Source organism: Mesorhizobium dulcispinae, from assembly GCF_033977345.1.
Taxonomy (GTDB): Bacteria; Pseudomonadota; Alphaproteobacteria; order Rhizobiales; family Rhizobiaceae; genus Mesorhizobium; species Mesorhizobium dulcispinae.
The window spans coordinates 1-81,477 of record NZ_JAVIIY010000019.1 but is presented as its reverse complement, the minus strand read 5'-3'; the positions used below and the strand labels follow the sequence as shown (position 1 = coordinate 81,477).

Sequence of the window (81,477 nt, the reverse complement as noted above, 5' to 3'; positions counted from 1 at the left end):
CATGCCCCAGTTTCCTCTCCTGCGGGGAAACTGTCCGCGATTTTCCTTGTCTCAGTCTGGGGGTGCACTCCAAGGCTGTCCGGGAATTACCTGTATGGGGCTATGATTTGTCAAGCTTGATCCTGGTTCGTTTTCCTCATCTCCTTCTCGGCCCGATTGGCGACCATCTCCTCGTCCCGGGCCTTTGGGCTTTCTGACTGACCGCCGCGCGCAGTGACGGTCAAGGATGGCTGCAGGCCATCGCGAAGCGACTTGTCTTTGACGGTCACGAGCACGGCGGCAGGCTGCCTAGCCACGGGGTGGGGCCTTCCTGCGGGACCCATTGATGGATTCCGAGGCGAGCTCGCCATGAGCAGGCGCGGAGGTCGCGCGGCAGACTTGTATGCGGTGGATCCCGATGATCCGACCATGATGCAGCATGCGCATCGGTGGCGAAGCTCCGGGCGGCGGGCCCATTCTGAAACGCGGCTCAAAGACCATGTAATTCCTCGGGTTGCCGCCACCTCGGATCGTCATCAGCAGACCTGCTAAAGGCCCGCCAATTGGGGTATGCGTTGTTCTCCTTTTTCCACGTGCCCTCATGATGCCAAACGCAAGACGACGCCGTTCGGCACCTCGCCGGTGGTGACGAGACGCCACAGGGCGATCAAAAGCTTGCGGGCGAGTGCCACGATCATCGTCTTACGTGTGGTTTTGCGGCCGTCGCTCGTGCGCGCCTGGAACCATTGGGCGAGGTTGCTGTCCTTCTGGAAGCTCAGAAACCGCCACGCCAGTTGGATCATGCCGCGCCGCACGCGGGCGTTGCCGGCACGTGCCAGCCCCCTCTCACGGCGGCGCTGGCCGCTCTCGTCCGGCGACCCGGTGAGCCCGGCATAGCGCGCTACGGCGCGGCGGTCGCGCAAGCCGCGTGACAGGATCTCGTGGACCAACATGTCCGCCGTCTCGACGCCGATGCCGATGATGCGTGCGATAAGGCGAACCATCGCGTGCGGGTCGTTTTCCGCCGCCGGGCCGGTGGCGAGCTTGCGCTCCCGTTCCTGTTCGATGGCGCGGATCTGCTGGCGCACCAGGCTGAGCCGCTCGAGGAAACGGTGGAGCTCGGCGCGGGTGTTATGCGGCAGCGCCGTCCCCTCAGCTGTACGGATGGCCTCGAGCCTGTCCGCAGCCTGGCGCAGGCTCAACCGCAAGTGGCGGATGCCGAAGCGGGCGAGGATCGCCTTGATGCGGTTGACGAGCCGCGTCTGCTCGCCGACCAGGCGCTCGCGCTCGCGGCTCGGTCGCCGCGAGTCCTCCTCTTCCATGGTCGGGATCGCCGCCATGGTGCAATGGCGCTTTTCGCCGCGCAGCCAGCCAAGAAAGGCACGCATCAATAGCTCAGTGTCGAGGCGATCGGTCTTGGCGCGGCGGTGCTCGCGCGACACTGCAACGCTGGCGGGGTGGATGGTGTAGGCCTCGATGGCTTGTCCCCGCAGCCAGCGCGCCAACCAGAAGCCGTCGCCAGCCGCCTCATAGGCGACGGCGATGCGCTTGATCGGGTGCCCGGCCTGGCCGGCTTCGTCGCGCCAGCGCTGCAGCAGTTTCAACAGAGCTGGCGCATCGGCATCGAGCTTCTTGAGCGGCTGGCGCTTGAAGCCCGGAACCAGCGCGGCGACCAGCCACTTCGCCTTGCTCATTTCGATGACGGCGACGATCGTGTTATCTTGTTCAAGAGCGGTAAGGGACCGGCTCGCGTCAAAAGATTGCGACATGGGGACGCTCCTTCTGCTGGATGATCTTGGAGCGCCGAAGGATGCCACACCCTCGCCGCTCGCCCCATATCATCTGAAGCACGCATTTCAAGAGGGTGGCACGAATTTTTTAGCACTCGATACGGAGAGTGCTACCGATATGAATTCTTAGAGCTAATTGCGCGCAGTAAGAACCAGACAAAAAGGACTGGTCCAGTTTTCTGAAGGACCGTAGGCGTTCGTCAGTTCTTGGACAGTTAACCAGAGTAGCGTCTGGGGCCCATGCATACGTGATGCATGCATCCTTAGGAGACTATGATGGACCCGAGCAACTTCAATCTATTTGGATTCGATCCGAATGCGTACTTCGCCTTGGCGGCGCAGCAGCAGGCGGGACAGGCGGAAGAACCTGAGGGGGCTGCGCAAGGCCACTTTGAGCAGCACCTCGAAGGGGCGGCCCAGCCGAACGTTCCGGATCATGGGAGGAGGTATAGGGCCGCCCCTGGAGACGAGGACCTCATCCAGAGCGCGGGCAATATGGAGTTGCAGAGATCTGGGCGTGCGGCCGTAGATCAGTTCCGTTCAGGCCTTCGGAAACTATCTGAAAGGCTTCACGACGTTTATGGATTGTCTCTCTCTGGCCTCAGCTGCGAGTCGCTAAAGAGCTATGCTCGCACACTGTGCGCGGGTGAAAGCCAAGTCGTGAAGGGGCTGAACATGCTTAAGCGGTACCGTGGGACTTCCGGGGAGGGTTCGTCTCAGGCGGGCACTGGGAGGCGGTATCAGTTCGCTCCTGGAGACGATGACCTCATCCAGAGGGCGGGTGATTTCGCTCGGGCTGGTAACACTATAGCGGGTCATACCGTGGTCGAATATGGTTCCGGGCTCCGGAAGCTATCTGACAGGCTTCACAGCGTTTACGGCTTGTCTCTCTGTGGAGTCAGCGGCGAGGCGCTCAAGAATTATGCCCAGGAACTTTGTGGGGGTGATAAGCGGGTCGCGGCAGGGCTGCGCATGATTGAGAACTACCGTCAGACTCTTGGGGAGGGTACGTCGGGGGCTGCGGAGGGTAGCGCTAGACAGCCAGAGCACGAGTCGTCCCCGCCGCGGGTGTCGAGTTACAATCAAGACCAGCTTTGGGACTCGTATGATGCGGCGGAGGGAGGGTGGCGCGGCGCCTCTCCACCGCCCAGTCACAATTCGGCGGAGGTTTGGGCGGGCGTCGATCAATGGAACCAGGCGCCGCCCCAAAATTGGGGGGCCAACTCGTCGAGTTTTTGGCAGGGTGCGCCTTCGCCGGCGCCCAGCGTCAATCAGCCAGAGCACGAGTCGTCCCCGTCGCGGGTGTCGAGTTACAATCAAGACCACCTTTGGGACTCGTATGATGCGACGGAGGCAGGGTGGCGCGGCGCCTCTCCACCGCCCAGTCACAATTCGGCGGAGGTTTGGGCGGGCGTCGATCAATGGAACCAGGCGCCGCCCCAGAATTGGGGGGCCAACTCGTCGAGTTTTTGGCAGGGTGCGCCTTCACCGGCGCCCAGCGTCAATCAGCCAGGCCCATCGTGGGAGCAAGGCGCCGCAGCGTCGATCTTTGGGGCACCATACATGCCTTACGCGCCGCCTCCAGTGCCAGAGCTAAACATCTACGTCTCGGGCTGGCAACACGGCAATCAACGGGCGTCAATGGACCTGATGCGCGGAATGCACTACAAGGAAGTGTTGCCCAGCTCGTCTCGGCCGCAGACGAATTTCACCATTGACGGCGTGCCCTATACGGCGACATTGGGGCCGTCAGGTAGGCAAAACGACATTCGGGTCTCCCGAAACTGAACGAGTGATTGTCTACATTTTTGTCAAAGCTATTTAAAGTGAGACAAAGTAGCCAACTTATAAATGCGATTATTACTTCGTTCGCAAGTTACAATATTTGCAAAGTACGAAGACGCAAGCCGCCGACCGGGTGGAGATGGTCAGGGTTGCCTAGCCCGGTCGGCGGCGGACGGCTCCAGCTGCAAGATAAACTAGCTTGGACATCCCGATCACTCCGCCGCTTCAGGTCGACGGCGCCGAGATAGTGATCGGCGCGAGTATCGGCGCTGCGCTGGTCCCGGACGGCGCCGCCGACATCGACAGCCTACTGAAATGCGCCGATCTCGCCCTCTATCGAGCGAAGCAATCGGACAAGGGTACCTTCCGCTGGTTCGAAGCCGGGATGGACATGCGCCAGCGCGAGCGGCGTGCGCTGGAGATAGAGCTGCGCGGCGCCGAGATCGACCGCGAGTTCGAGTTGCATTGCCAGCCAATCATCCGGACGCAAACCGGAAAGCTCCGCGGGTTCGAGGCCCTGCTGCGCTGGCAAAATCCGCGCCGCGGCATGGTGTCGCCCGCGGATTTCATCCCGATCGCAGAGGAAACCGGCATACTCGACGAACTCGGCCGCTGGGTACTTGCGATGGCATGCCGAGAGGCGGCAACCTGGCCGCGCGATCTGGTGCTGTCCGTCAACGTATCGCCGGTGCAGTTCCGCAAAGGGAATCTCGTCGGAGCAGTAGGACTGGCCCTGGCCGGCAGCGGGCTGGAGGCGCACCAGTTGGAGATTGAGATCACTGAGTCGGTGCTGCTGGCCGAGAGCAGCACCAATCTCGCCATTCTCAAGCAACTTCGATCGCTCGGCGTGCGCATTGCGCTCGACGATTTTGGCACTGGCTACTCCAGCCTGAGCTACCTCAGGCAGTTTCCATTCAACCGCCTCAAGATCGACCGGTCGTTTGTCCGCGAGATCGTCCAGTGTCCAGAGTCGCTCGCGATCGTCCGTGCCGTCATCGGCCTCGGCACCAGCCTCGGCATCGATACCACGGCCGAGGGGGTGGAGACGGTCGCGCAGTTGGAGGCATTGCGCGCCGAAAAATGCGGCGAGTTGCAGGGGTTCCTGTTCAGCCCGCCGGTTGCCCGCAAGAGTGTCGCCTCCATCATCGGTGCGTATTTCGAAGAGACATCGCGTCTCGCGTAACGGGATCGCCGACCTGTGCTGTCGACGGCCTGCGTCCAGAGCAAGTGGCGATTGGATCGAACCATTCTGCGCGAATTGATTTGGGTCAGGTCGGGATTCGGCTAAGGTCCTACCCCGTCTGGCCGTCCCTGCCGTCGAAAGGTCACGAAGGACGCCATTCAGCAAGCTCCCGGAGCAGCGGATATTAAGATCGCCTGACCTGCCTCGCCAGTCGCATCCGCTCTGCTTCAAGGCGATGAACTCGGCCACCGGCAAGGCGAGTGGGGCGCCGGCTGCGCCACAAGGGAACTGGCGAATTTGGGTTGCGCCGGCTTCCAAGGCTCGGCGCTGCCTTCTTTCGACCAATCTCACCCAAGCGCCAGTCTACACCTGCACCTTCCCGCTTCCCGATTTGCAGGCAACGACCCATTGCATCGCGGAGTTTGGGTCTTCCAAAATCCCGGCCCGTTTCGCAAAGCCGAGAAAGGCATTGTGGGCCGCGCCTATAGGCTTGTGCCCGTCGTGGGCGTCAAAGCACGCCCGAAGGGCGGTTTGATGGATCAAGTCTCTGCGATCTTCCGGCCATTCATCGAGAAAATCGATTGCGTCCGCAAGGCCGGCAATCTCTTGCACGATAACCGTGGCACGCCTCACGAAGATGGGGCTGCTGAAAACTTCGGCGTTCATTTCATTTCCTCCGACCTGGTGAACGGCTTGTCTGTGTAAGAGGCCACCGATCGAGGTCGGTTGCGACTATCGCAGAATATGTTGTCACGGCGATGACGGCTTGATAGGGAAGAAGCCGCATCGCGCCCGAGGGAAATCATGGATTTTGCAGAGTGCCGCCTTTGCTGGGGGACAGCGGCGGATCATCGCAACCGACAACCGCCTTCGCGTTGAGGCAGCCTAGTGCAAATCGAAGACTATAGCTTCCGATTGGCACGGCATCAGAAATTTGATGCGCTCCGATTAACGCAATTTGTTGCGGCGTGTGGCACTCGTTTGAACTCACGATGGTTGATTTTACTGAGTAGCGCCGCACCCGAAGGAATCCGCCCCAAGCGGGGTCGGCTATGGAGTCGTGACTCGCAATCTGGTTGCTTCGTAGTCGAACGAAACGCGGTTCCGGCCACGCTGTTTCGCTTCAAAAATGCATCGTTCTGCTGTGCGAAGGATATCCTGACTATCTGCATTGGGAGGGATTTCCGCACCCCCGATGCTGACAGTCACCTTTAGATCGTCCTGTTGTCCTTTGATCCAGGGCATCCCTTCGATAAGACGGCGGATGTTCTCCGCAATGGTCATTGCCTGCTCTTTGCGGACCCCTCGCAGCAGGACCCCGAACTCTTCGCCACCAAGGCGTCCAATTGAATCGCCAGGGCGCGTTAGATAGACAAGCGCTTTTGCGATTCGAACCAAGGCCTCGTCACCTTTGGAATGTCCGTGCTTGTCATTGAACGAGGCGAAGTGATCCGGGTCGATAACGAGAAGCGTGTCGTATTCACCCTCATCGCGCTTCCTGTCCATCCTTGCCATGAATCCGCCGCGGCTAAGAAGCCCCGTCATCGGGTCGTGGCTGGTCACGAACGCCAGCCTGTCGTGGGTCTCTCTCAGGGCCGCATACGACTTCTCCAACTTGTCACAGGTGTCTTGGATGGTTTCCGACTGGGCGAAGATGTAGGCACCGACGGGCATTCCAATCAGGATGGGAATGAGGGTGCATTCCACCCAGCTCAGCCAATCGATCGGCATGTGCAAGGCGAGTCTTGCCGTGAACGACAGAGCAAAGGTCGCGACGATTGCAATTATCGTCACGACTATTGATTTGCCTAGAATACGCTTGGCGCGAGGCGTCATGTTGTTTCTTTGGAGATTGGCACTGTTTCTTTAGATAGAGGCTCTGAAAGAGCCGTTACCAAGTCAATTAAGATTATTCTGAAACTACAAGGGCGAGAAAAGAGGTGCCGTCATCTGCGGTCGGGAACGCGCGCAAACGTAGGACAGCGCGGCGAATTTTAGCAACGCTTAAAATGCGAGTTTTTCGAATCTGCTGGCGTTAGTTTTCGGATGCTAATCCACGCTGCATGGATGGTGATCGTTGAATATGCGCGGCCTAGGTTGGATTAGAGAAATACGATTGACGGAGGCTCAGCAGATGCGCGATCGGATAGCTTTGCTCGAATCCGAATTGATCAATGCGGCTGGTTCCAAAGGCAAATCCAATCTGCTTAACGTAGGTCACCAGCTTCGTTCGCAAAAGGCTCGGTTGGAACGCCTGGAACAATGCATAGCCTGGATGCCGAAGCGACTCTGACACCGCGCAACCCCGATCCAAGGAAGTCGTCCGCGGATTTTGGCGATGCCGGCAGGTTCGACGCGATCTGAGACCGTGAAGAGGGTGGCGGTTTTCTGGAAATTTCTGCAAATTCCAGACTGCCCTTTATGCGACTTTCGAAGCACAAAAGGCGAACGGTGAGGGGCATCGTGTGTTTTCGACGTCAATAGGCCTGCCATTCCGCAGCTTAGGTGATCATTAGCAATGGCTGGAACGGGCGCGAGCCGGGGACGCCCAGCCCAAGGCCCTGGGATTGCGAACATCTCTGGTCGCAGTTCGGCGGTGCACTGCTCCAACCATAACGGAATGGGCTCACAGATCTCCCTGTATGGGACCTGAGCCATAAGTCGGCCTCAGGATCGCTTCGTAGATGCTCCCAACTTCCCCTTCGCTTTCGTGCTCCGAGATGGTTCCCCGCGGTATGATTGATATCGTCGCGCTCCTGCCGTCCGGTCTAAAACGGACCGAAAAGGTGAGGCGATAGAGGTGCGGCCGCCGCGCGGTTCGGTTGGCTCACACGCATCTCGCTCAAGCGACCGAAGGGGAATTTGCAGCGTCAGCTTTACTCAGATTCTCGCCGCTTCTCGAACCGATTTCCCTCTGCAATCATCCAATCCATGAATGCTTGGCCTTCCTTAATTTCCACATCTACCGCCTTGGCGTATTCATAAGCGTAGGTGTTCCGCGCATCTTCAATAGGGCAGCGATGCCGCTTCATGAATGACCTGATCCTCGCCATCTGGAAGCGCACTTCTTGTTCATGGGCGTGGTAGGCCTCAACGGCTGCAACAATGTCATGGTTCTCATGAGCGCGCTGTATCGCGAACCGGTAGTCGATATCGTGTAGCTGATGCGGTGCAATCGCGGAAATCGACTCGGCGATGTCATCGATCGTCAGCGCATTCTGATCGACACTGTCATCCATTCTCTGGATTTCCGACGATACGTGGCGGCAGTCCTGACAAACCAGCGACGGGATGTGATCCACAATGATGAGATTGGTGTTCTCCTGCGAAGCCCTCCAGTATCGAGCATTCGGCTCCGTCTCATCGAAAATCCAATTGCGGAGAACGTGTATCTGAGCGTGCCATACCCTCTTGTTCGATAGTCGGCATAACTCGCGCTTCGTGCGACGGCAGCAGGTGCAACGCCAGTCTTCGTTGATGTTGAGCCAGTGCTTCTGGTCGGCATTCGCGGCGTCAAGTCGCGCGTAATCGGCATCTGTGATCGGGCGCGTTGCCGCCTTTGCCTTCGGCCTGAAGGAACGCCGCACGGCGTCTCTGGCAACTGATCGGATAAGCACCCGCGTTGCAATGCTTTCGCCTCTCGAGAAATCCGGCAGCGCATTCCTGACCTGTTCCATGACGATGAGGTTGTCGTCCATCTCAATGCGCTCACGCGTGCCCACTGCTACCTCGCGGCGATTCTTTCCGTTGACGAAACGGCGGGCAATTCGTTCACAGAAATCCATTCGATCGATGATGTCCGGCCTTACCCTGTTCCAGCTTGAGCGGACGAAATCGGCGTTCAGCTCGTGCACTTTGTTCGCGACCGGTTTGATGAAGCTGGCGATTTCCAACGGAGAGAAACTGAACTCCCGCTTTCGCAGAGCAAAGATGTCGTCCGTGACATTGCCCAAAAGGTCCTTGGCCGCGGTCTCTGCCACATTGCAGTCAATACATATCATCGTCCTTTGGAACCGCTCCACGAACTGAAGCATCCCGTTTTTGGCGTGTTCGCGCTGAATGATGAATTCCCGGTCATCGCTGGAGCCGACGATCGCTTTGAACCGGTCGCCGGCTGTGTCGCCGAGATGATCGTGATGCGACTCGATTGCACATAGCAGGACCCCGGAAGACGTGAGCCGAGCGATCTCAGGTTTCGTCCTTTTGCAGCACGGGCAACTCCAGTGCTGTGTCGCCCCTGCCCAGGCTCGATTGAGATTGAGTTTGTCAGTTTTGAAGCGCCGCATCATAGCCTTGGTCTGCTCGCTCCAGCGGCCATCGTGCATCCGGGCAAAGTAGGCGAAGTCTTCGTCGGACATGTTCTCTATGTCCGGGACAGTGATGGTTACGGTGTTGCCGACCAAAGAAAACTCCCCGGTGTAAATTCGGCTAACGCGCCATGCGCCTGTCCCAGTGTCAGGCGCATAACTATGGCCTCTTTTGAGACGCCTGGGGCAGGTTCGCAGCCATTGGCGAGGGCCTGGATTTGTCTTCAACAACCATAGACCGAGACACTCCTTACCTTGTCACAGAAGCGATCGACGAGGCCTTGGTCGCTCACGCGCTCAACTCGCAGCGGCCGGACCAGACTGGCAACGTTGGTGTTGGAAAAAGCCCACTCGAGTTTTGGATTGCGGCGCAGATTCTTCACGGCGACCAGAACCCCGAACGGCCCATGGATGCCGGAGTCGTCCATGATGAGCTGTATGTCCCGTAAATGTCGGGCAAATTCGTCGGTAAACTCGCTAATCGTCAGCCGTCCTTCGCCGTCACGGACGACGAACGGATGCGAGACATAGGAGTGGACGAGCCAATCGTCGCCGATGAAAAAGCGGGAGATCGCGCGCCCTTCCTGAAATGTCGAGTCCCGCGCCTCGACGCCATTGTCGCAACCTTTGAACACACCGCGGCTTTCGCCGTGATAGTGACGCATCACCTTCAGAACGTCCCTTCCAGGGTCGAATGGTGCCCGGTCGCGTTCATAGTGCTCTTGAGGCACGATCGCGATATGCAAGGTGGCGTCGTTGGATTGCATGATGTCACGGCTCTCGACGGCCGCATTCTCGCGCTCCATCAGTTGGATCGTGTCGGCTTCCAGCTTCTCGATTGACGTAAACAAGGCATGCAGTTGCTGAGGGGGTATTGGCGTGTTCTGCGCCCCGGTGCGCATGTAGAACCCGCCGGTTGTCTTGTTCTGGCAAGGCCGCAGCCCATGGTAAGGCAGGCTAGAGAATGAACGTGTCAGGACCCAGATCCAGAAATTCCACACGAACGCTCAACGGCTTCGGATCGATGGTGTCCTGAATGATCGAGGTTATCTGGCGTCGAATGGCATCGCGATCGCCACCCATCGGCTCAAAGTTCGCGAAAACTCCCTTCTTTTCATGTACGCCAACAATCAGGTAACCGGGTGCCGCGTTCAAAAATGCCACGACATCATCGATGAAGTTTGATTTTCCGCGTTGCTCCTCGAGATTCAGCCGTGCCTTGAACTCGTAATGCTGTCCTTCGACGATAAGGCCAGATCGGATGCCCTCAATGGTCGGCATTGCCGGTTGTTTGTTCATCGTTCAATCCCCGAACCGTTGCCGATCAAAATCTGTTGGTAACATTTCAGCAGCACCTGTCCAGATCAACATATGCTTGAGATATTTGACTCTGGTCAGCAATATTTATCGGTCATTGCACAGACGGAAACGGCACTTGAATATCGCCGACATCGATCTCGACATATTTCTGGACGGCGTCAGTGCGTTCGGTCAGGGGCGGAGAGCGCCGTCAACGACGCGCCCCTGGGATGAGGAACGACTTCGAAGGTTTCTCGAGGATCAGTGCCTGCTTGAACGAGACCCACCTCGACGGCCGAGGGGTCGGTTCGTCGTCCGTCATGACGAAGCATTTCCTATCCTGGAGGCTCTCTCTCAAAACGGCGCCCGCCCGCTTGATCTGGTCCACATCGACGCCCACTCAGATCTGGGAACGGGATTTGGAGATCTGTCGTGGATTGATATTGGAGGGCGGCTTCTCGGCTTGCCGCCGGAAGAACGGAGTTCGGCAGTGCCGCGGGACGGCCCCGAGCGCATTTCGCCCGCAAACTATCTTTCGTTCGCTTTGGCGTGCCGGTGGCTCCGATCGCTGACCTATGTGCATCATGCACACGCTGGTATGGACGTGATGCCATTCTTCTTCCGTGACTTCGATCCGGGATGCGGCGTCATGGAGTTGCGGTACGTCCCGCATTTTTGCGGCGACGGCTCAAGAGATGAACTGAGGGCTCTGCCGCATAAGCTCGAGCCGCCCGTGCCATTTGAGAGAGTCCAGGTTGATGATTATGCCGCCGCCAAGCGGTTCGACTTTGTAATCCTCTGCCAATCTCCAGGCTACACCCCGATCGAGGCGGATGACTTGATCCCGATCTTTGACGACTACGTTGATTTCACCACGGACGATTCCAAAGGATATTCGGATTTGGCGGTGCAACCCTGTGACACGAGGAAAGTCCGGTGACACTGGACGGATTCCTCGGTTTTCTCGCACTCTTTATTGCATTTTACGCAATCGTTTCGCCAGTAACGCGGCTCCGCGCGCAGTTGCATCTTGCGGTGCAAATTCCGCTAGCGATTCTCGCGGCGTCGCTCGTTTTCTACTTCGAGTTCTTTCCTTTGTTGGGCCGGCCGTGCCGATTGCCAACTGCTAAAGCCTGCTCCTGGCTGGCTTTTCCCGCAGACGGCAGCTTCACGCCACTCCAGGCGGCCTTCCTGGTCGTATTCGTCTGGATGATCCTTGCCTGGAGCCTGAATGCGATGCTGAGGCCAGGGCCACGCTCCTTGGCTGCGGTCGCTAAGATCGCGCAGACCCTGCTCTATGAACGCCGGTTCGCGGAATTGCTGGATTTCATCAGGCCGCAGCTTGGGCTGGTACGCGCCGCTGCCGAGCGGCGGCTACGCATGCAGAAGGTGCGCGACTGGCTGGCAGATGCAAACTGGTTGCGGCGTCAGCAGTTCAAGATTCTCAAGCCGGCCGCGTCCGAAGAGGACGAGCCAAAGCAGTCGACAGCCGGCTATGACAAACGGATTCGCGAGGTTTTCCGGCGCCACATTCGTTGGATGAGGCACCTTGTGCCGGCGGGCCGCAAGGCGCAGGCGAATGCCGAGAACATCGCGCGCATGCTGCTGCGCTCGGACGAGTTCAGAAAGTTCCTCGTCACGATGCGGCCGGACGCCTTGCCGGATCTCATGGCCGTCAAGCTGCATCTTCGTTTCGACTTCTCGGACAAGGTTCTGCAGGACCTGATCTCGGACAAGGGCAGCGGACTCTATCAGGAGATCGAGAACAACCAGAATCTCGCGGATAAGGGCGGCTATTGGATCGCGCGCGAAAATGTCCTCTTGCGGTTTCTCTTCGGCGATGTCGCAGTGACCAACGAGCTGGCGGCCTGGAAGCCTGTCGGCGACGCTGTCATCCGTACGATCCACGAAGGCAAGAACACCGGCTACGCCGCCTTTCTCAACGGCCGTCCCGATAATTTCGAGGCCGAGCAATGGCGAGATATCACCTTCGTCGGCACACGGTTCTTCGACATCATGGTCAACGAGGCCATGCGTCAGGGGATCAGCTATCATATGTGGCTTTTCTACGTGGAGCACTTCGTCTCGGAGCTGGAAGCCAGCTACGACGCGTCCGGACCGGACATCAATGTGCTGGCCGAATTTCCAACCCGCAGCGCCCGACTGTTGTATGAGGCGTTCGACGTCATGGGCAACTGGGTGCGCAATATCCGGTATCTCGATAGCACATCGCCGCATGCCGCTGTTCCGTCGACAAATCAGTTCTCGACCGGTGCTATCCCGGCCGACGCGGCCACCGCGCTGGCCAATTCAATGGTGAGGGTCGCGCTTTCAACCCGGGTTGGCGACAACCTCGCGTGCTATCTGCACGACTGCATCCTCGACGACATTGCGTCTCTCTCGCCGGAAGGCGTTCAGGGACGCATGCGAGCCCATTTGATCCGAGTGGTCGTGGCCGGCGGCAATTGTCATCCCGAGGCTAGATACGGACAGCGCCTCAGGACCTTCCTGGCGATGGCCGACCATGTCTTGCGCGCGAAGGTCAGGGACTATGTTGCGGCAGCTGAGGCCGCATTTCCGGAACCAGGCCGGATCGGCTGAGTGACTTCCCGGCTTCCAAACTTGGGCGGCGATAGCCTCGACCGAGCCTGCGAGGACGAGGGTATCGCCAACAAGCGCCCCAGGCGGCCGAACCAGACGGCCATGCCTCGGAACCAAGTTCGCTCCTATTTTGCGCTCTTGCGAATCATGCGCGTAGCTGTTGCTGCTTTCCTGCCAGCGCTCGCCGATCCGGCCATGCCGCTGTGCAGTCATCTTGCAGTCGATCCGCCGCGTGTCGGCGCCAAATGAGGTTTGCGTGGGAGCTTTTAGCGAAAACGATGTCCATGAATATCTGCATCGGGCCGGGCTTGAGGCGGTCATGGACGATGCCGAGCCACGACTTGAAGCGGCCCTCCCCAAGTTCTCGGACGAGCTCACCGAATACGACATACCGGGGTTCGAACTCTGGAAGCTGCTCAAGGAGAAAACCGTCCAGAGGCTGCGATATCTCCATCGTCTCGCGCTAAATGGCGAATTCATCGGCAGCGGGATCAATCTACCGGTCGACAAGACACGGCATATGTTTCTCGACCTTCTCGGCACGCACGAAGACGGCCTTTTCGTGCTCGAACTTAAGATTGAAAAGGCGGCCGAGCGAAATGCATTCACGGAGCTTTTTGCCTACAGCAACTATATCGCTGGTCTCTTTCCGGGTTCGGGCAGCAAGGATATCCTGAACATCCTCGTGGCACCGATCGCCGCGAAAATCACAAAGCAGGCGTACCTCTACGACCTCCTGATCACGGGCCGGAACATCGTCCTGTATCAGCCGCAATTTCCGGACGATACAGCCGAAAGCTTGCGCCTGTCATTGTGCATTCCGGACGATGAAGAGTTCCAGCATTTTGCCAACCGGCTGCTGTCGCACAATGCTATGTCGTGCGTGGTCGCTTCCTTTCCCGACATTCCCAAATGGATCGACTACGACAAGGATGACCCGGCCAGCTTGCCATCGCACACGCGGGATGCTCTGGAGGATCTCACATCCTATGCCGCTCAGCTGATGGAACACGAGGGTTTGCATGGCTTTTGCTACGTCCGCAAACGCTGGCACGAAGTCCAAATGGCTGTTGTCGGGGAGGAACGGTCTGATCTTATCATTTGCGCCCTGAACCCGTTTCGGCTGGCTGATGCTGAACGGGTAACTAACATCACCAACCAGTTGGCCGATGAGGACCGCGCCAGATTCTCGGAGGCGCCCGAACTGGGGTTTCATGGACGCCTTTCGCGCACCGCAAGGCAATCAATCGAAGATTGCATTGAACCCGACTATTCACACGAGCTTGAGTTTCCCCATTGGGGCTCGATGGTCACGGCAATGGTTGAAACGGTCTTTGCGGACCACATTGGCTTTCGGCCGACTGGCTTGTTCCGCGATGCCTATGTCGAGCACCTGGCGGCGATCCGTCGTTACAATGCCAGCAATCCGGATGTCGCCATCGACGTCGAGCGCCTGCAGATGAACGATATCTTCAACTGGCTTAAGGCATGGATTTTCATGGAGGCCTGCGGCTTTGTGGCAGGCGAAAGTGAATAGCGCGCATCTGCTCTAAAGCTCAATCCAGCGTCTCTTGCAAAAGTCATAGAGTTGCCTGTAGCGCCAGCTGTCATAGCCGGTCACATGCGAACGGCCGACCTGGGGAACTGCCGTTGCTAACGGTTTCTGTCGGCGTGAGCCGCCGCGTTTTCCCGATCCCTGAGCAGTCGCGTGCGCAGCTGGCGAGCCTCGGCGACGAACTCATACGGCAGCAGCTCAAGCAAATCCTTGAGACTTGCGGGATCGTTGCGCGCCCAAAGATAATAGGGATCTACCATTTCCATGATGCGCATCATCCGTGCCCATTGAAGTGGCTTGTCTGATTCCAGCATCAGATCACGGTGCGAAAGTGCAGCCGCTTCGAGGCGCCGCTGGCGGAGCGCGGCGCGGGCCGCGTCGCAGACGGCAGGAGAGTCGCTGCCGGCCAGCGTCTCAAGCCAGGGCACCACGACGGTCGACGGGATCACAGCGGCGATCTGCGCTGCGAGAATCCGTTCCCTCGCGCGTTGCGAACGCGACAACGGATCGAGCAGCGTGGCCAATTGGTTGCCGCCCAGGCGGACGCGCAGCCGCCGCTCGAGTCCGAGCCGAAGGGACGGCCTTGCCTCGCTGTAGCGGTCGACCAAGTCCGGACCGGCACGAGCTGGATCGATTTCGAGCATGAGATCGGCTGCGGTAGCGACGTTATGGCGCCTCAGCAGACGCTGTGCCGCGAAATAGGCCTCTTGCGGTTCTGTCCTGCGCAAATGGTCGATAGCCGCGATCGCGTTTTCGCGATCAAAGCCGGAATGGCGATAGCAGGCTCGCAGCAGCTCTTGCTGAGCCTGTGACTCGCCAGCCTCCGCAAGAAGCCTCAGGAAGTTTCCCTCTATCACGAGATGACCGTTGGCGCGCGAGCGCTGGAGATAGCCTACAACCGCTGCCTCGCCTTCGGGATATTTGACCAGAGCCGCAAGATAACTCCGGCGCGACGTCGACGCGGTGCCGATGTCCTGGGTAGCGAGCCAATCGATCACGACACGTCTGGCGTCTCCATCCCCGACCTCGGCGAGATAGAATGCGACCGCCTGAGCCTCCTGATGGATATGTCCGGCAATCATCTCGCGCGCGAGCGGCAGCAATTCAGGCGTGTAGAAGCGCATTGCGTGGAAGGTGGCGAGAATCTTGAGCCGGGTGCGGCCAGGCGTTGCCGGCTCCAGGAATGTGAAAACCAGCGGACTGGCGTCGCCGGCTTTACCGACGAAGGCCGCGAGAGCCGCCGCGATATCAACAGAGACCGGATCACCCGCGGCCAGAAGATTACCCACGCGTGAACGGAGCGCCGAAGTGTCCCGAGTGCCGGAGGATCGGGTTTCGATGGCGTCCACATAGACCGGGGCCCCGGCCCGAAGCATGCTTTCCAGCTCTGCATCGCAGCGATGGACAGCGAGCGCTGCCATGCGCAGCACTTGGTCACCGGCTTGAGCATTGGCCTCGGGCGGGGTTAGCGGCAAGGACGCCGAGACCGTTGCGGCATCAGACCATCTGGCCGCGAGATAGCCATCCTGCCGACCGAAGGGATCTGGACGACCAATCTCGGCCAACACCAGTTCATCGAAACCCTCCCCGCCGATCATCGCCAGAATACGCTCGCAATAGCCGCCCGTCAGGTCGCGCGCCATCGACATTCGTCCCCTGCGGCGGACCGCGAAGCGCACCAACTCGGTCTCGAGCGCCGCACCGGCGTGGCGCCTCAGCTCACCGAATTGCCAAGGTTCGGAGAGGCGAACAAGGAACTCCAACGGATGGTACAAGCGCCCCTCTTCCCGGTAGGGATCGCCTGCACCGTTGAATGCGCGAAGATCCGAGGCAAGACCTTCGATCACCTCGCGCAAGGTGTCGGAATCCATCGCCTCGGGCCTGTCGTGATAGTAGAAGACGAGCTCGGTGAGGGGGTGTTCGCTCCTGTTCGCTCGCGTGCGGATCGCGTCCGCGAGCCCCCGCGGGTCGGCCGCGGCCAACTCGTCGAACCACCAGTTCGAACCCCGCCACCCGTAAAGGTCGCTGCCCTGCGCCAGCTGGCGGATTGCGCCTTGCGGGTCGACCCGGGCCCGGCTTCGCAAGATGCGAGGCGGCATCCACTCTCCAGGCACAGAAGCAGCCTCATCCAATAGTGTCCCAAGGGATGCCTCGCGGAAATGGCCGATCGCCTCGATCAGAGCGATGCTGGAAGACGGCATGATGCCTATCAGCCGTTCGCGATGGCTGGCCCAAATGGCTACCGCCGTCTCTGCGTCCACCGTCCGTTCGTCCTTTAGCTTCCACAAGAGCGCGTCGAGCGCAATCGCGTCCGTTTCGACGGCAAGACGCCTGGCTAGCCACTGCGGGTCGGCTGCAATGCATTTGGTCAGTGCGTCAGAGCTCAGTTCCAGGTGAAATGACGCCTCCGCCCGGAGTTCGGCATCCGACCGCGCAGCAGCCTGAGCATGTGCGGATATGCGCCCCAGATGCACGCTCCAGATCGCATCAAGCGCCGCCGGCGCCGGCACCAACCGGGCCGCGCGCAAACCGATCTCGACCTGGGCCTCAACGCCTGACGCGACTTGACGAGCGATGAGGTCCCCGACAGGCTTCGGATCGTCCGCTGCAATGGCGCTCAGCGCGAAGGGCAAATTCCTGGAGATTTCGACGTTGTGCTCGTCAGTTCCCGGCTGCGCGGCGAGGAGTTCAAGGGCCGGCAGGATTTGCGGGCCGAGGCTCCCGAAGCCATTCGTCCATTGTTCCTCGCCTCGCTCGTCAGGGGGCGATCGCGCCATATGCTCGCGAATGAGTTGAGCGACAAATGCAGGTTCGTGCTCCCTGGCAAGCAGCCACAGCGCATCGAAATAGACGTAGCCGAGACGGTACCCCACTGTTTCGCCATCTCTGCTCTGCAATGTGTCAAGCGTGGCAAAAAGCTCCTCAGCCTCGGCGGCAGACAATTCTGTCGACAAAATAGTGTCAACCAGAGACTCCGCGACAGCCCAGTTGAGCATCCGGTCAGCGGCAAAAGCGACGCGATCGGGCGCCATGCGTCGCAAAAGCCCGACCTGCTCGAGGCGAAGCAGTGCCGGATCGTCCAATCCGGCGGCCCGAAGCTCCGCACTGCGCCAGGGATAAAAGGTTTGCCCTGTCGCCAATTGACCGGCGAGCGCCTTCAGGCAATGTCCATCGCCGGGATGATCAGGCTGCTCACGGACGATCAGGCTCGCCTGTTGCCAATAAGCGCTGAAAAGCAGGTATTCCGAGACACCAGCCCACGAATCGCGCTTGGGCAATTGGACAAAGACGCCGGCGTGAATGGGCTTCAGAAGCAGCTCGAACACGTCGTCGGGCATGGTCTCCAGAATAGTCGAACGCTGATGAGACGTCAGGAAGCGAAGCAGGTCCGCGCTGCGGAAATTGCCTATCTCGATGACCTGTATATCCTGCCGGACAGACTCGATCGCCCTTGCTATGCGAGGTTGGGCGGACATTACAATCCGCACGCCGTGCTCATGCCACCTCAAGCGCGCCAGCCGTAGCGCAAATGAGCGATCCTGTACGTCGTCGATATAGACCGTAAGCCACGTTCCATCGGTGCCTGCGAAAGCGTCACGCAGGCTTTTCGCCATCACCGTGACGGGCGCGGGTTCATGGTGGGCAGGCTGCCAGATCCGCTCGTTGATGAAAGCGACAATTTCGTCGATTCCTGTGGGCGCGCTCATCACAAGCGCTAGCTCGCCTCGATCGATTTGTTCGTGAGCCAGTTGCGCAAGCGTCCATGTCTTTCCCTGTCCAGACTCGCCGGAAAGTATGGCGAGATCCGCCGTCACCTCCGGAACGGATCGGCGCGCCTGACGCTCAGGCACGTAACCGATCAAACGAGCGTCCTCTGCGAGATGATGGGCCGCCAGGGTCGGCAACGACTGAATGTGGGCGAGCAGCCGATGCGCTCGCGGGCTGATGAGGGCGAGAAGATCTGCCGGCGACACCTTTGCACCATCGGTCGCCCGCACCATCAGTTGACCAAGCAGTTGGAGACGCTTGTCGCTTGCATGATCGCCTGGCTCCAGAAGGGGCGTAAGCGCCTTGTCGATCTCGTCCTGGACCAGGTCCCGATCGAGAATGGTGATTTCGAACCGGTCCAGCAGATGACGCAGTTCGGCGGTGACATGACCGAGACCAGCCGACCTCGCCAGAAGATGTTCATACTCGTCGGTCGTATAGCGCCCGGAACCCCAGCGATGTGGCTTGCCGGTCGCTCGGCCGCGCAGCGCTATATATGTCTGGAGCGGAGCAAGCCCGTCGGCATTGTTGGTGACGAAGCGGAATGCCTGGTCAGCTTTTAGATGTACGGCCCGAAGCAGGTCAGGAAACACTGTGGCGGCTACCTCGCCGCTGGACCATTTGCGCCGGACCGTGCGCATCTTCACCTGCTCAACGATGTCGCGCGGTCCGCCCAGAACCTTATGGTCGCCACCGTCGGAGGGCTCCAGATGCAGGATCATCTGGACATGCTGGTCGCCTGGCGAGAGCGAAACATTCATCTCCAGGCCGAGTTGGATGCTTCGCAGGATCTGGAGCAGGAAGCCGGCAATCGCTCGCCGGCCCGGCGCTTGCGCGTCGAGATTTATGACAAGCGGTTCCGCTATCGTCGGCGCCACGTCATGCATCTGCTGGCTTCCCTGGGCACCTGCTGGAGAACTGAGGCTTCGCTCGCGATGAGGAGCCTTCGCGCTGATTTGGTTGGGCCTCGCCGGGTGGCGGGGGCCCATCGTCCTGGACCTCCGCCAACGCCGATTTGCGGTCTAAGCAGCCATGGCCTCAGCCATTGCGTTGACCACCGATGAAAACGCCGCCGGCCTTTCGACCGCCGACTTGAGAGAATCCTGCCAACCTGGATTTGAATTCGCCCACGTCAACATCCTCGAGGCGCTGATGCCTCGGTGGCGCGCAAGGTAGCGCGAGGAAATCTTGGCCGGAATCGCGGCCTTCAAGAAGTCGGCGTTCTTCGGCTCGACTGTTACAAAGAGCGTGACCAGCTTGGCGAAAACCTCGACCTCGCCTTCGTCCGCGAGTTGGGACATCAGGTCCAGGACCGGGCCAGACGCGGTGGTATAGGCATCCGACCCCAGTTGGCAGATCGCGTCGGCAATGCGCAGTGCATTCCGTACGCCGATGCCGGCAAGTGCGTCGCGCAACAGGTTGACCGTTTCCAGATCAATTCCTCCGGACCACATCCTTATCTTGCCAGCCCGGCTGTCGGAGACCCGTCGCGTGACAGCAATGGGATCGGGAGAGTTCACCCTGACAACGCCCCGCCCGATCTCGACGATTCCTGCCGCGATAAGCCCCTCGAGTTCGACCGGATATCTCGGATGGGCGAGTTCGGCTCGAAACAAGGTTTCCGGGGCGCCCTCAATGACGAAGGCAAGGGTGTCAGGCTCCAGCAGTGGAACCGGTCGATCCTCTCCGTGCGTGTTGAGAAGCAGCCCCAGGACCATGCTCTCGCGCAATTGCTGACCCGCGCCCGAACCTTTGCGCAAGAGATACGTGCGAGCGCGGTGGATGGTGGCCGTGGCAAGCAGGTACGGGAAGGTGTCGCGATACCAGCGCGGTGGCGTTTGGCGATCGAGAGCCGGCTCGTCCGGTTCACCGTCAAGCCATGCGCTGACGGGGCTAGCGCACGGTTCGGGCAACGCCGCCATGAGACGCTTGCGAAACAGCAACGGACCCACTGGCGTGGGGCTGCTCTCGAGTTGCCCTTCGAGATGGTTCCAGTCGCGAAATCCGCCGGCAATGGCGATCACGGACTGGCATTTGTTCAACGGGAAAACAAAGCCGCTCTCATCTAAACGCCGCTTGATTTCCTTGGCGCATTTCTTGGCGCCCTTGACTGTGGAAAACATGGACTCGTCCTTCATCTCGGCCTGGTCGAGACGCGCTGCTCGTCTCTGCGGCCGGAATGAGGATGCGGTCGCTAGAGGTTTAAACTCGTTGGACGACGGTCCTTCGCCAAGGCAGCGGCCACGCCGACGATGACGGCGTTGGCGCAAGAATGACCCCGGCCGGGAATAATTGCAAGTGCGATCCTTTGGGAGTCGGCTTCCGCCGCGCCGGATGAGAGTGAGCGCTACAAATCGCGAGGCCCCGGCTATTCCGTTGGATGCGGAACGTCGAGACAGCCCAGGCCACGCTTCGTTCTGCAAGTCCCGTCGGATTTCTGAGCTGGCGCTTCAGCTTTCTTGGCTTCGGCGTTTTTCGGCGTGACCGATTTGTCCTCTTTTCCCTTCGGCAGCGCTGGCAAGACGGCGCTGGCACTGGCGGGCTTGGGTTTAGAGCGCTTCACTTTTGGAGATCCACCTGGTGGGCCGTAGGTGACGCCGTCCACTTCAACGGTCGGATACTTTACTTTGTCGCTTGGCGGTTGAAGCGTAATCTGGATTGTCTGCACATCGTTTCGCGACTGCATGGCCGAGACGTCGCCACCAAGGAACACGAAGTCGAAGGTGGCGCCGGCATTGCCGGATTTGACCACCCCGAAATTGGCCTTCAACTGCAGGGACTCGACGACGCCATAGGGGCTGTATCGCGCTTGGACATTGAGCTGCTCGATGCTGCGCGACAACCATTTTTCGAAGCCGAGTCCAGCGCGGACGCGCGCCGGGACAGCGTCGCAGACCGCCGTGTCCTTGTAATGCAACCCTAGTGTTCCGTCGATGGTCGTGGTGATCGTGTTGGTCCTGGCAAGGGACGCGCCGACCTTTGGAAGGATACTGCCGGCACCGCCTGAAAACGCGAACACGAAAGGCCCAGCCTTCTCGGCACTCAAGTTTCCACCAATCGAGGACGTATCGACAACTTGAAAAATGTACTCAATCGCAGCGACATTGCCCTCAAGACGAGGATAGCCGCTGGCCTTTTCATGTTGCAACGATAGCGCCAACGCACATTTTACAGCGCCGGTGATATCGGAAATCGCCACGAGCTGCTTGTCAACTTGATAGGTTGTTGTCTGTGCTCCAGATACGCAGCCACCCAAAAGCACTGCGCATGATGCCAGCGCAATCCCCTTCTTCACCATCACGATGTCCCCCAGCAGGCCAGCTTAAGACTGCGAGCCTATTATTGTTCCCTATAGTAACAACCGAAATATTAGCTGCTACTACATCTTATCAACTTGCGACCGCGCCTGCAACGGCCAACCGCCGACCCTATTCACACCGCGAACAAAAATTCGCTGGATCAGTCATTAGGCCAGTTGTGCCAACAACCGATCACTTATAACGATCCAATTACGCGAAACCGTGGGCCGGACAGGACCAATGCCCTTGCTGGCTACGGTTGAACCTGTCCTTAGTCATCGAAAACGGAAGCGCCAGCGCGCAGATCGGAAGCAAACATGTCTGAGTCTGAGATTTCAGCGAAGCACGAGAGCGCTGACTTGCTGGCTTTGACGGCCGATATCGTTGCAGCCTATGTGCAGAACAATCCGACACCTGCTGCAAGCCTGCCTGATTTGATCGCCAGCGTGAACCTGGCTTTGAAGGGGATCGAGCAGCCGGTGGTGCCGCCCGAACCCGAATTGGTGCCAGCGGTCAATCCGAAGCGGTCCGTTTTTCCGGACTACATCGTTTGCCTCCAAGACGGCAGGAAGTTCAAATCTCTCAAGCGGCACCTGGGCGTTCACTTTGGACTTACGCCAGAGGAATATCGGGCAAGATGGAACCTTGCCAGCGACTACCCGATGGTCGCGCCCAACTATGCCGCTCAGCGATCGGCCTTGGCAAAAGCATCGGGGCTTGGTCGAAAGGCTGCCGCCGTACCCGCCAAGAAGCCGGCCGCAAGAAGAAGGTCGTAGGTCGGCAGCGTATGGGGCGCGAGCGCCTGAATCCCTCGCAATAGCGCGACGTTTGCGTTGGACGAATCCGATATCTCACCTGCCACCGGCCGCCTTGGCTTTTCCCTTGTGCGACTTGCTTTTGGCCGTGGCAGCAACCTTCGCGACGTCCGCGGATGCTGAGACCAATTCCAGTGCCGCCTCAGGTGACAGCTGAGCCATGGCCAGAGCAGTCGCGAATTTCTGAGCGATCATTTTGAACCCGGTCGGGTCCGGATGCAGCTCGTTTGCCCAATGGGCGCCATTGAGCGTGCCTTGCGTCGGTACGACGTGAAATTTGTTCGCCTGGTCGGCGGCCAGACCGTCGAGCACGGCCTTGAACTGAACCAGGGCATCATGAACGATCACCTTGCCGGGACCTGCGGGCCAATTGCAGAAATCCAGGGACGGTTTCAGCCATGGCCCGTATCCGCACGGCGCGCCAACGCCGTTGAGGGTCGGGAAATCATAGCAATGGGCATAGATCGGCACGCCCGGCGCATGCCGGTCGCGCAAGGAAAACAGAGCGAGATAGCTCGACTTTATAATAGCAAGAACGCCAGCAAATCGCTGGGCGTTCAAGCCAATGGCTGTCCCATCGTTGTAATCGAGGAAAATGCAGAAGTTGTTGCCGGCGACATCATTGCCGCCCGCCGACACAATGATGGCGTCCGGCTTGCCATTGGGCCAGTTGGACTTGTCTATCAGCAATTGCAGAATACGCTCCTGCTTCGGCAAGCTCATCTCGTCGGTCGAAGCATCGCCGCGGTGCGCGGTCGAGTAGATGATGGGAGAAGGGCTGCAGATCGCCTGCAGCTGGACCTTGACGTCAGAGGGACCCGATAACGGGTTGTTGCCTTCGATCGGGTAGTCGAACCACGAGTCGCCGATAGCCAGCAGGTGTTTCTGCTCCAGATGAAAATCGGCCTCGAGCGTCGTCGCAGCCTCCTTCGCCGCCCGATAGCGCATGGACTGTTTGCGCTGGGCATCGTTCCACGCGGCGAGTTCGCGATCGATTTGCGCCTGTAGCTGGGCATGAACGTCGGGTTCGAGCGCCATGAAATCCTCCACAGGTTGACAATCAGGATCGGCAGGCAGCCGCTATCGTGCGTCGGTGAAACGACCGGGCGACGCATCAGTTGGTGACGAGAGGGTTGCCTTGCTCGTCGAAATGACCACGAGGCCGTCCGTCTCCTCATCCGACGTCACGATCTCGTCGAGCCTCGCAGCTTGATCGGTGACGGAGGTCGTAAGAAGCGAATGGCTTGCGTAGCGGAGGAAGTAGTCGACAGGGGTCTTGCCGCCCTTGCCGGAAGCAAATCGCAAATGCGGCGCAAAACTCTCCTGGTTGTCGGCGATCCACATCTGGTCGCTGTCGACCCGCTTGACGACCAGGAATATGTGATCGGCGCCGGCCGTCTTCTTGTCATCGTCACGGCAGACCCCGACGTCGCCTGCCTGCTGATTGCCGACGCTGACTTTCGGCCAACCATTTTGCTGCAGGTATTGCGCCAATGCGCCGGCGCCAAAGATGATCTTGGCAGGACCAAATCCGGCGGATTGCAGGAAGAGGCTGAGCGTGCAGGCGCAGGCGTTGTGGCTTGTCGGCTTGCCATAGATCTGCACCATCGCCTGGCGTGCCTTGGCCCGGATCTCCTGGCATGAATCGGCGTCGGACCCGAGATCGATCAGTTTCTGGACCGTGCCACCTGCGCTCATCGCGCTCGCGACCATGTGCTGCGTTGCGGCGCCGCCGGTCTGCGTTCCAACGCGCCACCCTTCATGAACCTTGATGGCGCCTGCCAGCTCGTCGAGCTGGGCTGCGGACAAGGAGCTCACGATCGTGCTCGGCAAAACTTTGACGGCGGCGGTCACCGCAGCGATGTAGGCTTCGGTATCGTTGTTGTCGCCCGGCGGCGCGTAACGATAGAAGGCGTCGCGGATGGAAAGGTTCTTGTAAGAGCCGCCCGTGAAGAGCGCGACGATCGCCGCCGAGCCGGTTTGTTCGTCCGGGAAGATACCGAATTTGCCATCGTCGCCGATGGAGCCATGCGCCTCGGAAAACGATCCTCGGGCGATATTGCCCGGATTGTTGTTACGCCAGGACCGACTGCCATCCTTCCTTGTGACTTCCGCGCTGGACTGATCGCGGTAAGTGATTTCCTTCTTTCCCGAAACCCACGCAACTACAAACGTCATGGAACCCCCCATTTGTATGCTCAGGTTTCTTTAGACAGGCATACAATTGAAGTGGACCGCAAATGGAAGCTGGATTTCAGCCAATCAAATCTTTGTGATCTAAATTAGCCAATCAGCATTGAAGCGGCGATTTTGAGGTTGTGGCGCATGCGCGCCAATTGGTTAACGCCTTGGCGGTCGTCAGCAACTTTTCCTGGACAACAGATTGCACTGCTCTTCTGCTAAGAGCAGCTGGGAGCGTCTTTAACGAAATCTAGGCATGGGCCGGTTGATCGACGTTTCCTTCACCTCCCGACATTTGGCGGGGGGCCTCAATCTCGCTTGCAAACTGCGAATGGAGGAGCGCTTCACCATCACCGAACAGGTTGACCTCCCTCAAGGCCGTCCATTGCCCTCAATCATGCTCTAGCGGTTAAACGGAGAGGAACTGTTTGGCGCGGCCTCCGCCTGGTTTGCCTTGTAGTGATCGATCATGCAGACTCATCCGGCACCGAGGAACAGTTACTCGATTCGGATGGCCCAGATGGACACCGCGCCTGGTCGACCCAACAGCAATCTTTCCGATTTCTTTGGTCGCCATCTCTTGGCGATTTGTGTAACGTATAGACTTCGGAATTCGTCCGAAGATCAATCTCCGTTGTTTGCCGCCTATAATGGAACCCTGATCGAAATCTCGGGAGCCACATGCTTCCTGACTGCGGGCCATGTGCTGGCCGACCTCCAGGAAAAGCTTGAAGACGACAGGATCGAGATCATCGATGTCGTTCTCGCCGACACGTTCTCGCAGGACCAGGTAAGCGACAAGCCCGTTCCATTCGATGTCAGGAACGAGCGCTTCTACATCGTGGATGACAAACAACAAGGGCTCGACTTCGGAGCCATACCTTTACGCCCTTACTACACCAACCTTCTGGCACTGAACGGCACGATTGCGCTCGACGAGAAGCAATGGATTCACCAGCATGAAGTGCTGTTTGACGGCTACGCGATGCTTGGTCTGCCACAGCAACTAACCTCGCCTGCCGTTGATTCCTCCGGGACTGCATCTGTTTCCCCCTCCCTGTTTTGGGTGATGCGTCACGAAAACCCGCCTGAAGGAACGCCCCAGACAACATATCCGCGCTTCGTTGCCCAACTCGGGAATGATCTTCCGGTCACCGACATAAAAGGCATGAGCGGGGGGCCGATTTTCGGCTTTCGGATCGAGGGCGAGAATGCCGTTCGTTACTGGGTCGTCGCGTTGCAAAGCAGCTGGCTGCCGACAAGCCGGATCATCTTCGGATGCCCCCTGCCCACCATGGCCCCCCTCCTTAAAGACCTCATGACCAATGGGGAACCATCAGCAGCCGTGCGCTAGAGCGAACAAGCCGTCAATTGACGTATACCGACCTTATTGTAAGCTATTATTTTTGATATATTTTCAGTTTTTGATCATTTATTCTACGATTGACTTAATATAACCCTATTATTTATAATGAGAGATCCAGAAACATTTCCATTATGCCTCCTTTGATCAGTCGAACTTGCGGATTTGCCGATAATTTCTGGACAGTTCGCCGATTTCTTATTATGGGCAATCGGTATCGCTTCTTGGTCGGAGTTGTGCTATCGTGGCCGTTAAAGCTCGAAGGAGACTCTCATGGAAACAAAACAGATCGAAACGAAATCCGCCCCGATCGAACTCGAGGTCAACAGCGCTGCGCTGAAGCGCCTGATGGAAGAGGTAGCGGCCGACGACAAGGTTTTTTGCGCGACTCACTACAATCGCACTCATAATCGGCACAACCGGTGAACCAGCCAGCCACGACCGGCAGGCGGCTTGATACGATCCTGCTGAAAGTCGCAAGTCGTTGCAACATGGATTGCTCCTACTGCTATGTCTACCATATGGGCGACGAGGGCTGGCGCGAGCAGCCAAAGCTGATGTCGCCTGCCGTGGTCGAGAGCGTGGCAGCCTCCCTTCGGACCCAGCTCGAACGGCAAGGGGATCCCTTCAACATCGTATTGCACGGCGGCGAGCCGCTGATGCTCGGTGTAGAGCGGCTTTCGGACCTTTGCCGGACGCTCAGGAACGCCCTGTCCGCCTCGTGCGGAATTCACGTACAGACCAATGGCATCCTGCTGAGTGATCCGATCATAGACGTTCTGGTTGAATTCGGCGTCGGCGTCTCGGTCAGCATCGATGGACCTGCTGCCGTGCATGATCGCTTCCGCAAGGATCATCGGCAGCAGGCCACCCACGCTCGGGTCGTGGCCGGAATTGAAAGGCTGCAGCGCCGCGACGACGCACGGCCACTTTTCGCCGGCGTGCTCGCGGTCGTCGATCCGGCGAGCAAACCGTCCGAGGTCTACTCCTGCCTTAAAGAGACAGGAGCACCGGGCCTCGACTTCCTGGTTCGCGATGGCAACTGGGACTCGCTGCCCTTTGGAAAGGCCTCTGCCGATTCGACCGAGTATGGCGAATGGCTGTCAGGCCTGATGGCCGAGTACCTGGCTGATCCCGCGCCGCCGCGCGTGCGCATCCTCGATGACATGCTTCGCCTGCTGCTTGGCGGGAAGTCCTACAAGGAAGGCGTGGGAGAAACCGACTACGGTATTCTGGTGGTCGAACCTGACGGCCGCATATCCAAGAACGATACGCTCAAGGTCGCGCATGCGTCGGCCGACCGGTTCGAGCGGCCCTGGTCGATCCTGCGCGACGAATTGTCGGGCGTTCTGGCAAGCGCCTCGTTCGAGGACTACTGGCGCCAACAACGCCCGACCTCGAGCCTTTGCAAGATGTGCCCGGACCTGGCGATCTGCGGCGGAGGCATGGTGGCACACCGATGGAGCGCCAAACGCGGTTTCGACAATCCAACGGTGTTTTGTGCCGATCAGCGTCTTTTGATCGCCAACATGCGAAACGCTATCAGGCTCGCCGATGGTGACGCCGCATGACAAGGATCGACCCAATGCGCCAAGATGAAATGGCTGATGCGTCGCCGATCGTTACAGCCGAGTCGAAAGGCGAGGTCGGCCTGAGGGCCTTCAGCAGCGCCGCGCTGATGCGCCTCATTGAGGAGGTCCGCAACGACGAGGCGCCGCATGGCAGAGCCGCGTATGACCGGACCTATCACCGACACAATCGCTAGACATATCGCAAATGCAATCCATGCTCGACTTGATGCCGATCACGCTTCGTATTGTCGAACAGACAGACAAGCCATTTCCGTATTTCCTGGCGGAGCAGTTCGTTCCACCGCCACTTGAGAACGAACTTCTGCGCTGGCTCGAAAGCGAGGCGCCCTGGCGCCTGGTAGAGACCGACTTTTATGAGCAGTATGAGTTCAGCCTTTTCGAGGCTGACATGCCAGGGTCACTGGCGTGGCTCGTGTCACCGGAATGCCTGGCTCATTTGCGTGGGCTCGTCGAGACGACGTTGGGCTGCAGGCTGACTGACAAGACCGACCTGGTCGCTCACAAGCTGTTGGCCGGGCAGCGCATCGGCATCCACAACGACTATCTTGAAGGTCACGAGACGCATCGCCTCACGGTGCAGCTCAATCAAGGCCTTACCGATAACGATGGCGGCTTCTTCATGCTGTTCAACAGCTTTGACGCCAACGACGTCCACAAGATCCTGCGGCCGTTAAGCGGTTCAGCCGTCGGCTTTGAAATCAGCCAGGATTCTCATCACGCCGTCTCCCGGATGCATGGCGGGGAGCGATACACATTGGTCTATTCCTTTTATGCAGATCGACCGGCACACTGACGACTTTCTGACGCAGGCCCGGCGGCAAGGCGGCTCCGCCTTTTTTCCGGCGTTGGCGAGGCGTCTCGTAAGCGATTTCTGGTTGAGGGAAGGCCAGGTTCTCGACGCCTTTTCCTATGGCACGGCGCGATGGCTTACGGCCGATCCCCTTGCCGAGCGATTGGTGATACATCGGTTCGCGATTGGCGCAAGGTATGCGCACGCCGAGGCTCTGCCGGCGAACGTTCGTTCCCGGTACGAAGCCCTGGACCTCAGTTTCCGATCGGACAGTCCAACCTTTGATGAGTGCTCGCTGTTCACGGAAGCGCTGACCTGGCTCGATCGACAGCCGGGCCTTCTCGAAACAATCGCGCTCATGGTCCGTTCGGTTCATTATCTCGTCAGTCCCGGCCCAGGCTACGATATCAGCCATTCCGATCCGGACTTACCTTTTTCGATCTTCGTCTCCTTGCCGATTGCCGAAAACAACGCCGCCTTGCGCCTGGCCGAATCGATCTTGCACGAGGCAATGCATTTGCAGTTGACGCTTGTCGAGCAGGCAGTGCCGCTCATTCGCAACGCGCAGGCCACAGGTTTCTCTCCCTGGCAGCAGAAGGATCGCCCCGTCCGAGGTCTTATGCACGGCCTCTATGTCTTTCGCGCCATCGACGAATGGCTGGGCGCGGCCAGCGAAAGCGGACTCGGCTTCGACCAGCATCACTATGTTGCGAAGCGACGCGGCCAAATCGCGGAGGAGATCGCGATGGTTTCCGATCTTGGGTCGTCACCCGCTCTGACGGAACGGGGCCGTCATTTCGTCCAATGGCTGATCGACGGGCGCGGATCAGGGAACGCCAGTTCCATCGATTAAATCTGAAGCCATCGCGCTGTATCTCGCCTCCGGCAACTTGGCGCGATCCAGTTGTTCCCGGGCGCTTGTGACGAGCCTCTGTGCCTCTGCGTCTGCCGATAGCTCGAGCGTCTTGACGATGTCTTTAAGTGCAACCAGTCGCTGAACGATCCCCAGCCGCTCCTCAGACAGATCGTTGCGGTTGAGACCGACAACCCTGACGGTGGCGTCGCCGGCTTCGGTGACGCCGACTGCGACGTCTTGCCTGAATTTGATATGATCGCGCGGATTTGCAGGCCCCGAAGGATTGAGGAGAAGCGGCTCCTCGGCGGCGATGTCTTCCAGGTGATTGCGCGCCCGCGCATTCGGATTGCGAAGTGGGAAGAAATTCTTCTTGTGGCTGCGATTGCAGACCTGGCAGCAATAGAAGAGGTTGTCCCAGCTATAAGCCAACCAGTAATAACCGGGATAGACCCTGGGTCTCTTGACGGCTTGCTGGCTATATTTTTTTGGCCGATAGTGTTCGACGTCCGCCGCAGCGTGGGCCTCGAAAATTCCTTCACAAAAGCAGCATTTTTTCAGCTGGGCAGTTCTCAGAACGGCTTTGACGCTTTGGTGGCCGTAGATATTCGTCTCAATGTCGAAGCTGACCGAGCCGCTTTCATAGTCGGGCCGCCTTGCCAGGAAATCAGCGTTGTAGCCGGTTACCAGCGCAGCACCCTGCGCCAGCCTGGCGGGAGCAGCTTCAGGTTTCCTGATCAGGATCATGATGCGGTTTGCCGCGAAAGCCTGTCTGCGGCCTGTCGGATGATGTCCATCGCCTTCTGGTCGTCGCCTTCCGCAGTCGGCAGCCCGTGCGCAAACCTGTCAAGGGCGCTCAGTTCGGCTTTCTCGGTCGCGGACAAAACCTTCTTCTGAGACAGTTCCACCCTTCGGCTCATCGCGCGCTCAACGTCTGGTCCCCTTGCCGAACTCAGCCCGAAGAGTTCGCTGGTGATGATTTGGTCCAGCCTCCAAGTCTTAACCACGGCAGGATCGCTTACAATGGTCGCCTGGCCATCGATATCGCGAATAACCGCCAGGTTAGTATCCAGGGCATCCTGGGCCATCAGCGGGCTGTGCGCGGTCGCTATGAACTGCACCGCCGGGAAATGCTTGGTCAGATGTTCCCGAATGGTTCGTTGCCACTGCGGGTGAAGATGAAGGTCGATTTCGTCGACGATAACGATGGCAGGTTCGAGCAACGGGTTCGGGCTCTCGGGATAGTGGTTGAGAAGCCGCCACGCGATATCGGACGTCCAGGCCATGACAGTTTGGTAGCCGAGACTTAGATCCGCTATGGGGACCGTGCCGAACGGCGTCTTGACCCAGACGCCGCCATTGTCGTCCTTCGACCCGGGCAGGCGGGGCCCGCGAATGTCAATGTCCTCAGGACTATCGATATACGGCAGTATCTCGGCAAGCAGCGCCTTGAGGCCTTTGAGTTTGTGGCTGGCGATCTTTTTGCGCGGTCCCTTCTCTTTCAGCTGAATATAATCGAGCCGATAGAGCGTCTCTTCTGTATCGAACAGTTCGGCCGCAGCGTCGAACAGGGACGCCGTCGAGCCAGCCTCCGACAGTTTTTCGAGATTTCCAACCCCCCGATGGCGACCAGCGCCGTAAGCGAGCACCAAAGGCTCAACCCTTGTCTCGCATTCGCCACCAGCCTCGACGTCGATGATACGTCCCTTTTTCCGACGAATTGTCATGTGCGTCGAGATCAACCGACGTTTTGCCCTGGCGGTGCCGCCGAAACGCGCTCCGGTTTCAAGTTCGGCTGTCAGTGAGGCGTCGGCGTCCGTGCCCGACCGCGCCAGCGCCTTCAGCACGGCGTTGTCCTCTTCCTGGGCGAGCTCGGGCTCGATAGGCCGCGGCATCTGCTCGGACGGTTCACCGTCAAGCTCGTTATATTGAGGCCGCATTCGGGTCAGGCATTGAAGAATGGTGGTTTTGCCGACGCCGTTGTCGCCAAGGATCAAAGTCCATTGGGCGGGGCGACCTTTGGGATCACGCAGGTCCAGCCGCTGCTGGCCAGCAAACGAGCGGATGTTTTCCAACTCCAGCATCGTGAAATAGATGGTTTTGCTGGTCGATTTCATCGTGCGGCAACCTGCTGTTCCTGCCCGTGGATTTGAAGGGCGACCCGTCCCTCTATACTAGACGCAAGAACCTTCCGTCACGGGGTCATCAGTGCAATTTCGATGCCCGGGCTTCGCCGGCAACTTTCGGCACTGCTCAAGCCGTGTAGATGATACGAAGCGACCAGGGCAGTGCGTCTCGTATAGGTCCAAGCGCAAGACTTGTCATAGCAGTGCCATCGGCATTTCGGATTGCACGAGTGGCTCGGGATAGACGGGATCTTTTTGACATTCCGGCTGCTCACCTCTGCGCGCACACCAATTGCCGGTCAGTTTTGCCAAACTGAGAGGATACGAAACGCCAACCATTGTGCTCCCATGTCAATCCACTGGGATCTAGACCACAGCCTTGGCAACTGTGTACCGGTTCGTGGAATCGTGATCCGTTTCTGGAGCGTTTATCTACGCTGCGTTTGAGACAAAAACCCGAACATAGGATTGAGGTCTTGGCTGCAATGATGGCTATCAGCGGTCGTCATCCGTGCCCTTTTCCAGCAGACCGCCTCGGGTCGAGAAATTTTGAGTGAGCAGATGGAACGGAGGGGGCATGAGCCGAATCTACTCGAATGGCACCGCAAAGGATTTCGTGTTCAATCCGTTCTCGAAGCTTGTCGCGGGCTCAAGCGCGCTCCACCTGGCAGCGCCCTATTTTACCGAAGCCACGCCCATCCTGGAGGCCGCGAAGGCAGGCAAGAAGGTTCAGTTGCTTGTCGGTCTCAATCAGGCCACTAGCCCGGAAGCCTTGCAGTCGCTGTTCGGCATCCCAAGTCTGGCCATCCGCTATCTGACGCGACGATTCCACGCCAAGATCTTCGTGTTCGACAAGGCCGCACTCCTCGGCTCGTCGAACCTTACCGACGGCGGCTTGCGTGCCAACCGCGAAGGCGTCATCTGCCTGGACCGTGAGGAGGACGCGGACGCTATCGAAGAGATCCGTGCGCTTTTTGTCGAACTCTGGGAGGCCGCCCAGGTTCTGACCCAAGCCAAGCTCGTTTCCTTTGCCGCCGCCTGCCACGACCTGCGCAAGCGAACGCCGAACGACGAGCGCGAGATCGAGGACGCCGTTGGGCGGGCCGAGCCGCCCAACATCCATGTTGGCAGTCTCGGCCAGCCCAAGGAACGTGTCTTCCTCGAGACGCTTCGGCGTGAGGTTTACGAGCAATATCGTCCAGCCTTCCTTGAGGTGGCAGGCATCCTTGAGCAGAACAAGCTGCGCCGCCCCGAGCTAGCCGGGGTCGGTCTGATGAACGAGGCCAACCGATTCCTGAATTATGTCCGGCTCTCGCATGTCATCGGCGACGAGGCTTGGCAAACGGCGCCGCTTCGCAATGCCGACGACCGCAAGGCGCTGATCCTTTCACTTGCTCACGAATGGGTCCAGGCCGCGGACAGCCGGGTCCCTGAGGTCTATGAGCAGTGGCTGGAAACAGTCGGCGAAACATTTGGCACGCCCGAAGCGATCGAGGCTGCCAGCAAGGACCAGATCACCACAGGTTTGATGTCACTGCATGCCTTTGTCGAGCAGCTGCGCTTCGTCAAGGGCGGCCAGCAGAACCTGCCCGCTGCATTCTGGGCCAGAAACGGTGAGCAGCTCGATCATGTAAAGCTTTCGCTAACCTATTTTACGCACGGGCCAGGCGATTTTATCGAGCGACTCCATGACATCCTCTACCACCCTTCGCGCAGGATCGCCCTGTTTGGCTATTTTTCGGCGCTCGAGCTCTATGGCACGATCAAGCCTCAGGAATGCCCACCGATGAACGGGCGCATGGCGAAGGCGCTTCGCTTCCTCGGCTTCGACGTGAAAGGCGCCTGATCAAGGTCGTTGCGCCGGCTGTCCAACGGCTTGTCGATGACTACGGGGGACGGCTCGTCCCTTTAGCGGCCAGTTGCTTGTGACAAGGGCCATCCTGGAGCGCGCGACCGAGGCGATGACCCGGTTGCGGGCGCGCGCTGCCCGAACGATATCTTGCGCGTGCCGCAGCGCGGCAAGATCAAGGAAATGATGGACCACCCAACGCTCGACATAGGCTTGCAAGGCGACCAGATCCGTGTTGGCAATCAAGGCTAGTGTCAGGGCCCAGTCCTCGGTGCGAAACCGCAAAAGCTTCTCAAGCAGGATCCCGGTCGCGCGCATCACCTTGAGGCTGGGCGTTTGGGCGTCCTGCCAGGCCCGGTTCAAGAACAACAGCGCTACCTTGGCATGCGAGCGTATTTCAGCATTGCTTGTGCCGACATAATCGGCAAGCGCCGCGAAATCGGCGAGGTCATCGCTCTTGTCAGCCAGCCACGTCCGAAACAGCGTGTCGCCATCCAGCGACACGTGACTGTGCCTTCGCCAGGCAAGCTTGACCAAGGCCGCCGCATGGCGTTCTTCGTCAATCAGATGAGCCTGGCGCGCAAAGGTCAGCACCGATTGCAAGCAAACGCCCCTGGCGTTCGACCCCGCGGCCGCTTCCGCCATCTGACGGTAAAACATATCTTCCGAAAGAAGCACATAGCCGGTGGCGGCGAGGTCGGCGGCATCGAGCACATCCGTGCCGAAAGTATCGGTGAGCATGGCGGCCAGTTCGGAGGGCGCGTCTGGAGCCGCCGCTGGCAGGACGTCACAGGCTCTCTCGATCTTGGTCAGCTGTTCGGCAATGAACCTCTCGCGGGCCCGGACATCCTTGCGTGTCAGCATCTGCCGAACAAATTGCCCATTGTGCCAGGCAATTGTCATCGAGCGACCTTTTGCGCCGAGATCGTCGGGCGCGCGCAGGCTCTGCAGCTCGTCCATGGTCGAGCGCGGGACCGCCAGCTTGCCGCAAACCGCTCTGAGCACGTCGAGGATGTCCATAGTCGCCGCCGTCCAGGCCGTATAGGTGTCTAGGACGGCGCCGGCTGCCCGATGGTGAACAAGGACCTGCCTGGCAGTCTCCTGCTCGGGGACGTTGCCGATGCAGGTTTCGATGTCGTGACCGAGCGAGCGCACATAATCGGCAAAGCCGACGCTGTCGCGTCCAAGCCGTGCTGCCACCATCGCCATCGGCATATGCTGCAGCAGGTAGAGATCGGCGAGCTTGCGATTGCTTTCCGAGACCCGCCGCACGTCGTCCAGCGCCGGCTGAACATCATCCCCCTTCATGTGGATGGTGTAGAAGCCCTGGGCATCGGGAAACCGGGTTTGGAAGTTCGCCATCACATCATGGAGCGCATGGAGATATTTGTGCTTGATCTCCATCACCCGCCATGTGGTGTCGGGTCCGTAGGCGGCCTTGACAGTGAAGCTGTCACCCACGCGGCGACCCAGGGCTGCGGCGGCGATGGAGTGATCCACTTTGACGACCCCATCCGCTGGCCGGTCAGCGGTCTCGGTGATCAAAAATGCATAGGAGCGGCCGTGCTCGTCTTCAAGGCGAACCCACATGTCGGGACCGACGCTGCCCGGGCGCGGCGTGTGGCGGCCATCTGGGTCGAGCATCATCAAGCCAAAATAACGCAGCGCCGCCTCGGGATCGTTCATGGCAGCTTCCAGCACGTCGTAGCCGAAAGACAGCGCCTGCTTCGCCATGCCGGAGGCAAAGAGCTGTTGCGCCAGGAACATTTTTTGGCCGGGGCTGCCCTGGACGGCTGAAAGGTCGAGCTTCGCCAGTAGCGGTTTGATCTCCTCTTCCCGGTTGGCTCGGCGCAGCGTTGCAAAGAGCGCCAGATGGTTCGTCAGATCGGGGCTGACATCGATCGCGCGACGCAGGCAGCCCTCGGCCTGTTTCAGGGCGCCGCGATTGAAATGCAGCAACCCTTCCGCATGAAGGTAGAACGCGTTCTGTTTGACGGCCGCGGGAAGCCTGTCGAAAAAGCGGATGGCGCGCTGCCGGATCGGGCTGTCATTGACAAAGGCCCTGGCAAGCACCCGCAGCAGTTCGTGATCGTGATCTTCGGCCACATGGCCATCGAGCAGGTCGGCGACAATGCCCGCTTCGCCCCGATTGGAGGCGAGCCTTGCCACCATCAGCCGCGATGCGATGTGGCTGTCTTCGTCGATGCTCGACAAAGCCGCCCGGTACGCATTGTTTGCGACCTCTTCGAGTCCTTGCCTTGTCGCAAACTCCGCCACCAGCACGCTGGCGCGCGGATCGCCAGCCACCTCAAGCGCAATCGCTCCGAGCCGTTCTGGAAGGTCTGGCGGCGAGGCAAGTTTGAGCTCGGCCAGTTGCCCGGCTGTGGCGACCAGGACCTTTTCGACGGCTGGAACATGCGCGCCTCGCCAGTGCGCCACAGGCGCACGATCTCAGCCCAGTCGCTGCGCGCCACGTGATAGCGAAAATTCAGAACCGTTGCATCGGGGCCAGGTGCAAGGCGCGGGAGCGCCTGTTGGGCGAGCGCATCGTCATCGGCTTCAAGCGCCACAAAGGCGGCCCGGCTTGCAAGTGCTGCATCGTCCGGCAGAGCCGCCATGCCCTCGCGCGCGACCTTCAACGCGGCGGGCAGATCGTCAAGCGCGTGATAGGCAAGGATTAGATTGCAACACAGCGCGGCATCTTCTGGCCGCGGCGTCCCTTCCGATGCACGAACCTCGTTCCACTGCGCCTCCAACAACCCGGCCGCAGCAGTGATTTTTTCTAGCTGCGACGGCGAAAGCAGCTGGTCGCGCTGAAAAGCAGGGTCGCGCACGATTTCGTCGAGATCGGCTTCGGCGGCAAACTGGCGAACATGGCGATCGTCGGGATGAGCAAGCCTGGCTGCGCGCGCAACCTCCCACCACTGCGGCATTCGTCCGCGCTGGCGAAGCACGTCGATCCGTCCCACGGCAACGGCGACCGAGCCTTTGAGGCCCTCGGGGACAATATTGAGGGGATCCTCGATGGTCGGGTCAAAACGCGCGGCCTGGACCATGTAGCCGGCCAGGCCCTCATTCGTCGGATCGGCCGCCAGCTCTGCCCTGCCCCATTGCAAAAGTTCCGGCCCCTGGCCGCGCAACAAAAGCGACAAGGCTTTGTTCGCAATGGCCTTTGGTTCTGCCGGCGCGTGATCGAAGGCCTCCGACAGAAATCGTGCGGCGCCTTCCTCATTGCCGAGTGCCAACAGGCACGAGCCGATATTGGCCTTGATGCGAAACAGGATGCGTCCGGAGGCGGACGAGGCAACGCGCGCCAGCAATTGTTCCAGCAGGCCAGGTGCGGTGCGGGGTTTGCCGCTGTTGGCAAGGTCGCGAAAGGCATCGATATCGGCATCGAGCTGGGCTTCCAGGGCTTCGCTGCTCGCCGTTGCGTCGCCTGCACCGACATAACGTGACGTCTCGAAGCGAGCCAATTGGGTTTGGATCTGCGCCAGCCCAGTATCGAGACGGCCCTTGATATCGGACTGAACAAGCGCGATCTCCTCGACACCTTCCAACACCTTCTCGCTGAAGGCGCCATAGTCGGGATCGAATTGCTTCCTGGCCGCCGCGTCCTCGCTGATGCGTTCCTCAAGCGTGTTCCAGCCCCAGACATAGATCAGGATGGACCGGCCATTGGTCTTTTGCTCGACCGCGAGCTCCCGCGCCAGCTCCTGCAGGGTGACGTCGTCGGGAGAGGTGGTGATGATGAAGTACTCTTTGAGCGCGGGCTTGAAGGTCAGCGCCTTTTTCACCTCGTCGCGGACTTCGTCCTCGGTCAGGACCTGGCCGTCCCCTTTGAGCTTGCACTGGATTCCAACGGCGTGCGTGGGGTCGCCATTGCGAACGCCGAACAGGTCCACGCCATTTTGCCGCTGGCCACGCCGGCCGTTTCGCTGGATGTTGGGGTCGTCGAGCAGGCCGCGCCAGACCACGACGCTGGCGCGCTCGAAAGCCTGTTCGTCAGCGGGTTTCGGGATTTGGGTTGCGGCCAGAAGCGACACGTTTAGGCTCAGATCAGATCATCGTTGTCGAACAGCATTACATCTGACGCAGCCCCAATAGCGCTCGCTAGAAGTTTCTCCTTGCTGAGAAGGCCAGCATCCTCGAGCGCCTCGAAATCTGGCAGCTGCCGCAGCGTGTCGAGCCCGAACTGCGAGAGAAAAGTCTTGGTCGTCACATAGGTGTAGGGTGCGCCCGGCTGCGGGCTGCGCGGCCCCGAGGCGATGAGGTCCTGCGCGCGCAGGACGCCGATCAGGTCGCGCGACACTTCCTTGCCGAAGAAGGACGACAGCTCACCACGCGTGATCGGCTGGAAAATAGGCAATGCACATCAGCACGAGCGCCTCCGACTGCGACAGTTCTTTCGACCCGTCGGCGCCCTGCTGGCCGAAGGCGGCGTGGATGGCGTCGCCAAAGACCTTTTTGGTCCGGTGTTGCCAGCCGCCGGCGACCGACACCAGCTCATAAGGGCGGCCGGCGAGCTCGGCGCGGATGTCGTCGATGACCAGCTCGAGATTGCAGTTTTTTCCCACCACCCGCGCCAGCACCTCGCGCGGCACCGGTTCATTTGCCGCAAAGATCACCGCTTCGACCCGGCCCATCCATTCGCGCCAGCGCAGTTCCGGCGGCAGGTGCTCAAGCTCGGTGTCCAGCAGCGCCGGCTGATCGTTTGGCTTGCGGCGGACGGAGGCTTGGCTCATCGCGCTACAGCCCAAAAAGCCGGAAGCTGGTGCGGCCCGACAGCTCGCGCACGGCATCGAGGTGTTGCAGGCGTTCGAACAGCCGTCGCGCCGCAAAGCGCGACAGGTTCTTCGTCACAAGCGATCCGGCGACGGCATCTTCATTCAGGAGCAAAAAAATCACGTCGCCGGCGCCTTTGGCGCGCAGTTTTGGCGCCACCGCCAGGAGTCTTTCAGCGCGGCGCGCCAGTTCGCAGGCCAGCCGGCAGGCATCTGCTGCTGCATGAACCAGCGCAACGCAGACCGCGCGCTCAAAACCTTTTTCGTCGGGTCGGATGCGCTTGCCACCGGCCTCTGTGCGGAAGGCCGGGCCAAAAGCCTCCGCAATCAACAGCGGCAGCGGCAGGGGCCAGCGGAGGCTTTGCGCCAGCACCAGGTCGGCAAGCCACCAGGCCAAAAGCTCGGTGTCGGGCCGCATGGTGACGACGTGGGCGGCGATCGCCGCGGCGGCGAACGGCGCGGGCCGCTGGGATACCGCCAGCTTATCGATCTGCGTGCAGAGGTCGGCGAGCGCCGCGCTGTCCCAATGGAGCCCCAGCTGGTCGACGGTCTTTTCGAGCCGATCGGCGCTGACGGCGGGCGGGTGAATCGCCAGCTGCCGCCAGGCGCCAAACACGGCGCCGGCGGGACCGGGATCAGCGCCGGCGGGGCGCAGATACCAGGCGTCGCGCAAGGCGGCCGCATCCTCCACACGGCCGGCGAGCCGCATGCTGGCCGCGGCGCATTTGAGCGCCAGCCGCTGACGCCAGGCGCCGGACCAAGCAGGCTGCGCGCGGGCAAGCGTATCAAGCGAAGCCAGGGCGGCGCCGGCCTGGAAGGCGGCATCGGCGTCGCTAGACGCGATGTCGGCGGCGAGAGCCCAGCCCGGGACGGCCGGCGGCGCGGACGGATTGGCGGTCGCGGGATCGAGGCGAATCATGCTTTCGAGGGTAAAGGGGCGGTGCGCTTTGTGCTACAATTTTCGCATCAAAACGCACAGCCTGTCGGCGCAACAAAACGAATGATAATGTTGCCTCATCAGTCATTTAGCTCTGTGGCCAGACAACGTGCATCCTCCTCTCGACTGAGCAACGATTTGCGTGTCACGAAACACTCGGGCCGCTCCTTTTCAGCCCGATGGTCCAAGAAATCCCCTCTCTCCGTATGATCCCGGAAACCTCCTTTCCGACATGACGATCAAGCACGGGCCGCCACGGTACGAGGGTGAACTCGCGCGACTTTTCAATGACGGCATACTTCCCGCCGGCAAGGTCGACGGATCGACGAAGCGTGCCATCTATTCGGTCACCAGACTGAGCTTCGGCATAGGGCAGGCCAAGTTCGACTGACAGTTGGCCTGCGACGCGATTGAGCTCGCGCTGGCGCAGGATGGAAATCATGTTGGCGCGATAGACGATCCGGTCCTGCTCTTCGTGCGCGAGTCCTTGAGCAATGAGCCACTGCCGCCGTCGCGTTTGCGCCTCCCGCACCTCGCGGCCAAAGCCGGATTCGCGCAAGGCCGTCGGTTCATTCGAAACCAGTTCCCGATCGAGCCAGGTGGCGCCATCGAAGCCGACCTGCTTTTCCAGCGGCATCGGCGAGAGCGTGTCGATTACAACAGGCTCAGCCTTGGCACGCTGCCGCTCGTAGTCCGCGACGCGCTTGAGGTGATCCGGCGCGATCATCCAGGTTCCGTCCGACTGGCGCTCCGCGCCCCCAGTGGCTCGGCGTATCGCCTCCAGCCGCCGGACGTGCGTCTCGGCAAACCGTTCGCTTGCGGACGGATCATGCTTCAGATGAATATCGACGTTGTAGCGCCCGCCATTCGCCGCGGCGATGTCGGCGATCGTCCGGTCGATCTGTCTGGGCTCGGTGTTCCGAGGCGTGACGCGGACGATACAGCCGTCGGGCATCGGTTCGGTGGCCACCCCTTTGCCGATGTCGATGAAATGACTTCTGCCGTCAACACCGCCGACGATGAGGTAATGCCGGTCATTGATTTCGTCTGCCAACCCGCGCGCTATCACGCGGCCGACCACAGGCCCGGCATTTTGTCCCGCATCGTAGACAACACAATCGGCGGCACTGCGCACGAGTCCCTTGCTGGTCAGTTCGCGATGCATGGTCTTGATAATATCGCCGCGCTCGCCCAAGTGACGCAGCGTTGCTTCGAGCTCATCGTCCAGGCGCCAGCGGCCGGAGCCGATCTCCGCTGCAAGCCCCATGCGCTCGAGCTTGCGCAGCCGGCCTTGATGCAAGGTCTGGCGAAAAGCGTCGCGACCGTCCAGCGAGACAAATCCATCGCTGTCGCGCATTCGCAGCAGCTGGCGATCGATGCTGGTGAAGCGTTCTTGCTCCATCTCCTGGCGCAGGCGCTGCTCGATCTCGCGATCGGTGCGCGGGCCGAGGTCGAGGCTGACCAACTCGGCCGCCCGCTCGCGCAAACCAGAGGAGATGTAGTCGCGCGCAATGACAAGATTCTCGCCGCGGTGGTCCTTGCCGCGAAGGATGATGTGCGTATGCGGATGGCCGGTGTTGAAATGATCGACGGCGACCCAGTCGAGCTCCGTGCCGAGATCCTCTTCCATCTGGGCCATCAAGCGCCGGGTCAGCGATTTGAGATCCTCATACTCGATGCCGTCTTCGGCCGCGACGATGAACCGGAACTGATGCCGGTCGCCGTCCGCCCGATCGATGAAGTCCTTGCCATCGACCCGGTCGCTGTCAGGACCGTAGAGCTCGCTGGGCTCGCCTTGCCGGGTGACGCCGTCGCGCTGGAGATACCGCAGATGCGCACGCGCTCCGTCCGCACCCTTGCCGGCCAGCTTGACCACCCGCGCCTTGACCACAACCCGTCGCTGCCGGAAGGCGGCGTAGCGATCGCGTGACTTGAGCAGCGCGGCGGCCGCCCCTCCGCGCCCAACCCGACTTCCAATGAAATGACTGCCGCGCCGGGACTTGCCACCGGCTCGGTTGACAGCGGCCCTAAGCTGACCGGCAAACCGCTTCCCTGCCTTCGAGCTCCGCGACCCGATTTTGCCGAGCTTTGGCCTGAACTCGTCGTCTGTCATGCAAGCCTCTAAGGTAACTGCAGCAAAATCAGCGACTTGCACGCCGCAGCCTCCTGGTGCTGCTGGCTGCCTCCTGGAAAAATGATGTGCAGACAAAGACTTGACCGCCTCATGGAGGCGGTACCTTTATCTTGCCTTACCAATTAGACACCCCATCAACCTGCAATAATTCATCAATATCAATTGCTCAATTCCAACTCCATCGCAGTAAAGACGGCATGATTCATTTCAGTCGTACATAAGCCAAGCTCACGGCGGATTGTTGCCTCCGTCCATGCGCTACTTCGAGCTCGGCGCCTAACGGCGGGCAACGCGCCGCCGAGATGCGGCCGCGCGATCGGAATTCCGCGGTGGCGACATAGGACGAGAGGCGGCGGATGCCGTCTCTCGTCTCGACTTTAGTCGCGGTCCCGATCCTTAAGCTCCCGGATCACCGCCTTGACCTCATGGTCGCCGATCTTGGTGCGGCGTTGCGCGACCAGGATGCTGACGGCCGTCTCGTTCGCCTCGATCGCCCGGATCGCGTCCTCCATGTCGGCATATGGCCGCAGGTTTTCGATGGCGATGACGTCGCCGTTCTCGTCATAGCCGCCGTGGAGGTACATCGGCGCCCGATTCAGGCGCGAAAGCGCCCACTCGGCCTCATGGATGAGCAGGAAGCCCAGCTTGCGCTGCCGCCAATATTCTGCACTGCCGCCGTCGATGCTGACGATTTTGCGATGTGTCATGGAAATCTCCTTTCGTTCTCTGACGGAAGGTGCCCGCACCGGCGCATCGAGGGGTCAAGGATCGCTTTAGCGACCGCAAGGCGGCGTGCGGGGGAGCCGATTTGGTCGGCGGGCGCTTCAGCGTCCGGCGGCAAAATTGGGGGGACCGCTCGTCCTTGACGCCGCAGAGGCGGTGCCACAATGGGCAGTCAGAGAGAGATAACCCACGGCCCCGACCGGGGCCGTGTCCGTATCCGGCGACCAGCCGGTCCTGCGCCCTCCCACCAGGTCAACGGCTACGATCCCGCACTGGCGGCGCAGCGCCGCGAGACGATCGTCACGCGGATGCGCCCAAACCGTGTAGCGGCCGGTGCCCATCTGGCGCTAGTTCAAGGGAGGGCAATAGCGTGCCCCCACCGCCCCGCCCAGCACCTTGCCCTCATCTGCCGTCCGGCCGCGCTGACCCACCTGGCTGAGACCCGAGCGGCACCAGAATTCCGCCACTCGAACCGCCCGCCGAAACGCCATCCCTCAGGAAAAACAATTCGCGCCCTAAGGAGATTTTCGGCGCTTTTGGCGGTCGAGATTTGCCCTTGAACTGATCCATGTCGACCGCCGAAACACCCGCCGCCTTAAGCTGTTCGAGATACAAGACTGTCTCTCTCGGCAGCGGCTTGCCGCGTTCCAGATGCGCCTCATATCGATCCGGCCCGGCGTTGTAGGCTGCGAACAGCCCAGGAAAGCCGAAGCGATCATACATGGCGCGCAGATAGGCTGTACCGGCCAGAATATTGTCGCGCGGATCGTGCGGATCGGCTCCGAGATCATGCTCGACGTGCAGTTCCTCATAGGTGTCGGGCATCACCTGCATCAGCCCAATCGCACCGGCTCGTGAAGTGATCGGCCGACCGTTGAGCATGGTCTGCCCACGGCTTTCGGCATCCATGACGGCATAAATCCAGGACTGTGGAACACTGAAGCGCAGGCTTGCCTCGGCAACGAACTCTTGCCATCTTGCCAGCTGCGGACCTTGGGAGATGACGGCCGGCTGTGCGCCGGTCGCGGCGGAACAGGCGCATGGTGCAATCGACACCATGCCCAAAATCAGGAGGGTCACTCGGTCCATAGCGGCACGAGCCTCCCAACGATATTGGCGGCCGGCACCGGCCCGAAATACCGGCTGTCGAAGGAGCCGGGAGCCTCGCTATTGATCAGGAAAACTTCGTCGCCGGCGAGTGCCCGGCATTCGTTCCACCAAGGCAAGGTTCGGCCTTGCGTGTCGACCGGAACGCGGCGTGCCACGATCTCGCCGCCGATGATGATGGCGTCATTGAAGGCGCAGACATGCTCGTGCGGCAGTGCGGCGATACGCTTCACCAGCGGCACGTTGCGAGGCAGATAGCCGCGTTGGTCGGCGAGGTGAGCGGCCATTTTGGGCAAGCGGACAAGTACGAAATCGCCGGCGCGAGCGGCACCAAGGCCAAGGCCATAGAGCCCGATTGGCGCGCTGGCCGAGGCATTCCAGACCAGTACGGGCGTCGGCTTGACGAAAGCGGTGAAGCCGATCAGGCCAAGGCCGATGCATGCCGCGGCAAGCATCTTGCGCGCGCGAACGCGCCGCAACCGGCTGCCGATCAGATGAAGAGAAGGCCGCGCGATCATGGCTGGCCTGCGCGATTGTCATCGGCGTCAAAGCCCTTCGGCTGGCCTTTCGACCAGGCGTCGAGCTCGTCGATGTGGTAGCGGACGAAGCGGCCGTGCTTGCGAAATTGCGGGCCGCCGCCTTTGAGCCGCATCTTTTCCAAAGTCCGCTGAGAGAGCCCGACATAGAAGGCGGCTTGCGCGGTGTTGAGGAAGGGACTGCCCTTCTTGGCGCGGGCGGCGCGTTCGTTTTCGTCGTCCATGATGATCCTCGTTTCGTCGGCTGAAGACGGTGGGGAGGATCGGCAAGGAAAAGCGCTTGCGGGACGGGCGAAGAGTCAACGGCGAGTTTTCGCCGCCCCTGCGGGCTGGCTCAGTTCGGCTGAAAGAGCCCCCGCGCCGGTGGCGCGGGGGCCTGTTGCGTCAGTCGGCCGGGTTCCAGATGATGGCGAAGGTGTCGTCGTCATCCTGGCCGGCGGCGCGGCCGAGATTGGCGTAGAGTTTTCTCGGGCCGAACTCCGGTGCTGCGATCGACAGGCTCACATAGTCCTTGCCGGATGCCTCGCCGATCCTGGTCCAGCCGGCACCGACCTCCACGCCTTGCGTGAGCACCCTAAAGTCGGGATGGGTGTCGGCGCTCTTTGACTGGTTGGGCACGATGGCGATGTCGGCGCGGACGCTGAGCGTCTTGAGCTGGCCTTTGTAGCCGCCATTGTCCTGCTTGGTAACGTATCCGATCGCGGTCATTTGAAAGTCTCCTTTTGCTCTCGCCGGGGACCATTCCCCTGCGATGGCGGACCGTGATGGGCGCGTCTGGGCCGGCTGAACCCGGAGGGCCGCAGCGGCAGCGGAGGACCCGAGCGGGCAGCTTTTTTGAAGCGAAGCGGGCGCGAGGAGCCGCCGCAGGCGGCGGGGAAAAAAGCTGCTGGCCGAGGGTTTCGGGCGGGCCGGATCCGCCCATAGGTCATCAAGCCAGCGGCAGGGGAATGGTACTCGCACGAGCAAAAGGAGATGTCGCGAAGACGCGGTCGCGGTAGCCAGGCAGAACGTTGGCCGAGGACAGGTTTGCGGACGCTCCAGCGCCGTGCCAGCGCTATCGTGCCAGGCACAAAGCGCCAGATTGCCACCACCTGTCCGGGTGTTTTCGAACTGCTGTCGGCCGGTGCGCGCGGCTGAAACCGGACCGGCGCTGCGGTCTGCAGGAGACTTTGCCGAGCGATAAATGCTGCCCGGTTGGCGCACGAGCGGCGACGCCAGAAAACGTCGCCGTCCGCCATGCGAGGATCATTCCGACACGAACAGCGTCTGGACCTTCGCCCACTGATCGGCGGTGCGCAAACCGCCACGGTTCGTGTAGCTCGACACCGGGAATGCCATCCAGCGCGGCAGCCAGCCGTCGACTTTTTGCCTGCCGTTCTCGCCGCAAAGGAAGTCGCGAATGATCTTCTTTTGCGTCTTCAGCTTCTGCGAAGAATTGCCATCGGCGACGAGCCTGCCGCCGACATCGGCGAGGATTTCGGTGGCGACTTGCCGGTCGCGCAACAGCTCGAAAAAGGCATCGTCGGCCTGCCAATGGCCGCGCATGTCGAGGCCAAGATGATTGCCGAGCGCTTCGACAATCGCGCTGCCCGCGCAAAGCGTCTCGGCCATGACCAGCGCCAGGACGCGCAGGACATCGTCGTGTGGGAGTGCCAGCAGACGGGCAAAGACGCTGGCCAGCGCAAAGTCGTCGCCATTGCCACCGGTCACCGGGCCATCCTCATCGACACAACCGAGCAGGCTCAGAACCTCGCGTTGCTTCTCGGCAAACGCCGCTTCGGCCTTGCAAGCGGCGATGCTGGCGGCCACCGTTTCGTTGGCCGCGCGCTGCGGTTCGGGACGCACCGTCCACAGGCTCGAGCCGACAATCGCATGCGCCACCATCAGGCGCAGTGCTGCGCCCGGATGATCGAGCAAGGCGGTGCGCACGGCGGCGTGACGGTGCAGATCGACATAGTTCTGCATCGGCCCGCTCAACTCGGGACGCGACGGTTTGGCACGCGGTTCGGCTTGCTCACCAAACTCGCCTTCTGCGCGGACGCGGCGCGCTTCCTTGCGCGACAGGTAGCCCTCATGACATTCCACCTCGCCGCGCTGCGAGACGGTGATGATCACCTTGCCGCCCTTCTTCTTCGGCGCCTTTTCGTAGTCCCACGAATGGAAATACTGGCCGGGTTCGAGCGCGACCACGTCGATCCAACCGGCTTCCAGATAGGCCTCGCGCCTGGCGGCAATGCCCTCGTTCTGCTTTTGCCAGAACAGGTTGGCATCGGCGAAATAGCTGTCCTCGCCGAACAGGTCGGAGACGATCAGGCCGGGATAGTCCTCGATTGGAAACAGCGCCACCTTGGTCGAAATCGACTGGCCGCCGAACAGCCATTGCTTCAATTGCCAGCCGCGTGGCGCATGTTGATCAGGGTCGGCATAAAGCGCGAGCCAGTCCTTCTGCTGCGCCTTGGAAGCCATGGTGAGATGCCGCACCGTTTCGGTGTCGATCTCCTCGCGGCGATAGGCTTCGCGTATCTTCGGCAACAGGTCGCCGAGCGCCAGAATGCGCTTCACCTGAGGCTCGGTGAGGCCGAAGGTGGCGGCAATGTCGGCGATGCCCCTCCCCTCCTTGACCAGGCGCGTAAAGGTCTCCCACTGCGAGACTTCATCAGGGTCGAGGCGGGCGATGTTCTCGATGAGCGAAGCCTCCAGCGCATCGGCGTCGTCGCCTTCTTCCATGATGGCGCAGGGCAGCGGTTCGGCCTCGCCGCGCTCGTCGGCGACCGTTTTGGCTGCGAAATAACGCCGCCGCCCGGCGACGATTTCGAAGCTGTCCGGCGCGCCATTGGGCCGGATCAGAAGCGGCACGAGCACGCCGCGCGCCCTGACCGACGGCAGGATGTCGGATATGTCTGGCGCGCGCCTTGAATGACGCATGTTGATGGCGGAAACGCTCAACTGGTCGATGGAAATATGGGCAAGCTGCATGGGTCTTTCTCCTTTGTCTGGGCTTTAAAAGCCCCACCGCGAGGCCGCAGGCCGAGCGGCGGGATGTTGTGCGCCTGGCGGCGCGGTCATTCCGCCCGGTCTGGCGGAAGCTCGGGAGTGGGAATTTCCAGAGCGGCGGCGGCCTGCCGCAAAAGCCGCTCGGCCTCGGTAATGTGGCCGGCAATCCGGGCGGCTTCTCCGTAGACCGAGAGCGGAAACCGCGCACGAAAACAAAGATCGCGCTCGATGCCGAGGCCAAGCGGTCCCTTGAAGGCTTGCAGTTCGGCGAGGCTGACGCTGCCGAGTTCCGGGAAGCCGAAGCCGAGATCGCAAAGCCCGAACAGCGTGTCGCCGTCGGCGTCGAGTTCGCTCAGAAGCCAAGTCGCGGCGCCGACCGGATTGAACAGTTTGACGACCGGAACATGGTCGGTTTCGATTTCGGCGGCACCATTGGCGCAAAGGCGGGCGCGCAATTCGTCGGTGATCAGGATCATGGCAAAGCTTCCTTGTCAGAACAGCTCGAACTGGGTCAGAACAGGTCGAGCTGGTTTCGTTTGGCTTCATCGAAGAGGTCGAAATCGAGCGTCTTCCTGCGCCGCGCGCGGGCGCATCAGCGCGTCCATCAAAAGGTCAAACCGGTCGCGGGCGGTGACCCGCCTTCGCGAAGCCCGCTTCGGCGGGCGAAGGAAGGTCGGCCGGGCGGACATCGGGAACGAGCATCTGCTCGCGTTGCGGCGTCGGCTCGCTCTGCAGCGCAACGGAATCGGAAGCGCTCATGCCGCGATCCCTTCGCGCATCTTGGTTTCGGCATCCGTCTGCAAGGCCAGCAGGAAATCGGCGGCTTTCGAGGCAAGGCTGGCAGCGCGGAAAATGGCGCGGTTGTCCTCGCGCAGCACCTCGAGCCATGAGGCGATATAGTCGGCGTGACGCACGGTCGGCTCGATGCCGAGGCTCGAGCAGGTAAAGGCAGCCGTGATCTCTGCCACCAGTTCCTCGCGGGCATAAGCCTTGGTGCCGAACGAGCCGGAGAGGTCACGCGCAAGCCGCGTTGGGTGCCCGGTCCAATGGCCAAGCTCGTGGAAGCAGGTTCGGTAATAGTTGATCTGCTCGAAGAACGCCGGTTGCGGCGGCAGTTGAACAAAATCAGCAGACGGCATGTAAAAGGCGCGGTCGCCGCCGATGCGGATATCGGCACCGGTTTTGCGAACAAGCGCCTCGGCATGCGGGATGATCTGGCGTTCGGGCAGCGGCTCGGGCTGGCTGTAAAGCGCGTCGGGCAGGCCCTCGCACTGCGCGACATTGAAGACGGTGAAGCGCTTGAGAAAAGGCACCGCCTGCGGCTCGGTATCTTCCGCCTTGGCGCGTTCCTTCTCGTTTTTCGGGATGAACCGATCGGCATGCACGATGGTCGTGCCGTGCTCGCCCTTGCGGACATTGCCGCCGAGGGAAAGCGCCTGCCGGAAGGTGAGCCAGTTCTGGCCGGCATAGCCGTTTTCGATGACCGCGCCCCACAGGATCAGGATGTTGATGCCGGAATAGCCGCGCCCCGTGGCGGCATTCTTCGGCAGGCCAAGGCTGGCCTTGGCGCTGCCCCAAGGCTTCACCCAAGGCACGCAACCCCGCTCCAGATCGGCGATGATGCGGTCTGTGATCTCGGAATAAAGGCTGGCCTTAAGCGGCTCGCTCCTCTTGCCGCCAACTTCTCCGCTAGCGCTATGTTTGCAGGTCTTGCGCATAATTAAATCTCCGCTCGCCAATCTCGCCGCGCTCTTCCCCGCAAAGCGGGGTGGGCGGCGAAAACGACCGGAAAGGCCCGCCGTCAGAGGTGGCCTGCATCCGAAGGACCGGAACGCAAGTGGAGGACCCGGAGCGCGAGCGAAGGGTTGCGGGCCGCCGCGGCGGGCCTAGAAGGGAGAGCCGCCCACACCGCGCCGCCGGGAAGGCCAAATCAAAAAACAACGCCGCCCAGGGGCGGCGACCGGCACAGCCCGCAAGGGCTGCCCGCGCCAGGGGGCGAAGCCGAATGGTCGAGACCGCCTGAGCGACGCGAAGACAAGCGGGCTCGGTTCACGAGCACCCGATGCGCGCCTTCAGGCGCGCAGGTGCCCAGCAATTTGCACGCCAAGATCGACTATTTGTCGGGACGAACCAGATCCATGTGGCTGACGCCAAGCGCCAATGCCAGTTCATAGATGGTGACGATCGTCGGATTGCGGCGGCCCTTCTCCAGACCGCTGATATACTGCTGGCTGAAGCCAGAAACTTCGGCGAGCTGTTCCTGCGTCAGACCTTTCTTCAGCCTGATCCTTATCACATTCCGACCGACCAACTGACGCATGTCCATGCGTCAGAAGTCAGCGGATCAGGCTCCTTGAGTTTATCAACTATAATATGTATTCCACACCAAGCATCTCAATCCACTCGCGGACGGGTTTTGCGAGACCGCTCTTGGAGATGGAACCAGCGATGTTGCAGCCTCACTCGACCGTGCCGGTAGCGGATGAAGCGCCATGGTCGGACAGCCTCACGGCTTACGACAAGGAGCACTTCACCATCTATATGCGCATGCTGGATGCCGCCGCCGATGACGCCAGCTACGAGGAGATGGCCGATCTGATCCTCGGCATCGATCCGGAGCGCGAACCAGAACGCGCCCGCAATGCGGCCCGCAGCCATCTCGACCGGGCGAACTGGATGGTGACGACGGGCTACAGGGAGCTGTTCACCAGCTGACGCATTTATACGGCGCGAGACACGTCAGGAAAGAAAGTCGAGATAGCCGCCATTCATGAGCACGCGAGCCCGTGTCACGGCACGTCGGATGCGATCGCGCAGATGGTCGCGAGGATCCGTCCAGTCGGCCCGCACACGCGTCTGACCAATCAGCGCTTCGGCGATGTCTCGGTACGAGGCGCCCGCAACTGAGCCGTCAAGAGCCCGCAGGACAAAGCGCAGGCGACGACCGCGCGCTTCCGGCGCAAACAGTCTTTTCGGCAAGCGTCCCCCTGCAACCAGACTATTGAGGCATTTGAGCGCCCAGAGGCGTTGCCGCCACTCACCGGCCGGCCAGACCGCATCGGCGCGCAGCCGAACGGGGCCGAGGATACTCGGCCCCGAAACGGCGAGCTGAAGCTGCCGGCCGGCGCTGTGCAGCAGAAGATGCTGGGTGCCGTCAACCAGCCTGAGCACACTCGCACGGCAAGGCAGACTCGCCGGTTCGAACGCCGGCATCGCCGGCGAGGAGGACACCCGTTCGGCGACGACCGGCAAGACCTGAGGGCATCGGCGCGGACACCAGAACGTGGCTGCGTCACGGTGCATCGAGGACGCGAAACAAAAGCCCCCAGCGCGACAGGTCGGCGGAGGATAAAATGACGTCGAGCGACGGCCGCTGATCGACAGACCTGGCCCGTTCCAATGCGTGGGACAGATCATGCCGGAAGGCCGGATTGCGCCGCAGGAATTCCCAGGCCCAGCCGCGCCGCATCAGCTCAAGGGTGTAGTCATAGGACCGCTCATCGCGCCAGTCCGGCCGGTCGGCTTCAGGTTCTGGCAGGCTCATCAGGTATCTCCGCCCGAAGCACGAAGCGAAGCCAGCATGCGGCCTCGTGGATTGACCGGCGCCCACAGCACCGGACCGGCAAGACCGCCATTGCGGCGAACGGCATCGAGGCGCTCGCTTGAGACCTCGAGGTAGCCGGCCAGGGCTCGGGTGGGGCCGATCGCGCGCGGCTCGCAGAGCCGCTCGAGCGGCCAATCGGCCCGGCGCAGGATGCGCTCCATGCGCAGGTCGGTGACGGTGACGATGCGGCTCAGACCTCGCCACAGGCCGAACTCGATCATGCCTGCGAAGAGCGCGTAGGTGCCGCCAGCGATGCCGCCTGCCCCCTTGGCGGCCGACGGCGGCAGGTCGAGCGCGAAACGACTGCTTTCCCAGATTCTTGGATCCTGCGGCGCCGGCTGTCCGTCCAGTAGGGCCGGAAAGATATCGCCAAGCATGGTCGGCCCGGTCGAGGCAAGCAGGCGGACGCAGCCGTCGACGCTGCCAATTGAGCCGCGCAGCAGCAGATAGTGGGGTTTCAGCGCGTCGAAGCGATCGATCTCGTAGCCGCCGCTGGTGTCGACGTCCCAGTCCAGCCGCTCCTTGAAGACACGGTGGCGCAGACGGTGCATTTCGTGGAGCTCGTCGGCGAAGTCGCCGTACCATTCGGGAGCAATAAGCTGCAGCATGATTATCGGCCTCCTGGCAGGATTGACCCTGCCATTGGAGGCCAGGCGTGAGGCCGAAGCAGCCTGTACAGCGGTACAGGTGCCTGGTCAGCCGAGACCCGATCTGGCGGCTGAGAATTGCGCCACGGCCTGCATGCGGGTGCGCAGCCCAAGCTTCTTCCTGGCGTTCTCCAGGTGAAAGGCGGCGGTGCGGCGCCTGATGCCAACAATCGAGGCGATGTCGCGTGCGGATTTGCCCTGCGCGGCCCATTCCAGGCATTCATATTCGCGCGGCGTCAGTTGCACGCCATTGACCACCCGATCGGCCGAGAGCTTGCGGCGGACGCAGATATGAAAGCAGGTCGCCATGAAGCGAAATGCCTCTTGGTAGCGCTCGGTCACCCGCAGGAGGGCCGGATTGAGCCCGTCGGCGGCAAAGCTCATGGCGGCGACGTTGCCCCGCTTGTCTAGGATCGGGATGGTGAAACCGCAGCGGATGCCGAACGCGGCCGCTTCGTCGAAGAGCTTCTGCTCGAAATCCGACAGCCCGGTTCGGCTGTAGTGAAGCCCCCACAGAAACGGGCATTGGCCGCCCTGCGCCCGCGCGATCACCGGATCGATGGCGTGATAATGGTTGCTCAGGTAATGAGCGGTCCAGCGTGGCGGATAGTTCGAGATCAGCCTTGGCTTTCCCGGCGCCCGTGGCGGCAGGCACAGATAGGCGAATTTGACGAGATCGAATGCCGCGGCAGCACGCGCCATCGCGTCGCGGAAATCCGTCTCATCGACGCTTTCCGAAAGCTGCTCCAGGAAGGTCTCGAAGACAAATTGCATGCCTAGTCGTCCCCAGACCCTTCCGCCGCGTGGCATTCGGAGTCGCGGAAGCCGGCGGGCAGCTTGCCAAGGTGACATGGCCACGTTCGCCGGCACGGAGCGTTACGCGATGGCCAGTCCGTCACCTTCCGGCTGGCATTCCAACGATGGGAGAATGCCGATTCGAGTCTCTTCAGCATCCAATTCGAACCGACAGGCGATGACACCGGATCCGCGGCACGCGCCATTCAACGTGCAGCCGCGACAGATTTTCAGCCGTTTCGCCATCCGGCTGATAGTGCTTGCGCCACGCGACAGGCTTGCTTGGCCGGTGCTCACGCCGAGGCTTCGCCAAGCATCTTGAGCATTGCCAGCCGGACCTGGACGAGCTTGCGCACCGGCGCGTGATAATTTTGAGGAGCAGCGTCCACCACAAACACCAAGGTCATCAGATCCAGCAAGAATTGGTGGATCGCGTCGGCAGTCACGACCGACTCGAACTGACGCAGCATTGAGCGTGCCTCATTGACCGTTTCCGCGCCCGGCGCATCGATCAACGCTTCAAGCCTTTCGAAAATTTCCAATTCGGCGAAACCTCCATTACATCATTTGCCATAAGGCACCTTGCGAGGCATACCTCGCGCGAAAAGTAGCTGGCCAAGCGGCGCCTGCTCGCACGGTGGTGGCGCCGAACCATGCAGCAGCCTGAGCTCCATGGATGGAAAGACTCGGCCGCAAGCCATAGCATCGAAAAATCCGTTGCCGCGAGAGACACGCGGGGGCCTGAAGTCCAGTGCCCGCATTGCGAACTGAAAACCGAAATGAGCTCGGCACCGCGAACCCGACACCGAAGATGCAGAAGCGGACGAACTTGGCTGCATCAGGAGGTCATCCTCAGACCTATTTTCGATGGTCCGGAAAGTAGCCCTGGTGACGTCACCACAGAAACCTATCCTCGTTCGCTTTGACGGCGTCCATTTTCTGCAGTCGGAAGATTTCCTCCACGGGCACGATTTCGGGGTCGATGCGGTGAATACCGCCGTCGGCGCGGATGCGGGCAAAGACGTCCTTCATGGCGGTGACCGCTGCCCGAATGGCATGATTGCCATAGATCACCATCGCAATCTTGCCGAGCGCGCGGATGCGCGACTCGTTCATTTCCGGATAGGCCGTCGGCACGATGACTATCGGAACTTCGCCGCGCCATGCTCGTACAAAACTTTCCACCTCGTCGGGCGTCTTGCGCTTGGAGTGGATCAAGATCATGTCCGCGCCAGCTTCTTCATACGCCCTGGCCCGCTTCAGGGCCTCGGCTTCACCCAGTCCGGCGATCAGCGCTTCGGTGCGCGCAATGACGAGGAAGTCCGCGTCTGCGCGCGTGGCAACGGCCGCCCGAATCTTTCCCGCGAATTCCTCGGTCCGGATGAGTTCCTGGCGACCATCTGCCAGGAGGCTCGTCACCTTTGGAAAAGCCTTGTCTTCAATGACCACCGCGGCGGCGCCCGCACGCTCGTATTGCTCGATGGCGTAGATCACGTTGATGGCGTTGCCGAAGCCGGTGTCGATATCAGCTATGATCGGCAGCGATGATTGCTCGGCCATCGAACGGACCATGTCGAGGTGCCGCGTCATGGAGACAAGGCTTGCATCGGGCAGTCCATAAAGAGCGGAAAGTTCGAAACCGGAGGCCCAGATGCCATCGAAGCCTGCCTCCTCGGCCAGGATTGCCGACAAGGGACTGTGCGCCGCCATGACGTGGGCCAGACGGCCGGCGCAGATATGGGCTCGCAGCGATGCCCTGCTCGTCAGCGTGGAGGCTCCGCAGATGTGCTTGGGGCTTTGACCAGTTTGCAGCATCTTGCGCGCCTCTGGAATCGACGAATGATCGAATTACTGCCACCTGTATTCAGCGACGTCGTTGGCAATCAAACGGATTGATCGATTTTTGAGACCTTTCCATAGCCGAATGCGATATTAACGAGCCTCCGAAATCGCCGCCTTCTTACATAGTCGAGCCAACCACCGGCAAAAGGCGCGAGCGAGTTCGGGATTGTCAGAGCGATCGACCGCATAGGCCCGGTATTGCATACCGCTTGGCGTAAGCGATCCCGGCACCACATTCAAAGCGCCAGTGCGCACCAGGTCACTGACGATGATCTCGGGCGCTACAAGAAGGCTTTTTCCTGTCATGACGGCAGGCAGCGCAAGGTAATTGTGATCGTATCGCGCACCCGACTTGATATCCCTTGATGTCAGATTCATCCCTCTCAGCCAGGTGGGGAGTATGTCGGGACGAGATGTGACGTTGATTATCGGCATCGAGCGAACGACCGAAAGACTTTTGCCCGCTATGTGATTTGGAGAGCCCACACACACGAGCTGCTCGTTGTAGATTTCCCAATGATCGGCAGGTTCGACGACCGAAAGGTCGCGTGTAATCAAGATGTCGAAATCGTCAGTCGATGTCGGCAGCGAAAGCGAACTGATCACGTCAACCATCACGCCGCCCATTTCGGTGGAGAATGCCTGAAGATTTGGGATCAAGAATGAATAGGCAAAAGTCGAAAGTGATGTGCGCACGACAATCCGATTCGCGCTCGGCCGCGTCCGCCGCCGCATCCTTTGAGCGGTGAAGCACACTGTATCGAGCGGCTCCGAGACAGTGTTGGCGAATAATCTTCCAAACTCGGTCAGTTCGCTTCGCCTGCCCCGCCGTTCCATCAAGTCTGTCCCGAGATATCCTTCCAGAACGGCTAGGTAGCGGCTGACTGAGCTCTGCGTCGTCCCTAATGCGTTGGCTGCCCGCGTCAGGCTTCCCTCGCGCACGATCGTTACGAAAGCGCGGATTGCGTTCAAAGGCACTGCTTCGTCTTCGCTCGTCATCGGTAGCTCCGGAAAAATAGTTGGAGGGCTGATCCCTTACGGCAATTCATCTCCAAACTGGGACCATCCATCACATTATTCGATATTTGTCACCGGACTGTCGTGTCCCGGCGGTACCGCGTAGCCATCAGTTCCGGCCCCAGGATGGGTGCATGACATTTCCACTCAATAGTCTCGGCTTTCTTACTTATTGCTTTGCGCAATGTGAGCCGACAGCTCGCATTGCATATCGCCGTCAAATCTGGCGCAGGTTACCCAATCGTCTTGCGTTGGGCACGTTTGACAGCTGGTCTATCAGACCGCTGGAGCGCTGCGTCCTTTGCCATCAGCGGTGCGCGTCGACGAGGTCAGTTGGCCGTGTCGTCGCTTCCGTGAGGAATGAGGAGTCCGCGGCGTGACTGGGATTACCATAACAAATATCCGCAAGTCGTTCGGGGCCACAAGGGTGCTGCATGACGTTTCACTCTCGATTGCGGATGGCGAGTTCCTGACCCTGCTCGGCCCGTCGGGATGCGGAAAATCGACATTGTTGCGCATACTGGCCGGGCTCGAGGTCCAGGACACAGGCAGCATCGAGATTGGCGGTCGTGTGGTGGATGGAGTACGCCCGAAGCGTCGCGACGTGGCGATGGTGTTCCAATCCTATGCGCTTTACCCGCATATGAGTGTCGCCGCGAACATTGCCCTGCCGTTGCGAATGCGACGACTGAGCCGTGCGCAGCGCCTGCCGCTCATCGGCCGATGGCTACCAGGCTCCGGGCCGGTGACAAGCGGGATCGAGATGGAGGTTTCTCGCACCGCCGAAGCGCTGGGAATTGCGCATCTGCTCAATCGCAAACCGGGACAACTGTCCGGCGGACAACGTCAGCGGGTGGCGGTCGGTCGCGCCATGGTGCGCCATCCTGCCGTGTTTTTGATGGACGAGCCGCTTAGCAATCTCGACGCCAAGCTGAGGGTCCAAATGCGTGCTGAGATCAAGGACCTGCACAGGCGTCTTGGGGTGACATTTGTCTATGTGACGCACGACCAGGCGGAAGCGATGACGCTGTCCGATCGTGTCGTTGTGATGCGTGACGGCGAGATGTTGCAAGTTGCCCCGCCGCAGGAGATCTATGCCGACCCGAACGACATACGCGTGGCTGAGTTCCTCGGATCGCCAAAGATCAACATGGTGGACGCAACAATGCGCGAACCTGGCTTGGTCGATCTTGCAGGCTCCGCCCTTTCGGTTGCTTGCGAGATAGCGCCGGGGTCCAGATTCACTGTCGGCATCCGCCCAGAGGCTTTCCAGTTTGCTGAACATTCCGGCCCGGGCGTGATCAGCGGCTCGGTACGCATGGTCGAGCATATGGGCTCCGATTTGTTCGTTTATTTCGACCCGTCCGGCCTCCAGCAACCGTTGATAGCCAGGCTTTCCGCCGAGCGCGCACCGCATATTGTCGCCGGGCAGATGCTGCATGTCTCGGTCAGATCGGACCAGCTGCTGGTCTTCAATCGCGACGGTCGTCGGGTTCGTGCGCGAGACGTCTCGAGCGCCCACTCGTCCACGCCAGTCAGGGAATGGGCCTGATGAGCGCAAGCCTAAATGCTGTCAGTCGGCTTGCCCAGCCTGCGGAAGGGGTCGCGGGGAAGCTATCGTCGCGCGTCTCGCTGCCACGAAGACACTGGTTGCATGAGGCAATGTGGGGTTGGGCACTGATTGCGCCCGCTCTCATCTTTCTCGTCGTTCTGTTCTTCCTGCCGGTTATCGGCGTCTTTGTCATAGCGTTTAGCGACTGGCAGTTCGGCGCCAGCTCGCTTTCCTTCGTCGGCCTGGCAAACTTCCGCGAAGTCATCTTTGACGAGGGTTTTCGAGCGTCGCTGATCAATACTGTCGTCTACGTAGCGATGGTTGTTCCGGGAACCGTCCTTGCGGGACTTTTGATCGCGCTGCTCATAGAGAGCAGCCATTCGTGCCGCGCTCTTTATCGAGCAGTTCATTTCTTGCCCTTCATGGCCACGGCAACTGCAATGGCGATCTCGTGGGAGGCCTTGCTCCATCCCACCATCGGCCTGGTCAACCACAGCCTCGCGGCCCTTGGTTTACCTGTCGCCAACTGGCTGCGCGACGAAACGACGGCCCTGCCTGTTCTCGCCGTTATCGGCATCTGGCAGAATCTCGGTTACGCCATGGTGCTCTTCATGGCGGGGCTGAAGTCGATCCCGCTCGATTTATACGACGCCGCTGATGTTGACGGGGCCGATCAGTGGCTCGATCGCCTGCGAACCGTCACCCTTCCAATGCTTGGACCGGTGTCCATGTTCGTCGTCATCGTTGTGGCGCTTAGAGCTTTCGAAACCTTCGACACGATCCAGATCCTGACCCAAGGCGGCCCGGGCCACTCCTCGGAAATGCTGCTCTACACGATCTACCGGGAAAGTTTTGAATACTTGCGCGCGGGCTATGGCGCCGCGGTCGCCATCGTCTTTCTCGCAATCGTCGTGGCGCTGACCCTGCTCCAGGCGCGTAGCATGGACAAACGGGTACACTATCAATGAGCGCGACCCGCCTTTCTCCTGCGGCAGCCATCCTGCGCCACGGCGTGCTGGTCCTCACGTCCGCATTCATTCTCGTGCCCTTCGTTTGGATGGTCAGCCTGTCGCTCAAATCGCCTGGTGAGATCTTTCGGGCGACCTTCTCGGTCCTTCCTGCACAATTTTATGGTGTCGACAATTACGCCAAGGCGATCACTTCGGTGCCTCTGCCGCGGTACATGGGCAACGGCCTCCTTGTCTGCGCTCTGATCCTGGCAGCACAAATTCTCGTGTGCGCGCCGGCGGCTTACGCTCTGGCCAAGCTCAAGTTCTGGGGTCGCGATTTCATTTTCGCCATGGTTCTCGTCGGGCTGCTTCTGCCGCACCAGGTGCTGTCCCTTCCCTTGTTCATCCTCTGCTACAAGCTCGACATCCTGAACACGTACTTGGCCCTGGTTATTCCATACGTCGTCTCACCGTTCGGTATTTTTCTCTTCCGCCAATTCTTCAAGAAGATCCCGAACGACATTGTCCACGCGGCTCGGCTTGATGGCCTGTGCGAACTTGCCATCGTCTGGAAAATCATGGTGCCGATGGCGCTGCCTGCCGTCATCGCGTTTTCCATCTTCTCGGTTGTCGCTCACTGGAACGATCTTTTCTGGCCGCTGATTGCGGTGCGCGACGGCAACCTGATGCCTGCGCCGCTCGGGATCATGGCTTTCAAGAACGAAGAGGCCGGGAATGACTACGGCCCATTGATGGCCGCATCGACACTGGTCGTCGCCCCTTTGCTCATCGCATTCCTGGCCGCGCAGAAGTGGTTCGTGGAGGGAATGACTGGTGGGTCGGTGAAATGAACGCAGCTCACAAATACAATGAGGATCAACCAATGTTCGAAATCACGCGGCGCCATTTTCTCGCCGGTTCATCATCCATCTTCCTTACCACGGGGTCTCTCGCGCGCGCGGCGCCCCCGGATGCGCTGCGCGTAGTCGCGCTCCCCTCCATATTCGCCGACATGTATTCCGCGCTGGGAGCTGCCTATCAGGCGGGACATGATGTTGCGTTGAACATAGACACCTCGATTCGAGAGGATGAGACCGCCATCACCACCGTGCTGCGCTCGGCAATGGTTGGGGAACTGCCGGACGTCCTGTTCATCAGCCCGAACTGTCTTCGTGTATTCGCCGACAGAAAGCTTGCGCAAAGCCTGGATGATTACCAGCGCAACGAAGCCGGTTGGGGCCAAAGTTTCTCACCGGCCGTGACACGGATCGGCCGCTTTGGAGCAAGCATGCACGGCCTTGGCTTTGCGGTCTCGATGCCGGTGATCCTCTATAACCTCGACCTCTTGAAACAAATTGGCGTCAGCGAGCCGCCGGGCTCCTGGGAAGCAATCACGGCGCTGGGCCGCAAACTCGATGCCATGGGCAAAGGCCAGGTCGTGGGCGCGTTTATGGAGTACGACAACGGAGGCAACTGGACGTTCCATTGCCTCTTGAATGGGTTTGGCGGCCGCATCTTGGCCGATGACGAACGCAACGTCGGATTTGTCGGGCCCGAAGGGCTCGCCGCTCTTGGAATTTTGCGGGATTTCGGCGCATGCGGACAAGCGCGAGCGGACATGTCACGCGATCAGGCGCGACAGGCATTTTCCGCGGGTCAGATCGGCATCCTGTGCACTTCAAGCAGCAGTTACGCGGCTATCGCCAAACGCGCCGAAGGACAGTTTCAAGTTGCGATGCGGCCGTTCCCGGTTGCCAATGAAGCCGGTCACCTGCCCGCCGCCGGACCCATCAGCATCATGTTCTCCAAGGATCCGGAGCAGCGACAAAAGGCATGGGAGTTCATGAAGTTCGCTTCAGGTGTCGCGGGGCAGACAATCGTGGCGACGCGCACGGCTTATCTCCCGGCCAACGATCTCGCGCTGAGCACCGAAGCGCTCCGGGAATATTATGCATCGCGTCCCAACCTCCAGGCGCTGATCCCGGCGTTGTCGGTGATGGGACCATGGGAAGCGTTCCCGGGCGAGAACTCAGTCAAGATCACCACCGTGATAAAGAACCACTTGGCGTCGGTGGTTTTGCTGAAAGTCGCACCCGAGCAAGCACTGGAGCAGATGGGACGTGACGTCTCCGATCTGCTGCCGTTGCATTGACCGACCCTGACCCCAACCACTCCTCAATCAAAGGTGTTATCAAATGGCATCATTCCTAAAGCGTGACTTGTCAGCCTCTCGCGCGCTAAAAGAAAAACTCCGCTCCGGGGACATCGGCACCCTGGTACACTCCAGTCATCCCTCCCCCAGCCTAGTGGAAAAACTGGCTGAATGCGGGTTCGATGCCGTCCTCATCGACTGTGAGCACGGTTCGGCCGGTCCGGAACGGGTGGAAGAGATGGCGCGCGCTTCGAGTCTGTCCGGAATCGTTTCGATCCTGCGGCCGGAAGATCCCTCGCCATGGATGGTGACCAAGTATCTCGAATGCGGCGTCGATGGTCTAATGATCCCGCTGGTGTCGGACGCGAAAGTAGCGCAGAGCATCGTGGACCGGTTCAGGTTCTCCGCGCCATTCGATCACCAGGACCGGTTGCTTATCCTGATGATCGAGACCATCGAGGCAGTCAACAACTTGCCGCAAATCATGGCCGTCGAAGGCGTCGATGCCTATCTGGTTGCCCCTGGGGACCTGGCCCTCACGATCGGCGCTCAGCCCATCACCTACGAATGGCAGCAAGGCAACAAGCCGCAAGCCGTTGCCGAAGTCGTCGATCGTGCGATCAAAACGATAGTGGACGCAGGCAAGATCTGCGGCACGCTCGTCAACCATAGCGACGTGGGGTCCTTCGTCGATAAGGGCGTTCGGCTCGTTTATGATCATGCGAACCATATGTTGAGCTATGGCGCTCGTGAGTTCCATGGTCGTTTGAAGCAGTCGCCATATAAACTGGAAGCGGTTTCTGCATAATGTTGGCCGTTCAGCATGTCCCGCCAAGCCTCGGCGCGACATGCTGAACGAGGCTGAGATGATCCGCGCCCCATACGGGCGAGACACTGCTCGTTATGGCCGCGCTGCCAAGAGCAAAGAAGCGACGCCGCGCTCGATGAACGTCCCGGTGGGCGACATCGCCGAGAGTCGGGACCGCAAGCCATCCTCGAATGCCGGCCGTCGGTCGCCGAGCACCCCAGGGCAAGCCTTGGATGTGGACAAGATATAGCCGACGAGCGAATCCAGATCCCAACGATGTTCGTAAGGAAAGCTTTTGTCCTGAATGTCGCTGAAGGCGGAACGGGCAAGGATGACATCATTCGCGACCTTCAAGGCAGGTCGGATACCTTCGCTGCCCGCCGGAAAGAAACCGCCCCAGAAAGCCTCGGTATAGGCGAGTTGTTCCAACCACCAATCATCGGGTGAACAGTTCGAACGGTGCCTGGAAATGACAGCGATAGCACAGTCGTGCGCCGCCACCTTCTCAAGGTACTTCACGACCCGCTCCCGATCCATCCAATGGAACGCGCCCGCTATCGTGACCAGTGAAAACGGGCCGATGTCCAAGCCAAGCTCCTCGGATTTTCCGATCACGAAGGAGACGTTCCGAGCGCCGGACCTGGCGGCGTATTGGCGTGCCTCATCGACCATACCTTGATCGGGGTCGACGGCGATGACTTCATCGGCAAATCGAGCAAGCGGAACACTGATCTGGCCCGTTCCACAGCCAAGATCGAGCAAGACGGCCGGCTCCCGGCCAGAAAGGTAATTTTGTGCCAAGAAATCGAACATCGCGGCCGGATAGTCTGCTTGGTAGCGCGCAAAATAGTAAGCGGCTCCCGCAAACAGATCCGCAGGCGCCGTGGTCATTATTCGACGGTCTGTTGTGCTCATTTCCCGTATTCCTTGTCTTGATGGATGCACTGTTTAACGTCTTCATGGTGGGTCGTGTGAGAGATGGGCGGAAAGGATTTCCGCAACGATCGACAAACCGGCATGAAGCTGCGCGTGATCCTGGGGACCAGTAATTGCCACGCGGATCGCGTTGGGAGGTGGCTGATCGTCCACCGAGAAAACCCTGGCGGATCTAATCTGGACGCCAGCCGCCAGAGCGGCTTCGACGACTGCGTCACAGCCCGCATTTTGAGGCAGTTCTATCCACAAGTGCAAAGCCCCCGGCACGGTTTTGGCGCCGGATGGGCCAAGATGCTGCAGGGCCAATTGTTGCCTTGCCGTGACTTCGACACGCGCGGTGTCGACGATTTGCCCAGCGTTGCCCCCTTCGACCCAGTGCGCAACGAGCTCGCAGGACAAAGAGTTGGCAAACATCGACGACGACCTTAGATGCGGCCTGAATACATCTGCCGCCGCGAGGCCCTCGGGCATCGCCAGATAGGCCAATCTAAGGCCCATCGCGAAGCACTTGGAAACGCTCATAATGTACCAGGTGGTATCCGGGGCGTGGGCGTATAGTGATGGTGGTGCTTCCGGATGGAGACGGCCGAGCACATCGTCTTCTATGATCGCAACGTTGTGCGCTCGTGCCACGCGGACAATTTCGGCTCGCCGACTTGCTGACATGACTGCCGTGGTGGGATTCTGGACTGTCGGGGTGCAGTAGAGAAGTTTGGGACTGGCTCGCCGACATACAGCCTCGAGCGCGGCCGGCTCGACCCCTTCCGCGTCCATTTCGACACCGATTACGATAAGGCCGAGCGACAAGGCTATCGGACGTATCAGGAGATAAGCCAGCTTTTCGGCCACAATGACGTCACCCGGTTTGCACAAGTGCCGCAGTATGACGACGAGCGCGTTTTGGGTGCCGTTGGTCACCAGGATGCGATCCGCGGGGACGATCTCACCGACGCGCGGCTTTATCCATATGGAGCCGATCTCGCGATCCCGTTCCTCTCCACCGGGCCGATTTTTCCGGATCCGCCAGTGGAGCTGCGATTGCGAGGCCAGTTCGACGAGGGATCGAGACAAAGCCTCTCCCATAAAAGATGGGCACGGCGGCAGCGCGGTAGAAAGATCGATTGCGCTGGTTCGCGGATGGCTCATGAGGCGCTCCCTGGTTTTCGTGGGTGCCGACAAGGGGCAAGAAGCTTGAAGTCGTGGCTGTCGTCGTTTGCGAACGTAGCCGCGAGCGACCTCGGGAACGACAGAGCCATGCCTATCAATTGTTCGGCCCTACGTCGGCCTGCCGCAATGGCTGAGCACGGTCGCCCGGACACAAAGGGTACGTCGGCCTGCCGTGCTCGCGGCACTTTCCCGCCGGCCTCAAGACGCGCCCCGAAATGCGAGCGCCGCGGATGCAACGACGCAAAACGCCGTCACGACCAAATACATGAAGCCCGCGGTTTTAGGCACACGGACCGGCGAGACGTGGAGAATGGCGAGCAGGATGAGGATGAATGCGAACAGCTTCGCGAAAATACTTTCGGGGAGAGTGGGACGAAGCAAGAACACAATCGCCGTCACCGGCATGACCCAGCTGGTCGGCACTCCGACGAACCGCCCTGTCGGAGACCCGACCACGTTGAAGAAACTCAGCCGCAAGGCGCTGGCGACGACGAGAATGGCTCCGCAAACAACGCACAGTGGCGATCCGTGCCCGACGACGATCAGGGTCACGGCTGGAAAAATTCCGGCGCTGACGAGATCGGCGAGTGAGTCCAAATTCTTGCCGACCTCTCCCGTTTGCGCCGAACGGCTGCCTCGCATTCGCCGCGCGACGACGCCGTCGAAATGATCAGCCAAGAGCGCCCACAAAACGATTGCCACGCCGATCTCCGGAAACCCGGCGATCGAGAAATCGATGCCGATCGCGGAGAGTGCGAGGCCCATGGCGGTCATTGCATTTGCCGGATCGACAAGCAGGCGGATCATCGATACCTCCCTGGCTGATTATCGCAGGCGCTACGCCCGGGCGGGGTGGAGCGGCTGCGCGGCATCAGCAAAGATGCTGTGCGCGCTGTGCAGATCCTCGGCACTGTCGATCTCGCACCACTTCACGCCATCGCAACAGGCCGCGGCTAGTTGGAGCCCGCGCCTTTCCACGAGATAGGCAAGAAGTTCCTCTATGTGAGCCTGAGTAGCACCTGAGCCGATGACCTCGTCGAGCGCGGGAACGATGAGGCCTCTAAGGGTAGACGCGGCCAAACGCAGTAGATTCATCGTCTTGAAGAGCTTGGGCCCGCTTTCGGCAAGATCTGCCGCGGTCTGTTTTGTGCGGAAAGTCGAGATCAATCCGCTCGCCGAAATGACCGCCGCCGACCCTTGCATCGTAGCGTCGAACGTTACAACGGCGGCAACGTCGGTGGCATCGGCTATGTTAAGATAGTGGAGTGCATCCTCTTCAAAGAAGACGTCGCCTTCGAGAAGATAGCAATCCCCCGAAAGCAGCATATCGCGGGCTAGCCAAAGCGAATAGGCGCTGCCGGTGCGGTCGAAAACCGTTGACTCCACATACGTGATCTCGATGCCGTGGAAGCGGTTGCCGCATGCGTATTGAATAGCGTCTTTGCGGTAGCCGACGACGACTATGACCTCTTCCACGCCGATTGCTGCGAGGTTTCGCAGCGCATTGTGCAGGATCGACGTGCCGTTGACTTCGATCAGGGGCTTCGGCCGCAGATCGGTCAGCGGGCGCAGACGTGAGCCCATTCCGGCGGCGAGAATGACGGCTTTCTTGGGCGCGGCGACAGGCATGTCGATCCTCCTTTCTTCGTGGTGTCATTTCCAGCTGTTGAGGACATCAACCAGCCGGGTTAGCCCGGTTTCGAGTTGTTCGGGAGGAATTCCATAGGACAGGCGGAGACCGAGGGGATCGCCGAAGGCGGTGCCCGATACAGCTGCGACGCCGGCGTCGGCAAGGAGCGCGGTCACAACGTCATCGGCGCTCGCCTGACCATTCTTGAATGCGGGTCGCAAGTTGGAAAGATCAAGATAGAAATAAATGCCGCCCTGCGCCCGAGGCACGGGGATCCGCGTCAATGAGGAGAGGATGCCGAGACCGATCTGTCTGGAACTTGCCAGCTGCAAGCCTAGCTTGCTCTCATGGCGGCTGTCTCCCCGCTCAAGGTGCGCCAGCACCGCATGTTGGGCGATCACATTGGGATTTGAGGTGGTATGGGACTGCAAGGCCCTGACGGCATCAACAACTTCCTTTGGAGCCGCCAGATACCCGATCCGCCAGCCCGTCAGGGCCAGCGACTTGCTGAATCCGTTGACGATAATTGTTCGAGACCTGACTTCGGGCACAACCGAGACGATCGGGTGATGGGCATGATGGCCGTAGACGAAGTTGGCATAGCATTCATCGAAAATGACCCACAGGTCGCGGTTGATCGCCAGATGGGCGATCGCCGTCAACGTATCAAAATCGTAGACCGCACCCGACGGGTTGGCGGGCGTATTGACGACGATCGCACGGGTCTTTTCGGTCAAGGCCGCAGCGATGTCCTGGATCCGCGGGACGTAGGCGTTGGAACGCGTATCGACGAAAACCGGCTTGCCATCTGCAATTACGACCTGGGCCGAGAACGTCGTCCAGTAGGGACAAGGGATAATCACCTCATCACCTGGATTCAGCAGCACCATGGTTGCGTTGAAGAGCGCTTGCTTGGCGCCTGTCGTTGCCGCGATCTCGTCGGCTTTCCAGGTTTGGCCCGTATCGAAGGAGACCTTCCGCGCCAGCGCCTCGCGCAATTCCATCATGCCGAGCGTATCGGTGTAACGATTGACGCCCTTGTCGATAGCATTGATCGCGCCTTCGCGAATGGTCGGAGCGAGCTCGCTCCAGATCTCGCCAGCGGTCAGGTCGATCACCTCTTGGCGGCTGTGGGCTGCCTGTCTTGCGGCGGCCCGCGCCGCGGCGGTTCCAGATGAACCGAACGAGCTTGTGCGTCGAGCAAGCATCGGCGCCTCCTTGCCTTGATTTGGGAAGTCAGGCCCGTTTATCGGGTACTGCTCGCTATTTGCGGCAGATATTTTTGTTCGGCCGCGGAGAGCTCTTGATATTTCAGCAGATCAAAGAGGTCTTCGAGCGTCGCAACGTCGCGCTCGATCCCGGCGGTGCTCTCTTCGCGGATGATGCGGTCGCAAACCTGGCGCATGGCCGAGATCGCAGCACGCATATTATGGTTCGCCCAAATCACGGTTGAGATTTGTGCGGCTCTGTATTGCGCGACCGGCGCGCTGTAATATTTCGTCGGGACGATCACTACCGGAAGACGGTTCCTCCAGGCGCGGCTAAAGGCGAGAATTTCCGCTGCGTCTGGTTTGCGCGAATGGATCAAGATCGCGTCGGCACCGGCGTCAGCATAAGCATGTGCCCGCGTCAGCGCCTCATCCTGACCATGCCCCGCGATGAGTGCCTCGATCCGCGCGACCACAACAAATTCCGGATCCGGCACGTGGTCCCGAATAGCCTGCAGACGTCCGCAGAACTCACCGATCTCAGCGAGCGAGTGCCGGTCTGCAACAAACGAGTTCTTTTTTGGGAAGCTCTTATCCTCGACGCAGACACCGGCCGCCCCGCGTTGGTGCAGCTTGCGCGCGAACAGACGCGCGTTGTTGAAATTCCCGAATCCGCTGTCGCCGTCGACAAGAACAGGTATTTGCGTGGCCTCGACGATTCTGTGCACAGCATCGACGATCTCAGTCCACGACGCTTCGTTCGCATCGCGATAGCCCAGGCAGGACGAGATCGACAGTCCTGAGGCCCACAGACCTCGAAAGCCGGCGGCCTCCGCGACCGACGCCGACAGGGCGTCGTGGGCTTCCATAAGGAAAGCGATTTCATTCGAACATACCAGAGTCCGCAACGCCGATGCGGTGGATGCTTGGCGAGTTCCATTGTTAGAGTTCGCGGTTATGGTGACATCTCCTCTCATAGTTATGAATCCGGTTGCCGACTTGAGATCAATAACGTAGCCGACCCAATATGTCTTACAATCTTCCTCCAGGTCACCAAAGCATCACGGGAACCAAATCGAAGCATATCTATAACACTTTGCACGATATAACTAACAATAAAAGCTAGTTTTGTGAAACTTTCGTTACATCATTGTTTAACGATTACGGAACTTCGAAGCGACTATTAAACAATCGGCCACAATCATTCCTGGCTGTCGACCTCTCAATGATATTGGCTCTTTTGCTGTCGCGCCGGAAAACGGCTGGCGCGGCCATCAGGCCGATCGCATCGCCGAGCAGGTTCGATTTCCCGAGCGTCCGGTGAGCGCCGTCTGCGCGCAGCCGCCGCTCAGTTCAAGGGGTTGTCAAACGAGTCATGCCGACGGGGAATATGGATTGCTTGATCACCGGGGCGGCTTGATCAATTCGCAAGGATCAACATTAAGAGCTTTTGCGAGCCGACCCAGGACACTTACGCTCGCGGAGACGCGGCCGCGCTCGATTGAGCCCACATAACGCATGCTGAGCTGCGCGAGAGCCGCCAAGTCCTCCTGCGTCAGGTCCTGATGATGGCGCACGCGACGCATGTTGATCGCCATCACCTCTTTGAGGTCCATGGCGATATACGGACCAGAACCGGAACTATCGTTCTAGGAACGATCGTTCCTATTCGTTATAGTGAGCCGCGCAAAACACATTTGGGATCGTGGAAGACGCGCCCGGAAGCCGAACTCGCACAAAGCACTTGGACATCGAAATGCAAGACGAAGTTCCCTGGTCGGATAGCCTCACGGCCTACGACAAAGAGCATTTTACGACCTATATGCGGTTCCTGGACGCCGCCGCCGACAGTGCCAGTTACGAGGAAATGGCGCAGCTGATCCTCGGCATCGATTCCGAACGCGAACCGGAACGGGCCCGCAATGCGGCCCGCAGCCATCTCGATCGGGCGAACTGGATGGTGACGACAGGCTACAGGGAATTGTTCGCCGGCTGATTGGCGTTCCGACAAGAAAAAAGACGGCAGCCCGACACCGGGCGGCAGTGCCAGTGGCGAGATATGGACCGGGGCGCTTCGCCTCATCCTGCGGGCGGGAGCATTTGTGGCAGCATACGGCGATGCGGGCTGAGGCAAGATCCGGCGGAGGCTCCGTTTCCTCAGCCAACGCGACCCCCGGGGCCGACGAAAATGTCACCCAGGAACTCGGGGACGAAGGACCTCCAGCCGGAAGTCCCTGCCGAATTGCGCGCCAGGGACAGCAACTTGCTCAGGGGGAATTTCGCAGCGCACCTGGCAATCCATCCGCCGCAATAGCCCGAAAATCTACTGGCAGCTTTTTCATCGCCCAAGCATGTTCGCAATGCCGTGCCGGACGAACGGAAGGTATTGACCCAAGCGAAGCCCCACATGTCTTGCAAATCGGGCCACCCGGTGCTCGTTTGAGTAGATGAAGATCCGCGGCGGGTACCGCCCCGCGCCGCATATCGCGGCAAAATCCGATCTTAGCAGCGCCCTGGAAAAGCGCGTCCTCGCGACGAAGCGGGTTTACGGCGATGCGCCAGCTTATTGGCCTGCCAGACACAATGTCTGGCATGCCCGATGGCGGCCCGAGCTGATCTGAAGCGTGCGCAATCCAGACAGGTTTTGTGAACGACCCCGCTATCATCGTACGTCGGGAGCGGGTTTTAGCAAGGTTGTCGGCGCTGGCGCGACCATGGATAAATCACGGCCCGACAATCAAGAACGTAAGCGCACCGGCGCCCAGCGATCGTGAATACGTCACTCGGTGAGCGTGCCGCTTCGGCTGAGGCAATGGCTGGAAGCGATCGAGCGCCCATAGCAGTCTCGGCCTCCTTCGGCGCTTCGGCAAAGGTGCATGTCTCAGCATCCTCAAAAAGTGGCCTTGAGACCAAGGGAGACTGACATGGCTTGGAACGTCGCCGCGACACTGTCTTTCCACGGGCCCTTGAGCTGCCCTTTGTCGGTGTCTAAGCTTTCTTCGTCGCCGCGGGTGTGAAACACCCGATCGAAGGACCCCCGCAGATACAGCGAGGTGCATGGCGTTACCGCGTAACTAACCGCGATATCGGCTCCCATCGTCGGTGCTGTGTATAGGTCACTGTAAGTGCGATGCTCGCCCCAGTGGTCGTCTATGTCCTCGAAGCCGATGCTCAGGCCAGCTCGAATGCCCCCACTGACGCTAAGGTCACCGAGGACTTGTTCGCCGCTCAGGCTCACGAAGCCAACCGGAATTTTCTGCCGGTTGCTGATGACTTTACGGTTTCCCGACCAGATTTCGTGTCGGTCGCGAAAGAGCGGATCCCCGCTGGATTCGATGCCGTATCCCCCATAGGCTGTCCACTTAACATCGGTATAGCGCAAGCCCGCACCGACCGCGAGACTGCCGGTCTCATTGCTGCCGACGATCCGGTCAACCTCGATCGAACCGGCGAAATAGTGATCGAGGTCGGTATCGGGCATAACCGCGCGGCCGCTCCAGCTGTCGTGGAGCTTGCTGACCCAATCGCGATCGAGCAGGTGCCCGTCGCCGCCAATACCGACATCGAATCTGCTCTTTAGGCTCCATTCCTTATCGATGGGTGCACTGACCCCAACCGTCAGCAGAGTGACCTCTATGCTCTTCCAATCCAGCTGGCTGACCTTGTGATTGTGCCAGTCGTCGTGCTTCCAGTAGACAAATTCCTGGGCCCTGATGTCGGCAAGACCGATTTCGCCGGAAACCACGATGTTCCCATTGTCGATGTAAAATGGGCCCTTCCCCTCCGCAGCGAACGATGGCGCCGACAACAGGACACAAGAAGTGATGACGGCCTTGAAGGTGACGCGCTTTGCACGCTCACTGGCTTTTTCATTCGGCACATCAGTGTGGGGCCTTGACTTCTTCGCCGCTAAACTGCGGGCGGCTGCTGTTGGCCGATTAGGTGCGCTTCGCAGCGGCGAAAAAGACCGTGTTCCACCCTTCATGGACTTTTGAGAATGCAGCATGTCGTTGTCCTTCGTCTCAGAAGAATGGGAATTGTCAGAACGGTGCAGGAACGCGACGCGAGTATGCCTGGCTGTCGGCCGACCGATTTAGGTGACCGCTGGCGGGCGCAGGAATAGTCCCTTTTTTCGGCAAGGTGAGCGCCGATAGAGCATGCGTGGCTTAATAGGGATGTCGGAGGACCGCGGGCCTGCCTGCGGATGCGCTAGAATATTGGTCGGCCAGGATGTCGATACTGACCTGCGGCGGACGCACCACCGCTGTTTGGATTGTCTATCTGGCGAGGCTGTCATGGCTCCTGCTCGTGCGTGCTCAGAATCGCTTGTCTCTGTCCAAGCAATTGCCAGGCCAAACGGGAAACCGGCCCAAGAACCTGCTCACTCACACAGCAGCGTTGCACCCTCGTCAGAAGGCTGACAACGGGTGTGTCGGAGAGGCAACGGAGTTTGTCTGAGTTCCATGGACGGAGGCGAAAATTCAAACCTAGGTTGAAGCATCGTGTCTGACCGCTGCACGTAAGCGTGCCTGGTGAGGATCGGCGGCGGGGAGATCGGCCGCTCGAACCGGGGCACGCGAAGGTGACGTCCAGAAACCTGGTGCAGCTCGATAGAGCGGTGGTCATCGGTGCTTTTTCGAACCAGGCGAGGTATTCGGCAACCGACCTCCGCTGCCGTGCCGCTCGCGTGTCGTTGAGGGCCCGCTCGCGGGCGGCTTCGTCACCGCCGAGCGGCGGGACACGATGCAGAAGGCGTCGTGCTAGGGGTAAGCTACCCATGCCTGTGTTTCACCGCCTCAGCATGACCGAAATGCCATGGCGGACAAAGGGAAAATATTGGGCAAGGCGAAGCCCGACATGCCTTGCAAACCGTGCCGCCGCGTGCTCGCCTGAGTAGAGTCCGACAAGTAGATTCGTAGCATGATAGAGCGGTGCCGCCGACAGCCGAAGACAGCTTTCGTATCTGTGGAGCATGTCGGGATCAGCAATGTCGCGACGGTCGCCACGTGCTGTCAGGATTCTACGGGCGAGTTGCTTCTGACCGCAGAGGCCGATGTTGAAGCCATGGGCGGTCACCGGGTGCATGCCGACAGCAGCGTCGCCGATAAGTGCAGCGCCTGGAGCCCAGAAGCTGTGCGCCCAGGTCGTGACCAACGGATAGATATGGCGTTTGCTTGCAAGGGTCATTTTTCCGAGGCGCCCTCGACACCGGTTCGTCAATTCGATCAGGAACAGATCGTCGTCTAAAGCAAGAAGTCTATTGGCCTCGTTTGCGCGCAATGTGAGAAGCAATGACGACTCGCCTTCCATCAGCGGCAAGATCGCTATGGTCTGATGGTGATCGAACCATTCGATTGCGAGCTGATGGTGGGCGCGCTCGTGCCTGACCCGGCAAATCACCATCGAGCTGCCAAGCCGATTGATGTCGGCGGCGATGCCGAGCAGGTCGCGCGTGCGCGACAGACGCGAATCTGCTGCAACGAAAAGCCGAGCGGTCAACCGCCTGCCGTCGGAAAGCTTTACGATCGCCCCTTTGCGGCTGTTGGTTACACCAACGACCGAGTGGCCGCATAGCAGCTGGACACGGTGGTGCGAGCGGATGATCTTGAACAGGGCATCGCGGATCCGACAATTTGGGACCAGAAATCCGAGTGGTTCTGCAGATCCTCTTGGAGGATCGAAACACAGAGCGAAAGGGCTCGATCCGTTGAGCACGCGCGCGCCTTGCACTGGTGACTTGTGACCAGCGGGGATGGCGTCCCAGGCGCCGAGCTCGCGAAGGATGCTGATCGAGGCGAAGGTCAGCGCGATCTCGCGACCATCGAAAGGCGGCTTCGCCAGGCTTTCGAGGGCCTGCTGCTCAACCACCGCCACTTTGAGATCGCTCTCTGCAAGCGATGCGGCGAAGGAAAGTCCGACCGGCCCGGCTCCGGCGACGATGATGTCGAAACTGTCGTCGCTGCTGGCCATCAGCGCGCTGCCATCGCGTCGGCTATCTGGGTGAGGTGCTGGTTGCGTTGAGCCGCAATCCGTGGACCGGTTGCCCTGGCTGCCAGTGTGCGCCGCATTGCCTCAAGCCACTGGACACAAGAATGCGCATAAATCGGCAACGAAGGCTGCAGCCAGCAACGCAGCCGATAGGACCGCGGGCCGAGCCAGGCAGATTGCCAGCCAGCAAGAGGGATTCTCACCACGGCGGTTCGCTGAAGGTAACGACCACACTGTCCGTTAGACATGCATTCTCCCTTGAAGGATTGGTCGACGTAACCACGCCGCTCAGAAGATAACCTTGATCTGGATCAGCCAGACGCGGCAAAGCCGACAGCGGCTGGTTTTATGCTCGGACTGGTCAACGGCCCAAGAAAATGTCGGCCATGTGGTCACGTCATCCTGGAATGACGGGCGCCCCTCCGGCGTACGTTCGGCAAACTTAATCTTGGCTGATCCGTTTTTCGCGCCCGTCGCATCGGCTCGGCAGCCTTTCTAAGCAAACATCGGACGCTCCCGTCTGCCATGCGAGGTATTTTGTCACGTCAGCCGCCTGCACGGAGGAACGGGCGACAAGTCCTTCGAGCGGTAGGGCTAATTGAACGTCGCTTGGCGAGCTCGCTGTGGGAGCCTTGGTAGTCTGGCCCCGACCAAGTCGACCCGGCTGACCACCGCCATCCGTACAATCGCCGGCACAGCGATCGGGTCAGCGTTCCAGCTTGTCGTCCCAGTCGATGAGGATGCGCTCAGCGGCCCCGTTGAGATCCTCGTATTGACCACTCCTTAACGCCCATAGAAAGCCGGATAGGCCAAGCGCGCCAAGGAACAGCGCTGCTGGTAATAGGTAGACGAGCGTCGTCATGAGGGCTGCACCCATGCGCGGATGCCAGCGCGCGTTGCCGAAGGAGCCGTCGTGGTAGGTGCAAAGCCTTGCAGGCGCAGCGCGTTTCCAATGACTAGCAGCGACGAGGCGGACATGGCGATGGCGGCGATCAGCGGAGTGACGTGTCCAAGAATAGCGATCGGCACGGCAATCGCATTATAGACGATCGCGATGGCGATGTTCTGGCGGACCAATCGTCCCGCCCTCCGCGAGACGTCCAAGGCAAGGGGTACCGCCCATAGGCTCTCGCGAAGGAATACGAAATCCGCAGCGTTGCGGCTAATGTCGGCGGCGGTGGCCGGAGCGATCGAGACATGCGCCGCGCCCAGCGCCGGCGTGTCGTTCAGGCCATCGCCGACCATCAAGACCCGGTGACCATCATTGGTCAGCTGCCTGATCCGCTGGACCTTTCCCGAGGGCACGAGAGCGGGGGTAAAACGGTCGAGCTTTAGCGCGTCGGCGACTACGGCGCATGCGGCGGCCGTATCGCCGGACAACATTTCCACCGTAAGTCCGGCATGTTTCAACTGCGCAATGGCCGTGTCCGCACTCGCCCGCAAGGCGTCCTCGAATTCGAAGGATACGACGAGCCTTCCGTTTCGGGTCAGCACCGTCTCACCGGTTTTTCCTTCGGCACCGATCCGACCCTTGCTGCCGGCCCATCCCCGCCTGCCCAAGCGCCAGGTGCCGCCCGCGGCAGTCGCTTCGATGCCAAAACCCGGATGCTCTCTCACTTCATTGAACGTCGGCTGCCCGGCCGGGCTCGCGAGGCCGGCGAGCGCCTGCGAAAGCGGATGGCGGGAATGCGCGCCCATCGCGGCGGCGATGGCCAGCATGGCCGGATCGATAGACGACCTGTTGACGAGCCGGGGTTTTCCCAGCGTCAGAGTGCCCGTCTTGTCGAAGACCGCCGTGTCGATCGCCGCCAGGCGTTCCAGGGCCGACCCGTCCTTGACCATGATGCCGTTATCGAACAGTCGTCGCGCGGCGACAACCTGGACGATAGGCACGGCAAGGCCGAGTGCGCAGGGGCAGGTTATGATCAGGACGGCGATGGCGATCGTCATCGCCCTGTGCCAGTCTCCACTGGCGGCCATCCAGCCAAGAAACGTCGCGAACGCCGTCAGGTGTACCACCGGCGCATAAAGCACGGCAACGCGGTCTGCGATCCGGCGATAGTGGGCGCGGCCGCCCTCGGCGGCCTCCAGCAGACGGACCGTTTCCGCCAGGAAGGAATCCTTGGCGGCTGCGATCGCCTCGACAGTCAGCGGGCCGGTCAGGTTGAGCATGCCGGCCTGGACCAGGTCTCCCGCGTCGGCGTCTAGCGGCGTGCTCTCGCCCGAGACCAGTGAGCAATCAATGTCCGACGCGCCTTGAACGATCCTGCCGTCGACGGGTACCCGTTCGCCAGCGGCGATCAACACACGCATGCCCGGTTCGATCTCGCCGACCGGCAGATAGTCGCGTGCGCCGTTATCGCGCAAAACCATGGCACCGCGGGCAGCCAGCCGGGACAGGCCCTTGACGGCGGTTCGGGCCCGTTCGCGCAGCAGGTGGTCGAGCGTGCGGCCGATCAGCAGAAAGAACAGCAGCGATACCGACGCGTCGAAATAGGCGTGCTCGCCATGAATGACTGTCTCGTAGAGGCTCATCGCATAGCCGAGCGAAACTCCGACAGCGATCGGGACGTCCATGTTCATGCGGCCATGTCGCAGCGCATTCCAGGCCGACCGGAAGAAGATGCCGCCGCCGAATGCAAGCGCGGGAATGGCGATCAGCGCCGAGACCCAGTGGAACAGATCGCGGGTCGGCCCTTCAGCGCCCGACCAGACAGAGACCGACAGCAGCATGATATTGCCCGCAGCGAAGCCTGCCACCGCGACTGCCCGGACCAATCCCGAAAGCATCCCGTCCTTCTCGTCGCCGTCGGTTTCGAAGAGGTGCGCCGGATGACCCAGTCCTTCGAGCGTGGCCATGATCGGCGGCACCTCACCTTCGCGCCATTGCACCGACACCCGTTTCGTCGATAGGTTGACGCGCGCGCCCTCGACGCGGTCGAGTTTTGCGAGTGCTGCCTCGATCGCCTGGATGCAGGCTCCGCAGTGGACCGTCGGGACCGACAAGTCCGACTGAATGATGCCGTCGCCAAGACGGCGGCTTGCCAGCCTGATTTCCTGGTTTGAGGGCAGGTCCGGCGTCACCCTGCCTGGATCCGGAACCATCTCGGCGCCAGGTGCACAGCAACTCATTGCAACGCCCCATTGGAAACGATGACTCGGCGGACTTCCCGATAGGGCTTCGCAAGACCTGCGTCCGCGTCCACCTCAGCGATCCAGACGCCATTGCGGGGCGTATGCCGGGCCGCGTATTCCTGACCGGAGGCAAGGGCTAAAGTGATGGAGTAGTCCTCGGCTTCGTAGGCGGGATGACGAAAGAGCACCTTGACGCCATGCAATGCGACAGGCTTGCCAGCCGCATCCGCGAGGCTGTAGCGAACCTCGCCACCGACAATGGTCAACTGGCTCTTCCAGCCAAGTGCCGCTTGAGCGCGGCCTTCATCCGCGTTCTTGTTGAATTGCTGGCCCGCCACATAGGCGTTTTCGACGATGAGCCCGGTCCAGCTTGTAGTGGCAAGCGTCGCCATCAATGCATTGACGCTGACGACCACGCTGAAAAAGGCCGAGATGATGAGAAGCATGTGCCGGCCGGTGAATTCGCGAGGTTGCTCTGTTTTGGTGCTCACCTGGTCGTCTCCGGCGCGTTGAAGGTGGCGATGTATCGGTCCGATTCCAAACCGGCCTGGTCGTTTGCGACGAACGTGAAGGTCTGTGTCTGGCCCCGGAGCTGATTGGCGGGCTGGCGCACGAAGATTTTCAACGTTTTGAGGCGGTCGGGTTCGACGGGGATAGCGAAGGAACGGCCTGCGGGCAGGTCAGAGCCAACGAGGTTCATTTGCGCGCCTTCCAGTCCCTGCATCGTGACGACTATGGTTCGCGGCTCAGGGGTCATGTTTAGCAGCTTCACAGTGTAGCCGTTGCGGATGGATCCATCGGACAGCGTCACGAATTGCGGGTTGCGGTCGTGAAGCACGTTCACCTGGAGCCGGTTGCGGGTCATCAGTGAAAAAAGCAGTCCGATGCCGACCAGCGACCACAAGGCCATGTAGACAAAGGTGCGCGGACGAGAGATCTTGCGAACGTGGAAATGCGTCAGTTTGTCGGAGAAAGCGCCGCCGGCGGTCCGAACGAGAGTGGGATCGATCGGGCGGGTGCCGCCTGCCGTCGCTATGGCCATGTTGGTGTTGTAGTCGGAAAGCGTCGCGTAGGAGATCAGCCCGCGTTCGCGGCCGAGCTTATCCATGATGTTGTCGCAGGCGTCTATGCACAGCGCGCAGGTGATGCATTCGAGCTGCTGGCCGTCGCGAATGTCGACCCCCATCGGGCAGACGGCGACACAGGCCTTGCAGTCGACGCAGTCGCCGACCGCTTGGCCGGCGGCCAATGCCTTCTTGGCATGGCGTGACCGCGGCTCGCCGCGCCAGTCGTTGTAGGTCACCGTCAACGAATTTTCGTCGAGCATGGCGGCCTGGATGCGCGGCCACGGGCACATGTAGGTGCAGACCTGCTCGCGCATCAGCCCGCCGAACAGATAGGTGGTTCCGGTCAGAACGCCGATGGTGACATAAGCGACGGGCGCGGCGGTTCCGGTGGCGACTTCGCCGAGCAACCTAGGCGCGTCGGCGAAGTAAAAGATCCAGGCGCCGCCGGTGGCCACCGCAATGACCAGCCAGATCGCGTGCTTCGATGCTCGCAGGACCAGCTTGCGTGCGGTCCATGGTGCCGCGTCGAGTTTCATGCGGGCATTGCGGTCGCCTTCGACGGCGCGCTCGACGACTAGGAAAAGGTCGACCCAGACCGTCTGCGGGCAGGTATAGCCGCACCAGGCCCGCCCGATCGTCGATGTAATGAGGAACAGGCCGACGCCGGCCATGACCAGCAGGCCGGCGACGTAGTAGAATTCCTGCGGCCAGATCTCGATGAAGAAGAAGTAGAAGCGGCGGTTCGCCAGGTCGATGAGAACGGCCTGATCCGGAGCGAATGGTCCGCGATCCCAGCGCAGCCAGGGCGTGAGATAATAGATGCCGAGCGTGATCGCCATGACCAGCCATTTGAACTGGCGGAAACGGCCGGAGGCGCGCTTGGGGAAGACCTTCTTGCGCGCGGCATAGAGCGGCTGGCGTGTCGTGGCGGAGTTGACCGCTTCGGCTTCGAGCCATTTTATCTGCTTGTTATCAAGCACGAGAAGCTCCGGTGACCAGCGACGATGTTCGCGCCCGACACTCGGCCACGGGTTCTGGCCGAAGGTCGGGCGACCCTTGCCGCATGGCGGGCAGCGTCGCGTTGAGGAAGTTCAATCGCGGACTGCCGCAACGCGGTCGAGGCCCGGCTCGCGCCGGGCCTCGTCGCTTGGCGGGGGGAGGGCCGAGAATAGGCCGCCGCCTACTCTCCGCCGCCAAGCGAATGGACATAGACTGCAAGTTCCTTGACCTTGATCTCGCCGAGGCGCTCGATCCACGCTGGCATCACGCCTTGTTTCGGGGTGCGGACCTGGGCGGCTATCGCCGTCTCGCCTGGTCGATAGAGCCAGATCGCATCGGTCAGATCGGGTGCGCCGAATTCCCTGTTGCCCTTTGCGTTCTCACCATGGCAGACAGCGCAGTTTTCCGCGAAGACCTTGGCGCCGGGCTCAATCAGGCTCTTGTCCTTGATGGTCCCCGAGAGGCTGGCAACGAAAGCGCTGACCTGGGCGATCTGTTCGGGCTTGAGCACATCGACGAAGGCAGGCATCTCCGACTGGCGGGTGTCACCATCCGCGGTGAAACGAATGCCGTGCGTGATCGTTTGCTGGATCTCTCCCGTCTTGCCTCCCCACAGCCAATCGTCATCGTTAAGGTTCGGAAATCCTTTCGAACCTTGCGCGCCGGATCCGTGGCATTGCACGCAGTTGACCTTGAATGCCGCGCCGCCGGCCGAGACGGCAAACTCGCGCAGCGCGTCGTCGCCGGCGATTTCGGAGACGCTCTTGGACTGGATCGCCGCGACATATTTGGCCTTGGCGGCTTCGGCCGCAGCCATCTTGTTCTTGACGTCATTGCGGCTTGAATAGCCGAGCGCACCTTTTGTTGCAAAGGTCAGCATCGGCCAAGCCGGATAAGCGATGGTGTAGCCGATCGCCCAGGCGATGGTGACGTAGAAGGTGACCACCCACCACCGCGGAAGGGGGTTGTTGAGTTCCCTGATGCCGTCCCACTCATGACCGGTGGTTGAGATGCCCGACATATCATCGATATACTGCGTGCTCATGATCAGTCGTCTTTGAAGGGGATGTGTGCGGCTTCATGAGCCTGACTGCGACCGCCCGGTCTGAGCGCGAAGGCAACGCATCCAGCAAAGAAGAGCACCATGGCAAGCAGGCCACAGCTGTCGGCAAACTCGCGCATCAGGTTGTAGTCCATCGGTTTGTTCTCCTCAGCGGTAGCCAACGGCTTCGTCGTAGGTCTTGAAGTCGACCAGCGTACCGAGCATCTGCAGATAGGCGACCAGGGCATCCATCTCGGTCACCTGCTGCGGATTGCCGTCGAAGTCGCCGACCTTGGCTTTCGGGTAGCGGCTTTCCAGTCCGGACGTGTCGGCGTTGGGATCGGCCTGCGCCATCAGATCGGCGTTGGCTTGCGAGATCATGTCATCGGTGTAGGGGACACCGACGCGCCGGTTGGCGACGAGATGCGTGGAGAAGTCCTTCACGTCGATCGGCTTGTCCTTCAGGAAGGCGTAGCTCGGCATGATCGATTCCGGCACGACGGAACGCGGATCGGTGAGGTGCTGAACGTGCCAGCTGTTGGAGTAGCGGTCGCCGACGCGTGCTAGGTCCGGCCCGGTGCGCTTGGATCCCCACTGGAACGGATGGTCGTACATCGACTCGGCCGCCAGGCTGTAATGGCCATAGCGCTCCACCTCGTCGCGGAACGGCCTGATCATCTGGCTGTGGCAGAGATAGCATCCCTCGCGCACATAGATGTTGCGTCCGGCGAGCTCGAGCGGCGAGTAGGGGCGCATCCCCTCGACCTTCTCGATCGTGTTGTCGAGATAGAAGAGCGGCGCGATCTCGACGATGCCGCCGACGGTCACGACCAGCAAGGACCCGACGAGAAGCAGCGTGGCGTTCTTCTCGATCAGCGCGTGCTTGTCCATCAAGCCCATTTTCTGGCTCCTGATCGCGCAGGCTGGAGGGCGGCGACAGAGCCCGGCATCGGATCCTCTTCACGTTGGTAGCCACGAATGGTCATTGTGATGTTCCAAGCCATGATCAGTGCACCGGAGAGGTACATGGCGCCCCCTGCGGCGCGCATGACGTAGTAGGGATGCATGGCGGCGACCGTTTCTGCGAAGGTGTAGACGAGGAACCCCTGCTCGTCGTACTCGCGCCACATCAGGCCCTGCATGATGCCGGAAACCCACATCACGGCCGCGTAGACCACGATGCCAAGGGTCGCCAGCCAGAAGTGCCAGGTGACGAGGCGCAGCGAGTAGAGACGCTCTCGATTCCAGAGTTTCGGCACCATGTAGTAGATCGCGCCGAACGAGATCATGCCCACCCAGCCAAGCGCGCCGGAGTGCACGTGGCCGATGGTCCAGTCCGTGTAATGCGAGAGCGAGTTGACAGTCTTGATCGACATCATCGGGCCTTCAAAGGTCGACATGCCGTAGAAAGCGACGGCCGCAACCATCATGCGGATGATGGGATCGGTGCGCAGCTTGTCCCAGGCGCCGGACAGCGTCATCAGGCCGTTGATCATGCCGCCCCAGGACGGCATCCAAAGCATGATCGAGAACACCATGCCGAGGGTTTGCGCCCAGTCTGGCAGGGCGGTGTAGTGGAGGTGATGCGGCCCGGCCCAGATATAGAGGAAGATCAGCGCCCAGAAGTGGATGATGGATAGACGATATGAATAGACCGGGCGGTTCGCCTGCTTCGGCACGAAGTAATACATCATGCCGAGGAAGCCGGCCGTCAGGAAGAAGCCGACGGCATTGTGCCCGTACCACCACTGCGTCAGGGCATCCTGAACGCCCGAAAAGGCGGAGTAGCTCTTGGACCCCAGGAAAGAAACCGGCATCGACAGGTTGTTGACCACATGCAGCATCGCAATGGTGATGATGAAGGAGAGGTAGAACCAGTTGGCGACGTAGATATGCGGTTCCTTGCGCTTCAGGATGGTGCCAAGGAAAAGGACCAGATACGCGACCCAGACGATTGTCAGCCAGATGTCGACGTACCACTCAGGCTCGGCGTATTCGCGGCCTTCGGTGATGCCCAGCAGATAGCCGGTCGCGGCCATGACGATGAAGAGCTGGTAACCCCAGAAGACGAACCAGGCGAGGTTGCCGCCGAAGAGGCGCGCGCGTGAGGTGCGCTGGACCACATACAACGACGTGCAAAGCAGCGCGTTGCCGCCGAAGGCGAAGATGACGCCGGAGGTATGAAGCGGCCGCAACCGGCCGAAATTGAACCAGGGCTCGATATTGAGATGAGGGAATGCAAGCTGAAGCGCGATGACGACGCCGACCAGCATGCCGATGACACCCCAGAACACCGTGGCGATGGCCCCATAGCGGATTGGTCCATCCATGTAAGCTGCGGGGTCGATTGGAACTGCCGGCTTGAAGTCGGTGTTGCGCATCAGCATCGCATTGAAGCCAGCCACGCTGAAGAACAGAACCCACATGTGCTGGCGAAAAGGTTCATCCACCCCGAAGCCGGCAGCCACCACTGCTGCGAAAGCAAAAAGGCCTAGAAGGACCATCTCTGTGCCAAATTTCATCGCAAGTCCCGATCTGGAAATTCCGGCGGACGCCAATCCGCGTCGCATCAATTACGCAGTCGCGGCCTGTTTGCCCTGATCCATGTCAGAGCCGCACGATTTTACCTCTGGCAGCATCGAGTTCGGTGCGATGAGAAGGTGGCGATTGAAGGAGGAGCGCGGCAAGCCCGCTTACTGCAACAAGGCCCCCTCCCCGGGCCGCTGCGGCGTGGTGGCAATCGCGGGCAATCTGATGACGCGAGTGGGGCTGCGAAGTATGGCCGATGGCTTGCCGACGTCGACAGGATTGGCGAAGCGCGACCGCCCCGAAGCCGGGCCAATGGCAAAACCAAGACACGCGGCAACATTGCTGGCCAAACCAAACATTTGGCAATCTGTGCCAAGGCCTTTGTCCCCGACACTGCGAGCCGCTCGGATCGGACGGGACCGCTGGTCGCCTCTGGCCATGCCGGCGATCGGCTCGCTATCTACTTCGGTACGCTGATGTCGAGGTGGTCAGAAGGTTATTTCATGACCACGTCACGCCTTCGGCAGAACGCCGCGGACGGAAAACCTTGCTCAACTTTCTTGGAGTTGCCCCTGGCTGGTCATCCATCGCTACGCTTTTGGCCCCTCCTTCTCAATAAAGCGATCGTATTCATGATCCGACGAGGTTGCAGCCAGGCGCGGGATGAAATCGCGCCCCCATGCCGCAATCCGGGCCGTCATCTGTGGCACCGTACTGCCCCGATGGCCAAAGGGAACATTCGCCGTCCCCCGGCGACAACGTCGTCATTCGACGTGAATTCACGGATTGTGACTATGCCAGGTACGACATGTTTGCGTGGGCGATCGTCGGACGACTTGCAAGCCACGTGTAGGCCTGGGTATACGAGAGGTCTTCGCGCAACTTCAAAGGGAGATGGTCGGCTGGAAAGCGCGAACATACTGTCGTCGGCAGTTTGGATTCGAATAGAAAGCGTGGGTCAACCCCGCACAGCGGTTTTCTCACCGCGGCTCGATCCCGCTGAAACCGCGGCTGACTCCATGAGGTGTTTAAGTTGGAAAAACCGGAGAGAGAAATTTGACAACCGGTAGCAAAATCCCGGTCCGGATCGAGTTGGAGGCCGTTAGCTCACACACGGTCGAGCGCTTCGAAAATTCTCTTCGAAAGCACCCTGAAATCGAAGAATGCTATGCGGTGAGCGGCAAGACGGATTACCTTCTATACGTCTGCGTAAAAGACATCCGGGGCTACGAAGAGATTCACCGGGAAGTCCTTTCCAGGCTACCTGGGGTAAGAAAAATTAGGGCGGATATTCCTCTACGTCGTGTCGTTCCATTTTGATGGATAGCGCGGCCCGAGCGCGTCCACGAAACCTTCATTTAGGTGGAGGTAAGGCCAAGCGCGTCTAAATTGCCGAGAGGCTGGCTCACGTTGCTGGCGATTGATACGAGAAGGAAGATACGTGCTGAGAATGACGCGGGCCGAGCTTTACGATCTGGTCTGGTCGAAACCGATGACCGAAATCGCAAGGCAGTATGGCATCAGAGACCGCATGTGGCGCGGACATGCGATGCGTATGAGATCGCTCAGCCGCGTGCCGGCCATTGGCGCTCGCGGGCGCAGGCATGTGAGGCCGTGGCCAACGGCTAGTGGCGAAAAAAACCGCCGAAGTTCTCGCCAACATTTCGTCAGTGCGATCGCCTCGCTGGCCTCGGCCAGCCTCTTCGCCGTCTTCACCTACATCAAGCCGTATCGGATCGACGTTTCCGGCCTGTCGACGGCGACCGTGACCTGGGTGCAGCTCTTGTTCGGCGCCGGCATGACCATCGGCAACATCATCGGCGGCAGACTGGAAGCTGATGCCGACGTGTGATCGCCACGCTCCTCGCCATGGCCCTGCTGTTTGTCGTCTTTACCAAGCCCGGTGCGATTGCCGCGGTAGCCGTGGCCATCGTCTTCCTGTGGGGCATGCTGATCTTCATCGTCGTGCCGCCGCTGCAGATCCGAGTCGCTTCATGGACCGGAGCCGATAAGCGGCCTGAGGCGGTCCAGCAAGGCCTGGCGGTCGGCGACGAGGGTGTCG

The 81,477-nt window shown here is 60.4% G+C and carries 71 protein-coding genes and 2 pseudogenes; 21 read left to right on the top strand and 52 right to left on the bottom strand.

The window, feature by feature from the left end; genetic code table 11:
• Positions 1–578: 578 nt before the first annotated feature.
• A complete protein-coding gene (locus RFN30_RS28105) occupies positions 579–1,748 on the bottom strand; it encodes an IS110 family RNA-guided transposase (RefSeq protein WP_320251625.1) in 1,170 nt (389 codons plus the stop codon).
• Between the two features lie 2,005 nt (positions 1,749–3,753).
• Between RFN30_RS28105 and RFN30_RS28100 the strand changes: the two genes are divergently transcribed.
• Entirely contained in the window at positions 3,754–4,737 is a 984-nt protein-coding gene (locus RFN30_RS28100; protein ID WP_320265315.1) for a putative bifunctional diguanylate cyclase/phosphodiesterase, read from the top strand.
• Positions 4,738–5,100: 363 nt separating this feature from the next.
• Here RFN30_RS28100 and RFN30_RS28095 read toward each other — a convergent pair whose 3' ends face one another.
• From RFN30_RS28095 to RFN30_RS28075, 5 genes are all read right to left on the bottom strand, one after another.
• Positions 5,101–5,403: a DUF982 domain-containing protein gene (locus RFN30_RS28095; RefSeq protein ID WP_320222758.1), complete on the bottom strand. Its 303-nt coding sequence runs from the start codon at positions 5,401–5,403 to the stop codon at positions 5,101–5,103.
• Between the two features lie 384 nt (positions 5,404–5,787).
• Positions 5,788–6,573, bottom strand: a complete 786-nt coding sequence (locus tag RFN30_RS28090) for a GGDEF domain-containing protein (RefSeq protein ID WP_320222759.1) — start codon at positions 6,571–6,573, stop codon at positions 5,788–5,790.
• Positions 6,574–7,613: 1,040 nt separating this feature from the next.
• Positions 7,614–9,095 carry a hypothetical protein gene (locus RFN30_RS28085; protein ID WP_320265313.1) on the bottom strand — a complete coding sequence of 494 codons (1,482 nt, stop codon included), beginning with the start codon at positions 9,093–9,095 and terminating at the stop codon, positions 7,614–7,616.
• Positions 9,096–9,268: 173 nt separating this feature from the next.
• Positions 9,269–9,946 (bottom strand): hypothetical protein, encoded by a 678-nt coding sequence (locus RFN30_RS28080; RefSeq protein WP_320265312.1) that lies wholly within the window; start codon positions 9,944–9,946, stop codon positions 9,269–9,271.
• Positions 9,947–10,001: 55 nt separating this feature from the next.
• Positions 10,002–10,343: an AlbA family DNA-binding domain-containing protein gene (locus RFN30_RS28075; RefSeq protein WP_320265311.1), complete on the bottom strand. Its 342-nt coding sequence runs from the start codon at positions 10,341–10,343 to the stop codon at positions 10,002–10,004.
• A gap of 136 nt (positions 10,344–10,479) precedes the next feature.
• On the opposite strand from RFN30_RS28075, the gene RFN30_RS28070 reads away from it, so the two are divergent.
• The 3 genes from RFN30_RS28070 (at position 10,480) to RFN30_RS28060 (ending at position 14,481) form a co-directional block, all read left to right on the top strand.
• Positions 10,480–11,283 carry a UPF0489 family protein gene (locus RFN30_RS28070; protein WP_320265310.1) on the top strand — a complete coding sequence of 268 codons (804 nt, stop codon included), beginning with the start codon at positions 10,480–10,482 and terminating at the stop codon, positions 11,281–11,283.
• Positions 11,280–12,944, top strand: a complete 1,665-nt coding sequence (locus tag RFN30_RS28065; protein WP_320265309.1) for a hypothetical protein — start codon at positions 11,280–11,282, stop codon at positions 12,942–12,944. The genes RFN30_RS28070 and RFN30_RS28065 overlap by 4 nt, the downstream gene beginning before the upstream one ends.
• 214 nt (positions 12,945–13,158) lie before the next feature.
• Positions 13,159–14,481, top strand: coding sequence for a hypothetical protein (locus RFN30_RS28060; protein WP_320265308.1), 1,323 nt, complete (start codon positions 13,159–13,161; stop codon positions 14,479–14,481).
• A gap of 116 nt (positions 14,482–14,597) precedes the next feature.
• On the opposite strand, the gene RFN30_RS28055 is transcribed toward RFN30_RS28060, so the two are convergent.
• The 3 genes from RFN30_RS28055 to RFN30_RS28045 all read right to left on the bottom strand — a co-directional run bounded on the left by RFN30_RS28055 (position 14,598) and on the right by RFN30_RS28045 (position 21,565).
• Complete coding sequence (locus RFN30_RS28055) at positions 14,598–19,154, bottom strand: hypothetical protein (protein WP_320265307.1); 4,557 nt, start codon at positions 19,152–19,154, stop codon at positions 14,598–14,600.
• Between the two features lie 135 nt (positions 19,155–19,289).
• A complete protein-coding gene (locus RFN30_RS28050) occupies positions 19,290–20,390 on the bottom strand; it encodes a hypothetical protein (RefSeq protein WP_320265306.1) in 1,101 nt (366 codons plus the stop codon).
• A gap of 245 nt (positions 20,391–20,635) precedes the next feature.
• Entirely contained in the window at positions 20,636–21,565 is a 930-nt protein-coding gene (locus tag RFN30_RS28045; RefSeq protein ID WP_320265318.1) for a trypco2 family protein, read from the bottom strand.
• Positions 21,566–21,883: 318 nt separating this feature from the next.
• On the opposite strand from RFN30_RS28045, the gene RFN30_RS28040 reads away from it, so the two are divergent.
• Complete coding sequence (locus RFN30_RS28040) at positions 21,884–22,342, top strand: Ros/MucR family transcriptional regulator (protein ID WP_320265305.1); 459 nt, start codon at positions 21,884–21,886, stop codon at positions 22,340–22,342.
• A 75-nt stretch (positions 22,343–22,417) separates the two neighbouring features.
• On the opposite strand, the gene RFN30_RS28035 is transcribed toward RFN30_RS28040, so the two are convergent.
• Positions 22,418–23,419 (bottom strand): SGNH/GDSL hydrolase family protein, encoded by a 1,002-nt coding sequence (locus RFN30_RS28035; protein WP_320265304.1) that lies wholly within the window; start codon positions 23,417–23,419, stop codon positions 22,418–22,420.
• A gap of 42 nt (positions 23,420–23,461) precedes the next feature.
• Positions 23,462–24,559: a hypothetical protein gene (locus RFN30_RS28030; protein WP_320265303.1), complete on the bottom strand. Its 1,098-nt coding sequence runs from the start codon at positions 24,557–24,559 to the stop codon at positions 23,462–23,464.
• A 523-nt stretch (positions 24,560–25,082) separates the two neighbouring features.
• Between RFN30_RS28030 and RFN30_RS28025 the strand changes: the two genes are divergently transcribed.
• The 6 genes from RFN30_RS28025 to RFN30_RS28000 all read left to right on the top strand — a co-directional run bounded on the left by RFN30_RS28025 (position 25,083) and on the right by RFN30_RS28000 (position 29,160).
• Positions 25,083–25,916: a hypothetical protein gene (locus RFN30_RS28025; protein WP_320265302.1), complete on the top strand. Its 834-nt coding sequence runs from the start codon at positions 25,083–25,085 to the stop codon at positions 25,914–25,916.
• Positions 25,917–26,198: 282 nt separating this feature from the next.
• Positions 26,199–26,351 (top strand): YhhA family cyclophane-containing RiPP, encoded by a 153-nt coding sequence (gene yhhA / locus RFN30_RS28020; RefSeq protein WP_320265301.1) that lies wholly within the window; start codon positions 26,199–26,201, stop codon positions 26,349–26,351.
• The gene (gene yhhB / locus RFN30_RS28015) at positions 26,348–27,496 is read left to right on the top strand and encodes a cyclophane-forming radical SAM/SPASM peptide maturase YhhB (protein WP_320265300.1); all 1,149 of its coding nucleotides are present in this window, start codon (positions 26,348–26,350) and stop codon (positions 27,494–27,496) included. Before yhhA (RFN30_RS28020) ends, yhhB begins: the two co-directional genes overlap by 4 nt.
• Positions 27,493–27,690, top strand: coding sequence for a YhhA family cyclophane-containing RiPP (yhhA, locus tag RFN30_RS28010; protein ID WP_320265299.1), 198 nt, complete (start codon positions 27,493–27,495; stop codon positions 27,688–27,690). Before yhhB ends, yhhA (RFN30_RS28010) begins: the two co-directional genes overlap by 4 nt.
• 11 nt (positions 27,691–27,701) lie before the next feature.
• Positions 27,702–28,310, top strand: a complete 609-nt coding sequence (gene yhhC, locus RFN30_RS28005; protein WP_320265298.1) for a cyclophane-containing peptide 2OG-Fe(II) oxygenase YhhC — start codon at positions 27,702–27,704, stop codon at positions 28,308–28,310.
• Positions 28,288–29,160 (top strand): aKG-HExxH-type peptide beta-hydroxylase, encoded by an 873-nt coding sequence (locus RFN30_RS28000; protein ID WP_320265297.1) that lies wholly within the window; start codon positions 28,288–28,290, stop codon positions 29,158–29,160. Before yhhC ends, RFN30_RS28000 begins: the two co-directional genes overlap by 23 nt.
• Here the strand turns inward: RFN30_RS28000 and RFN30_RS27995 are convergent.
• Together RFN30_RS27995 and RFN30_RS27990 are read right to left on the bottom strand one after the other, a co-directional pair.
• Positions 29,134–29,907: an HNH endonuclease family protein gene (locus RFN30_RS27995; RefSeq protein ID WP_320265296.1), complete on the bottom strand. Its 774-nt coding sequence runs from the start codon at positions 29,905–29,907 to the stop codon at positions 29,134–29,136. The genes RFN30_RS28000 and RFN30_RS27995 overlap by 27 nt on opposite strands.
• Positions 29,904–31,277: an AAA family ATPase gene (locus tag RFN30_RS27990; protein ID WP_320265295.1), complete on the bottom strand. Its 1,374-nt coding sequence runs from the start codon at positions 31,275–31,277 to the stop codon at positions 29,904–29,906. The genes RFN30_RS27995 and RFN30_RS27990 overlap by 4 nt, the downstream gene beginning before the upstream one ends.
• Positions 31,278–31,863: 586 nt before the next feature.
• On the opposite strand from RFN30_RS27990, the gene RFN30_RS27985 reads away from it, so the two are divergent.
• Positions 31,864–33,132: a phospholipase D-like domain-containing protein gene (locus RFN30_RS27985; protein WP_320265294.1), complete on the top strand. Its 1,269-nt coding sequence runs from the start codon at positions 31,864–31,866 to the stop codon at positions 33,130–33,132.
• Here RFN30_RS27985 and RFN30_RS32340 read toward each other — a convergent pair whose 3' ends face one another.
• The 15 genes and pseudogenes from RFN30_RS32340 to RFN30_RS27915 form a co-directional block, all read right to left on the bottom strand.
• Entirely contained in the window at positions 33,133–34,338 is a 1,206-nt protein-coding gene (locus RFN30_RS32340; protein ID WP_347349921.1) for a PIN domain-containing protein, read from the bottom strand.
• Positions 34,339–35,306: 968 nt separating this feature from the next.
• A complete protein-coding gene (locus RFN30_RS32335; RefSeq protein ID WP_347349920.1) occupies positions 35,307–37,178 on the bottom strand; it encodes a hypothetical protein in 1,872 nt (623 codons plus the stop codon).
• An 8-nt stretch (positions 37,179–37,186) separates the two neighbouring features.
• A pseudogene (gene scpB / locus RFN30_RS27975) lies at positions 37,187–37,877 on the bottom strand (SMC-Scp complex subunit ScpB).
• A gap of 4 nt (positions 37,878–37,881) precedes the next feature.
• The gene (locus RFN30_RS27970) at positions 37,882–38,835 is read right to left on the bottom strand and encodes a DUF1403 family protein (RefSeq protein ID WP_320265292.1); all 954 of its coding nucleotides are present in this window, start codon (positions 38,833–38,835) and stop codon (positions 37,882–37,884) included.
• A 163-nt stretch (positions 38,836–38,998) separates the two neighbouring features.
• Positions 38,999–40,966: a relaxase/mobilization nuclease RlxS gene (gene rlxS / locus RFN30_RS27965; protein ID WP_320265291.1), complete on the bottom strand. Its 1,968-nt coding sequence runs from the start codon at positions 40,964–40,966 to the stop codon at positions 38,999–39,001.
• 398 nt (positions 40,967–41,364) lie between these two features.
• Positions 41,365–41,694, bottom strand: a complete 330-nt coding sequence (locus RFN30_RS27960) for a hypothetical protein (protein ID WP_320265290.1) — start codon at positions 41,692–41,694, stop codon at positions 41,365–41,367.
• 418 nt (positions 41,695–42,112) lie between these two features.
• Complete coding sequence (locus RFN30_RS27955; RefSeq protein ID WP_320265289.1) at positions 42,113–42,799, bottom strand: lytic transglycosylase domain-containing protein; 687 nt, start codon at positions 42,797–42,799, stop codon at positions 42,113–42,115.
• Entirely contained in the window at positions 42,787–43,335 is a 549-nt protein-coding gene (locus RFN30_RS27950; protein ID WP_320265288.1) for a S26 family signal peptidase, read from the bottom strand. Before RFN30_RS27950 ends, RFN30_RS27955 begins: the two co-directional genes overlap by 13 nt.
• Positions 43,332–43,577 (bottom strand): helix-turn-helix transcriptional regulator, encoded by a 246-nt coding sequence (locus tag RFN30_RS27945; protein ID WP_320222788.1) that lies wholly within the window; start codon positions 43,575–43,577, stop codon positions 43,332–43,334. Before RFN30_RS27945 ends, RFN30_RS27950 begins: the two co-directional genes overlap by 4 nt.
• A 160-nt stretch (positions 43,578–43,737) precedes the next feature.
• Complete coding sequence (locus tag RFN30_RS27940; RefSeq protein WP_320236964.1) at positions 43,738–44,061, bottom strand: DUF736 domain-containing protein; 324 nt, start codon at positions 44,059–44,061, stop codon at positions 43,738–43,740.
• A gap of 537 nt (positions 44,062–44,598) precedes the next feature.
• A complete protein-coding gene (locus RFN30_RS27935) occupies positions 44,599–46,329 on the bottom strand; it encodes a ParB/RepB/Spo0J family partition protein (protein ID WP_320265287.1) in 1,731 nt (576 codons plus the stop codon).
• 86 nt (positions 46,330–46,415) lie between these two features.
• Complete coding sequence (locus RFN30_RS27930) at positions 46,416–46,823, bottom strand: DUF2958 domain-containing protein (protein ID WP_320265286.1); 408 nt, start codon at positions 46,821–46,823, stop codon at positions 46,416–46,418.
• 136 nt (positions 46,824–46,959) lie between these two features.
• Positions 46,960–47,106: a hypothetical protein gene (locus RFN30_RS27925; RefSeq protein WP_320265285.1), complete on the bottom strand. Its 147-nt coding sequence runs from the start codon at positions 47,104–47,106 to the stop codon at positions 46,960–46,962.
• Positions 47,103–48,065: an ArdC family protein gene (locus RFN30_RS27920; protein WP_320265284.1), complete on the bottom strand. Its 963-nt coding sequence runs from the start codon at positions 48,063–48,065 to the stop codon at positions 47,103–47,105. The genes RFN30_RS27925 and RFN30_RS27920 overlap by 4 nt, the downstream gene beginning before the upstream one ends.
• 395 nt (positions 48,066–48,460) lie before the next feature.
• On the bottom strand, positions 48,461–48,673 hold the full coding sequence (locus tag RFN30_RS27915) for a helix-turn-helix transcriptional regulator (RefSeq protein ID WP_320222794.1): 213 nt from the start codon (positions 48,671–48,673) through the stop codon (positions 48,461–48,463).
• A 122-nt stretch (positions 48,674–48,795) separates the two neighbouring features.
• Here RFN30_RS27915 and RFN30_RS27910 point away from each other — a divergent pair, with 122 nt between their 5' ends.
• Positions 48,796–49,062 carry a DNA -binding domain-containing protein gene (locus RFN30_RS27910; RefSeq protein WP_320265283.1) on the top strand — a complete coding sequence of 89 codons (267 nt, stop codon included), beginning with the start codon at positions 48,796–48,798 and terminating at the stop codon, positions 49,060–49,062.
• 24 nt (positions 49,063–49,086) lie between these two features.
• Here the strand turns inward: RFN30_RS27910 and RFN30_RS27905 are convergent, their stop codons facing one another.
• The 7 genes from RFN30_RS27905 to RFN30_RS27875 all read right to left on the bottom strand — a co-directional run bounded on the left by RFN30_RS27905 (position 49,087) and on the right by RFN30_RS27875 (position 54,234).
• Entirely contained in the window at positions 49,087–49,599 is a 513-nt protein-coding gene (locus RFN30_RS27905; protein ID WP_320265282.1) for a DUF2285 domain-containing protein, read from the bottom strand.
• A gap of 40 nt (positions 49,600–49,639) precedes the next feature.
• Positions 49,640–49,891, bottom strand: a complete 252-nt coding sequence (locus tag RFN30_RS27900) for a transcriptional regulator domain-containing protein (RefSeq protein ID WP_320265281.1) — start codon at positions 49,889–49,891, stop codon at positions 49,640–49,642.
• The gene (locus tag RFN30_RS27895) at positions 49,891–50,559 is read right to left on the bottom strand and encodes an acyl-homoserine-lactone synthase (protein ID WP_320265280.1); all 669 of its coding nucleotides are present in this window, start codon (positions 50,557–50,559) and stop codon (positions 49,891–49,893) included. The genes RFN30_RS27900 and RFN30_RS27895 overlap by 1 nt, the downstream gene beginning before the upstream one ends.
• An 87-nt stretch (positions 50,560–50,646) precedes the next feature.
• Positions 50,647–51,372, bottom strand: a complete 726-nt coding sequence (locus RFN30_RS27890) for a helix-turn-helix transcriptional regulator (protein ID WP_320265279.1) — start codon at positions 51,370–51,372, stop codon at positions 50,647–50,649.
• 314 nt (positions 51,373–51,686) lie between these two features.
• Entirely contained in the window at positions 51,687–51,935 is a 249-nt protein-coding gene (locus RFN30_RS27885; protein ID WP_320265278.1) for a hypothetical protein, read from the bottom strand.
• A 352-nt stretch (positions 51,936–52,287) separates the two neighbouring features.
• Complete coding sequence (locus RFN30_RS27880) at positions 52,288–53,208, bottom strand: phosphonopyruvate hydrolase (protein WP_320265277.1); 921 nt, start codon at positions 53,206–53,208, stop codon at positions 52,288–52,290.
• A 117-nt stretch (positions 53,209–53,325) separates the two neighbouring features.
• Positions 53,326–54,234, bottom strand: a complete 909-nt coding sequence (locus RFN30_RS27875; RefSeq protein WP_320265276.1) for a LysR family transcriptional regulator — start codon at positions 54,232–54,234, stop codon at positions 53,326–53,328.
• 394 nt (positions 54,235–54,628) lie between these two features.
• Between RFN30_RS27875 and RFN30_RS27870 the strand changes: the two genes are divergently transcribed.
• The 5 genes from RFN30_RS27870 to RFN30_RS27850 all read left to right on the top strand — a co-directional run bounded on the left by RFN30_RS27870 (position 54,629) and on the right by RFN30_RS27850 (position 59,714).
• Positions 54,629–55,804 (top strand): ABC transporter ATP-binding protein, encoded by a 1,176-nt coding sequence (locus RFN30_RS27870; RefSeq protein WP_320265275.1) that lies wholly within the window; start codon positions 54,629–54,631, stop codon positions 55,802–55,804.
• A 110-nt stretch (positions 55,805–55,914) separates the two neighbouring features.
• Entirely contained in the window at positions 55,915–56,772 is an 858-nt protein-coding gene (locus RFN30_RS27865; protein WP_320265317.1) for a carbohydrate ABC transporter permease, read from the top strand.
• Entirely contained in the window at positions 56,769–57,605 is an 837-nt protein-coding gene (locus RFN30_RS27860; protein ID WP_320265274.1) for a carbohydrate ABC transporter permease, read from the top strand. Before RFN30_RS27865 ends, RFN30_RS27860 begins: the two co-directional genes overlap by 4 nt.
• 32 nt (positions 57,606–57,637) lie before the next feature.
• Positions 57,638–58,906 carry an extracellular solute-binding protein gene (locus tag RFN30_RS27855; protein ID WP_320265273.1) on the top strand — a complete coding sequence of 423 codons (1,269 nt, stop codon included), beginning with the start codon at positions 57,638–57,640 and terminating at the stop codon, positions 58,904–58,906.
• 43 nt (positions 58,907–58,949) lie between these two features.
• On the top strand, positions 58,950–59,714 hold the full coding sequence (locus RFN30_RS27850) for an HpcH/HpaI aldolase family protein (RefSeq protein ID WP_320265272.1): 765 nt from the start codon (positions 58,950–58,952) through the stop codon (positions 59,712–59,714).
• Positions 59,715–59,807: 93 nt separating this feature from the next.
• Here the strand turns inward: RFN30_RS27850 and RFN30_RS27845 are convergent, their stop codons facing one another.
• The 7 genes from RFN30_RS27845 to RFN30_RS27815 form a co-directional block, all read right to left on the bottom strand.
• A complete protein-coding gene (locus RFN30_RS27845) occupies positions 59,808–60,629 on the bottom strand; it encodes a class I SAM-dependent methyltransferase (protein ID WP_320265271.1) in 822 nt (273 codons plus the stop codon).
• A gap of 42 nt (positions 60,630–60,671) precedes the next feature.
• Positions 60,672–61,796, bottom strand: coding sequence for an aminotransferase-like domain-containing protein (locus tag RFN30_RS27840; RefSeq protein WP_320265270.1), 1,125 nt, complete (start codon positions 61,794–61,796; stop codon positions 60,672–60,674).
• A 219-nt stretch (positions 61,797–62,015) separates the two neighbouring features.
• Positions 62,016–62,624 carry a CDP-alcohol phosphatidyltransferase family protein gene (locus tag RFN30_RS27835; RefSeq protein ID WP_320265269.1) on the bottom strand — a complete coding sequence of 203 codons (609 nt, stop codon included), beginning with the start codon at positions 62,622–62,624 and terminating at the stop codon, positions 62,016–62,018.
• A gap of 30 nt (positions 62,625–62,654) precedes the next feature.
• A complete protein-coding gene (locus RFN30_RS27830) occupies positions 62,655–63,446 on the bottom strand; it encodes a phosphocholine cytidylyltransferase family protein (RefSeq protein WP_320265268.1) in 792 nt (263 codons plus the stop codon).
• 24 nt (positions 63,447–63,470) lie between these two features.
• Positions 63,471–64,655, bottom strand: coding sequence for an aminotransferase class I/II-fold pyridoxal phosphate-dependent enzyme (locus RFN30_RS27825; protein ID WP_320265267.1), 1,185 nt, complete (start codon positions 64,653–64,655; stop codon positions 63,471–63,473).
• A 38-nt stretch (positions 64,656–64,693) separates the two neighbouring features.
• Positions 64,694–65,632, bottom strand: a complete 939-nt coding sequence (aepX, locus tag RFN30_RS27820) for a phosphoenolpyruvate mutase (protein ID WP_320265266.1) — start codon at positions 65,630–65,632, stop codon at positions 64,694–64,696.
• A 426-nt stretch (positions 65,633–66,058) separates the two neighbouring features.
• Positions 66,059–66,271 carry a helix-turn-helix domain-containing protein gene (locus tag RFN30_RS27815; protein ID WP_320217193.1) on the bottom strand — a complete coding sequence of 71 codons (213 nt, stop codon included), beginning with the start codon at positions 66,269–66,271 and terminating at the stop codon, positions 66,059–66,061.
• A 140-nt stretch (positions 66,272–66,411) separates the two neighbouring features.
• Here RFN30_RS27815 and RFN30_RS27810 point away from each other — a divergent pair, with 140 nt between their 5' ends.
• Positions 66,412–66,651 (top strand): DNA -binding domain-containing protein, encoded by a 240-nt coding sequence (locus RFN30_RS27810; protein ID WP_320265316.1) that lies wholly within the window; start codon positions 66,412–66,414, stop codon positions 66,649–66,651.
• Positions 66,652–67,545: 894 nt separating this feature from the next.
• Here the strand turns inward: RFN30_RS27810 and RFN30_RS27805 are convergent.
• The 10 genes from RFN30_RS27805 to ccoN form a co-directional block, all read right to left on the bottom strand.
• Complete coding sequence (locus RFN30_RS27805) at positions 67,546–68,661, bottom strand: omptin family outer membrane protease (RefSeq protein WP_320265265.1); 1,116 nt, start codon at positions 68,659–68,661, stop codon at positions 67,546–67,548.
• A gap of 782 nt (positions 68,662–69,443) precedes the next feature.
• Positions 69,444–70,625, bottom strand: a complete 1,182-nt coding sequence (ubiM, locus tag RFN30_RS27800; protein WP_320265264.1) for a 5-demethoxyubiquinol-8 5-hydroxylase UbiM — start codon at positions 70,623–70,625, stop codon at positions 69,444–69,446.
• Positions 70,626–71,349: 724 nt separating this feature from the next.
• Positions 71,350–71,505: a cbb3-type cytochrome oxidase assembly protein CcoS gene (gene ccoS, locus RFN30_RS27795; protein WP_320217189.1), complete on the bottom strand. Its 156-nt coding sequence runs from the start codon at positions 71,503–71,505 to the stop codon at positions 71,350–71,352.
• Positions 71,502–73,775 carry a cation-translocating P-type ATPase gene (locus RFN30_RS27790; protein ID WP_320265263.1) on the bottom strand — a complete coding sequence of 758 codons (2,274 nt, stop codon included), beginning with the start codon at positions 73,773–73,775 and terminating at the stop codon, positions 71,502–71,504. Before RFN30_RS27790 ends, ccoS begins: the two co-directional genes overlap by 4 nt.
• Positions 73,772–74,224, bottom strand: a complete 453-nt coding sequence (locus tag RFN30_RS27785) for a FixH family protein (protein ID WP_430699092.1) — start codon at positions 74,222–74,224, stop codon at positions 73,772–73,774. Before RFN30_RS27785 ends, RFN30_RS27790 begins: the two co-directional genes overlap by 4 nt.
• Positions 74,225–74,265: 41 nt before the next feature.
• Entirely contained in the window at positions 74,266–75,825 is a 1,560-nt protein-coding gene (gene ccoG / locus RFN30_RS27780) for a cytochrome c oxidase accessory protein CcoG (protein ID WP_320265261.1), read from the bottom strand.
• Positions 75,826–76,025: 200 nt separating this feature from the next.
• Positions 76,026–76,889, bottom strand: coding sequence for a cytochrome-c oxidase, cbb3-type subunit III (gene ccoP / locus RFN30_RS27775; RefSeq protein WP_320265260.1), 864 nt, complete (start codon positions 76,887–76,889; stop codon positions 76,026–76,028).
• A 2-nt stretch (positions 76,890–76,891) separates the two neighbouring features.
• Positions 76,892–77,041 carry a cbb3-type cytochrome c oxidase subunit 3 gene (locus RFN30_RS27770; RefSeq protein WP_320228015.1) on the bottom strand — a complete coding sequence of 50 codons (150 nt, stop codon included), beginning with the start codon at positions 77,039–77,041 and terminating at the stop codon, positions 76,892–76,894.
• A 13-nt stretch (positions 77,042–77,054) separates the two neighbouring features.
• Entirely contained in the window at positions 77,055–77,786 is a 732-nt protein-coding gene (gene ccoO, locus RFN30_RS27765) for a cytochrome-c oxidase, cbb3-type subunit II (RefSeq protein WP_320265259.1), read from the bottom strand.
• A complete protein-coding gene (ccoN, locus tag RFN30_RS27760; RefSeq protein WP_320265258.1) occupies positions 77,777–79,408 on the bottom strand; it encodes a cytochrome-c oxidase, cbb3-type subunit I in 1,632 nt (543 codons plus the stop codon). The genes ccoO and ccoN overlap by 10 nt, the downstream gene beginning before the upstream one ends.
• Before the next feature lie 1,063 nt (positions 79,409–80,471).
• On the opposite strand from ccoN, the gene RFN30_RS32465 reads away from it, so the two are divergent.
• Together RFN30_RS32465 and RFN30_RS27755 are read left to right on the top strand one after the other, a co-directional pair.
• Positions 80,472–80,735 carry an Lrp/AsnC ligand binding domain-containing protein gene (locus RFN30_RS32465; RefSeq protein WP_430681829.1) on the top strand — a complete coding sequence of 88 codons (264 nt, stop codon included), beginning with the start codon at positions 80,472–80,474 and terminating at the stop codon, positions 80,733–80,735.
• Positions 80,736–81,090: 355 nt separating this feature from the next.
• Positions 81,091–81,404 (top strand): annotated as a pseudogene (locus tag RFN30_RS27755) (MFS transporter); the annotation flags it as partial.
• Between the last annotated feature and the right edge of the window lie 73 nt (positions 81,405–81,477).

Excerpts from the sequence above, each read along its gene's own strand:
- RFN30_RS28105 (WP_320251625.1), bottom strand. The coding sequence starts at position 1,748 with ATGTCGCAATCTTTTGACGCGAGCCGGTCCCTTACCGCTCTTGAACAA.
- RFN30_RS28095 (WP_320222758.1), bottom strand. The coding sequence starts at position 5,403 with ATGAACGCCGAAGTTTTCAGCAGCCCCATCTTCGTGAGGCGTGCCACG.
- RFN30_RS28090 (WP_320222759.1), bottom strand. The coding sequence starts at position 6,573 with ATGACGCCTCGCGCCAAGCGTATTCTAGGCAAATCAATAGTCGTGACG.
- RFN30_RS28085 (WP_320265313.1), bottom strand. The coding sequence starts at position 9,095 with ATGTCCGACGAAGACTTCGCCTACTTTGCCCGGATGCACGATGGCCGC.
- RFN30_RS28080 (WP_320265312.1), bottom strand. The coding sequence starts at position 9,946 with ATGCGCACCGGGGCGCAGAACACGCCAATACCCCCTCAGCAACTGCAT.
- RFN30_RS28075 (WP_320265311.1), bottom strand. The coding sequence starts at position 10,343 with ATGAACAAACAACCGGCAATGCCGACCATTGAGGGCATCCGATCTGGC.
- RFN30_RS28055 (WP_320265307.1), bottom strand. The coding sequence starts at position 19,154 with ATGCATGACGTGGCGCCGACGATAGCGGAACCGCTTGTCATAAATCTC.
- RFN30_RS28050 (WP_320265306.1), bottom strand. The coding sequence starts at position 20,390 with ATGTTTTCCACAGTCAAGGGCGCCAAGAAATGCGCCAAGGAAATCAAG.
- RFN30_RS28045 (WP_320265318.1), bottom strand. The coding sequence starts at position 21,565 with ATGGTGAAGAAGGGGATTGCGCTGGCATCATGCGCAGTGCTTTTGGGT.
- RFN30_RS28040 (WP_320265305.1), top strand. The coding sequence starts at position 21,884 with ATGTCTGAGTCTGAGATTTCAGCGAAGCACGAGAGCGCTGACTTGCTG.
- RFN30_RS28035 (WP_320265304.1), bottom strand. The coding sequence starts at position 23,419 with ATGGCGCTCGAACCCGACGTTCATGCCCAGCTACAGGCGCAAATCGAT.
- RFN30_RS28030 (WP_320265303.1), bottom strand. The coding sequence starts at position 24,559 with ATGACGTTTGTAGTTGCGTGGGTTTCGGGAAAGAAGGAAATCACTTAC.
- RFN30_RS28025 (WP_320265302.1), top strand. The coding sequence starts at position 25,083 with ATGGACACCGCGCCTGGTCGACCCAACAGCAATCTTTCCGATTTCTTT.
- yhhA (WP_320265301.1), top strand. The coding sequence starts at position 26,199 with ATGGAAACAAAACAGATCGAAACGAAATCCGCCCCGATCGAACTCGAG.
- yhhA (WP_320265299.1), top strand. The coding sequence starts at position 27,493 with ATGACAAGGATCGACCCAATGCGCCAAGATGAAATGGCTGATGCGTCG.
- yhhC (WP_320265298.1), top strand. The coding sequence starts at position 27,702 with ATGCAATCCATGCTCGACTTGATGCCGATCACGCTTCGTATTGTCGAA.
- RFN30_RS28000 (WP_320265297.1), top strand. The coding sequence starts at position 28,288 with ATGCAGATCGACCGGCACACTGACGACTTTCTGACGCAGGCCCGGCGG.
- RFN30_RS27995 (WP_320265296.1), bottom strand. The coding sequence starts at position 29,907 with ATGATCCTGATCAGGAAACCTGAAGCTGCTCCCGCCAGGCTGGCGCAG.
- RFN30_RS27990 (WP_320265295.1), bottom strand. The coding sequence starts at position 31,277 with ATGAAATCGACCAGCAAAACCATCTATTTCACGATGCTGGAGTTGGAA.
- RFN30_RS27985 (WP_320265294.1), top strand. The coding sequence starts at position 31,864 with ATGAGCCGAATCTACTCGAATGGCACCGCAAAGGATTTCGTGTTCAAT.
- RFN30_RS32340 (WP_347349921.1), bottom strand. The coding sequence starts at position 34,338 with ATGGTGGCAGCACGGCTTGGACGCGACAGCGTCGGCTTTGCCGATTAT.
- RFN30_RS27970 (WP_320265292.1), bottom strand. The coding sequence starts at position 38,835 with ATGATTCGCCTCGATCCCGCGACCGCCAATCCGTCCGCGCCGCCGGCC.
- rlxS (WP_320265291.1), bottom strand. The coding sequence starts at position 40,966 with ATGACAGACGACGAGTTCAGGCCAAAGCTCGGCAAAATCGGGTCGCGG.
- RFN30_RS27960 (WP_320265290.1), bottom strand. The coding sequence starts at position 41,694 with ATGACACATCGCAAAATCGTCAGCATCGACGGCGGCAGTGCAGAATAT.
- RFN30_RS27955 (WP_320265289.1), bottom strand. The coding sequence starts at position 42,799 with ATGGACCGAGTGACCCTCCTGATTTTGGGCATGGTGTCGATTGCACCA.
- RFN30_RS27950 (WP_320265288.1), bottom strand. The coding sequence starts at position 43,335 with ATGATCGCGCGGCCTTCTCTTCATCTGATCGGCAGCCGGTTGCGGCGC.
- RFN30_RS27945 (WP_320222788.1), bottom strand. The coding sequence starts at position 43,577 with ATGGACGACGAAAACGAACGCGCCGCCCGCGCCAAGAAGGGCAGTCCC.
- RFN30_RS27940 (WP_320236964.1), bottom strand. The coding sequence starts at position 44,061 with ATGACCGCGATCGGATACGTTACCAAGCAGGACAATGGCGGCTACAAA.
- RFN30_RS27935 (WP_320265287.1), bottom strand. The coding sequence starts at position 46,329 with ATGCAGCTTGCCCATATTTCCATCGACCAGTTGAGCGTTTCCGCCATC.
- RFN30_RS27930 (WP_320265286.1), bottom strand. The coding sequence starts at position 46,823 with ATGATCCTGATCACCGACGAATTGCGCGCCCGCCTTTGCGCCAATGGT.
- RFN30_RS27925 (WP_320265285.1), bottom strand. The coding sequence starts at position 47,106 with ATGAGCGCTTCCGATTCCGTTGCGCTGCAGAGCGAGCCGACGCCGCAA.
- RFN30_RS27920 (WP_320265284.1), bottom strand. The coding sequence starts at position 48,065 with ATGCGCAAGACCTGCAAACATAGCGCTAGCGGAGAAGTTGGCGGCAAG.
- RFN30_RS27915 (WP_320222794.1), bottom strand. The coding sequence starts at position 48,673 with ATGGACATGCGTCAGTTGGTCGGTCGGAATGTGATAAGGATCAGGCTG.
- RFN30_RS27910 (WP_320265283.1), top strand. The coding sequence starts at position 48,796 with ATGTTGCAGCCTCACTCGACCGTGCCGGTAGCGGATGAAGCGCCATGG.
- RFN30_RS27900 (WP_320265281.1), bottom strand. The coding sequence starts at position 49,891 with ATGAGCCTGCCAGAACCTGAAGCCGACCGGCCGGACTGGCGCGATGAG.
- RFN30_RS27895 (WP_320265280.1), bottom strand. The coding sequence starts at position 50,559 with ATGCTGCAGCTTATTGCTCCCGAATGGTACGGCGACTTCGCCGACGAG.
- RFN30_RS27890 (WP_320265279.1), bottom strand. The coding sequence starts at position 51,372 with ATGCAATTTGTCTTCGAGACCTTCCTGGAGCAGCTTTCGGAAAGCGTC.
- RFN30_RS27880 (WP_320265277.1), bottom strand. The coding sequence starts at position 53,208 with ATGCTGCAAACTGGTCAAAGCCCCAAGCACATCTGCGGAGCCTCCACG.
- RFN30_RS27875 (WP_320265276.1), bottom strand. The coding sequence starts at position 54,234 with ATGACGAGCGAAGACGAAGCAGTGCCTTTGAACGCAATCCGCGCTTTC.
- RFN30_RS27865 (WP_320265317.1), top strand. The coding sequence starts at position 55,915 with ATGTGGGGTTGGGCACTGATTGCGCCCGCTCTCATCTTTCTCGTCGTT.
- RFN30_RS27860 (WP_320265274.1), top strand. The coding sequence starts at position 56,769 with ATGAGCGCGACCCGCCTTTCTCCTGCGGCAGCCATCCTGCGCCACGGC.
- RFN30_RS27855 (WP_320265273.1), top strand. The coding sequence starts at position 57,638 with ATGTTCGAAATCACGCGGCGCCATTTTCTCGCCGGTTCATCATCCATC.
- RFN30_RS27850 (WP_320265272.1), top strand. The coding sequence starts at position 58,950 with ATGGCATCATTCCTAAAGCGTGACTTGTCAGCCTCTCGCGCGCTAAAA.
- RFN30_RS27845 (WP_320265271.1), bottom strand. The coding sequence starts at position 60,629 with ATGAGCACAACAGACCGTCGAATAATGACCACGGCGCCTGCGGATCTG.
- RFN30_RS27840 (WP_320265270.1), bottom strand. The coding sequence starts at position 61,796 with ATGAGCCATCCGCGAACCAGCGCAATCGATCTTTCTACCGCGCTGCCG.
- RFN30_RS27835 (WP_320265269.1), bottom strand. The coding sequence starts at position 62,624 with ATGATCCGCCTGCTTGTCGATCCGGCAAATGCAATGACCGCCATGGGC.
- RFN30_RS27830 (WP_320265268.1), bottom strand. The coding sequence starts at position 63,446 with ATGCCTGTCGCCGCGCCCAAGAAAGCCGTCATTCTCGCCGCCGGAATG.
- RFN30_RS27825 (WP_320265267.1), bottom strand. The coding sequence starts at position 64,655 with ATGCTTGCTCGACGCACAAGCTCGTTCGGTTCATCTGGAACCGCCGCG.
- aepX (WP_320265266.1), bottom strand. The coding sequence starts at position 65,632 with ATGAGAGGAGATGTCACCATAACCGCGAACTCTAACAATGGAACTCGC.
- RFN30_RS27815 (WP_320217193.1), bottom strand. The coding sequence starts at position 66,271 with ATGGACCTCAAAGAGGTGATGGCGATCAACATGCGTCGCGTGCGCCAT.
- RFN30_RS27810 (WP_320265316.1), top strand. The coding sequence starts at position 66,412 with ATGCAAGACGAAGTTCCCTGGTCGGATAGCCTCACGGCCTACGACAAA.
- RFN30_RS27805 (WP_320265265.1), bottom strand. The coding sequence starts at position 68,661 with ATGCTGCATTCTCAAAAGTCCATGAAGGGTGGAACACGGTCTTTTTCG.
- ubiM (WP_320265264.1), bottom strand. The coding sequence starts at position 70,625 with ATGGCCAGCAGCGACGACAGTTTCGACATCATCGTCGCCGGAGCCGGG.
- ccoS (WP_320217189.1), bottom strand. The coding sequence starts at position 71,505 with ATGACGACGCTCGTCTACCTATTACCAGCAGCGCTGTTCCTTGGCGCG.
- RFN30_RS27790 (WP_320265263.1), bottom strand. The coding sequence starts at position 73,775 with ATGAGTTGCTGTGCACCTGGCGCCGAGATGGTTCCGGATCCAGGCAGG.
- RFN30_RS27785 (WP_430699092.1), bottom strand. The coding sequence starts at position 74,224 with ATGCTTCTCATCATCTCGGCCTTTTTCAGCGTGGTCGTCAGCGTCAAT.
- ccoP (WP_320265260.1), bottom strand. The coding sequence starts at position 76,889 with ATGAGCACGCAGTATATCGATGATATGTCGGGCATCTCAACCACCGGT.
- RFN30_RS27770 (WP_320228015.1), bottom strand. The coding sequence starts at position 77,041 with ATGGACTACAACCTGATGCGCGAGTTTGCCGACAGCTGTGGCCTGCTT.
- ccoO (WP_320265259.1), bottom strand. The coding sequence starts at position 77,786 with ATGGGCTTGATGGACAAGCACGCGCTGATCGAGAAGAACGCCACGCTG.
- ccoN (WP_320265258.1), bottom strand. The coding sequence starts at position 79,408 with ATGAAATTTGGCACAGAGATGGTCCTTCTAGGCCTTTTTGCTTTCGCA.